Origin of the sequence: Pseudomonas sp. GZJR-8, from assembly GCF_002916705.1 — a bacterium.
In the GTDB taxonomy this organism is placed as follows: Bacteria; Pseudomonadota; Gammaproteobacteria; order Pseudomonadales; family Pseudomonadaceae; genus Aquipseudomonas; species Aquipseudomonas synxantha_A.
This window is the reverse complement of sequence record NZ_JXSI01000005.1, coordinates 267,658-382,624: the sequence shown is the minus strand read 5'-3', so window position 1 is coordinate 382,624 and position 114,967 is coordinate 267,658. Positions and strand designations below refer to the sequence as shown.

Below are 114,967 nucleotides of genomic sequence, written 5' to 3'. Positions count from 1 at the left end.
ACCCTGAATACCCCGGTGACCGCCTGGCCTACATGCTGCAAGACAGTGGCGCACAACTGCTGTTGACCCAGACCCACCTGCTGGCGCAGCTGCCGGTTCCAGCGGGTGTGAACACTCTGGTGCTGGAGCAGGGCGATGCCTGGTTGGAGGCGTTCGGCAGCCACAACCCGGATATTACCGTGCATGGCGAAAACCTCGCCTACGTGATCTACACATCCGGTTCCACCGGCCAACCCAAGGGCGCCGGCAACCGCCATAAAGCACTGACCAACCGCCTGTGCTGGATGCAGCAGGCCTATGGTCTGGACGCCCGCGACAGCGTATTGCAGAAAACCCCGTTCAGCTTTGACGTGTCGGTGTGGGAGTTCTTCTGGCCGTTGATGACCGGCGCCCGCCTGGTGGTGGCGGCGCCGGGGGATCATCGTGACCCTGCCAGGCTGGTGAGCCTGATCAACTCGCAGCAGATCACCACGCTGCATTTCGTGCCGTCCATGCTGCAAGCGTTCTTGCAAGACGCGGCAGTTGCTTCGTGCCAGAGCCTGCAACGCATCGTCTGCAGCGGTGAGGCATTGCCCGCGGACGCCCAGCAACAGGTGTTCGCCAAGTTACCCCACGCCGGGTTGTACAACCTGTACGGTCCCACCGAAGCGGCTATCGATGTGACCCACTGGACTTGTGTCGAGGAAGGCCGCGATGCCGTGCCGATTGGCCGACCGATTGCCAACCTGGGTTGCTACGTGTTGGATGACAATCTGGAGCCTGCACCGGTGGGCGTGTTGGGTGAATTGTACTTGGGCGGTATTGGCTTGGCGCGGGGTTACCATCGCCGCGCGGCACTCACCGCTGAGCGTTTTGTGACTGACCCGTTCGGTAGCGGCACACGTCTGTATCGCACCGGCGACCTGGCGCGTTATCGCGACGATGGCGTGATCGAATATGCCGGGCGCATGGACCATCAGGTCAAACTGCGTGGCCTGCGTATCGAGTTGGGAGAAATCGAAGCGCGCCTGCTGGAGCTCGACAGTATCCGCGAAGCCGCAGTGCTGGCGGTGGACGGCACGCACCTGGTGGGTTACCTGGTGCTGCAACAGCCGCTTGAGGATTGGAAAGCGGCGGTGGTTGCGTACCTGGCCGCGCAGTTGCCGGACTACATGGTCCCGGCGCAGTGGGTGGTGCTGACGCAGATGCCGCTGAGCCCGAACGGCAAGTTGGACCGTAAGGCACTGCCCAAGCCTGAGGCTCAGAGCGCTGAGCAACACCAGGCACCTGTCACCGAGATCGAGCAGCAGATCGCGGCGATCTGGCGCGAGGTTCTGGAAGTGGAGCGTGTGGGGCTTCGCGACAATTTCTTCGAACTCGGCGGCCATTCGCTGCGGGTGCTGATGCTCAAGGAGCGGATTCGCAAGGTCAGCGGCGTGAACCTGTCCGTCAGCCAATTGATGCTTAACCCCACCGTGGCGGGGCAGGTCAAGTGCTTGCAGGGCGATAGCCGAGCGTCGTTGATCGTCAAGCTTAACCAGCAGACGCAAGGCACGCCGTTGTTCATGTTCCACCCAAGCTTCGGCTCGGTGCATTGCTACACCGCGATTGCTCTGGCCCTGCGTGAGCAGCGCCCGGTGTACGGGGTAATGTGTCGCGCATTGGCTGAAGACGGCGCCGCGGTGCCGCATTGGCAGGTGATGGTCGAGGATTACACCGCGCAATTGTTGGCGGCCCAACCCCATGGCGCGTTCCGCCTGGCCGGCTGGTCGTTGGGCGGTAATCTGGCCATGGAAGTGGCCTACGGCCTGGAGCAAGCCGGCCGCGAGGTTGAGTTTGTAGGCTGGATCGACGCTGCGCCGCCGCAGTGGGTCAAACCCTACTGGGATGCTGTGGAGGTCGAGGACGACCTCGAAGTCTCAGCCAATGAGCGCCGTGCCGCCTTGTTGGGGGTGATGTTCCCCGAATTTGCCGAGTCCATCCAGGGTGCCTGGCAGCAATGCCGGCGGGATACCGAGGATGAAGCGCAGCAATGGCTGGGATTCGTGAGCTGGGCTGAACAGACCTTGGGCGAAGCATTTACTGCCGTCAAAGAGGAACTGCTGCGTGGCAATGAGGCGCAGATATCCTGGGACGTTGACCGGGCACTGAGTGAGCGCTTGCTGCAGGCTGACTTCAAGCCGATCAAGGCTCCCATCAGTTGCTGGTGGGCAGCCAAGAGCCGGGCAGGGCGATTCAAGGACGTGATTGAGCAGCAGATGGCGACGGTGATCAGCCAGGGGCGTATCGAGCGCTCGGTGATGATTGATACTGATCATGACGGCATCATCGACAGCGCGGTGTTCATCAGCAGTTTGGTGGATGCGATGAGGTAAACCGCCGCTTTACGAGAAGCCCGGATCCTGTATCCGGGTTTTTTGTGGGTGAGCGGCATAGTCTTTTTGGCTGATGCCGATCAATGAAGCAGCCACAGACTATTTTCGTACGAAAAAAAAACGCCCGGTGAGCGTTCAACTCTCACCGGGCGTGCGGTCGATCAAGGGGTGCGATCAGAAGTCCCAGCGGGTGCTGACCATCACGTTGCGCGGCTCGCCGTAGGCGGCCGAATTATAGAAGCCCACGTTGCTGTAGTAGGACTTGTCGAAGATATTGTTGAAGTTGACGGTGGCCGAAAGGTTCTTGGTGACCTGGTAGCGAGTCATCAAGTCCACCAACCAGTAGGATTCCTGGGTGATGTCCTGATCTTGCTTGAGCGGCTCGTTCCAGATTGAGTTCCAGCCCTTGGTCTGCCAGCGTACCCCGCCACCGATGGTGAACTTGTCCAGGTCGCCCTTGAGCTTGTAGGTGGTATTCAGGTTGACCTGATGCTCGGGCTCGAAGGTAGAGAGCTTCTTGTCGTCTTCGTCTCGTACGATCTTGTGGGTGTAGCCACCCTGCAGTTGCCAGCCTGGGCTCAACTCACCGGAGATCTCTGCTTCATATCCCTTGGTGACGGCTTTGGAGCCCTTGAACGCCCAGTTTTGCGGGGCTGGTACTTGGTTGTTATAGGCATCGTCCGAGATCGGGCGGTTGGTCTCATGCACTTCGAAGTAAGCGATGCTGGTGTTGAGACGGCCGTCGAAAAACTCGCCTTTCAGGCCCAACTCGTAGTTCTGTCCTTCGTCCGGTTCCAGCAGTTTTTCGTTGCGGTCCTTATAGGTGCTTTCCTGGGGTTGGAAAATATCGGTGTAGCTGGCGTATACCGAGAAGTTGTCGTTGAGGTCGTAGATCACGCCGGCGTAGGGAATAAAGCGACCCGTTTCCTTGTAGGAAGGATTGTTGCCGGTGACGTGATAGTTGGCCACGCGCCCACCCAGGATCACGTTCAGGTCGTCTATCACGTTAAAGCGTGCGGTCAGGTAGTAGCCGGTCTGGCGGATGGTGTCATCGATGTGCTGTTGGGCCGGGCCGTAGATCGGCTTGGCGATATGGCCGTTCCAGTTATAGAAGTCGACCTTGTTACCGCCTGGCCATTCCGGCGTCCAGTAGCCCTTGCCTTGCCAGCGCGAGGTGCCGATGGAGCCACCCACCACCAGTTCATGTTCGCGGCCAAACAGGCTGAACGGCCCGGTGGCGTAGAGGTCAGCCGAGGTGCTCTTGGTCTCTCCGGTGTATTTCTGGCCATTAATCTCGGCGGTGCCATCGGCTGCTGGCTGGACGAATTGAATCGAACCCAGGTCGGCATGGTAGCTGTTGATCTTGTGGTCTAGCTGGAATTTGGTGACCCAGCCGTCACCCATGTCATGTTCGAGCATGGCGAAGGCGGTACGGGTGTTCTGCTCCCAGGAACTCCAGGTGGTGCCGTTGTTATACGAGCGGGGCATCTTGTTGATGCTGCCGTTGGAGTTGACCAGCGGGAAGGACCCGGACCAGCTCGACCCCTGCGGAATGTTGTCCTGGTAATCGAAGCCCACCGTCAGCATGGTGTCCGGGGACAGGTCGAATTCGGTGATGCCGTAATAGGTTTCGGTCTTGCGCGAGTAGTGGTCCATGAAGGACTTTTTGTCCTGGTACGCCGCCACGGCACGCCCACGGACATTGCCGCTGTCGGTCAACGGGCCGCTGACATCCACTTCGCTGCGGTAGTTGTCCCAGGAGCCCGCGCCCAGTTGGACGTGGCCCTTGAAATCCGAGGTGGGTTTCTTGCGGATCAGGTTGATGGTAGCGCCCAATGAGCCCGCGCCATTGAGCAGGCCCGTGGCCCCCTTGAGGATTTCGACACGATCATAGATCGCCATGTCGCTGAGGGTGTTGCCCGCCGAATAACCAACGTTGCGCACGGTGGACGGGATACCGTCGTACTGGAAACTGTTGACCGAAAAACCACGAGAGTAGTAGTTGGTGCGGTCGGAGTCATAGGCTGACACGGTGATGCCCGGGGTGTGGCGCATCACGTCATCCATGTTGTTGAGGCCGAAGTCCTCGATGTGCTGGCGGGTGACCACGGTGATCGACTGCGGCGTTTGCCGCGGCGTCAGGGTCAGGCGCGTAGCCGTGGCAATGGTGCCCGGCGTGTAGGAACCGGAACCTTCGGTGATGTTGCCCAAGTAGTTGGCGGTCACCTCAGTGGGGCTCAGCTCCAGCCCGCCACCGCTGCTGGCGGCGGCAACGGTCAAGGTATTGCCATTGAGGCTATAGGTGGTCTGGCTGCCAGCCAGCAACGCGTCAATGGCCTGCTGCGGCTGCATCTTGCCCTTGACGGCGCGGCTGTTCTTGCCCTGTACATCGCCCGGGCTGTACAGCACTTGCACATTGGTCTGGCGGCCAAATTCCTGCAGTGCGCTCCCCAGCGACTGTGCAGGAATATTCAGCTCGATCTCCTGGGCTTGCACATAACCTGCAATTGGCATCGACACAGCCAGCGCCAGGGTACTCGGCAAGAGGTTGATGTTCAGGGCCCGGCGCATGGATAGCGCTTTGCTCAGGGGGCTGAGACCGAGTCGTGCTGGCATGGATGCTTTCTCTTCTGTGTTTTAAGTGGGCAATTATAAGTGTTTATTGAGGTTAGTTCTCATTACCACTAGTGAGACGTTCCTACTTCGCAAAACCGGAAAAAATATTCCGATGCATCATGCAGGCTCCATTTCATGCACCACCTGGCCGGCGCGCAGGCGCACCAATTGGTCGGCAATGTCGAAATAACGGTCGTCATGGCTGATCACGATGATGGTCTTGCCCAGGCGTTTGAGGTCCGGCAGTAGCTCGGTGTAGAAGATGCGGCGAAAGGCCGGGTCCTGGTCGGCAGCCCATTCGTCGAACACCAGTACCGGGCGCTCCTCCAGCCAGGCATTGACCAGGGCCAGGCGTTTGCGTTGGCCGGTGGACAGGTCGGTGGTGCTGAACACGCCATCCTTGACGCTGACCTTGTGCGCGATTTCCAGGCGTTCCAGGTATTTGGTCGCGCTGTCCAGGGACTGGGCGGCGCTGCCTTGTACCAAATCGTCGAACAGGTAGTAGTCAGAAAACACCGTAGTGAACAACTGCCGATAATCGTCGCGTTCAGGGTCGGTCACCGCTGTGCCGTTGAGCACAATCTCGCCAGCCTGAGGCGGATACAGGCCCAGCAGCAGCTTGATCAAGGTGGTCTTGCCGCTACCGTTTTCGCCGACGATAAATACGATATCGCCTTGCTTGATGCTGAGGTTGATCGGCCCCAGATGGAACGGCTGGCTGCCTTCTACCGCTGGTGGGCTGTAGCTGACGCCGCGCAGTTCAAGGCTGTTGACCAGCGGCTTTGGCGCTTCACTGTCGTCCATCAACAAGTGGGGCTCGGGCGAAGAAAAACGCTCCGACAATTCGCTGATGCGCCCAAAGGCAATCTTGGCCTTGCCCACGACCGGCAAGTAACCCAGCAGGTGCTCCAGCGGCCCCTTCATGTACAACAGCACCAGCACGAAGCCAGTAATCACCGTAGGGTCGGGGTTGGGGTTGTACGCCTGCATCGCCAAAGCCAGGCCGATGACCACGAAGAACAGCATCGAGCCGAAGGTCTTGGCCAGAATATAAATATTGACCGAGCGCACCTGGATGTCGCTGATGCGGTCAGCGGTTTCCTGGATGCGATGGGTGTTCATGCGAAACCGCCGCGGGCGGTGCATGCGCAATTCCTTCGCGCCGGAGGCAATCGCATTGTAATAGCGCTGCAATTCATCCTCGTGGCTGCGGGCCAGGTCGAAGCCCTGGATGCCTTTGCCGCCGGCAATGAACTGCACGGCGCTACCGACGATGATCGCGACCACCATCATCAGAAACATCGGCACCGACAGGTAAGCCAGGTAACCGAGGCAACCCAGGGTGACGGTGGCGGCGATGGCCAGGGGTGTGAAGGCAAAGGAAAAATCGCTGATGGTGTCCACGTCGTGGGTCAGCACCGGGATCAGGCGGTGGGAGCGATACTGCTCGATCTGCCCGATCGGAGCTGACAGCACCTTTTCACCCAGGTCCTTGCGCAGGGCGGCAATGATCCGTTGCCCGACATAGTTGGTGCCGATGTCGGAAATGATCGAACTGATAAGCGCCACCACGCACAAGGCGGCAAAGGTCAGGACCACACCCTGTGTCATGCCGCCCTCGGAATGCAGAGCATTGTTGATGGTTGCCAGCAGCAGGGTGATGGCCAGGCCGCCGACCATGCCGAGGGCGACGGAGACCGTCACAATGGTGCGAAAGGGCCGGAGCAATGCGAGCAAACCTTTGAAGGCGCCGCGCTTGGGGTCGGTCATAAATACTTCCCGGGAAATGAAAAAGAGGGGGCTGGGCACACAGACCCTTACCCATGACAAACGAAGCATCGGCGTGACTATTTAGCTCGGTGCGCCAGGCGGTGGCAGTGAGCGATAAATTGCCTGGGGCCTGGTTCGTTCTTGTTGTGTAGGCGCACGCGTATCGACGCTGTGCGTGGCCCTTTCAGCGAGAGCGAAACAAATGACGAAAAAGAACCTGGTGTATGTCTGGTCCCTGAGAAATGCCGCTGCCGACAAGGCCGGGCAGCCGGTGGCCTACAAGGACCACGAGCGCTACATGAAGTCGGTGCTGGAGTTTCTGGTGGGCTCGCTCAACGACACGCCGCTGGGCGAGGTCTACAACCTGGTGGGCGTGGTGTATGACGACGATGAGCAAAACCCGCGCGACCAGCAGTTGGTAGCGGACTATGGCTTCGCCTACAAGCCGGGCCGCCAGTGGTTGTACCCGGCGGATTTGCGCGTGCAGGGCAAGTTGGTCAATGACCTGCTGCTGAGCGTGCCATCCACCTATCGCCGGCTGCCACGGGGCAGCGCCGAACATATCACCGGCAAGCAGGATTTCGAGCGGCGCCTGCATGACACCCTGGTGGAGTTGAAGGCCGACATCGTGGTACTTGACGGTTTGCTGGTGATTCTTGATGAGTTGGTGCGTCCGGGCGCGCCGTTTGCGCGGCGCATCATGAACATTCATCCGGGCATCACCCGCATCGAATCGCCTTACGAGCGCCGTGGGGCGTATGCCACCTGGAATGCGTTGTACGGTGCGCGTGGGCAAGTGGTTGTAGATTGGGCGACCAGGCAGACCCAGCCGTGCGAGCCGCTGTACCTGACTGGGGCATCGTTCCATTACGTGGATAACGGTATCGACTCCGGTGAAGTGTTCCACGACGTGCTCAAGACAGAGATTTCGCCTGAGGACACTATCCTCGAACTGCGCTGGAACAACTTCAATAACAGCCTGTTCCCGGCGCTGCACGAGGGCTTGGAGCTGTTGGCCAAGCAAGGCTGAGCACAATCTTGCTGATGCATGGGAACTAAATGTGGGAGGGGGCTTGCTCCCGATGAGGGCATGTCAGTCAATGCATGGGGGACTGACACACCGCTATCGGGAGCAAGCCCCCTCCCACAATTTAGAGCTCGCGCACTACCCGAAACCCAATCCAGTCGCCGCGCGTCTGCGGATAGATGTTGTTGCGATTGCCCGAACGTGAAAACACCGGCGCCTCGCCCCAGTCATTGCCGCGAATCTGATAAGCCTCACAGTTCGGCTCCACCCACGCACTGCCATCAGTCGGTGCGCCGACGTAGTTCGGGTGCTCGCAATCGGCTACCCGCTCATACACATTGCCGTGCATGTCATACATCCCGAACGCATTCGGCGGGTAGCTGCCGACCGGCGACGAATAGCTATAGCCGTCCGCCGGGCCGTAGGTGTTGGCGTGCTTGGCGATGCTGTAGCCCTTGCCCTCGTCGAACGGAAAGGGGAACGGTCCGGTGGTACCGGCGCGCGCGGCGTATTCACGCTGGGCTTCGCTGACCATGTGGTACGTGTGTCCGGTCTTCTTCGACAACCAACTCACGTATTGCTTGATGTCGTCCATGTCCATGCACACTGCCGGCTGGCGTGGGCCCTGGGGGTAGCGCGGCTTGCTGGCGATACATTCGCGGCCGGGGCGGTCGTCGCCGTTGGCGATCTTCACGCCGGTCTGGCGCACGTAACTGTCCCATTCGCCGGCGGTGATGTGGAAACGGCTCATGGCGAACGGCTTGGCGAAGGTCACCTCATGCATCGGGCCTTCATCGGGCTCGCGCCCCACTTCATCTTCCGGGGTGCCCATGGTGAAGGTGCCGGCGGGCAGCACCACCATCTCGGGGCAGTCCTTGCAGTCCTTGAAGACCTTGCCCGGCTGCGGGGCGGCAGCCTGGGCCAGGTTGGGCAGCAGGGCGCTACACAGGGCGGTGAGCGCCAGGGCGGTCAGGGGTTTGAGTCGGGATGGAGTCATGTGGGCATCTCGTTCAAAGGGAAAAAGGTCATAACCGCTGGCTCAGCAAGGTCATGAAGCGCTGGATCTCGGCCGAGTTGTTGAGCAGGCCGGGCGAGGTACGAATGACCGGGCCGACGTCACGGTCTACCGCGTCCACCACCACGCGGTTTTTCATCAGGTGGGCCGCAACTGCATCGCTGTTTTGGCCCTTGACCCGAAAGAAGGTGAAGCCCGCCGACAGCTCGGGGCTGCGTGGTGTGACCAGTTCGATCTGCGAGTGAGCCAGCAACTGGTCTTTCAGTTCGGTATTGAGCGCATGGATGCGTGCCTGTACCGGCGCCTTGCCCAACTGCAGGTGCAACTTGAAGGCTTCGTCGGCGGCCCAGCGATGTTCGAAGGCGTGGTAGCCACCGGGTGTCATGGTCGTGGCGAAGTCCTTGTCTTCCGAGAAGGTCGGTATCATCGGTGTGACGTATTTGTTTTCGGTCTCGCGGGCGCACACCAGGCCGGTGCCGCGCGGGCCGAACATCCACTTGTGGGTGCCTGATATAAAGAAGTCGCAGTGCATGTCCGGGAAGTCGAGGTTCTCGACGCCGAAGCCGTGCACGCCGTCGACCACATAGAGAATGCGGTCCGGCTCGTCGCGGTTGCGGTTGTGTTCGTCCACCAGCTTGCCGATCTCGCCGATGGGCAATTTCACGCCGCTGCCCGACTGCACCCACGTCATGCCCAATACGCGTGTGTTGGGGCGGATATTGCGCTGGATATTGCTCAGCACCTCGTCGGCCGATACTCGATTGGCATTTTCGAACAGGCGTATTTTACGAACCTGGGTTTGCTCCTTGCGCACTCTGAAATCAAGGCTGAACTCGGTGGCATAGTGCTCGTGCACGGTGGTGAGGATTTCCTGGTCGGCGCGCACCTTGATCCCGCCGTAAATCATCGCCAGCCCGTCGGATGTGCTACCGGTGAGGGCGATCTGTGCGGGTTTGGCCTTCAAATAGCGGCCGGCCCACTCGCGCACCTGGCCTTCGCGCTTCCAGGTTTCCTGCAGGTCCCAGTCCATGGCCAGCCCGGGGTTGCGATCGATCTGCTGGCGGTAGCGTTCAATGGCTTCGCGCACCGGCTTGGGGTGCGAGGCCACCAGGAAGTTGGAAAAGTGCAGGTAGTCCGGGTCCTGGTTGAACAGCTGTTTGAGTCCCGTCCATGGGTCGTTTGTAGTGGCTGCCAGTGCCTCGGGCAGCAGTGCGGCGCCCAGTGGCAGGCTCGCGGCAAAGACGCCGGCCTGCTTGAGAAATGTACGGCGGTCGGTCATGGACTTACTTCGTGCTGGTTAGCGATTGGCCAATGGTTTGGCGGCTTTTTGTACCTGGTCCCACACCCGCAGGAAGTTGCCGCCCCACAGTTTGGCAATATCGGCTTCGGAGTAGCCGCGCTGGATCAATTCGGCGGTGACGTTGCGTACTTCGCCAACGTTCTCCCAGCCCTGCAAACCACCGCCGTCGTTGAAGTCCGAAGCGATGCCGACGTGATCAATGCCGATCTTGCGCACGGTGTAGTCGATGGCGTCTCCCAGGTCCTTGAGGGTGGCCTTGGGTTCTTCTTCAAGGATGGCGTACAGCGCGCCGGCATACTCGCCGAAGCGTTGCTCGGGCCAGGCGGCAATGATTGCATCGCCGGGCATCAAGGCCATGGCCAGGTTGGGCAGTGGTGGCAGGTCGAAGCGTGCGCGCAGGGTGTTGAGCTTGTCCTGGGTCGGCTGGCTCAAGGGGCGCAGGTACGCGGGGAAGCCCACCACCTGCACCACGCCGCCGCTGTTCTTGATCAGTTGCAGTTCTTTGTCGCTGAGGTTGCGCGGGATATCCACCGACGCCCGAGGCGCCGAGTGGGATGCCACTATCGGCGTGCGGCTCAACTGCGCGACTTGTTCCAGGGCCTTGGTCGACATCTGCGACACATCGATGATCACGCCCAGGTCATTCAGGCGATGCACCGCCTGCCGGCCGATCGGCGACAGGCCTTCAAGGGCGTCGGGCGAGTCATTGAAAAACGGCAGCGGGCGCGAAGAGTCGGACCAGGCGTTGTTGCCGATGTAGCTGAACCCGAACATGCGCATGCCGCGTGCAGCCCACAGGTCCAGCTGGTTGAGGTCGTTGCCCAGCGGGTAGGCGTTGAGCATGCTGATAAAGATCGCGAACTTGCCTTCGCCGTGCAGGCGCCGCATATCGTCCGGGGTGTAGGCGATGCCCACCTGGTTGGGAAAGTCGCGCACCATGCCGGAGATGATCTTGTAGCGCACCTCCTGCTCGTGGCGGGCCTCTTCGACAAAACCGTCGGTGGGCTTGTGCGGGGCGTTGTCGCCGTTCCAGATCTCCGGCCAGCCGAAGATCGTCAGTGCGGCACCCGACAATCGGCCCCGCGCCGCCTTGGCCAGGTCGAACTGGCCGCTGCCATCCTTGTCGGCTTCATTGCCTGCCGTACCGAAATCCAGGGGCAGGGTGATGTGGCTGTCGAACGACAACAGGCGATCCTGCATTTCATTGGCCTGCTTGATCACCTCCAGCGGGTATCCGGCGTTGCCCTTGAACCATTGGTCCCAGACCAGAAAGCCGGCCCCGGCGCCGATAGCCAGGGCCAACGGCAGGCCGATATACAACGCCTTTTTCGAACGTGATTTTGTCATTGCCATCTCAGTCAGTTGCGGCCTTTGCTATCAGGGAAGAACGAGCGCTGGCGGGGGAAATTTAGGCGGCGCTGGCGCGACGGTAAATTTCAGCGGGCTGCAAACGTTCTAGCTCTGATCAAGCCGTTTCCTAAGGTAGCCAATGACAATCTCTCGACGTGGGTTCATCGCAGGCCTGGCGCTGACCGGCGCGGCCGTGCCGGCGGCCTTTTATGCCCATCGCGAGCTGACGCGGGAAGAAGAATTCCCCATCACCCCCGGCGAAGCCACGGTGGACCTGGCCGACACCCAGGGCCAGCACCTGGCGAACACCCTGCGCGGCGTCTGGAGCCTGCGCCTGGCAGGGCGCGATGCCGGCCTTGCGGGTTTGCCGTTGCACGGCCTGGAGCTGCTGCTCGACATCGCCCCTCGTGGCCGGGGGCTGCGGGGTTACCTGGACACCGCCGAGAACCTGCGTGCCGACGGCGAGCCACGCTATCGAGTCTTGGGCGACCTGCTGACGGGCGAGGGAGCCGTGCTCTATTGGCGGTTGATCGACCGCGACTCAGTCGGCGGTGTGCCGACCTATGAGTTCAAGATGACCCTGGATGAAGTCTGGGCCGACTTCGGCAATGCCGGCAGCGCCACGCTCAGCGGGCAAATCCTCGACCTCGATCGCCCCCTGGCGTTGATCGAGCGCGACAATCGTTTCATCGCGCACAAACAGCTGTTCCCCGAGGCACGACAACGCATCGGTCTGAATCCCACGTTGCTGGCCTGGCTGGTTTCTCCCGAACATCGCCTGTTTCACCAACTGTGGCACGCCACGCGTGACCAGTGGCACAAGCTCTCCGAAGAAAAACGCGAGGCCCTGCGTGGCATCGGCTGGCAACCGGGGCCCCGTGGCCAGGAGCGCGATGCCCGCGGCAAACGCAAGGATCGCAATGGCTCGGGCATCGACTTCTTCTTCATGCACCGGCATATGCTCGGTACTGCGCGCTCCATGCAAGGCCTGCCGTCGTGGCCGCAATTCCCCGCGCCGCAACCGGCGCTGGAGCGTGATCGCCTGGGCTTTGTGCGCTACTTCGACAACCACGACGGCTTCGCGCTGCCGCCCTGTTGGTCGGCGCCGGACGACGCCGACTACACCCAGTGGGTCAGTGATATCAAGGCGGCCGAGACCTACCACAGCAACTTCCAGGTCTGGGAATCCCAATACCGCGACCCGCGCTACCTGGCCAAGTTGACACTGGGCCAGTTGGGCTCGGAGATGGAGCTGGGCCTGCACGACTGGCTGCACATGCGCTGGGCCTCGGTGCCCCGCGACCCGTCCAACGGCGCACCTGTGCCGTTCGCCCGTGACCCAGCAGACTTCTCGGCACGCTGGTATGCGCCGGAGAATGACTTTCTTGGCGATCCGTTTTCATCCCACGTCAATCCGGTGTTCTGGCACTTCCACGGCTGGATCGATGACCGTATCGAAGACTGGTTCCGCGCCCACGAGCGTTTCAACCCGGGCGAAGTGCGTCGCCTTGAAGTCAACGGTGTGGCCTGGTTTGCGCCGGGGCGTTGGGTTGAAGTGGGCGACCCCTGGCTGGGCCCGGACACCCACGGTTGCAGCACCACGCCGGGCTTGCAGCAGGGTCGCTCGATGGAAATGGACCCGGAAATCATGAAACTGGCCCTGCGTATTACCTTCGGCGCCGATGAGGACCTGCTCAAGGGGTTGTTCAAACGCGTACCGCGGCGGCCTTGGTATGCGCGGCATTTGAAGGTCAAGCGCGAGACATGACTGCGCGGTAGACCTTGACACCTTCAGGTCCGTACGCAACGATCAACTCAATTTTAATAAATTGAGTTTCGGCCATGGCTAAGATCCAGAAACCGGTTGATTTCGAGGTGTTATTAAAACGCCACGGCCTGGAAATTTTCGAGCTGGCTCGCACTTTCAAGGCGATCGACGACAAAGGTAGGTATTTGCACTGGGATGAGTTTCGCCGTTATCCCGCACCGGGCCTCAACAAAGAGGCAGCGTGGGCCGCTATCAAAATGTCCCGTGCGTGTGCGAGCAAAACCTTGGAGCTGCGCAGTGAATGCGGCAGGCCTTTTTTCCTGTACACCACTGATTTTTGCGACGCGGTGATTCATGCCGTGGAGTCAGTCACGTCCAGGCTAGGAGGGGCGACTGCTTCCTCTCCTCAATACCGCGACAACACTCAGTATCTGGTCGATTCATTGATGATGGAGGAGGCAATCTCCAGTGCCCAGTTGGAAGGCGCTGCTACCACTCGCAAGATCGCCAAGGACATGTTGGCCAAGGAGCGCACGCCGCAGAATGACGATGAGCGGATGATCCTGAACAACTATCATCTGATGAAGCGGGCCAAATACAGCAAGGATGCAAACCTCTCTATCGCGCTGATCTGCGAGTTTCACGGCATCGCTACGGCGGGGATTGAAGAGGGCGACGCTCATCCTGGGCAGCTTAGAATCGCTGACGATATTTTTGTGGGCGGGGCTGCGGGAGAAGTCGTTCACCAACCTCCTCAGGCAGCGCTGCTGCCGGACAGGCTCGAAGCGCTTTGCCGGTTTGCAAATGACCGACATGACGGCCAAGCCGGCAGGCATTTTATCCATCCCGTGGTGAAGGCGATCATCCTGCACTTCATGCTCGGTTATGAGCACCCATTCAGGGACGGCAACGGGCGCACTGCGCGGTGTTTATTTTACTGGTTCATGCTCAAAAGCGGTTACTGGCCCTTTGAGTACATCTCCATCAGCACACTGCTCAAGGAGGCACCCATGCAATATGGGCGCTCATATGTTCATACGGAAACCGACGCTTTTGATTTGACCTATTTCGTCATTTATCAATTAAGGGTTATCGAGCGCGCCATTAACGAATTCATGGCGTACTTTGAAAGCAAACGTAAAGAAGCCGTGGAACTGATGGGCTGGCTGGGTACGCTTGGATTGCAGGCTGAGCTGAATTACCGACAAGGGCATTTCTTGAAAAAAGTGCTCCACCACCCTGGGCGCATCTTTACGCCCAAGGAACTCACGCACGACTATGACATTTCGGAAAACACCGCACGCAAGGACCTGGAGAGGCTGGCCGGCATGAAGGTGCTGTTCAAAGTGCAGGAAGGCAAGAGTTTCTTGTACGTTGCCAGAGAGGATGGTCAAGCCAACTTGAAGAAGCTGAAGCCGAAAAGCTAGGGTTTTTCAATCTTGCTCCTCTGCCCGCAGTTGCGCACTCATCTGATCGCAACTGCGCGCCCAGTCGCTGAGCCATTGGGGCATAGGCGGCGAAGTCTCTTCCAGACCCAGTTCGCGCACGAAATCCGACGGCGGCACGTTGCCCTTGGCGCCGCGGAACACTCCACGGATCACCACCACGCCAATCACTCGGCCATGGCTGACGAAGCGGTGCTCCATCAGGCTCCACTTGTGGTCCCAGCCGAGCATTCGGGTGTGCACTTCAAATACCTCGAACAGCTTCAACTCGCGGCGAAACTTGCCCCAGGTATCGCCTACGATCGGCACTGCCTTGTGGCGCAGCGCTACGCGAAAGGCACCCGTGCGCAACACAAAATCCATGCGCGCCACATCTGCCAGGGTGAAATAACGACCATTGGTGACATGCCGGTTCAGATCCAGGTCCAACGGCCAAACCCTCATGCGCACCACCGTAATGGCCAGGCCGTGGACCGGTTTGCGCCAGGGGCGACGCAACAGCATGTGCAGTAATCGAAACCAGAGATTCATGAAAAGACGCCAGACAGTTGAACAATGACCGCACTGTAAAGGCGAGGAATCGGATAAGGTAGGTGCGCAAATGACTTATTTCATGCGAAAAGCGCAAACTGGTTTTTAAATGCACATTACCTTGCTTCTGGCTGACCGATGTTCCGCCGCCAATGCCACCCTTGCCATGGAAGTACTCAGTGCGGCCAACCTGTTTGCGGATAGCCCGTGCTTTGAGGTGGTGCTGGCTTCCCTGGATGGGCAGGCGGTGGTGACATGGGGCGGCCAGCGCCTGGAGGTGGATTGCAGCGTGGCGCAGGTGGCCCGGACCGACCTGGTATTGATCCCAGGCTTTCTGTTTACCCTCAAGGAAGTCTTGCCGACGTTTGCCGCTTACGGCGCTTGGTTGCGTGAGCAGCATGGTCGTGGCGCAGTGCTGGCCTCGATGTGCACGGCCGCGTTTCTCTTGGCCGAAACGGGCCTGTTGCAGGGCTTGCGCGCCACCACCCATTGGGCGTTTACCAAGTTCTTCCGTCGTCGCTATGCCCAGGTCTGTCTGGATGAGGGGCAGATCCTCTGCGAAGAAAACCGCTTGATTACCTGCGGTGGCGCCACGGCGGCGATGGATTTGATGCTGCACCTGATCCGCCGCTTCGGTTCTGCGGAACTGGCTTATACCTGCGGCAAATATTTGCTGATCGATACCGGGCGCACCGAACAGTCGGTGTATGCCATGTGGTCGTTGCCCAAAAGCCACGGGGATAGCGAGATTCTGCGCGTACAGCACTGGTTGGAGCAGCACTTTACCGAGTCATTGGTGATCGACGAGGTGGCCCGGCGCTTCGGCTTTGGCGTGCGTAATTTCAAGCGCCGCTTCAAGGACGCCACCGGTCATACGCCAATCGGCTACCTGCAAACCCTGCGTCTGGAACGGGCCAAGCAGATGCTTGAGTCAACGCGCATGACGCTCGACAGCATTACCTATGCCGTTGGCTATGAAGACAGCAATTCGTTTCGGCGCCTGTTTCAGCAGCGGGTGGGTATGTTGCCGGCGGCGTATCGCAAGAAATTCCTGATCGTCCAGGGCTGACTCAAATGTGGAAGGGGCGGTGCGACGATTCGACTTCCCCCGGAGGCGACCTGACAGCCGAGCAAATCGCAGACGAAAAAACCGGCTGATCAGGCCGGTTTGGGGTATCCCGCAAACAGCGCGGGGTTATACGTGGGAGCTCAGCAGACGCTCGGCACCACCTTCGGCCAAGCCACGTTCCTGCAAGCGGTCAGCACCACCTTCGGCCAGACCACGTTCCTGCAAGCGGTCAGCACTGCCTTCGGCCAGACCACGTTCCTGCAAGCGGTCAGCACCGCCTTCGGCCAGACCACGTTCCTGCAAGCGATCCGCGCCGCCTTCGGCAACACGAGTTTCCATCAGCCGGTCGGCACCGCCTTCAGCGACTACCGGGTGGGCAAAAGCGTTTGCAGCGAGTACCGAGAAAGCGAGGCTAAGCAGGATTTGGCGTTTCATGATGGTGTGCTCCGAGTGCTTTAGTTGGGTGCCGTTTGGCATGGGTTTGATGTTACGCGCTGCATGTTTTAAGAGAACTTCATTGCGCTGATGGTGACTATCGATGCCAGCGATGGTCCCGCTTACGGGGCCATCACCGTGACCGTCATGGCATCTGCGGCAGTTCGTTGGGGCGCAGGTCAAACACCAGCACTTCGGCGTCTTCGCCATGGCTCAGGCGGATCTGGCGCTCGTCCCGCACTCGCACACCGTCGCCTTCCTGCAAGCGCTGACCATTGAGTTCAACGCTGCCGCGTGCCACATGGACGTAGGCGTAGCGATCCGGTGCCAGCTCCAGGCGGGTACTTTCGTCAGCGTCGAACAGCCCGGCATACACCCGCGCGTCCTGACGCACTTTCAGCGAACCGTTGGCGCCGTCCGGCGAGATGATCAACTGCAAGCGCCCACGTTTTTGCGCTTCACTGAAGTGCTCCTGCTGATAGCGTGGCTTGGCGCCGGCTTCGTTGGGCACGATCCAGATTTGCAGGAAATGCACACCAAGGCGCTGGCTGTGGTTGAACTCGCTGTGGGCCACGCCGCTGCCGGCGCTCATCAGTTGCACATCGCCGGGGCGAATCACCGAACCAGTGCCCAGGGTGTCCTTGTGCTCCAGTGCGCCTTCAAGCACATAGGAGAAGATCTCCATGTCGCGGTGGGGGTGCTGGCCGAAGCCTTTACCCGCGGCGACACGGTCATCATTGATCACCAGCAGGTCGGAAAACCCCTGCTCCTTAGGGTTCCAGTAGTTGGCGAAAGAGAAGGTGTGGAACGACTTCAACCAACCGTGATTGGCGGCGCCGCGTTCGGAAGCTTTGCGAAGGGTCAGCATGGTCCAGTCCTCAAGTGAGCGCAGGCTGCGAGATGCAGGGCGCTTGCGTTGAGAAGAAGGTTAATGGTTAACAAAAGATTGATTAAGAAGGTGGAAATAGAATTACTGTCAACTTCAGGTTGACAGTAAAAGTCGTGCCATAATGCCCGTCGCACTCCTTCTCGATGGACATTTCCCGCTTATGAAAACCGTGGCCATGGCGCTGTTCCCGGACTTCCTGCTGCTTGACATGGCCGGGCCGCTTGAAGTGTTTTCGATTGCCAACCGCTACCTTCCGGCGGCCGATCACTACCAGATCCTGACCATTGGCACGGAGCCTGGTCCGTTGCGGGCATCCAATGGTGTGGTGGTCCAGACCGATCTACTGTTGGAACAGGCTCAGGCGGCTTATGACCTGCTGCTGGTGCCGGGTGGCCCAGGTGCCTATAACGAATGCCATCCCGCGTTGCTGCCTTGGCTGAAGGCCGCCGCGCCGCGTGCCCGGCGTTTCGGCTCGATCTGCACCGGGGCCTTTGTGCTCGGCCATGCAGGCCTGCTTGACGCGCGCCGCGTGACGACCCACTGGCACTACACAGAGCGCTTGATCAAGGCCTTTCCCAGCGCCATCGTCGAGACCGATCGCATTTACTTGCAGGACGGGCGCCTGATTACCTCCGGCGGCGTCACTGCGGGTATCGACCTGGCCCTGTCGGTGGTTGCCCAGGACCATGGCAAGCAAGTGGCGGTGGATGTGGCCAAAGTCTTGCTGGTGGTGATGAAGCGCCAGGGTGGCCAGGCCCAGTTCAGCCCCATGACGGCTGCGGTAGCGCCGCAGGAAACCGCGATCACCCGCGTGCAGAACCACGTGCTGGCGCATCTTGATCAGCCGTTTACCATCGAGTCCATGGCCGAACTGGCCGGCATGAGTGCACGCCATTTTGCGCGACTGTTCGCCAAGGACGTGCAGATGACGCCCATGGCGTTCTTGCAGGGCGCGCGCATCGACCGTGCCCGGCAACTGCTGGAAACCACCGACCTGCCGCTCAAGACCGTGGCGTTCCACGCAGGCTTTGGTAGCGTGCGGCATATGCGCTTTCTGTTCAGTGAAAAACTGGGCCTGAACCCGACCCAATACCGACAACAGTTCAGTTAACGACACAATGTCCGTCTGAGGCACTCGATTGTCCGTATCGCTCCCCGTGCCAGCATTGTCCTGTCATCGCTAGCTGGCAAGATAGGGCCGAGCCCATGGAAAAGGATGCGCAGGCACTCAAGCACGGGTGTTTCAGCGCAGTTACGGACATGCAAGATTCTGCGACGCTGAGCTTCGGCCCCTACACCTTTCATCGGCAACAGCGCCTAGTCAGCAAGTCTGGCTGGCCGGTGCCGTTGGGCGGGCGTGCGTTGGATATTCTTACGGTACTGCTGGAAGCGCCGGGGCAGTTCATCAGCAAGGCCACCTTGATCGAACGGGTCTGGCCCAACAGCGTCGTCGAAGACAATAACCTGCGCGTGCATATTGCCGCGTTGCGCCGGGCGCTGGACGGACAACGCCTGATCCTCAATCACCCCCAGCGTGGTTATTGCTTCATTGGCCCCGTGCAAGCCACTGTGCCGACGCTGCCGGCCGCGCATAACCTGGCTGCCCGGCTCAGCCCGGTGTTCGGTCGCGAAGAGCTGGTGAGCCTGCTGGCGCGGCGCTTGTCCGGGCAACGCTTGCTGACCCTCACCGGTGTGGCCGGCGTCGGCAAAAGTACGCTGGCCCTGGTCCTGGCCGAACGCGTGTTGTCGCGCTATCGCGACGGGGTGTGGTGGCTCGACCTGACCCAGATGCAAACCCTTGGCGAACTGCTTGCCAGCGTTGCCACGGTCATGCAGTTCAATCCCACTGACAGCCTCGATGAGGTGTCTCGCCAGTTGGCCTCGCGCCAACTGCTACTGGTGCTCGACGGTGCCGACCTGTTGCTCGGCGCCTGTCGAAAGCTGGTGCGCACACTGCGCGAAAGAGCGCCCGAGGTGAGTATCCTGATCAGCAGCCGCGAACCCTTGCTGGCGCCCGGCGAGTGGGTGTTGCGTGTACCTGCGCTGGCACTGCCTTCACTGTCGGTGTGCCGCAGTATCGAGCAGGCCATGGCGTGGCCCGCAGTGCAGCTGTTTGTCGCCCGCGCCCGCGCCAGCCAGCAGGATTTTGTGTTGCGGCCGCAGGACCTGGCGCCGTTGCGCGATATTTGTCGACGCCTGGACGGTATCCCATTGGCCCTCGAACTGGCGGCCGCCCAGGTCGATGCGCTGGGCATCGGCGCAGTGCAGCAGCAGTTGCGCAGCGGCCTGCAGGGGCTGACGCGCGGTCGCCGCACAGCGGTAGAGCACCATCGTTCAATCACCGCTGCCCTGGATTGGAGCTACGAGCGTCTGAGCCTGCCGCAGTGCTGGCTGTTCTTGCAGTTGGGCTTGTTCAAGATGGCGGTGAGCTTGCCCACGTTGAGTGAGATGGTACGCGGTACCGAGCTTGAGCACGCCGACCTGACTTATCTGTTGGCGCGTCTGGTCAATACCTCGCTGCTGGTCATCGAGCCTGGGTTTGGCCCGCGGCGCTACCGGTTGCTCAACTGCGTGCGCAGCTATGCTTTGGCACAATTGCGTGATCCGGACCAGGTGCAGCGGTTGCAGCAAGGTTATGGAGACTGCCTGGATGCGTTTTCAGGCCGGCCGTTTGTCTTGCAACTGGTCGAGCAGGCCGCGCACGCGCATTAAGTCCTGGGTAGCGAAGCCTTCGGTAAATTGCGCGTGGATCGGGCTCAGCAGGTTCCTGGCAGCCAGGCTGCGCCCTTGCTGTTGCCACAGTTGCGCCAGGGAGTGCGCACATCGCAGCTCCCAGGCGAGCGCGCCTTGCTGGCGCGCCAGGCCAAGGGCCTGGAGCAAGAGGGCTTCAGCGACGCGCATATCACCTTGACGCGCCAACTGTTCGGCGCGCACCCGCAGAATTTCCGCGGCGCACCAGCCGGCAGCGCCACTGTGTGCCCTTTCGATGGCGGCCGCGTCGGCTTCACGGGAGCCGAGTGTGATCAAGGTATCCTCGATCAGTCCCAGACCCTGCAAATGGTTGTCACCCAGGATGCCGGCGTAATGCCCGGCCCAGGTCTGGAACAGTTGCACTGAATGCTTGTGGGATTGCTCCAGCAGCAGCGTTTGCAACGCGTGTGCGTCGTCTTCGGCGCCGTTGTAGCGGGCGATTACCACGCTGGCCAACGCCAGGGTGTAGCAAATCGATGTGCCGTGATTGATCTGCAGCGCCAGCTCCAGCGCCTGGCTGGCGGTGCGCCAGGCGCGCTCGGGAAAGCCTTGTAGCCACAGAATTCTCGCCAAGATGGTCAGGGACGCGACGTTTTGGTCGTACTGCACGCCCACGCCATGGGCGAAGCGGTTCACGTGGCCACTGTGGGTCATGCGCTGCAGCACCTGCTCGGCATGGTGACGAGCAAGCGGCTGATTGCCCATGTAGTGCTGGCCCAGCGCGCGCAAGCGTTGGACGCTGAGGCCCAGCAGCGGTTCGGTGCGCGGGTCGAGGCGCTCGAACTGTACGCTTTGCTCCAGCGCCTCGGCATAGCGTCCGGCACACAGGTTCACGGCCATATGGCCTGAGACCGCACGCAACTGGCCGGCCAGGTCCTGATTCATTTCGGCCAGGCGTGCGGCACCCACGAAGGCTGCGACGGTCTGGGGCGCGGGGCCCAAGGCATGGTACGAAAGACTGCCCAAAGCCAACTGCAATTGCAGGGTCAATTGGGTGCAAGGGGCCTTGACCTGATCAATCAGCGCCAGCGCCTTGTGCACATAACCGCCGTGCTCGCGCAGTAACGACAGCTCCTGCCACAGCGGCATCGCACTGACCGTCAGGCGAATGGCCAACAGGTGCTCGTTTTCCTCGGTAAAGCTCCAGTCGAGTGCGGCGCGCACGTCCTCGCGCAGCGGTGCGTAACGGTCGAGCCAGGGCTGCGTGGCGATCAGTTCCCAGTCGCCTTGCGCCTGTTCCATCAGCGCCAGGCACCTGGCGGCGTGGCGTTCGCGAGTGGCGTGCAGCTCGCCGGCCTGGCTGAGCTTTTCCAGGGCATAGGTGCGGGTAATATCCAGCAGGCGATAAACCATCTCGTCATCGCTGGCTTCCACGTTCAACAGCGACTTGGCCACCAGTTGCGTGATGGAGCCCAGCACCTGGGAAGGGGCAATGTTTTCCCCGGCGATCACCGCCGCCGCGCTGACCAGGCTGAAACCACCGCGAAACACCGCGAGCCGGCGCAGGCAGATTTTTTCGCATTCGGTGAGCAGGTCAAAACTCCAGTCGAGCGTAGCTCGCAGGGTTTGCTGGCGGGGCAGGGCACTGCGTCGCCCGCGGGTCAGCAGACGGAAGTTGTCCTCCATCTGCACCAGCAGCCCCTGCAAGCCAAAGCGTTCGATCTGCGCGGCGACCAGTTCGATCGCCAGGGGAATGCCGTCCAGGCGCTGACAAATATCGATTGCCAACGGCAGTTCGGCTTCGCTGAGGGCAAAGCTGTCCTGATGAGACATCGCCCGCTCGATCAGCAACTGCATGGCCGGGTAACCCAGGGCCTGGGCACGGTTGCCGGTGGCGGGCGGGCAGGCCAGCGGTTCGAGGCGTTGTACATGTTCACCCTCGGCGCGCAGGGCTTCGCGGCTGGTGCTGAGAATGTGCAGGTGCGGCGCATGGCGCAACAGGGTTTCGCTGATCAGGGCAATGTCGTCGAGCAGGTGTTCGCAATTATCGATCACCAGCAGCATCTGGCGCGCCTGCAGGCTGCGGGCGAAGCTGACCAGTGGCGCATTTTCGCCGGGAGTGAGGCCGAGCAGGGCGGCGAGATTGGGCAGGATCATCGATGCGGCGCTCAGCGGCGCCAGGTCCAGCAGATGAATCCCATCGCGGTAATGCCCGATCAGCAATTCGGCGACACGCAGGGCCACGGTGGTCTTGCCGATGCCACCGGCGCCGGTCAGGGTGATGAAGCGTTGCTGCGGCAGTTGCTGCACCAGCGCGTCGATCAGGGCCTGGCGGCCGATCATTCGCGTGCGTCGCAGCGGCAGGTTATGGCGCGGGCGCTGGGGGGCGCCGTCAGTGGGTAGCGTCATCGGTTCGATGCTCAGTGGCGCAACAAAGCTGTAGCCGCGCTGGGCGACTGTGACGATATAGCGCTGCCCGGCCTGGCCGTCACCCAGCGCCTTGCGCAACGCCGCCATGTGTACCCGCAGGTTGCCGTCTTCCACCACGCTTGTGGGCCAGACCCGCGCGATCAGCTCCTGCTTGCTCACCACATTGCCGGCTTGCTCCAGCAGGATCAGCAGGATATCCACCGCCCGCCGCCCCAGGCGCAACGGGCGACCGGCCTCCAGCACCAGGCGCTGGCGCGGGTGGATGCAGTAGGGGCCGAAGTGCACGGCCTGGTCGCTCAGGTCTGTCATGGTTGCCCAGGTTATGGAGTAGGGGTTGGGCCAGCATATTCCAGCTGCGTCACGACCACTAGGCGGCGATCACGTCAGGTTTGGGACGCGAGTGGTGATTTCGCCAGGTCATCGGGTTCACACCTTCGCTGCGCGTGAACATATGGCAGAAGTGCGCCTGGTCGCAGAATCCGCATTCCAGGCTGATTTGCGTGAGGCTCAAGGACGAACCGGTGATCAATTCCTTGGCCCGCAGAATCCGCTGCTGGCGAATCCATTCCTGGGGCGACACCCCGGTGGTGCATTTGAAGGCGCGGGAGAAATGGCTGCGCGACAAGGCGCAGGCCTGGGCCAGGTCGGCGATGGCCAGGCTTTCGCCGAGATTGGCGAGGATCAATTGCTTGGCGATGCGCTCGCGCCGGGGGCACAGGCCACCGGTGGCGGACAAACGAGGGGCATATTGCTCAAGTCGGGCCATGACAAATATCCGCAGTCGATGGGAGCGTTCCCGTGAATGGATGCAGTGTAGACGCGGCTTATCTTGTTGCCGGGCCGCCTGGCTGACGAGTTAATCGTTGTTAATTTCGCCAGGTGCCGTCGCATAAAAGACAGCACGGCTATGCAATCGCAGGCGTGCGGGGCATGCTTTGCTTGCCCTCTGCAAATTGTCTGGATACCGCCATGAACCGCAACGACCTGCGTCGCGTCGATATGAACCTGCTGGTGATTTTCGAGGCCCTGATGTTCGAAAAAAACCTGACCCGGGTCGCCGAGAAGCTCTTCATGGGCCAACCGGCGGTCAGCGCGGCGCTGGGCCGTCTGCGCGATTTGTTCGACGACCCGTTGTTGCTGCGCAACGGTCGCGGCATGGAGCCCACGCCACGTGCGGTGGCAATACTCAAGGAGCTGCAACCGGCCATGGACACCATCTCCGGCGCCGTCAGCCGCGCCAAGGATTTCGACCCTTCCACCAGTTGCGCGGTGTTTCGCATTGGCCTGTCCGATGACGCCGAGTTCGGGCTGTTTCCCGCGTTGCTCAGCCAATTGCGCGAGGAGGCCCCGGGCATCATCGTGGTGGTGCGCCGGGCCAATTACCTGTTGATGTCATCGCTGCTGGCCAGCGGCGAAATTTCGGTCGGGGTGAGCTACACCACCGAACTGCCGGCCAATGCCAAGCGCAAGAAACTGCGGGATATTCCCTGCAAGGTGTTGCGCGGGGATGACGGTGAGGCGCCGCTGACTCTGGATGACTACTGCGCCAGGCCCCATGCAATGGTGTCGTTTTCAGGGGACTTGAGCGGCAATATCGATTTGGACCTGGCGCGCATCGGTCGCTCGCGGCGGGTGGTGCTGGCGGTGCCGCAGTTCAGCGGGTTGCGCGCGTTGCTGGCGGGTACACAGATCATCGCGACCGTGCCGGACTACGCAGCGTGCGCGTTGACCGAAGGCACCCGCTTGCGGGCCGAGGATCCGCCGTTTGCGATTGATGCGGCGGAGCTGTCGATGGTCTGGAGCGGGGTGCATGACAATGACCCGGCGGAGCGCTGGCTACGCGGGCGGATTGCCGAGCATATGGCGGCGAGCTGACTGCCAAGTGACTGTCGGTGATCTCCTCCCACAGAAACCCAGACAGCACATACATCCAATTCCCAGTACCCCCGGCCCGGCAAACTCCTCCCATCGCTCAATCCTGCGGGGGAGTCACCCAATCATGGACCCAACACCTAAAACCAGCTCTGACGAAGTCGTCACGCTGGTCGTCAAGCACCGGGTCAAGCCCGGCCGTGAAACCGAGTACGAAGCCTGGCTACGCCGCATCGTGCGTATCGCTGGCGAACGCCCCGGCCACCTGGGCGTCGACGTGGTGCGCAGCCAGCAAAACGGCACGGCCCTGTTCACCTGCGTATTGCGCTATAGCTCCACCGATGCCCTGGAACTGTGGCTCGACTCCCCGCAACGCCAGGCCCTGATCGACGAAGCCGCGCCGATGCTGGCTGACGGCGATCAGACTGAAATCGGCGGCGCCAATGAGTTCTGGTTCGCCCCTCAGGCCGACGGCGCCGCCAAGCCGCCGCGCTGGAAGCAGGCGGTGGTCAGCCTGCTTGTGATCCTGCCGCAAACCTTGCTGCTGCCCTTTATCTGGGGGCCGATCCTGCGGCTGCATCCGTTTTTGTCCAACTACGTGGTCTCGACCTTTTTGGTCACCCTCACCATCGTGCTGTTGGTGGTGTACCTGCTGATGCCGGCAGCCACCCGCCTGTTCGCTCCCTGGCTTGAAGCCTCTGTAAAGGAAACCCTATGAACGCCGATCTGATTCTGTTCAATGGCCAGTTCCACACTGTGGACCGGGAAAACCCACGCGCCAGCGCCGTCGCCATCCGCGACGGGCGCTTCGTCGCTGTCGGCACTGACGGTGAGGCCATGGCCCTGCGCGGCAACGGCACCCAGGTGATCGACCTCAAGGGACGCACCGTCATCCCCGGCCTAAACGACTCGCACCTGCACCTGATCCGTGGCGGGCTGAACTACAACCTCGAACTGCGCTGGGAGGGTGTGCCGTCCCTGGCCGATGCCTTGCGCATGCTCAAGGACCAGGCCGACCGTACCCCCACGCCGCAATGGGTGCGCGTGGTCGGCGGCTGGAACGAATTCCAGTTCGCCGAAAAACGCATGCCCACCCTGGAAGAACTCAACCAGGCCGCGCCGGATACGCCGGTGTTCGTGCTGCACCTGTACGACCGCGCCTTGCTCAACCGTGCGGCGCTGCGCGTGGCCGGCTACACCAAGGACACGCCGAACCCACCGGGCGGCGAGATCGTACGTGACAGCAACGGCAACCCCACCGGGATGCTGGTGGCGCGGCCCAACGCGATGATTTTGTATTCGACCTTGGCCAAAGGCCCGAAACTGCCGCTGGAATACCAGGTCAACTCCACCCGCCAATTCATGCGCGAACTCAATCGCCTGGGCCTGACCAGCGCTATCGATGCCGGCGGTGGTTTCCAGAACTACCCGGACGATTACGCGGTGATCGAGCAACTGGCCAAGGACCAGCAGTTGACGGTGCGCATCGCCTACAACCTGTTCACCCAAAAGCCCAAGGAAGAACTCAGCGACTTCAAGAACTGGACCGGCAGCGTCACCCTGCATCAGGGTGACGACTACCTGCGCCACAACGGTGCCGGGGAGATGCTGGTGTTCTCCGCTGCGGACTTCGAAGACTTCCTCGAACCACGTCCGGACCTGCCGCTGACCATGGAACAGGAGTTGGAACCGGTGGTGCGCCACCTGGTGGAACAGCGCTGGCCGTTCCGCCTGCACGCCACTTACGACGAATCCATCTCGCGTATGCTCGACGTGTTCGAGAAGGTCAACCGTGACATTCCGTTCAATGGCCTGCCGTGGTTCTTCGACCATGCCGAAACCATCACCCCGAAAAACATCGAACGGGTGCGCGCCCTCGGCGGTGGTATTGCGATCCAGGATCGCATGGCGTTCCAGGGTGAGTACTTTGTCGAGCGCTATGGCGCCAAGGCCGCCGAAGCCACGCCACCGATCAAACGCATGTTGGCCGAAGGCGTGCCGGTAGGGGCGGGCACCGATGCCACGCGGGTCTCCAGCTATAACCCCTGGACCTCGTTGTACTGGATGGTCAGCGGGCGCACGGTCGGCGGCCTGGAGCTGCATGCCGAGGGCTTGCCGCGCCTTACCGCGCTGGAGTTGTTTACCCACGGCAGCGCCTGGTTCTCGTCCGAGCAGGGCAAGAAAGGCCAGATCAAGGTCGGTCAGTTGGCCGATGTCGCAGCGCTGTCGGCGGACTTTTTCAGTGTCGATGAAGAGGCCATCAAGTGGATCGAGTCGGTACTCACCGTGGTCGGCGGCAAGGTCGTCTACGGCACTGGCGACTTCGAAGATTACGCACCGCCGCGCGTGCCGGTGCTGCCGGACTGGTCGCCGGTGGCCAAGGTGCCGGGGCACTGGCGCCCGACTTCGCCGATGCAGGCGCAGGTACATCAGTGCAGCGGCCCGTGCGGCGTACACGCCCACAGCCATGAAAAAGCCCGTCTTTCCAGCGTGCCGGTCAGCGACTTCCAGGGTTTCTGGGGCGCGTTCGGCTGCTCGTGCTTTGCCTTTTAATCAGCAAATCGAAGGAGTTAACCCATGACTTACAAGCGCTTGAACAAAGATGACGCCGTTGTCCTGCTGGTCGATCACCAAACCGGTCTGATCTCCCTGGTGCAGGATTTTTCCCCCAACGAGTTCAAGAACAACGTGTTGGCCCTGGCCGACGTAGCCAAGTTCTTCAACCTGCCGACCATCCTGACCACCAGCTTTGAAAGCGGCCCCAACGGCCCACTGGTTCCGGAACTCAAGGCATTGTTCCCGGACGCGCCGTACATCGCTCGCCCTGGCCAGATCAACGCCTGGGACAATGAAGAGTTCGTCAAGGCCGTCAAGGCCACCGGCCGTAAGCAGATCATCATTGCTGGTGTGGTGACGGATGTGTGCGTTGCCTTCCCGACCCTGTGCGCCCTGGCCGAAGGCTTCGAGGTGTTTGTGGTCACTGACGCCTCCGGCACCTTCAACGAGACCGTGCAACAAGCTGCCTGGGCACGTATGACCGCCGCGGGTGCGCAACTGGTGAACTGGTTCTCGGTGGCCTGCGAGCTGCAAGTAGACTGGCGCAACGACATGGAAGGCCTGGCCAACCTGCTGTCGCCGCGCATCCCCAACTACCGCAACCTGATGAACAGCTACTCGGCGTTTACTGCCAAATAACCGGTTCTCGAAACTTGTAGGTAATCCCTGTGGGAGGGGGCTTGCTCCCGATAGCGGTGAGTCAGATATGGATTAATTGACTGACCCACCGCTATCGGGAGCAAGCCCCCTCCCACATCAGGTTTGTGGTGTGCCTCTTAACCCGCTATAAAACAGCCCATCGTCCACCGAGTAGCGACAATGAACCCCTTCGAAGACATGCGCCTGTTCTGTCAGGTCATGGAGTCCGGCAGTTTCACCGCCGCCGCCGAGCAACTGGGCCTGTCCAAGCAATTTGTCAGCCGCCGCCTGATCCAGCTGGAAGAACGCCTGGGCGTGCGCCTGCTCAATCGCTCCACGCGGCGCCTGGATGTCACGCCACTGGGCCAGAGTTACTACGAATCCGCCTTGCGCCTGCTCAGTGATGTCGAGCAGGTGGAGCAGGGCATTGCCGGGCAGAACAGCGAACCGCGCGGCACGATTCGCCTCAGTGCGCCGCTTTCGTTTGCCATGGCGCACTTGGGTTTCCTGCTGCCGCTGTTCCTGCAGCGCTATCCCGACGTGTCGGTGGAGGTTGATCTCAGCGACCGCCCGGTAGACCTGATCGGCGAAGGCTACGACTTGGTGCTGCGGATCGGCACCCTGGAAGATTCCACCTTGATCGCCCGCCGTATCGCCAGCATCCCGAGGGTGTATTGCGCCAGCCCCGATTACCTGGCTTTGCGCGGCACGCCGCAAAAACCTGACGACCTTGCCGACCACGACTGCCTGCCTTACGGTCACGGCCGCCAGGTGCAATGGCGTTTCAAGGGCAAGCTGCAAGCGCTGAATGTGAGCGGGCGCATGCGGGTCAACAACGGCGATTTGCTGCGTGACACCGCCATTGCCGGGTTGGGGGTTACCTACCTGCCGACGTTCATAGTCGGCGAGGCATTGAAGGATGGTCGCCTGGTCAGCGTATTGGACGAGTTCGCGCCCGAAGCCCTGACGTTGTCGGCGGTGTACCCCCAGCACCGGCAGAGTTCACGGCCGGTACAGGCGTTGGTCGAGTTCCTGCGTGAACGCCTGGCTGGCGGTTGCTGATACGTGTGGGAGCAGGCCAGCCAGCTCCTGTAATTTGAATAGCGTCAGGCGTTTGCAACGTTGGTTAATTCAAGGCCCGCCACATACCGCTCCAGATTCGCCAGGAACGTATCCGCAATCTCCTCCTTGCTGTTGGTAGAGATCGCCGACGTATGCGGCGACAACCGCACCCTGGGATGGGTATACAGCGGATGCCCGTCCGGCAACGGCTCCGGCTCGGTCACGTCGAGCGATGCCAGCCCGATCTGCCCGTTATCCAGCGCCTCCAGCAGCGCCTCCTGATCCAGCAAGCCACCGCGTGCGATGTTGATCAGGTGCAGCCCCGGCTTGGCGCTGCCCAGCACGTCACGGTTGATAACGTGCCGCGTTGCCTCGGTCAGTGGTGCCGCCACCACCAGGTGGTCGGCGCGGGCGAACAGGTCGTGGATGTCAGTGGCGGCCTCCACGCCGGCGCTGAACGGAGCCTGGCTCTGACGCAGCGCGATCACCTTGAGGCCAAGGCCCAGGGCTTTTTGCGCCAGGCTTTCGCCAATCGCCCCAAAGCCCAAGATACCCAGGGTGGTACCTTTGAGCGGGCGCAGGGCGGTGAAATTCCACTGCGAGTCTTTCACCCAGATGTCCGGCAGATGTTTGGCGGCGGCAAAGATTGCTGCCAGGGCGAATTCGGCCAGGTTGTCGGCCGCGCTGCCCCTGGACGTGCTCACAGGCGGGCCGTTGAACAGCCACTGCGGGTAGAAGTCGATGCCCGATGACACCAGGTGCACCCATTGCGCGCCGTAGGGCCAGCCCGGTGGGGGCGTGTCGGGGGCGATATAGCCGCGCACATTGATCGGGCGCAACAGCAGGATATTGGCCTGGGGTGGCAGGTCGTTCGGCGCACCCACCGGCACACCGATCACCTGAGCTTGGGGGTGCAGCGGCGCCAGTCGTTCGCGAATGACCTGGTTGAAGTCTTCGTCCAACTGGCTGGCAATTATCACGTGGCTCATGGGCGCTCCTTCTGGTGTTGGGTAAACACGGCTCTGCCGACACCTTGCAGCACGGCGTCGTTTTGTGGGGTATGCACGCGGCTGCACAGCACATCGCGGTAATGCCGTTGCAGTGGGCTATGGCGTGACAAGCCTGGGTTGCCCGAGGCTTCGATGGCCAGCTCGACGGCGCGGATCGCGTTACCGGTCACCAGGTATTTCAATTGTGCGGCGTTGGCGGTCGGCGTGTGGCCTTGAGCGGCAGCCTCAAGCAGGCTGCGATTGGCGAACAGCAAGGTGTCGATATGGCCGACGGTTTCCTGAAAGCGCGGCAAAGTGGACAGCGCAGCACCCAGGTTGGATGGCTTGCGCTCTTGCAGCCAATTCACCAACCAGTCCCGCGCCGCCTGGGCCACCGCGTCGTAAACCGACGACAGCAGCACCGACATCCACAGCAAGCCTTCGCCATCCAGCTCCGGCTGCGGCGCGTTAAAGGGGCTGACGCTGACGGCGTGGTCCAGTGGCACCAGTACGTTGTCGAGCACCACCTCGTGGCTGCAAGTGGCGCGCATACCCAGGTGATCCCAGGTGTCGATGATGCTCACGCCGGGGCTGTCCCTGGCCACCAGCCAGGCGCCCACCAGCGGGTCTGCGTCGTCGCTGCGCGCCCATACGCTGAACCAGCTCAAACCATGGCTGCCGGTGGAGTAGAGTTTGCGCCCGCTGATACGCCAGCCGTCAACGGTGCGCACGGCGGTGGTGGCGGGTAAACCGCCACGGGCCGGTGTGCCCAGGTCCGGTTCGACGCGCAGGGCATTGATCAGCGCACCGTTGCGCACCGCGTCCTCGGCGACGCGTACGCGCAGGTGCCGGGGCCAGGTTTTGCTGTCTTGCAGGCGGGCGTGTTGCAGGTACTGCATCACCAGGATCAGCGCCGTGGAGGGCTCGCCCTTGGCGACGGCGCTGATGGCCTTGCGCGCCTGTGCCAGGCTGGCACCGCCGCCGCCGAGGGCGCTGGGGACGGTGAGGGCGACCAGGCCGTGTTGGTGCAACAGGTTGAAGTTGGCGTGGGGGAAGGCGCCGCTTTCGTCATAGACATGAGCGGTCCCGGCCAGTTCGGCGCTGAGGCGGGTGAGCGTGGTGTCGAAATCGACGACGTCTACAGCGCGTAGAGACGAGTGAGTCATCAGCATGTACTCGGTCAAGTGTGGGAGGGTGTCTAGCCTTGAGCGGGGCTCGCACTGCATCCCTCTTTAGCGCGAGGCCTGGTCGAGGGTGGCACGCTTGGCGTTAAAGCTTGGATCGAAGCCCTGGGAGACATCGATGCGGTTGGGCAGCAGCCCCTCTTTTACATACGTGTCGGCGGTGGCTTGCAGGCCGCTGATCACGGCGTCGTCAATCGCGACCGGCGACAGGTGAGTGTCCTTGGCTACTTCGATATGCACGGCCAGCGGCAAGCCGGTGATCCTGGCCTGGGCGGCGGCATACTCATCGGGGTGGGCGTTGGCCCAAGCGTAGGCGCGGTCAACCCGTGCGACAAAGTCGTCCAGTTGCGCGCGCTTGTCGGCAATGGCCTGGCCGGTCGCAGCGAAGTACAGGTGATTGCTCAGCACGTGTTTACCGCTGACCAGCACGCGAGCGTTGCTCTGTGAGGTGACCACGGTGGTGTACGGGTCCCAGGTGGCCCAGGCGTCTGCAGTGCCGTTGTCCAGCACCAGCCGCGATTCGGCAGGCAGCAGGAATATGAACTGCACATCCTGAGTGCTCAGGCCCGCATCGTTCAGGGCCCTGATCGCCAGGTAATGCCCGATGGAGCCGCGCCCGGTGACGATTTTTTTGCCTTTGAGATCGGCCGCGGTCTTGATCGGCGAGTCCTTGGGCACCAGCAGCGCGGTGGTGTTACGCCCTTGTGCATGGATGATGCTGATCACTTTGAGCGATGCGCCGGCGCCCAGGGCGAACACATAAGGAGCGTCACCGAGGGCGCCGACATCAACGGCGCCGGCATTCAGCGCTTCGCCCAAGGGCGAGGCCGAGGGGAATTCCGACCACTTGATTTCGTAGGGCACGTTGCGGGTTTCGCCAGAGGCTTGCAGCAGCGCCTTGATCGTGGATTTCTGGTTGGCCACGCGCAGCGGTTGCAGGTCGGCAGCCTGTACGCTGGACAGCAGGCCGAGGGCCAGGGCGGCGCCCAGTAGCAGGTGTTTGAAAGGGATGGCGTACAGCATGGGACACACTCCAGGCGTTGGATAAGGGGGATACCTCCACCTGGAGAAGGGGTCGGATAGGCGAAAACGATGCAGCAGCAGGTCAGATCACGTAGAAACCATGGGTGCCGTCGCGGGCCAGTTGCTCGACCAGGCCGAACTCCCAATCCAGGTAAGCCTGCATGGCTTCCCGTGGGTTGTCGGTGCCTTCGTAGGGGCGACGGTAGCGGTCGATACGCGGTGAGGCGAGGTGGGTTTCGCCTTCCTCCAGTGGCAGTTGCGCGGCGATCCAGGCGGCAGTGCCGTCCTGCAACACGAACACCTGCTGGCCGGTCAGCGCTTGCACCTCGGCCACCGCCAGGCGTGCCAATTGGCTGCTGCCGCAGGTCAATACGTAGCGCTGGGCACGCGGCACCTTGGCCAGGGCCTGGGGCAGTTGCGCACGCAGCACCCACCAGGCACCGGGGATATGGCGTTTGACGTAGTTGGCGCTCGCGGTGAAGTCCAGCACCACGGTGTCACCATGGCCCAGCCAGTCGGCGAGGGTGTGCGGGCTGATCAGTTCGGCCTGGGGTGGCGCAGGCACTGGCGCGACCCACCCGCCGCGTTCGCTGAAGTGCTCGGCTTGCAGGTCATCCAGCACATGCACTTGCCAACCCAACTGAGCCAGCCAGGAGGCGGACATATTGGCACGCACGCCGTCATCATCGACCAGCACCAGGCGCGCACCGCGTACGCTGGCGACGTGGTCGGTTTCCTGCACCAGTTGCCCGCCGGGTGTGGCGCGTGCCCCGGGCAGGTGCCCGGCTTCGAATTCTTCCGGGGTGCGCACATCGAACAGGTAGGTGGTGCGCGTCGTGTCCTGCTGCCAGTGGTGTAGATCGCCAAGGGTGGCGCGGCCGACACGGGCCTTGTCGGCAACGCGGCGTGCAGCCTCGGCGGCGGGTTGGCGATGTTCCTCTGGCGTTGGCGCGAAGCGGCGGGCTTGGCTGTGGGCAAGTGTTTGCCCGGCCAGGGTCCAGCCGATGGTGCCGTTGCGTAGCGCCGCGACCGGGTTGGGAAGGCCGGCATTGATCAACGACTGGGTACCAATAATGCTGCGGGTGCGCCCGGCGCAGTTGACGATAATGCGCGTGGCCGGGTCTGGCGCCAGTTCGCGGGCGCGCAAGACCAGCTCGGCACCCGGCACGCTGATACCGGTTGGAATACTCATGGTCTGGTATTCGTCGAAACGGCGGGCATCGAGCACCACCACATCGGCCTGGCTGTCGAGCAGGGCCTGGACTTCTTCGGCGGCCAGGGATGGCGTGTGGCGCTGGCTTTCCACCAGCTCGCCAAAGGCTTTGCTCGGCACGTTGACGTCGATAAACAGCTCGCCACCCGCGCGGCGCCACCCGTCCAGTCCCCCCTCAAGCAGGCTGACCTGGGTGTAGCCCAGCTCAAGTAGACGTTCGGCAGCGCGGCTGGCCAGCCCTTCACCGTTGTCATACAGGGTGACCTGGGTATCGCGGCGTGGAATGCGTGCGTACACCTCCAGTTCCAGCTTGGACAGCGGGATATTGGCGGCGAACAACGGGTGGGACTCGGCAAACGGCGCTTCTTCACGCACGTCGATCAACGCCAGCTCCTCACGGTCCAACAGGGCCTGACGAATCTGGGCAAAGCTGCGGGTCGATACGGTGGTCATAGGGCAGGGCTCTTTTCTTTGGACAGGTCCCAGATGTTCGGGAGCGTGGCGTTGGAATAACCGGAGATAAACAATTTTTCGCTGCCGTCGGGCTGGTACACCGCACGGCGTACCGCACCGATATTAGCGCCGTATACATGGATGCTGATGGACACCTGATCGCGGTGGGCATTGCTGACCTGATGGATATCGCCGATCTTGGGCGATACCGCCTCGACCTGGCCCGGCAGCAGCTGGACGGGTGAGCCTTGCGCCACCAGGCTGCCGTCGGGCGCACGAGCAAAGCCCTGGGAAAACTCAGCGCCCCGCAACATGCCGATCAGCCCCCACACCCGATGGTCATGAATCGGCGTGCTTTGCCCTGGCCCCCACACAAAACTGACCAGGCTGAAACGCTGGCGCGAATCGGCATGCAGCAAAAATTGCTGATAGCGCTTGGGATCGGGCTGGGCGAACTCGTCGGGGAGCCAGTCATCATGGCTGACCAGTTGCGCCAGCAGTTTGCCGCCGCGGTGCAGCAGGTCGCCTTCACGTGGGTTGGCGTCGATCAATTCCGCCAGGGCGCCTATGAAGGCTCTGAGTCTCTCGGGGTGTCGGGCCTGGGGCATGACCATTCCATCGTGCTGTTGTGATGGGTTTATATAAGCATAATGTTTATAGTTAATATGCTATTTTTTAATGATTAGCTTATAGCCACAGGTAATTTAGAACCGCCGTGAATAGCGTTAGACGTTATCGATCCCAAGGTGGGCTATCCAGAGCGGTGCGCGACAACTATGCTTCACGCACATCTTAATGACTGATCTCTATGTGCGGCCCAAATGAAAATTGACGATATCGATGCCTTTGTCGAAGTGATTCGTTGCCAGTCCATCAGCCATGCCGCCGAGTCGTTGCAACTGACCCAGCCGGCTATTACCCGCCGTGTGCAGAACTTTGAGCAGGCGCTGGGGGTGGAGCTGTTCGACCGCAACACCAAACCCCTCAAGCCGACGCTGATCGGCACCCGCGTCTATGAACAATGCCGGCTGATCTTGCGTGAGATGGATGCCCTGCGCGAACTGGTGGCCACCGATGCACCGCCCACCGGCGTGTTACGCCTGGGCGTCCCGCAAACCATTGGCGATGTGGTGTTGCTGGATGCGCTCAAGCACCTGCGCACTGAATACGCCGACCTGCGCGCCCAGGTTGCCACCGGCTGGGGCAGCCAATTGGTCGGCAAGATCGAACGCGGCGAACTGGATGCGGCGGTGGCGTTGTTCCCGGCGGGCAAGATTTTCCCGGACAACGTTGTCGGCGAGTCCATCGGCAAGATGGAACTGGTAGTGGTCTGTGCCAAGGCGCAGCTGCCGAAGAAGCCTTGCAAGCTGGCGGACGTGTACCAGAACGGCTGGATCCTCAACCCGGATGGTTGCGGCTTCCGTGCCGGGTTGCAGCGCACCTTGTCGGACCAGGGCCTGGCGTTGCGGGTCAACCTGGAAACCTTCGGCACCGAGTTGCAACTGGGTCTGGTGGCGGATGGGCTGGGCCTTGGCCTGGTGCCACGTCCGTTGCTGGAACGCAGCGCTCAGCGCGAGCACCTGGCAGTGATGCCGCTCAAGGATTTCAAACCGGTGATGGATTTGTGGCTGATCTATCCGCACTTTCTCGGCAACCTGCAAGGGCCGGTGGATGCGTTCGGGCAATGGGTGGCGGCTTCTTTGCATAAGGTTCGGGAAGTGGCGTGATATGAAAAAAAATAATAATTAGCTTAGATTAAAATGTGATTTTTATTATTTTTTTGCTTCCCCTAGGCTGGCCTGACGTCCTTAAGGCCATCCAGGAAGTTTTGTCATGAGCAGCGTCACCTCGCTATCGAGTGTTTCCAATACTGTCCGCCAACGTGTTACGCCAGAGGAATGGGAGGTGCGTGTCAAACTGGCCGCCGCCTATCGCCTGGCGGCCCTGTACAAGTGGACCGACCATATCTATACCCATTTCTCGGCCCGTGTGCCGGGGCCCGATGAGCATTTCCTGATTAACGCCTTTGGGCTGTTGTTCGATGAAATCACTGCGTCCAACCTGGTTAAGGTCGATCTGGACGGCACTCTCGTCGATGACCCTACGGGCCTTGGCATCAACTACGCCGGTTATGTGATCCACAGTGCCATTCACGGCGCGCGCCACGATTTGCAAGCGGTGCTGCACACCCATACCCGCGACGGCATTGCCGTGTCGGCGCAGAAGGGCGGCTTGCTGCCGATCTCCCAGCACGCCATTGCGTTCTCAGGGCGCGTGGCCTACCACGGCTATGAAGGCGTGGCCCTGGACCTGGACGAGCGCGAGCGGCTGGTCGCGGATTTGGGCGACAAGAGCGTGATGATCCTGCGTAACCATGGCTTGTTGACGGCGGGTGTCAGCGTTGAGCACGCCTTTCAGCAACTGCAAGGCCTGGAGCGCGCGTGCAATATCCAGATTGCTGCGCAGGCGGCGGGGAATGCCGAGTTGGTTTTCCCGCCCGCAGAGGTGGTAGCCAAGGTCGAGCAGCAGGCCAAGGTGTTCAGCAATGGGGAAGGGCCGGGCGTGGCACGGCATTGGAATGCGCTGGTACGCCAGTTGGAGCGCACTGATACCGACTACAAGAACTGATCCTGATTGCGCAGCAAATCAAATGTGGGAGGGAGCAAGCCCCCTCCCACATTGTTCTTAAGCCACTTGCTGGGCCTGTTCCCTCTCTGCGACCAACTGGCGGGTGAGGGGAATCAACTTCTTGCCATAGTCGATCGCATCATTGAGCGGATCAAACCCGCGAATCAGGAAAGTGGTAATCCCCAGGTCGTAGTAATCCAACAGTGCCTCTGCAACTTGTTCTGCGGTGCCCACCAACGAAGTGGAGTTGCCCTGCGCCCCGAGCAACCCGGCGATCCCGGTCCACAAACGCTTATCCAGCCGCGACCCCTGTGCCGCCGCCGCCAGCAACCGCCGCGAGCCTTCATTCGGCGGTTCACGGCGCACAAAGCCATGCTGCTCGGCCAGTGCTGTGGCCTGCTGCAGAATCTGCTCGGCACGTTGCCACGCCAGTTCCTCGGTCTCGGCGAGGATCGGCCGTAGAGACAAACTGAAGCGAATCGTACGCCCATGCCTGGCGGCTTCGGCCCGCACCTGGCTCACCACGTCGCGCACCTGCTCATAGGTTTCACCCCACAGCGCATACACATCCGCATGCTTGCCGGCCACGGCAATCGCCGCCGCTGAAGAGCCGCCGAAATACAGCGGGATATGCGGCTGTTGTGGCGACTTCACCGTGGAGTGCGCGCCTTGCACTTGGTAGTACGTACCGGTGAAGTCGAAGGGATGCTCGCTGGTCCATTCCTGGCGCACCACGCTCAGGTACTCGTCGGTGCGCGCATAGCGTTCATCCTTGCCGATATGGCTGCCATCGGCACGCAGTTCGTTGTCATCGCCACCGGTGATGATGTGCACGGCGGTACGCCCTCCGTTGAACACATCCAGCGTGGCGAACTGGCGGGCAGCCAGGGTGGGCTGGGCAAAGCCCGGGCGGTGGGCGATAAGAAATTGCAGTCGGGTGGTGACGCTGGCCGCATGGGCCGCGATCAACGTGCTGTCCGGGCTGTTGGAATGGAATGCCACCAGGGCGCGGTCGAACCCCGCCGTTTCGTGGGCACGGGCGACGCTTTCAACGTAGTCCGGTTGCAGAGTCGGGCCGCTGCGCGGGTGGATTTCCGAGGCGTGATGGCCGCCGATATAGCCGATGAATTCGATGCTCATGGTCAGGTCCTTGTCGAGGTCGGTAAACAAGCCTCCACCGGGCAGGGGGTCGGTCCGTCGCATGAAAGTAGGGCTCACGGGCGAATCTGTAAAATGCCGATTGGTTCTAACCTAATTATAAAATTAAAGAATAATTATGATTGATTATTATAGAAGCTGTTTTTTGGCTTCGATCTCAAATGGAGAGCGTTTATAGATAAGGCCTCTAAAAAACTGTTCTCGGACGTGGCGCATTTCTAATGCCTCGCCTTGGCTCGACAGCGCCTGCAAATGAACTACCTTGAGTGACGAGCCCTCCCAATCGGTACTCAAGTATGCGCACGTTATGGACGCGATATCTGGCGTTGCTGGACAACGACCTGAGCACACAGATCTTCGACAACGTAAAGAACCTGCTGGTGTGCGCGCTGTTGTTCGCAGCGGGGACCAATACGCTGGTGGGGCAACAGGAGTTGTTTATCGGGGTGTTCGCCTCCAACGTCGCCGGTTGGGGGTTGATTATCCTGTCGACGCTGTTGATGTTGCTGAACGTCAGTGACGGCATTCGAAGGCTGGCCAAGTTGCGCTATCACCTGGCGCTACAACTGTTGTTGATCCTGGTGTACGTGGTGGTTGCCGAGCGGGTGGTAGAGATTGTGTGGGGCTTCCGCGCCCATTGACGTATCCTGCGCGCCTGGTTTTTCACTGATTCAAACAAAGATGACAGGACAAGATATGCAGGCGCTGCTCGAGTCGATTCTCGACGAAGTGCGCCCCCTGATCGGCCTCGGCAAAGTGGCCGACTACATCCCTGCGCTGGCCGACGTGCCCGCCGACCAACTGGGCATTGCGGTCTACGGCAACGATGGCACGGCTTACAGCGCCGGTGATGCCGACACACTGTTCTCGGTGCAGAGCATCTCCAAGGTCTTCAGCCTGGTGCAGGCCATCGATCACGGCGGCGAAAGCATCTGGGAACGCCTGGGCCATGAGCCCTCAGGGCAACCGTTCAACTCCATGGTGCAACTGGAATTCGAACGCGGCCGCCCGCGCAATCCGTTTATCAATGCCGGCGCTCTGGTGATCTGCGACATCAACCAATCGCGCTTTGCGGTGCCGATTTTGTCAATGCGCGACTTTGTACGGCGCCTGTCGGGCAACCCGCAGATCCTGGTCAATAGCGTGGTCGCCGAATCCGAAGCCCAGCACGGTGCGCGCAATGCGGCCATGGCCTACCTGATGAAATCCTTCGGCAACTTCCATAACGATGTGGACGCGGTGCTGCACAGCTACTTCAACTATTGCGCGCTGCAGATGAGCTGCCTGGACTTGGCCCGGGCCTTCAGTTTCTTGGCCAATGAAGGCGTGAGTGCCCACAGTGGCGAGCAGATTTTGACAGCGCGCCAGACCAAGCAGGTCAACTCGATCATGGCCACCAGCGGGCTGTATGACGAGGCGGGCAATTTTGCCTATCGCGTTGGGTTGCCGGGCAAGAGCGGGGTAGGCGGGGGGATCGTCGCGGTGGTACCGGGGCAGTTTACGGTGTGCGTGTGGTCGCCGGAGTTGAACGCGGCAGGGAACTCGCTGGCGGGGATGAAGGCGTTGGAATTGTTGAGTGAGCGGATTGGGTGGTCGGTGTTCTAGGGGCGAGTGGAACGCTGATCAACAGGCGCTATAAAAACACAATGTGGGAGGGGGCTTGCTCCCGATAGCCGTGTGTCAGATATAAATTAATTGACTGACGCACCGCTATCGGGAGCAAGCCCCCTCCCACATTTGCATCTTCAGTGTTCTGGGGAGTGGTGTACGGCCTGGCTTTATGCGGCGGGGCAGGCTTCACCAAGACTTTGTCTACCAGCAACTGCGCGCCTTCAGCATCCGGCAGATGCCCTGCGTTCATCCAGGCTGCCTGCGTCATCCTTGACGATCTTCGCGAGCAAACTCGCTCCTGCAGGAATCTAGCGACGTGGCTTTTTGAGGCGCGGCACAATCATGCCCACCTCACGCCTGTAGCGTCGATACCGCTCACCAAACAGCTGCACCAGATCCCTTTCTTCGAAACGGGCACCCACGAACAAATAAACCGACATCCCCAGCGCAAACAACAGATGGCCTGCCGTCATATGCGGGGTTGCCCAGAAAGCGATCAAAAATCCCAGGTACATCGGGTGACGCACGACACGGTAGAACAGCGGCGTTTTAAATATCGCCGCCTTTTGTGGGGTGTTTCGCCAATGATCAACGGCCTGTTTTAACCCGAACAGCTCGAAGTGACTGATCAGGAAGGTTGCCAGCAACACCATGCCCCAGCCCAGCCAGAACACACCTGACAACAGTGCCTTGGCCCAAGCCGCTTCAACCTCCCAGACGGTGTATGGAATGGGTTGCCACAGCCAGAACATCAACCCAAGCACCAGGCTGCTGAGCAGCACATAGGTGGAACGTTCAGCCACGGGGGGAATGAGTGTGGTCATTGTGTTCTTGAAGCTTCTACGTGCCATGAGGCTATGCTGGGCACCGAACAGAATCATCAGCAGGCCGTTACTCAGCGCTGCGAGCTGCCAGTTGACAGGTTGCCCATCGTTAATGGCTTTGGGCACCAGCACGCTACCAGTGAAGCCTATAAGGTATAAAAACGCGGTCAGGAAAATCAGATAGCAGGCAATGCTGTAGAGCAGCCAGGCCAGATGTACCGTGAGGTCGTTGGTTTGTTTTTGCGGACTCATGACGATTCCTTTCGCACATGGTGAGGGGATAAGTGAGTCAGACTAGTGGAATTTGTGCGGCCCTTAACCTGTGAGAATTGACAGTTGCTTAGATGGATTGGCGATTATCTTGCGTGGATTGTGGTGTGCTTGCCCAAACAAAAAATGCGCCCCTGGGGGCGCATTTTTTGTCAGTCAGCAATCACCTATTCAGGCAATCGCATCCCAAGCCCGATCACCGTTCTCGTCCTTGATCCGAGTCGGTAAGCCCATCACGTCCAGCGCTTTCAGGAACGGCTCAGCCGGCAGTTCCTCGACGTTGGCCATGTGCTTCACATCCCATTCACCACGCGCAACCAGCAGCGCTGCGGCTACCGGTGGTACGCCTGCGGTGTAGGAGATGCCCTGGCTGTCGGTCTCGGCAAAGGCTTCTTCATGGCAGGCCACGTTGTAGATGAACATCTCGCGTGGTTGGCCGCCTTTGGTGCCTTTGACCAGGTCGCCGATGCATGTCTTGCCGGTGTAGCCCGGGGCAAGCGATGACGGGTCGGGCAGCACGGCCTTGACCACTTTCAACGGCACCACTTCCAGGCCTTCGGCGGTCTTGACCGGTTTTTCCGAGAGCAGGCCGAGGTTTTTCAGCACGGTGAACACGTTGATGTAGTGCTCGCCAAAGCTCATCCAGAACCGCACGTTGGGCACGTCGAGGTTTTTCGACAGCGAGTGCACTTCATCGTGGCCGGTGAGGTAGAGGTTTTGCGAGCCGACTACCGGCAGGTCGTCGGTACGTTTGACTTCGAACATGGTGTTGCTGGTCCACTGGCTGTTCTGCCAGCTCCACACCTGCCCGGTGAATTCGCGGAAGTTGATTTCCGGATCGAAATTGGTGGCGAAGTATTTGCCATGGGAGCCGGCATTGACGTCGAGAATGTCGATCGAATCAATGCGGTCGAAATGCTGTTGCTGCGCCAGCGCGGCGTACGCGTTGACGACACCCGGGTCGAAGCCCACGCCAAGGATGGCGGTGATGTTCTTCTGTTTGCATTCTTCCAGGTGATTCCATTCGTAGTTGCCGTACCACGGCGGGGTCTCGCAGACCTTGCCCGGCTCTTCGTGGATGGCGGTGTCGAGGTAGGCAACGCCCGTGTCGATGCAGGCACGCAGCACCGACATGTTGAGGAACGCGGAACCTACGTTGATGACGATCTGCGACTCGGTCTCGCGGATCAGGGCCTTGGTCGCTTGCACGTCCAGGGCGTTCAGCGCAAAGGCCTGGATATCGGCGGGTACCTTGAGGCTACCCTTGGCCTTGACGCTGTCGATGATGGCCTGGCATTTGGAGATGTTGCGCGACGCGATAGCAATACGACCGAGTTCGTCGTTGTGCTGCGCGCACTTGTGGGCCACCACCTTGGCGACACCTCCTGCACCAATGATAAGAACGTTCTTTTTCAATTGCTTTATTTCTCCTATATCCGCCAGCTTAGGAAAGGCTGGACAGGTAGTCGTCGTAACCAAATTCACGAACCACCTCGACTGTACCGTCGAGTTGTTTCACTACGATGGACGGCATTTTCAGGCCGTTGAACCAATTTTTCTTGACCATGGTGTAGCCCGCGGTGTCGATGAACGACAGCCGATCGCCGATGGCCAGCGGACGATCAAATTGATACTCGCCGAAGATGTCCCCGGCCAGGCAGGATTTGCCGCACACCATGTAGGTATGTTCGCCCTCGCTCGGCGCCAGCTTGGCGTTGAGGCGATAGATCAGCAGGTCCAGCAGGTGGGCTTCGATGGAGCTGTCTACCACGGCGAGGTTCTTGCCGTTGTAGAGGGTGTCGAGCACGGTGACTTCCAGGGAGGCGCTATTAGTGATCGCTGCTTCGCCGGGTTCCAGGTACACCTGCACGCCGTACTTCTCGGAAAACGCCTTCAAGCGCGCGCAGAACGCGTCCAGCGCATAGCCTTCACCGGTGAAATGGATGCCGCCGCCGAGGCTGACCCATTTGACCTTGTGCAGCAGCTCACCGAAGCGTTCCTCGATGGTGCCGAGCATCTTGTCGAACAGGCTGAAGTCGCCGTTCTCGCAGTTGTTGTGGAACATGAAGCCGGAGATCTGATCGATCACGGCATCGATCTTCACCGGGTCCCACTCGCCCAGGCGGCTGAACGGGCGCGCAGGGTCGGCCAGCAGGTAATCGGAGCTGCTCACCTGCGGGTTTACGCGCAGGCCACGGGTCTTGCCTTCGCTGCGCTCGGCAAAGCGCTGCAGCTGGCTGATGGAGTTGAAGATGATCTTGTCGCAGTTCTCGAGCATCTCTTCGATTTCATCGTCGGCCCAGGCCACGCTGTAGGCGTGCGCTTCACCTTCGAACTTCTGGCGACCGAGCTTCAACTCGTACAGCGACGACGAGGTGGTGCCGTCCATGTATTGCTGCATCAAGTCGAACACCGACCAAGTGGCAAAACACTTGAGCGCCAGCAGAGCCTTGGCGCCGGACTGCTCGCGCACGTAGGCAATCTTCTGCATGTTGACCAGAAGCTTCTGTTTATCGATGAGGTAGTACGGCGTTTTGATCATTTTTGAGAGCCTGCGGCGGTGCCTGCCAAAAAAGGACACGCATTGTGCCCGCACTTGGGGCAGATCGAAAGGTTAGCGGGCGGAAATTGCGCGCTTGCGTTTAAGCATACGGAACGAGTGTGACCGTTCGTTAGGATGACGGTAATAACTGCCAGTGCGGTTATGGGCAATGCGCAGTCGTACGAACATGAATGGATCTTGTGATGATCTAGAATTAAATGAGTTTGTCTCACTATTGCCGACTGCCGACAATGAGCGCCATAAACATCGACATTGGAGCTTTACGTCATGGCAGTCGCTCATTCCCTCGGATTTCCGCGCATTGGACGCGATCGTGAACTGAAAAAAGCGCAGGAAGCGTTCTGGAAGGGCGAGCTCGACGAAGCCGGCCTGCGCGCCGTTGGCCGTGACCTGCGCAAGACCCATTGGGCGCTGCAAAAACAGGCTGGTATTGAACTGCTGCCCGCTGGTGATTTCGCCTGGTACGACCAGGTGCTGACTCACTCGCTGATGTTTGGCGTGATCCCCGAGCGTTTCCGCCCGGCCGATGGCCACGCCACGTTGCACACCTTGTTCGCCATGGCTCGCGGCGTCAGTGACAACTGCTGCGGCGGTGCTCACGCCCAGGAGATGACCAAGTGGTTTGATACCAACTATCACTATTTGGTGCCGGAGTTCAGCGCCGATCAGCAGTTCCACCTGGGTTGGGATCAACTGTTCGAAGAGGTCAAGGAAGCCCGTGACCTGGGCCACACCGTCAAGCCTGTCGTCATTGGCCCACTGACCTACCTGTGGCTGGGCAAGGCCAAGGGCGACGCTTTTGACAAGCTTGATCTGCTTGAGCGCTTGCTGCCGCTGTACGGGCAGATCTTCCAGCGCCTGGCGGACCTGGGCGTTGAGTGGGTGCAGATTGATGAGCCGATCCTGGTGCTCGACTTGCCGCAGGACTGGAAGAACGCGTTTGAGCGTGCCTATAACCTGATCCAGCGGGACCCGCTGAAAAAACTGGTGGCTACCTACTTCGGTGGCCTGGAAGAAAATCTCGGCCTGGCGGCCAACTTGCCGGTGGATGGTCTGCACATCGATCTGGTGAGAGCACCGGAACAGTACCCGACCATCCTGGATCGCTTACCGGCCTATAAGGTGTTGTCCCTGGGCGTGGTCAATGGCCGCAACGTGTGGCGTTGCGACCTGGAAAAGGCCCTGGCCACGTTGCAGCATGCCCATGAGAAGCTCGGCGATCGCCTGTGGGTCGCGGCGTCCTGCTCGTTACTGCACAGCCCGGTCGACCTGGGCCGTGAAGACAAGTTGGATCCCGAGTTGAAAAGCTGGCTGGCCTTTGCCGTGCAAAAGTGCGAAGAAGTGGCGCTGCTGGCCCAGGCTGTCGACCAGCCCGAGGCACCCGCTGTACTTGCCGCCCTGGCTGAAAACCGTGCCGTACAGGCTGCTCGCCAGGCATCGACACGGATCCACAAGCCTGCCGTACAAGCCCGCGTTGCCGCTATCACCGAGCAGGACAGCCAGCGCCAGTCGCCATTTGCCCAGCGTATCGAGAAGCAGCGCGTCGGCCTGAACCTGCCACTGTTGCCGACCACCACCATCGGTTCGTTCCCGCAGACCGCGTCGATCCGCCTGGCGCGCCAGTCGTACAAGGCTGGCAAGTTGAGCGAAGCCGAATACGTCGAAGCCATGCACAGCGAGATCAAGCACGCTGTCCAGGTGCAGGAAAACCTCGGCCTGGATGTGCTGGTGCACGGTGAGGCCGAGCGTAACGACATGGTCGAGTACTTCGCCGAACAACTGGATGGCTACGCGTTCACTCGTTTCGGCTGGGTGCAGAGCTACGGTTCTCGTTGCGTGAAGCCGGCAGTGATCTTCGGTGACCTGAGCCGCCCGAAAGCCATGACCGTGGAGTGGATCCGCTACGCCCAGGGGCTGACCGACAAGGTATTGAAGGGCATGTTGACCGGCCCGGTAACGATGCTGATGTGGTCGTTCCCGCGGGAAGATGTGAGCCGCGAAGTGCAGGCCCGGCAACTGGCCCTGGCGATTCGTGACGAAGTGGTGGACCTGGAAGCCGCCGGCATCAAGATCGTGCAGATTGACGAAGCCGCGTTCCGCGAAGGGTTGCCGTTACGCCAGGCGCAGTGGCAACACTACCTGGACTGGGCTACTGAAGTGTTCCGCCTGTGCGCCTGCGGTGTGCGCGATGAAACCCAGATCCACACTCACATGTGCTACAGCGAGTTCAACGATGTGATCGAGTCGATCGCGGCGATGGATGCCGACGTGATTACCATCGAAACGTCGCGTTCGGACATGGAGTTGCTTGATGCCTTTGAAGCCTTTGACTACCCGAACGACATCGGCCCCGGTGTGTATGACATCCACTCGCCACGGGTGCCGGATGTATCGCAGATGGCTAACTTGCTGCGCAAGGCCGCCAAGCGGATTCCGGCAGAGCGTTTGTGGGTCAACCCCGATTGCGGCTTGAAGACCCGCGGTTGGCCGGAGACGGAGGCGGCGCTCATTCACATGGTCACCGCCGCCCGCCAACTGCGCGCCGAATTGGCCTGATATTGTCTGCAAGTGTGGGAGGGGGCTTGCTCCCGATGGCGGCGTGACAGCCGACACAGTTATACCGAGTACATATCCATTCCTGCGGTAACGGCTGATATTGGTTCCGCTTTTACAGCGGCTCACTTTTGAAAAGCGCAAAAGCAAAAACGCTCTTGCCCCACCACTCGGCACCTCGCTTAGGCTCGGTGTGCCCGTAATCCGACACTGATTTGGGGGGGCGCCTAAGATCAAGATCAAAAGCAGATCAAGAGCGGCTCGCTTCGCATCGTGGTTACGGTCGGCAGCTACAAAGTTGTGTAGATACCTATGCCCCGATAGCGGTAGTTCAGCCAAGGAATTGGATACTGATCCACCGCTATCGGGAGCAAGCCTCCTCCCACATTTTGAGCCGCGTCAGGTCAGAGGTACTTGAGCCAGGCGATATCGCGCCGGCGCGCTTTGAGCCCGGCAAACCAACGTACCGGCGGGTATAGCACCAGCGGCAACACCAAAGCTGTCAGCCACACCGCACCGATGCTGTCGAAGCCGAAATAGTTGCCGTGGTTGAGCCCAAGCCACGCCACACAGGCGACATACAGCACCTTCAACACATACAGATGCAGTAGATAAAAGAACATCGGCGCTGCGCCAAACACCGCCAGCACGCCAATCCAGCGCTTATGCCCAGCGCGTTCGAATGCCAGCAACAGCAACAACCCAACCCCCAACGTCAACGCCAGGAACAACAGCGACGGCGGGTACTTGGTGATGTTGAAGAAGCTCATCAGGGTCTGCACGCCATTGTCATACACGTACCAAGGCTGCTCGCCGTAGCCATTGACTGCCCGCAGCAGCACAAAACCCATTAATGCCGCCACGCCCGCGATCAGCAAATGACGCTGACGCACAGCCGGTAATGCGGTAGCGGCAAACCATGGCCCGAATCCATAACCCAGGGTGATCACACCGATCCACGGCAGCACCGGATAAGTCACGCGCAGACGCAGGTTTTCCGACGCCTCGATCCAGCTGCGCTCATGCAGGATTGACCAGCCACTCTGCAACGCCGAATCCTGGGCAAAGTGCACTCCGTCGAGCAGGTTATGCCCGGCGATGATCATCAGCGCCAAGCTGATCAGCAGCGGGCGCGGCAACCACACCAGTGCTGCGAGGGCGATCATGCTCACGCCGATGGCCCAGATCACTTGCATATAGATCACACTGGGCGGCAACTGGAAGGTCCACGCGAAGTTGACCAAGGTGAATTCCAGCACCACCAGAAACAGCCCACGTTTGAACAAAAAGGCCGACACATCGCGTCGCCCCTGATACTTCTGGCCGTACAGCCACGCCGACAATCCAGTGAGCAACACAAATACCGGCGCGCAGAGATGGGCGAGGGTGCGGCTGACAAACAGCGCAGGCTCGGTGCTGTCGATGCTCATGGGGTCGCTGACCTGGCGATGCAACAGGAAGGTTTCACGCACGTGGTCCAGTAGCATGAACAGGATCACCAGGCCGCGCAGGGCGTCGATGGACTGCAGGCGTTGGCGTAAGGTAGTAGCGTCAGTCATAAGTGGGAATCACAAGCGGGCAAATAATTGACGTTATCCTATAACATTTATTGAGGCACATGATGATCAGCATGAAGACGCAATCAGCCGAGGCCGTGATCGAATTCTGGAAACAGGCGGGACCCAAGCGTTGGTTCGCCAAGGACGATGGCTTCGATACAGCCTTTCGCGACACCTTCCACGCCACCCATATGCAAGCCGCGCGGCGCGAGCTGGACGGTTGGCTGGCCACGGCCGACGGCGCACTGGCGTTATTGATCCTGCTGGACCAATACCCGCGCAACGCCTTTCGCGGCACTGCGCATATGTTCGCCACCGACCCGCTGGCGCGTCTGTATGCGCAGCAGATGGTGGACGCCGGATTGGATCAACAGATCGATCCCCAGTTACGCGCGTTTTGTTATTTACCGTTTGAGCATTCGGAAGACCCGCAAGACCAGCAGCGCTCGTTGGTGCTTAACCAGCAGTTGGACGCCAGCACCTATCACTGGGCCAGGGAACATGCCGATATTATCCAGCGGTTTGGGCGCTTTCCCCATCGCAATGCGGTGTTGGGCAGGGTCACCACCGAGCAGGAGCACCTGTTCCTCAAAGCGGGTGGTTTCGCTGGTTGATGCTATTCCCATCAGGAATGCCCCCATAAAAACCCTGCATTGTCCTTATCGACCTGAATCTCGTAGCGTGGCGTTTCATCTTCGGAGATAGCCCATGAGCCAACCCCCGCTGCGCCTCTACGTTGATTCGCTGTTCACCAGCCCCTACGCCATGTCGGTGTTCGTTGCCCTGCGGGAAAAAGGCCTGACGTTCGACACGGTCCCCCTGGACCTGGATGCTGGGCAAAACCAGTCGGCAGATTACGCCCAGCGCTCCCTGACCCAACGGGTACCGACTCTGGAGCACGGTGATTTTACGCTGTCGGAATCTTCGGCAATCACTGAGTACCTGGACCAGGCGTACCCCCAGATCAGCGTTTACCCGGCTGATCTGCAGCAGCGGGCGAGGGCGCGGCAGGTTCAGGCATGGTTGCGCAGCGACTTGCTGCCGATTCGCCAGGAACGCTCGACGCTGGTGGTGTTCTGCGGGCAGAAGATGCCGCCTCTATCGCCGGTGGCTCAGGCTGCTGCGCGTAAGTTGATCGGCGCGGCGCAGGTTCTCCTGGCAGGCAACCCTGAGCATTTGTTTGGCGAGTGGTCGATCGTCGATGTAGACCTGGCGGTGATGCTCAATCGCCTGATCCTCAACGGCGACCCCGTGCCGGCCGAGCTGGTGATGTACGCGCAACGCCAGTGGCAACGGCCGTCAGTGCGGGAGTGGGTCAACCTGCGACGGCCTGTGCTCTAGCTGCCACTCTTCCTCGACACGTCGGTCCAGGTCCTCCCAGTGGGCCATGCCCAGCACCCGCATGGTGTTCAAGCCCCGCAGGTAACCACGCAGTTGCTGGGCGCTGGCCGAGCGTTGTTTGGCGTCGGCACTTGGGTCCAGCAACACTTCTTCATACTCGACCAGGTAATCGGCGACCCGCTCGCGAAATTCCGGCAGTACGGCATCGCGGATACGGTCGAAGGTTTTCTGGTAGGGCTTCATGGCGGGGTCCTTATAGGTTTTATGGGCTGCCTGACACTATCGGTTCAAATGATAGTCACCATCAAGGATCACAAGTTCTGTTTTTTCGCCAAGCGCGCAGAATCTGCTCATCCAGACGCAGCTCAAGGAAATGCGCGATGAGGACGATTATCCAGCTTACTTTAATGGCCCTGATGTTGGGCACCACCCTCATGACCACCCCGGCGATTGCCGATGAGCTGCGTACAGGCCATTTGCTGCCGCTGGCCGCTAGCGTAGAATCCTTGCAACGCACCCAGAGGGTAGGGGTGTTGTTCAGCGAAAATACCCGCGACAACCTCATCTACCTTGAGCGCTACCATGCCATGGCACTTAACGGCGCCAAGGATGCTCTGGATGGGCGGATTCGCCAGGCGTTCGTCAACAGCTCCGATCCCGAGCTGGCCATCGACTGGTTGATGAACTCGCTGCAGGGCGCTTTTTTCTCGGTGACGGTCTACAGCAGCCTGGATGACATGGTGCAGGCGCATCCGGATGTGGTGGTGGTGCTCGATACCCATAACCAATTGCTGACCCAGCGTAACGACCGGGTCGAGGCACGCTTTGCAGCACGCTTCTATGACGCGAACCTGCAATACATCGCCAAGGCCGAAGGTTCGGTGGACAGGCAAGTGCCGTCAGTGTGGGTGCACGGCAAGGCGGCGCCGGAGATTGCCGCGCTGATCGAGCAGCAGCGCGATGTACAGCAAGATGCCCTGAAGCAGTTCGATGTGTCGCTCAAGGCCCTGGTTCGCGCAGGTTGATTCGCGAGTGGATGTGAACCCTATTGGTTATTTTCAGGAATCTGTATGCGCTCTTTTTTCGCTCCGGCCCTGGCTTTTGCAGCCTCGTTGCTGACCGGTTGTATCACGGCTCCCAATGCCCCATCGCTGACCCTGCAAACCGACAAGACCCCAGAAGGCTATGTGCAATGCGTATTGCCCAAGCTGGAAAAACACGGCATCACCTCGACCGTGACGCAGAATTCGCGTCACGCCAAGGTGCTGTTGACCAGCAAGATTGCTGCTGATGATGTGCTGGAAGCCTATAAGTCCCAGGACGGCACCAAGGTGTTCCTGTATGAGCGCAAACCGCTGGCCTCGGCGATCAAACCGTCGCGGCTTGAGCAGGCGGCCCAGGACTGCAAGTAAGCCCGCTCTGAAAGGTAATGCATTTCAAAATGTGGGAGGGGGCTTGCTCCCGATGGCGGTGCGTCAGCTACAGGTGAGCTGACTGACACACTGCTATCGGGAGCAAGCCCCCTCCCACATTTGGACCAACACTCGGATCAGGGTTTGGCTTCGTTGCTGAAACTGCTCACGGTCTTGATCAGCCCCAGCGCCGCCAACGCCACCAACTCACCGCCTTTCTCCACCGTCGCCAGCGCCGGGTCCGAACCCATGCGGCCATCGGGGAAGCGCGCGCGAAAGTCCAGCGCCTCGCGGATCGGCCCGGTGTTGGCAATTTGCGGTGAGTAATCGGCAGACTTGATCGACTGCGGGTAAGCCCACTGCGTCACCGCAATCTCCGACGGCGTGGCGTGGCTGCCGTGGCCGACCGGGAATTGGCGCTGGGCCAGGTCGGTGACGCCTTCCAGGTCCCACCAGTTCACCAGCTTCAGCGCAAACCCGGCCGGGCGGCGGGCGAAGCTGGCTTCGGCGTACAGTTCGGAAAACGCCGCTTCGATCGTGGCGATATTGCCGCCGTGGCCGTTCAGGAACAGGATTTTCTCGAAGCCATGCCCGGCCAGCGAACGCACCCAATCGCCAATCGCGGCGATAAAGGTGGAAGGGCGCAGCGAGATGGTGCCGGGAAACCCCAGGTGGTGCTGGGCCATGCCGATATTGAAAGTAGGGCCGATCAGAATGTCGGCGTTTTTTTGCGCCTCATGGGCGATGATCTCCGGGCACATCCAGTCGGTGCCCAGCAGGCCCGTGGGGCCGTGTTGTTCGTTGGAGCCGATGGGGATCACGACCGTGCGGCTGCGTTCCAGGAACTGCCCGATTTCGATCCAGGTGCTGGTGTGTAGAAGCATGCGAGGCTCTCTTTTATCTGTGGGGACAGGCTATCCGCCACGGATTGTACGACTACTCGCTACTTGTTGGGGCTTGCAATTGAGGTACGTCGAGGACTTCAACCAGCGCTGGTCGGGGTACCAGGAAAACATGAACTGCCCATCCTTGAGCTTGTCTACCACTTGACGGGCGACCTGCGGGCGTACTGCCGGGCAGCCCTGGCTGCGGCCGATGCGGCCTTCGCGCTTGCTCCACAACGGGCTGACGTAGTCGGCGGCATGGATCACGATGGCGCGGTCGCGCGCCAGGTCATTGAAGCCGGGCTCCAGGCCATCCATGCGCAGCGAGTAGCCATGAGCGCCGAGGTAGCTTTCCTGGGTGCGGAACAAGCCCAGGCTGGATTGATGGCTGCCTTCGAGATTGGAGAACTGGGTGGCGAAGTTTTCCCCGGACTTGGCGCCATGCGCCACCAGGTCACGCAGCAGCAGGGTCTGTTTGCGCAAATCGAAGATCCACAGCCGACGGGCGGTCGAGGGCTGGGAGTAGTCAATAACCGCTAGGCGATCGGAACGTTCTTCGCCGTTATTGACAGCGCACTGCACCGCGCTCAGGGCGCTTTTGAGTACAGTGGGATTGAGTTCTGGAGCCGAGCGCGCCAGGCTGCTATACAAGGAAGGTGGGGTGCCAGTGGCCGCGAGCGCAAAATTGCTCAGTAAAGCCAGGCCCCCGGTGATCAAGCCGAGGTGGCGCATAAAAGTCAGCATCTACAGTCGATTCCCCCGCTGTGGAGTGGAGCTAAGTCAATTGTTCAAAAAACACGCATGTTACTTGAGCATTTGCCTGCTCGTTGCACCATTGGTCGCGACAGCCGATGCGCTGGCGCCTGAGCCGCTACCTGTGACCACGCCTGCGCCCGTCGACCTGGCGCCGGTACAGCAGGCGCTGGCGCAACTGCCCAGCGTCTGCCCCCACCTGGTCTCGCGGGTCGATGCCACCGCCCAAGTGCGCCTGCAAGCCTTTTACCAGCAGCAAGGCAATGCACCGTTATGGTCGGCCGACGAGTCCCGGCAAGCCTTGCAAACCCAGTTACTGATGCTGGCCGACGACGGCCTGGACCCCACCCACTATAGCTTGCCTGCGGTAGATGCCACGGCCAACGTGCTGTGCAGCGATATCGCGACCAGCCAGCAATACCTGCAAGCCCTGCACGATTTGCATTACGGGCGCCTGCTGCAATCGCGCTATGAACCGCTCTGGCATTCGCAACCGCCTGCGACGGACCCGAACACCGTAGTATTGGCATTTGCCGCCACTGGCTTGCAGGACATGGCCAAAGCGTTTGACCAGGCACGCCCAAGTGCAGACTTGTACCGCAGCCTGCGCAACGTCTATTCCAGCCTGCGCCAGCAGCCTTTACCGCACTGGGACGTGGTGGGTAGTGGCCCGTTGTTACGCCCCGGCATGGAAGACCCGCGTGTGCCGGAGTTGGCGCGACGCCTGCACAGTGGCGGCTATCTGGCCAAGTTGCCCAACGGCAAGCAATATCAGGGCGACCTGGTCAAGGCGGCGAAGGCGTTCCAGCTCAGCCACTCGTTGCAAGCCGATGGCGTGATCGGCGCCGGCACCGTGGCCGAACTCAATATCAGCCCGGCGGTACGCCGCGAGCAACTGCGCATCAACCTGGAGCGTTTCCGCTGGCTGGCCCAGGACCTTGAGCCTGAAGGCGTAGTGGTCAATGTGGCCGCCGCGCAATTGAGCGTGTACCAGAGCGGCATCCCTGTGTGGCAAACCCGCTTGCAAGTGGGCCGCGCCGAACGCCAGACACCGCTGCTCAAGTCGCGCATCACGCGGCTGACCCTCAACCCCACCTGGACCATCCCGCCGACCATCATGCGCGAGGACAAGCTCCCGGCTATCCGCCTCAACCCCGAGTACCTGCGCCAGCAAAACCTGCAAGTACTCGACGCCGAAGGTCATCCGCTGACCCCCGAGCAGGTCGATTGGGCGCGCCCTGGTAATATCCTGCTGCGCCAACAGGCTGGCCCGCGCAACCCGCTGGGCAAGATCGTGATGCGCTTCCCCAACCCGTTCTCGGTGTACCTGCACGACACACCCAGCCAGCCGCTGTTTACCAAGGGGCCAAGGGCGTTCAGTTCGGGGTGTGTGAGGGTCGAGCAACCGCTGCTGCTGCGTGACCTGCTGGTGACCCCGGCCGAACGCACCCGTACCGATGAACTGTTGGCCACCGGCTTGACCCATGAATTCAGGCTGGCCACCCCGGTGCCGGTGCTGTTGGGGTATTGGACGGTGGAAGTGGATCGCCAGGGGAGCCTGGTCTATGCGCCGGATATCTATGCGCTTGATCCGGTGTTGATCAAAGCCATGGGAAGTGTGCTCTAGGCACAATGTGGCAGGGGTCTTCATGACCCCATCTGACCTATTCAGGTATCAACTGCTGGCGACATTCCAGCACCAGTCGGGCGCCGCCCAGCTCACTGGTACCGACGTCGAGCTTGAAGCCATGCAGGTTGATGATCGCTGCCACAATCGACAGCCCCAGACCAAAGCCACCTTGCTGATCGTTTTCATCCACCCGATAAAAGCGCTGGAACACCGACGCGCGTTCAGCCGCCGGAATTCCGGGCCCCGAGTCGAGCACTTCAATGCGCGTACTGCCCATATCATTGACCGCTCGCAGGATGACCTTGCCATTGGGCGGAGTGAACTTGATCGAATTGCTCAACAGGTTGGCCAAGGCTTCAAACAACAGGGCGCGGTCGCCCGTTACCCACGGCAGTGATTCGGGAGCCTGCAATACCAACTCCATTTCACCTTCCTCCGCCAGGGGCAGATAAAAGTCATGCAATTCGCGCAGCAACGGCAGCGGGTCCAGCACCAGGAAGCCTGACCTGCGCTGGTGATCTTCCAGTTCGGAAATGCGCAGCAGCCCGCGAAAGCGCGCCATCAGCGTGTCGGTTTCGGCAATGGCGTCATCGAGTTTCACTGCGTGGGCGGAGTCTTCCTCGGCTTGCTGCTTGATGCGGTAAAGCTGTGCGCGCAGGCGGGTGAGGGGGGTTCGCAGGTCATGGGCGATGGCGTCGCACACGCCCTTGACCTCGTTCATCAGTTTCTCGATGCGTTCGAGCATGGCGTTGACGATGGCCGCGAGCATGTCCAGTTCGTCGCGCCGATTGGACAGCGGCAAGCGGTGCGTCAGGTCGCCGGCGACGATGGCTTCGGCGCTGGCCTGGATCCCGCGGATGCGCCGCAACGGACGCCGGCGCAGCAGGTGCCAGCCCGCAGCGCCGGGGATGATGGTCAACGACAGCGCCCACAGCAGGGCATGCCAGATGATCCGCGTCACACCGAACAACGACCCGTTGGCGCGCACCAGCACAAGCCAGCGCCCGTCGTCGGTGTGGGTGGCCACGGCATCGCAGCTGTCCTTGGGCAGCTTGGGGTCATCGGATTCGACGCAATTGGCCAGGGTGTGGATCTTGCCATCCAGGGGCAGGTCCGCCGGTACCGTGCGGATTGGCCCGCTCAAGGGCCGAAACTGCTCATCGAACAAGCCATAAGCATCCACGCCCTTCATGTCGAAGGTCATGCTGGTGGTCAGCGCTTCCACCAGGGCTTCGCCGTCGAAGCGCTGGAACAAGTGCTGGCGTTGCAGAAGAGAATGGCGCGAGAGGTCGCTGAGGTAGCCCGACACCTCGTAATACAGCACCCCCATGAGGATGCAACTCCACGCCACGAACAACGAGCTGTACAGCGCCAGCAGGCGGCTGCTGGAAGAGCGCCAGCCCTTAGAGGGGTTCAGCAATGACATACCCGGAACCTCGTACCGTGCGGATCAGCGGCGTGAGGCCCGGGGGATCGATTTTCTTGCGCAGGCGACCGATGTGCACATCGATCAGGTTGGTGCCCGGGTCAAAGTGATAACCCCAGACTTCCTCGAAAATCATCATCCGCGACAGGATCTGCCCGGTGTTGCGCATCAGGAATTCCAGCAGTTTGTATTCGGTGGGCAACAGGGTCAGCGGCTGCTCGGCCCGGCTGGCTTCGCGGCTGATCAGGTTCAATTCCAGATCCGCCACGCGCAGGGCGGTTTCGAACTCCTTGACCGTGCTTTTGCGCCGCAGCAGCACTTCGACACGGGCGGCCATTTCGTCGGAGGCGAACGGCTTGGTCAGATAGTCATCACCGCCGGCACGCAGGCCACGTACACGCTCGTCGACATCGGAGAGGGCGCTGATCATCAGGATCGGCGTCGATACGCCAATCGTGCGCAAGGTGGTAACGATGGCCAGGCCATCCAGTTCGGGCAACATGCGGTCGAGGGTGATCAGGTCGTAATCGCCGCTTACGGCGCGGACCAGGCCCTCGCGGCCGTTGTCTACCCAGTCTACGTCCAGTCCATGGCTACTCAGCTCGGCGACGATCTCGCGGGCCGTTACGGCGTCATCCTCGATGGTCAAAATGCGGGTCATAGGATTACCTGGTGAGCGTTCACACTAGAAGTGGACGTCATTTTGCCAAGAAGTTGCTGAATGTTTCCTAAATAAAACTTCATCTTGGCAAAACTGCCACCTGTTCATGACTGGCACGAATCGATGTGGGAGGGGGCTTGCTCCCGATAGCGGTGTCTCAGGCAAGAGTTTGTTGACTGACACAGTGCTATCGGGAGCAAGCCCCCTCCCACATGAATGCATATCGCCCGCCCTTAACGGCCGTTTCTTGCAACTTGCATGACTTAAGTAAGTTCAATTTAATTAACTTATTGAAATACAAGGAATTTAAATTATTTGCCGACTGGCATGGTGCCTGCACTGTCCCTTTTGAGACTTGTAACACTATTTTTCATGCCTGGAGCAAAACAACAATGATCACATCCTCATCCGCGCTGCAAGAGTCAAGCACGCTCTCCGGGGTTTCCTGGGGGGCGATCTTCGCCGGGGCCGCTGCGGCGGCTGCGCTGTCACTGATTCTGGTGCTGCTGGGCTTCGGCCTGGGCTTTTCGGCGGTGTCGCCGTGGGCCGATAGCGGTATCAGTGCCAAGGGCCTTGGCATTTCCACGATTGTCTGGCTGGCCTTTACCCAGATCGTCGCTTCGGGCCTGGGTGGCTACATCGCCGGCCGCTTGCGGGTGAAGTGGGCCAACATGCATGGCGATGAAGTGTACTTTCGCGATACCGCCCATGGTTTCCTGGCGTGGGCCGTGGCCACATTGATCACGGCAATGCTGGTGGTCGGTTCGGTCAGCAGTGTCGTCAGTGGTGGTGTGAAAGCCGGTGCCAGCGTTGCGTCGGGCGCCGCCAGTGGCTTGACCCAAGCAGCCGGCAGCGCAGCCAAAGGTGCCGACAGCGGCGACTTCGGCTACTACGTCGACAGCCTGTTCCGCGATGACCGCCCAGCCGCGGTCAGCGACGATGCGGCCCATGCCGTGGTCGGCCGTATCTTCGCCCGGACCCTGAGCAATGACGGTCAACTGGCCGCCGAAGACCGTGCCTACCTGGCCCAGTTGATCACCCAGCGTACCAACCTCAGCCAGGCGGATGCCGAAGCGCGTATCGATAAAGTGTACGGCGATGCCCGTAAAGCCATCGAAGACGCCAAGCTCAAAGTCAAGCAGGCCGCCGAGACCGCCGCGAAAGTGGCTGCCTATACCTCGCTGTGGACCTTCGTGGCGCTGTTGATCGGTGCATTCTTCGCCAGCTTCGCTGCCACCTTCGGCGGTCGCCGCCGGGATGCCGTGGTGTACGTCGAAACCGAAAACTACGTTCGTTAATTCAAGGCCCATTCATTTAAGGAAAGCATCATGCGCTCATTACTGCTGTGGTTCCTCGGCGTGCCGATTCCGGTGATCATTCTGATCGCGATCTTCATGCACTAAACCCGGGCCTGGCTCGGTAAAGGGTGGGAAGGGCTTTGCTCCTTCCCACTTTTCGTTTTGCGCAACGTCAGCCAACTGATGACCAGCAAGGTGCTGGCCAGCGATGTCATGATTACCAACGGTTGTGCAGTGCCATCCGATAGCAGCCCGGTGGCCCAACTGCTCACAGCCGTCACAAACATCTGAATAAAAAAGAACAACCCCGACGCCGTACCGGCAATCGCGCCGTAGGGCTGCAACACCGACAACTGGCAGGCGGGCATCGTCAGCCCCACCGACACCATGATCACCACCATCGGCAACACAATCGCCAGCCAATCCTGCGCCAGCAGTGTCGTGGCCGTCGCAAGCAGTACGCTGCCCAGCACATTCAGGCCGATGGCGAAGCTGATCAAGCGGTCTGCCTCGAACCGCGCTACCAGGCGGCGGAACAGGTTGGCGCCGAACATATAGCCACTGATCGTTGCGGCAAATACCAGGGCGTAGGCGCTCGGCGATAAATCAAAGCCGCGTTGCAGCAACGCCGAAGACTCGCTGATAAACGGAAAATAGGTGCTGTACACGCAGCCGATCGCCAAGGCATAACGCAGGAAATAGCGGTCGCGCAGCAGTTGGCCGTAGATGCTCAGCAAGTGGGTGGGTGGCGCGGCGGCCACTTGTGGCGGACGGGTTTCCGGCAGGCGGCGCTGGACCACCAGGCACAACAGGCTGCCAATCACCGCCAGCAAAACAAACAAACCCCGCCAACCCAAGAGGGGCAACAGCACGCTGCCAAGCACCGGCGCGGCCATGGGCGAGACCGCCATTGCCATGGAGATCAACCCCAGCAAGCGCGCCTGCTCCTGTGGGGCAAAATAGTCGCGCACGATCACCCGGCCTATTACCGTGGTGCAACACCCGCCAAGGGCCTGGAACAGCCGCGCAATGATCAATACCCTCAGGCTGTCGGCCAGTGCGCAGGTGAGGGTTGCCAGTACATACGTCGTCAACCCGGCCAGCAACACCGGACGCCGGCCGAAGCGGTCGGTAAGCGGGCCGCTGACCAGCAAGGAAATCGCCGATCCGAGGGTGTAGAGCGTCAGTACCAGCTGCAGTTGGCTATCGGAGGTCTGGAAGTAGTCGGCCATAGCGGGCAGGGCGGGCAAGTGCAGGTCCAGGGTGAGGCGCGGCAAGCCCACCAGGACCGTCAGCAGCGTTAGCCAGAACCAGGGAGCGAGAATGCGTTGCGTCATGGGCGGTTACTTCGCGAGGGGTAGAGCCCGGACTCTAGCGGCGTTGTGGTTTAATCCGCAGAACCACTTGTGCATGGAAGGATTGGACCACTATGAGCCGAGGAAAAGCCGCCTCCAATCTTGACTTGCCGCGCCCGGACAACTTGGGCGAGGGTAAACAGCAGGGCGCCTATGAGGCTTTGCGGGGGGCGATCCTGACTCGGCAGTTGCCGGCCGACAGCCGTTTGCCATCGACCCGCAGCCTGGCCGAGCGCTGGCAGGTTTCGCGCGGCACCCTTGAGGTCGTGTTCGACCGCTTGCACAGCGAAGGCTATGTGCAGCGCGTGGCGGGCTCTGGCACGCGGGTGCGCGCGGTGATTCCCGAGCAATTCATTGCGGCCCCGGCGTCAAAACAAATGCTGCGCCGCCCGGTTGACCCCGACCCACCCCACGCCGGGGTACAGAGCCATGTGCCCTTTGTCGCACGGCGCCCGGATGCCGGCCTGTTCGACCTGAAAGCCTGGGCGCGTTGCGTCGCCCGTGGGTTGTTGGCCGCAGGCCCTGGTGTACTGGAGGCCGCGCATCCTGGTGGGCTGCCGGCCCTGCGTGAGCACATTGCGGATTACTTGCGCAGTTATCGCGGCATGCACTGCGAGGCGGATGAAGTGATTGTCACCACGGGTATTCGTCATGGCCTTGACCTGATCGCCCGCACGCTGCTCCAACCGGGTGACCTGGCCTGCGTCGAGGACCCCGGCTACACCCCGGCGCGGCGTCTGTTCAAGCTGGCCGGCGCACAGGTGCAGTCGATCCCGGTCACCGCCGAAGGGCTCGATACCGCTCAGTTGCCTGCCCACGCACGACTGGTGTATGTCACCCCCGCGCACCAGGCCCCGCTGGGCGTGACCCTGTCGGTGTCGCACCGTCTGGCGCTGCTGGACTGGGCAAGTCGAGCCGATGCCTGGGTGGTCGAAGACGACTACGACAGCGAGTACAACTACAACAGCGCACCTTTGGCCGCGCTCAAGTCCCTGGATGCGAACGACCGCGTGCTCTACTGCGGCAGCTTCAACAAGAACCTGTTTCCAGGGTTGCGAGTCGGTTTCATGGTGGTGCCCAAAACCCTGCGTCCGTCACTGCTGCGCACCTTGCAACTGACCGGGCATTCGGTGGGCGCCAGCGATCAGTCGGGCCTGGTGGACTTTCTTGGCAGCGGTGCGTTTGTGCGGCATTTGCGCGCTTCGCGTCAGGCCTATCAGGCGCGGCGTGATGCCTTGCTCGCTTGCCTCCCGCCGGACGTCACGGTCACTGGCGAGCAGGCCGGGCTGCATTTTGTGCTGTGGTTACCGGCAGGGGTGCCAGAGGCGGATTTCTGCGCCCGCGCCGCCGACGCCGGGCTGAGTTTGCAGCCACTGGGCAAGTTTTGTGTCGATGTAACGTTGCCGCCCGCCGTGATTGTCGGCTACACCGCATTGACCCTCGCGCAGATCCGCTTCCACGGCCGGGCTCTGGCGCAATTGCTGTAGGAGCGCGTCAGTCGTCGAACCCGACCTGCTCATGAATTTCATCCACCTTCAATTCCAACCGATAGGCCACCGCAATAAACAACGCCTGGCACAGGCACAAGGTGGCGCTCAGCGAGCGAAAGGCAAACGATGAGCCTTCATTGACCAACAGCACCGCATTCGCGCGCTTGGCCAGCGGCGACAGGTTGCTGTCGGTGATGATCAAGGTCTTGGCCTGGTGATGCTGGGCAATGCGCAGGCAGTGCTGGGTCTCTTTGCCGTAGGGCGTAAAACTGATGGCAATCACCAGGTCATTGGCGCGCACGCTGCGCATCTGCTCGCGATAACTGCCGCCTAGCCCCGAGATCAGGTGGATGCGCTTGTTGGTGTGCTGCAGGTTGTAGACCAGGTAGTCGGCCACGGCAAAGGAACGGCGCACACCGACCACGTAGATGTTGTCGGCATTGACCACCAGGTCCACGGCTTTCTCGAAGGCCGCATCGTCCAGTTCCAGGCCCAGGCGTTCGATCCCGGACAGGGTGGCGTTGACACACTCACGCGCCAGGTCGCCGCCGCTGGCTTTCTGCGACTTGTTGGCGATCATGCTGCGGATGCGCTGCTGGTAGTTCTGCACCGGTGTGGTCTTGTGGGTATAGGCCTCGCGAAACAGCGCCTGCATTTCACTGAAACCGCTGAAGCCGAAACGCTGGGAAAACCGCACGATGGCCGAGGGGTGCACTTCGCATTCACGGGCGATGTCACTGATGCGATCGACCATGATCCGGTCGCTCTGCTGGCTCATGTAACTGGCGATGCGCTTGAGCTGGCGCGGCAGGCTTTCGTATTCGTCGGTGATCAGCTGCAACAGGCGTTCGGCATTGATCGGAGGGCTGGCGACAGTTGCTTCCAGGGTGGTCTCGGGATCGGTGCGGGACATGGGCAATCCTTCTGGCGTGTTCGTCTGATGCGCTGATGGGTGGTGCAAGTCTACAGGGTAGGCGCAAAAAAATACCTCGGCATCACGGCCCGCGTGGCCTGCTGAAACGATGCACGGGCGCTGGCGTGCCGCTATGCTGACGTATTGGAAAATATATTCCACTAAAAATAATTATGGAATAAATATTGATTGCCGCCGTCGGACGTTCTAGTCTGCTCCCACCAAGAGCGTTTGCCGCCACTACGGCGGCACAACGCAGGCTGATAAAAATAACAGGAGCCAGCATGGGCCAGACTCGTTTTGCCAGTGGGCGTCAATTGGATCTGATTTGCCTGGGGCGCCTGGGCGTCGACCTCTACGCGCAGCAAGTGGGTGCGCGGCTTGAGGATGTGTCCAGCTTTGCCAAATACCTCGGCGGTTCCTCCGCCAACATCGCCTTCGGCACTGCCCGGCTGGGGCTCAAGTCGGCGATGCTGAGCCGGGTGGGCGACGACCATATGGGCCGTTTTCTGATCGAATCCCTGGCCCGCGAAGGTTGCGATGTCAGCGGCATCAAGGTCGACCCCGAACGCCTCACCGCCCTGGTGCTGCTGGGTCTCAAAGACCGTGAAACCTTTCCCCTGGTGTTCTACCGCGAAAACTGCGCCGACATGGCCCTGCGCGCCGAAGACATCAGCGAAGCCTTTGTTGCATCGAGCAAGGCGCTGCTGATCACCGGCACGCATTTCTCCACCGACGGTGTGTACAAGGCCAGCATTCAGGCGCTGGATTACGCAGCCAAACACAACGTCAAACGGGTGCTGGATATCGACTACCGCCCTGTGCTGTGGGGCTTGGCGGGCAAGGCCGATGGCGAAACCCGTTTTGTTGCCGACCAGAATGTCAGCCAGCATGTGCAGAAAATCCTGGCGCGTTTCGACCTGATCGTCGGCACTGAAGAAGAATTCCTCATCGCCGGTGGTAGTGAAGACCTGCTCACCGCCCTGCGCACGGTGCGCGAACTGACGGCCGCCACCCTGGTGGTCAAGCTCGGCCCGCAAGGCTGCACGGTGATCCACGGCGAGATCCCTGCGCGGTTGGAGGATGGGGCGATCTATCCCGGTGTGCGCGTTGAAGTGCTTAATGTGCTGGGTGCTGGCGATGCCTTCATGTCAGGCTTTCTCAGTGGCTGGCTCAACGACGCCAGCGACGAGCGTTGCAGCCAGTTGGCCAATGCCTGTGGCGGCCTGGTGGTCTCGCGGCACGCCTGTGCGCCGGCCATGCCCACGCCCGCCGAACTCGATTACCTGTTCAACAGCCCGGTGCCGATCACCCGTCCCGATCAGGATGCGACCCTGCAGCGCCTGCACCGCGTCACGGTGCCGCGCAAGGCTTGGAAGCAACTGTTCGTGTTTGCCTTCGATCACCGCTGGCAGCTGGTGGACCTGGCGCAAAAAGGCGGCCAGGACTTGACGCGAATCAGCGCCATCAAGCAGCTGTTTATCCAGGCCATCGAACGTGTGGAGACCAAGCTCGCCGAGCAGGGCATCGAGGCCGACGTGGGCCTGCTAGCCGATCAGCGTTTTGGCCAGGATGCCCTCAATGCCGCCAGCGGCCGAGGCTGGTGGATTGCCCGCCCGGTCGAAGTGCAGAACTCACGGCCTCTGGCGTTCGAACACGGTCGCTCGGTGGGCAGCAACCTGATTGCCTGGCCCCAGGAACAGATCATCAAATGCCTGGTGCAATTTCACCCCGATGACGAACCTATGCTGCGCCTGGAACAGGAGGCGCAGCTCAAGGCGGTGTATGAGGCGTCCATCGTCAGCGGCCATGAACTGCTGCTGGAAGTCATCCCGCCCAAGGATCACCCCTCCACTTATCCCGACGTTTTGTATCGCAGCCTCAAGCGCCTGTACAACTTGGGTATCTACCCGGCCTGGTGGAAGATCGAAGCGCAGTCGGCCGCCGACTGGAAAAAGCTCGACGAACTGATCCAGGAGCGCGACCCGTACTGCCGTGGCGTGGTGTTGCTTGGCCTGAACGCGTCGGCTGAATGTCTTGCCGACGGTTTTCAACAAGCCCGCCTGAGCACCACCTGCCGCGGATTTGCCGTCGGCCGCACGATCTTCCAGGAGCCGAGCCGGGCGTGGATGGCGGGGGAGATCGATGATGAGACCTTGATCCAGCAGGTACAGGCTACCTTCGAACAACTCATCAACGCCTGGCGCAGTGCTCGAATTTAGTCACACATTCCAAATGTGCAATGCAATCCAATGTGGGAGGGAGCAAGCCCCCTCCCACATAAAGCAGATCTCAGTGATCTCTAGAGAAAACAATAAAAGGTGCAGCCATGCCCGCAATCCGAATTGGCATCAACCCGATCTCCTGGAGCAATGACGACCTCCCGGCCCTTGGCGGTGAAACCCCGCTGAGCACGGCCCTGAGTGAAGGCAAGGACATCGGCTACGAAGGTTTTGAACTCAATGGCAAGTTTCCCAAGGATGCCAAGGGCGTCGGCGACGTGCTGCGTCCCTATGATCTGGCGCTGGTCTCGGGCTGGTACTCCAGCCGCCTGGCCCGTCGTTCGGTGGCCGAGGAGATCGAGGCCATTGCCGGCCATGTCGAACTGCTCAAACAAAACGGCGCCAACGTACTGGTATACGGCGAAGTCGCCGATTCGATCCAGGGTTCACGCATTCGCCTGATAGAACGTCCGCGTTTTCATAGCGAACAGGCCTGGCAGGCGTACGCCGACAAGCTCACCGAGCTGGCGCGTTTCACCTTGTCTCAAGGCGTGCGCCTGGCCTACCACCACCATATGGGCGCCTACGTCGAGTCTCCCGAAGACATTGACCAGTTGATAAAACGCACGGGGCCGGAAGTCGGCCTGCTGTTCGATTCGGGCCACTGCTACATGGGCGGCGGCGAACCCATCGAGGTGTTGCGCAAGCACATCGACCGCGTTTGCCATGTGCATTTCAAGGACGTGCGCAAACCCGTGGTGCAATTGGCGCGCAATCAGATGTGGAGTTTTCCCGATTGCATCGTCAACGGCACTTTCACCGTGCCAGGGGACGGCGATATCGACTTTGCGTCGTTACTGGACGTGCTGCTCGCTGCGAACTACGCAGGCTGGCTGGTGGTGGAAGCCGAGCAGGACCCGGCCGTGGCGCCCAGTTATATCTACGCGAAAAAGGGCTATGACACCTTGCGTGCGCTTCTCAACGAGAGGGTTTGAGTGATGAGCTTGTTGGTCAAAAGCAGCAAACGCGGGCAAACCATGGTTGCCCTGGAGGCGGGGCGCCTGGAGTACGTAGGCTTCGCCGCTTACCGCTTGAGCCTGGGCGAAACCTTGCCGGTCAGCGCGGGCGATCAGGAGCTGTGCCTGGTGCTGCTCAGCGGTCGGGTGAATATCGAAGGCGAAGGCTTCAATTGGCAGAACCTGGGTGATCGCCAGTCGGTGTTCGAAGACAAATCACCGTTCGCCGCCTATTTGCCGCCGGGCACCGACGCCCAGGTCACGGCCCTGAGCGATGTACAGATCGCCGTGTGTGCGGCGCCGGGTGCGGCGGGTTTTGCCCCGCGCCTGATCCGCCCCGAGCAGTGCAAACGCAGTGTGCGCGGCAAAGGCGCCAACACCCGCTACGTCTGCGACATCCTGCCCGACAGCGAGCCGGCCCATTCGCTGCTGGTGGTGGAAGTGCGCACACCGTCGGGGCATTCCTCAAGTTACCCGCCGCACAAACACGATACCGATGACCTGCCGCACCAGAGCTTTCTGGAAGAAACCTACTACCACCAGGTCAATCCACCCCAGGGCTTTGTGTTCCAGCGCGTGTACACCGACGACCGCAGCATCGACCAGGCCATGGCCGTGGAAAACAGCGACCTGGTGGTGGTGCCCAAGGGATATCACCCGGTCAGCGTGCCGTATGGCTACGAGTCTTATTACCTCAATGTCATGGCCGGCCCCAAGCGCGCCTGGCATTTCCATAACGACCCGCAGCACAGTTGGCTGCTGGACCTTTAAACGGTTTTGGACGGAGAACAACAACAATGAAGTCGCCGCTACGTTTTGCCCTTAACCGTATGGTCGCGCCTGACTTGCCCCTGGCGGATTTTATCCAGCTGGCCAAAGCCCTCCAGTGCGATGCCATCGAGATTCGCAACGACCTCAAAAACCGCGAAATCGAATACGGCATGTCCGCCGCCCGCGTGCGTGAGTTGTGCGCGGCGCAGGGCATCAAGGTACTGTCGATCAACGCGCTGTACCCTTTTGATGTGTGGAACGACGAACGCCGCGCTCAGGCAATCGAACTGGCCACCTACGCCCGTGAGTGCGGGGCCCAGGGCCTGGTGATGTGCCCGTTCAATCAGCCTGGCGATACGCGTAACGACGCGCAGCGCGCCGCTGGTTTGCGCACCGCGTTGAGCGAACTGGCATTGATCCTGCGTGAGTACGGGATTCTCGGTTTCATCGAACCCCTGGGCTTCGCAGTATCCGCCCTGCGCCGCAAGCGCGTGGCAGTGGATGCAATCAAGGCCATCGGTGGCCTGGATGTGTTTCGTGTGGTGCATGACACCTTTCACCATCATTTGGCCGGCGAGCATGAGTTCTTCCCGGAGCTGACCGGGCTGGTGCATATCTCCGGGGTGGAAGACCACGAGGCGCCGCTTGACTCAATCCGCGACGGCCACCGCGTGCTGGTGGGCGAGGACGATATTCTCGGGAATGCGGCGCAGATCGACACCTTGCTGAGCACCGGCTACAGCGGCTATCTGTCGTTCGAGCCGTTTGCCGAAAGCGTGCATGGGTTGGCGGATATCCGGCAGGCGTTGGGGGCAAGCATCGCCCACCTGCAAAAACGATAAGGGGCGTGACATGAGCACCACACGATTGACCATGGCCCAGGCCCTGGTGAAGTTTCTGGATAACCAATACATCGAAGTCGACGGCGTACAGAGCAAGTTCGTTGCCGGGGTGTTCACTATTTTCGGGCATGGCAATGTGTTGGGCCTTGGCCAGGCGCTTGAGCAGGACAGCGGCGACCTGGTGGTGCACCAGGGCCGCAACGAACAAGGCATGGCCCATGCCGCCATCGGGTTTGCCAAGCAGCACCTGCGCCGCAAGATCTATGCGTGCACGGCCTCGGTGGGGCCTGGCGCTGCGAATATGCTCACTGCCGCAGCCACCGCCACGGCCAACCGCATACCGCTGCTGCTGTTGCCCGGCGATGTCTACGCCAGCCGCCAGCCCGACCCGGTGCTGCAGCAGATCGAGCAGTTCCACGACCTGAGCATCAGCACCAACGACGCGTTCCGCGCCGTGAGCAAATACTGGGACCGCATCAACCGCCCCGAACAGTTGATGACGGCGGCGATCCACGCCATGCGCGTGCTCACCGACCCTGCCGAAACCGGCGCGGTGACATTGGCCTTGCCCCAGGATGTGCAGGCCGAGGCCTGGGACTATCCCGACTACTTCCTGCAAAAGCGCGTGCACCGTATCGACCGGCGCCCGGCCACCGCCGCGATGATCGGCGATGCGCTGGCGGCGTTTCGCGGCAAGCGCAAACCGCTGATCATTTGTGGCGGCGGGGTGAAGTACTCCGGCGCCAATGCGGCGCTGCAAGCCTTTGCCGAGCGCTTTGAGATTCCCTTTGCCGAAACCCAGGCAGGCAAGAGCGCGGTTGTCTCCAGCCATGCACTGAACGTCGGCGGCATCGGCGAAACCGGCTGCCTGGCGGCGAACCTGCTGGCCCCCGAGGCGGACCTGATCATCGGCATCGGCACGCGGTATACCGACTTCACGACCTCGTCGAAATCGCTGTTCAAGCACCCCGAGGTGACTTTTCTCAACCTCAATGTCAGCGCCTGCGACGCGTTGAAGCTGGACGGTGTGCAAGTGGTGGCGGATGCCAGAGTCGCGCTTGAAGCGCTGGCCGATGCCCTCGGCGATTACCGTTCCGGCTGGGGCGAGCAGATCGCTGACGCCAAGGCGCAACTGAATGCCGAAGTGGATCGCGTGTACCAGGTGCAATACTCAGACGATGATTTCGTGCCGGAAGTTGACGACCTTCTGGACCGCGCCGTACTGCGCGAGTTTATCGAGCTGACCGGCTCCTGCCTGACCCAAAGCCGCGTACTGGGCGTGCTCAACCAGGCGCTGGCCGACGATGCGATCATCGTCGCCGCCGCCGGCAGCCTGCCCGGGGACTTGCAGCGCGCCTGGCGCAGCAAGGGCGTCAATACCTATCACGTCGAATACGGGTATTCGTGCATGGGCTACGAGATCAATGCCGCCCTGGGCGTGAAGCTCGCCGAGCCGACCAAAGAGGTCTACGCCCTGGTCGGTGACGGCTCCTACATGATGCTGCACTCGGAGCTGGCCACTTCGATCCAGGAACGGCGCAAGATCAACGTGGTGCTGCTCGACAACATGGCCTTCGGTTGCATCAACAACCTGCAAATCGGCAATGGCATGGACAGCTTCGGCACCGAGTTTCGCTTCCGCAACCCCGAGAGCGGCAAGCTCGACGGCGGCCTGGTGCCGGTGGATTTCGCCATGAGTGCGGCGGCCTATGGTTGCAAGACCTACAAGGTCAGCACGCTAGAGCAGCTGGAAGCGGCCCTTGCCGATGCGCGCACGCAAACCGTCTCGACGCTGATCGATATCAAAGTGCTGCCCAAGACCATGGTCCACGGCTACCTGTCGTGGTGGCGGGTAGGTGTGGCGCAGGTGTCCACCAGTGAACGCACGAATGCAGCGGCAAAAAAACTCAATGAGCACCTGGCCAAGGCCCGGCAGTACTAATAACAAGAGGAGTGTTTACATGTCTTTGAAGCTTGGAGTGATTGGTACGGGCGCCATTGGCCGGGACCATATCCGTCGTTGCAGCCAGACCTTGCTCAACAGCCAGGTGGTGGCGGTCACCGATATCAACCTTGCGCAGGCCGCGCAGGTGGTGGCGGACTTGAAGCTGGACGCCGAGGTGTACCCTGACGGCCATGCGCTGATCAACTCGCCAGAGGTCGAAGCGATCCTTGTGACCTCATGGGGCCCGAGCCACGAAGAATTCGTGCTGGCCGCCATCGCCGCCGGCAAACCGGTGTTCTGTGAAAAACCCCTGGCGGTCACCGCGCAAGGCTGCCGCAAGATCGTCGAGGCCGAAGTGGCCTGCGGTAAGCGCCTGGTGCAGGTGGGCTTCATGCGTCCGTATGACGAAGGCTATCGGGCCTTGAAAACCGTGATCGACAGCGGCCAGATCGGCGAGCCGTTGATGCTGCATTGCGCGCACCGTAACCCGACGGTGGGCGAGAATTACAACACCGACATGGCGATCACCGACACCCTGATCCACGAACTGGACGTGCTGCGTTGGTTGCTCAATGACGACTATGTGTCCGTGCAGGTGGTCTTCCCGCGCAAGACCAGCAAGGCCCTGGCCCACCTGCGCGACCCGCAGATCGTGCTGCTGGAAACCGCCAAGGGCACGCGTATCGACGTGGAGGTATTTGTGAACTGCCAATACGGCTACGACATCCAGTGCGAAGTGGTGGGGGAGACCGGCATCGCCAAGTTGCCGGAGCCGTCCCAGGTGCAACTGCGCAGCGGTGCGAAGCTGTCCAATGCGATCCTGATGGATTGGAAAGATCGCTTTATCGGTGCCTATGACGTGGAGTTGCAGGCGTTTATCGACAGCGTGCGGGCTGGGCAGGTCGGCGGGCCGTCGGCGTGGGATGGGTATGCGGCGGCAGTGGCGGCGGATGCGTGTATTGAAGCCCAGGGCAGTGGGCAGATTGTGCCGGTGAGCTTGCCGGATCGCCCACACTTCTACGGCTGATCCCAATCTCACAGGTGGAACCTGGTCAATGTGGGAGGGGGCAAGCCCCCTCCCACATTTGAACAGTGTTTGCACTTCAAAGCAGGAGTGAATCATGCGAATTGGACTAGTCGGCTATGGCCACGGAGGGCGCTTCTTTCATGCGCCGCTGATTGCGACGTTGCCTGGTGCGACGTTTGTGGGCGTTGTCACACGCTCGCCGGAGCGTCGCCAGCAATTAAGTACCGATCTACCAGGCGTGAAGGCCTTCGACTCCATCGGCCAGATCGTCGAAGCCGGCGTCGACGCCCTGGTGATTTCCACCACCCTCAAAGGTCGCCCAGCGTTGGTACTGGAAGCCATCGAACACGGCGTGGCGGTGGTCAGCGACAAACCCTTTGCGGCCAACGCCGAACAAGCCCAAGCCCTGATCACTGCCGCCGAGCGCCAGGGCTCGCTGCTCAGCGTCTACCAGAATCGGCGCTGGGATTCGGATTACCTGACTCTGCGCAAACTCATCGATGCCGGTGCCCTGGGCACCATCACCCGCTTTGAATCTCGTGTAGAACGCTACAGCCCACAAGCCGTGGGCAATGCCAGCGGCGGCGGGTGGCTGCGTGACCTGGGCAGCCACTTGGTCGATCAGGCGCTGCAACTGTTCGGCCCGGTGGGCCGAGTGTTCGCCCAACTGCACTACACCCCTGAACACCCCAGCGTGGATCACGGCTTTTTTGTTTCCCTGAGCCACGCCAACGGCGTGATTTCACACCTGTGGGGCAACGCCTTGCAGAACAGCCAGGCGCCGCGCTTTCGTGTCAGTGGCACCTTGGGTTGCTACACCGTCGAAGGGTTGGATGGCCAGGAAGAAGCGCTGATCGCCGGTAAATCGCCGAAGACCGAAGGCGAGCACTGGGGCGCGGAGGAGCATCGACGCTGGGGCTGGTTCGAACAAGGCTCGGAGCGTGAGCGGGTGCCGTCGGAAAAGGGCTGCTGGACGCAGTTCTATCGCCAGTTGCAGTTGGCCGTGCAAGGGCAGGGACCGCTGCCGGTGAGCGCCTATGACGCGCTGGAAACCACCCGTATATTGGACGCCGCACGCCTGAGCGCCGAGCGCCAGCAAGTGGTTTCGACAAAAATAGAATAAAATTCTAAAACAGGTTGATATGGAAATTATTTTCTAATACAGTCGTTTCCAGGTTGCATAAAGTACGTCCCGGACCCAGCGGGCGACTCAACAAAAACAAGATCAAAAACAACCAGGTACCGTCAGATGAAAATCTTCAACGCTGTACTTCGAGTTTTACGCCCCGCCCAAGCGCCACGCGGACTGCCCCGCGCCCGGCCGTTCTACTTCTCCTTCCTTAACGTGCTGTGCGTCGAAAACCAGGGCGCGCTGGTGTGCTGCATTCCAGGGGCGCCAGTGGTGCGACTGACAGCCGAGTCCTGATAAACGCAACGTCGAAAAAAACCAACAAGAAAGTGGAGACAGACCGTTCATGAAGACCCCGATCCGTTTTACCGCGCTGGCCCTGTCCATGCTGCTGGCCAGTGGCGTTGCCGGCGCCGCCGATCTGAAGGTGGGCGTCACGATGTCTGCGTTCGATGACACCTTCCTCACCTACCTGCGCGAAGACATGGATAAGCAAGCCAAGTCCTACCCCAAGGGCGATGGCGTGCAATTGCAGTTTGAAGACGCGCGGGCCGATGTGGTCAAGCAATTGAGCCAGGTCGAGAACTTTATCAGCCAGAAAGTCGACGCCATTATCGTCAACCCGGTCGATACCGCTTCGACCAAGAACATCATTGCGGCTGCGACCAAGGCGGGCATTCCGCTGGTGTTCGTCAACCGCCGCCCGGACCAGAAAGACTTGCCCAAGGACGTGGTGGCAGTGACCTCCGATGACGTCGAGGCCGGGCGCCTGCAAATGCAATACATCGCCGAAAAACTCGGCGGCAAGGGCAAGATCGTGATCCTGCTGGGTGACCTGGCGAACAACTCCACCACCAACCGCACCAAGGGTGTCAAGGAAGTGCTGGCCAAGTACCCGGACATCAAGATCGAGCAGGAGCAGACCGGCGCCTGGCTGCGTGACCGGGGCATGACCCTGGTCAACGACTGGTTGACCCAGGGGCGTGATTTCAATGCGGTGCTGGCCAACAACGATGAGATGGCGATCGGGGCGTCCATGGCCCTGCGATCGGCCGGCAAGGAAAAAGGCAGCGTGCTGATTGCCGGTGTTGACGGTACGCCGGATGGCTTGAACGCGATCACCAAGGGTGACATGGCCGCCTCGGCGTTCCAGGACGCCAAGGGCCAAGCGGTGGGTTCCGTGGAAGCGGCGCGCAAGATGGCCAAAAAAGAGCCGGTGGAGCAGAACGTGGTGATCCCGTTCCAGTTGATCACCCCGGACAACGTCAAAGACTTCAAGTAGCCCTGACACAACAACAATAAGCCGGCAGGGCGGTCACGGCCGCCCTGCAGATGGAGTGCCTCCCTATGCTTGCTCAAGCCGCTGCCTCGCAGCCCCCGGGCATCCAGCCGTTGCCGCTGGACGAACCCTACCTGCTGGAAATTCTCAACATCAGCAAAGGCTTTCCCGGTGTTGTCGCCCTGGACGATGTGCAACTGCGGGTGCGCCCCGGCACGGTGCTGGCATTGATGGGCGAGAACGGCGCGGGTAAATCGACGCTGATGAAGATCATCGCCGGCATCTACCAGCCCGACGCCGGGGAAATCCGCCTGCGTGGCAAGCCTATTACCTTCGAAACGCCGCTGGCGGCGCAAAAGGCCGGGATCGCCATGATCCATCAGGAGCTCAACCTGATGCCCCATATGAGCATCGCCGAGAACATCTGGATCGGCCGCGAGCAGCTCAACAGCCTGCACATGGTCAACCACCGCGAAATGCATCGCTGCACCGCCGAGTTGCTGGCGCGCCTGCGCATCAACCTCGACCCTGAAGAGCAGGTGGGCAACCTGAGCATCGCCGAACGGCAGATGGTCGAGATTGCCAAGGCGGTCTCGTACGACTCCGACATCCTGATCATGGATGAACCCACCTCGGCCATTACCGACAAGGAAGTGGCCCACCTGTTTTCGATCATTGCCGACCTCAAGGCCCAGGGCAAAGGCATCGTTTACATCACGCACAAAATGAACGAAGTGTTCGCCATCGCCGATGAAGTGGCGGTGTTCCGCGACGGCCAGTACATAGGCCTGCAACGTGCCGACAGCATGAACAGCGACAGCCTGATCTCGATGATGGTGGGGCGTGAGCTGAGCCAGTTGTTTCCGGTGCGCGAGACGCCGATAGGTGAGTTGCTGCTGTCGGTGCGCGACCTGAGCCTGGACGGCGTGTTCAAGGACGTCTCGTTCGACCTGCACGCCGGGGAGATTCTCGGTATCGCCGGCCTGATGGGCTCTGGGCGTACCAATGTGGCGGAAACCATTTTTGGCATTACCCCAAGCACCGGTGGGCAAATCACCCTGGACGGCAAGGCGGTGCGCATTACCGACCCGCACATGGCCATCGAGAAAGGCTTTGCGCTATTGACCGAAGATCGCAAGCTCAGCGGCCTGTTCCCGTGCCTGTCGGTGCTGGAAAACATGGAGATGGCGGTGTTGCCGCACTATTCGGGCAGCGGCTTTATCCAGCAGAAGGCCCTGCGCGGCCTGTGCGAAGAGATGTGCAAGAAGCTGCGAGTAAAAACTCCGTCCCTGGAGCAATGCATCGACACCTTGTCGGGCGGTAACCAGCAAAAGGCACTGCTGGCACGCTGGCTGATGACCAACCCAAGGCTGCTGATCCTGGATGAACCGACCCGCGGTATCGATGTGGGCGCCAAGGCCGAGATCTATCGCTTGATCGCCTTTCTTGCCAGCGAAGGCATGGCGGTGATCATGATTTCCTCGGAACTGCCCGAAGTGCTTGGCATGAGCGACCGGGTGATGGTGATGCACGAAGGCGAACTGATGGGCACCCTGGATCGTGCCGAGGCCACCCAGGAAAAAGTCATGCAGTTGGCCTCCGGCATGTCTGCGGTCCACTGATCTACAGAATAAGAAGGTGATGGGCTATGAACGCAATAACAGACAACAAGCCGGCGACGGCACCGGTGAAGAATCGTCGACGCATGCCCACCGAGCTGAGCATCTTTTTGGTGCTGATCGGTATCGGCCTGGTGTTTGAACTGTTCGGCTGGATCGTGCGCGACCAGAGCTTCTTGATGAACTCCCAGCGCCTGGTGCTGATGATTCTGCAAGTCTCGATCATCGGCCTGCTGGCCATCGGCGTGACCCAGGTGATCATCACCACGGGGATCGACTTGTCGTCAGGCTCGGTGCTGGCCTTGTCGGCGATGATCGCTGCCAGCCTGGCGCAGACCTCGGATTTTTCCCGGGCGGTGTTTCCGTCCCTGACCGACTTGCCGGTGTGGATCCCGGTGGCGATGGGCCTGGGCGTGGGGCTGCTGGCAGGGGCGATCAATGGCAGCATTATCGCGGTGACCGGCATCCCGCCGTTTATCGCGACCCTGGGCATGATGGTCTCGGCCCGTGGCCTGGCGCGTTACTACACCGAAGGCCAGCCGGTGAGCATGCTCTCGGATTCCTACACGGCCATCGGCCATGGTGCCATGCCGGTGATCATCTTCCTGGTGGTGGCGGTGATCTTCCATATTGCCCTGCGTTATACCAAGTACGGCAAGTACACCTACGCCATCGGCGGCAATATGCAGGCGGCGCGCACCTCGGGCATCAACGTCAAGCGCCACTTGATCATCGTCTATAGCATCGCCGGGCTGCTGGCGGGCCTGGCCGGCGTGGTGGCCTCGGCACGTGCCGCGACAGGGCAGGCGGGCATGGGCATGTCCTACGAGCTGGATGCGATTGCCGCCGCGGTGATCGGCGGCACCAGCCTGGCGGGCGGGGTAGGGCGCATCACCGGCACCGTGATCGGCGCGCTGATCCTCGGCGTGATGGCCAGCGGGTTTACCTTCGTGGGGGTGGATGCGTATATCCAGGACATCATCAAGGGCCTGATCATCGTGGTAGCGGTGGTGATCGACCAGTACCGCAACAAGCGCAAGCTCAAGCGCTGAGTGAATCCAAGGGCCGACTCAGATCAAATGTGGGAGGGAGCAAGCCCCCTCCCACATTTAGCCCGGGATCAGCCACTTTCAACCGTTTGTCTTCTATATAGCTCCACAAACTTGAATTTCTTGCTATAAACGCACTCCGATGACCGTTCGCCAAGCCCGTCCTGGTGCCTTTGGGGGTTAATTGGGAAAAAATGCCTGTCTTTTCAGTTGCTGCGCTCTCAAGTCGGCCTTAGACTGCCGCCCCTCGTAAATTGAGTGCCGGGTGGCGCTTGAAATGGACGGCGCCCTTCCGAGACCTGCACAGGCCTTGCGGAACGCTCCCTTATTCGCCTTAATGCACGTATTTTTTATAGAGAAATCAATGACAAAGGAAAAGTTGCTGGCCATGCCGGCGGATGACTACATGAATGCCGAACAGCACGCTTTTTTCGAGAAGTTGCTGCAAGACATGAAGGTGGAACACCACGAGCGCATTGAACAGAACCGCATCGCCATTGAAAGCCTGGACACCCCGGCGGACCCGGCTGACGCGGCTTCCGTCGAAGAAGAGCGCACCTGGCTGGTAAATGCCATTGACCGCGACCAGCGTATGCTGCCGCAACTTGAACGCGCCCTGGAGCGCATCAAGGAAGATTCTTTTGGCTGGTGTGATGACAGCGGCGAGCCGATCGGCCTCAAGCGCCTGCTGATCAGCCCGACCACCAAATACTGCATCGAAGCCCAAGAGCGCCACGAGCAGATCGACAAGCATCAGCGTCAAGCCTGATGTGCTGAATGGGGGGCCTGCCAGTGAGCTGGCTGCCCCGTCTGCAACAACCTCCCGAGATCATCCGGCCCGCGTCTGGCGCGATGGATTGTTGCTGTTTATGCAATGAAGCTATTCCCAGGATAGCTTTTTCCAACTGGAATAAAACCGTAGCATGGCCAACATTGTTAGGCAGCTAACTAATGCTACGGAGAACTTCCATGCAAAACAAAGTCGATGTGGCCGTGATGATCGGCAGCGGTGTACCTGAGACCCTGCGTGCCTTGGGTCAGAAAGCCTGCTGGGTAGTGTTGCTCAATGGTGAACAGCGCGGCACCGCTTTTGCCAGTCGCGATGAGGCGCAGGAGTGTCAGGCTGCCTGGCAAGCGCTGTTGCGCATGGAACAGTCAGACAGCCTGCATTGAGACCGTGCTAGTGAGATTGATGCAGGCGCTGATTCAACTCATCCACCGGGATGGCCCACTCAGCGTCTTCACGCAGTTCTTCCTTAAGAAACTGCACCTGTTGGGGCGTCCAGAACGGCGCATCGATCAACTTCACGCCTTCCGGCAACGGATGCGCGACGATGAAGGCATCAATGGCCTCAGGGGTTGAGTCCAGGCCCAGTTGTTCAAACAGGGTTTCGAGCGTGGGGATTGGCGCGTCCATTGGGTACTCCATACAAAGTGAGGATCGTTGTGTATGGGAGGCTTGAGGCGCGTTAGAGTTCTATCGAGGTGTCAGGAATTGAGAGCACCCGAATCCACGGCGGTTTTCAGGGCTTTTGCGGCTTCTTTTGCTGCAAAGGCAGCGGCGTCTACAGTCTTGAACCAACGGTCTTTTTCTACTTGGTGCGCGGTCACAGTGGTCAGCGGTGGTTTGGCCCGCATGATAATGACTGCTTGAAACTCTCCGTCTACTTCCCTGGCATCGCCGTGGATAAAAAATTCGCCAATATCAAATTCCGTCACGTATAGCCTTCCCTTCAAGGTAACTGCACTGATGAAACCTGACCCGCACGGGGCAAACTTCAATGGACGGGCCAGTATGGCAGTTGTTGAGGGGCGCAGGCGCAGTAAAGTCACCCAGGTGACGAAACGAGTCCCCCGCAAAGGGCATGCAGCCTGGCTTCAAGCATTTTGGCCAATTCACAGGCTTTATTGTGGTCGCTGCGAAACCCCTTGATCCTGCCACTGGGCACTTCAAGAATGTGGAAAAAGTTCTTTCCGGCCGGCACCACTTGGTAAAGAACCGAATGGGAGTACCCATCAAGGTTATGCAAGCAGTAGTATTGGCGTTCGTCTGGACATGATGAACGAGTGTGGAAGGACGTAGCATTGTGTTGACGTCGTTGCATGCTCAGCTCCTGTCGATCGATCTTGTTAGCCTGTGTTTGGCGTTTCGGGTGGTTTTGACCCGGCTTGCTGTTTTAGTATTGTCGTCGGTAGTTCGCAACTGGTTCCATGCCCGTGTATTTTTTGTTTCGGGTGTCGGAAAGTGCACTTTTGACTGGGTTATTCTCTGAAGTTGGTCGACTCGTATTCTCGGGTCGTTGAACCTGTGATTTGCTGTGCCACCGGCTGACCTTGCTTTAGGTCCACCGCGGCTGGGTGTACGAGTCCTGCGGGTTATCTTCAGGTTTTTGACGAATGTGTGATCGTGCCGTAACGGCCGTTTTTTTGTGCTGCCCGCTTCGGCGGCCAGCGCTTTCTTGATGTGGGGGCGTTTCCTTGGCAGTCAGTAATCTGGATATGCACGCGTTATTCGTGCTGGGTGATTTGCGCGCAAAGTTGGTCAAACAGTTTCAATCCCGGTTTGTCTACGTCACTGAACAGACGCCGGAAGGCATCTACATCGCCGAGATCGATACCGAAGCGGCACTGGTCGTGGATGACAAGCCACGCCTGGAACTCAAGGTGGGCGACCATTTCCGTGCGGCTGTTTTACCCAGCCGCGAAGGTGGAAAGTTCGAACTCAAGTTTCGCGATATCAAGTTGACCGTTTACGGCCTCGGCGACTACGCCTTTGTATCGTCGAACGAAGGCCAGGGCATTGTGTTCAAGGAAGGCCATAGCGTGATGCTGGTATTTGCCGCCCATGAACAATTGCAGGAAGGGTTGACCAAAACTCTCAAGGCCGTGACGGGCAAGGCCGCCAAGTGGCGCAAGGGTGAACTGGTGACGTTCAAGGCCAGCGAATAACCGATAAATACGCTGTGCACCTTTGTCTTTCGGAACCTCTACTACAGTTGAGTTGACTTAACTATTCAGAGGCTTCGCGCATTAGCGGCAAAGCCGTTTGCCATGACTGAGAGAACGCGAGGTGCAAAGGCATGAGAGGATTGAAGTCACTGGTGGCAGCGTCACTGACGGCCCTGAGTCTGTCACTGCCGGTATCGGCTGCTCAGGCACCGGTGCATTTTGCCGACCTCAACTGGGAAAGCGGCAGCCTGATCACCGAAGTACTGCGCTTTATCGTCGAAAAGGGTTATGACTTGCCCACCGACACCTTGCCTGGCACCACCATCACCCTGGAAACCGCCCTGGCCAAGAACGACATCCAGGTGATCGGCGAAGAGTGGGCGGGCCGCAGCCCTGTTTGGGTCAAGGCTGAAGCCGAAGGCAAAGTGGTAGGGCTTGGAGACACAGTCAAAGGCGCCACTGAAGGCTGGTGGGTGCCGGAATACGTGGTCAAGGGCGACCCGTCCAGAAACCTCAAGGCCCTGGCGCCGGACCTGAAGAGCGTACAGGACCTGGCGCGCTACAAGGATGTATTCAAAGACCCGGAATCCCCGGGCAAGGGGCGCTTTCTCAACAGCCCCATCGGCTGGACGTCCGAAGTGGTCAACAAACAGAAGCTCAAGGCCTATGGCCTGGACGACACTTATGTGAACTTCCGCAGCGGCTCGGGCGCAGCGCTGGATGCCGAGATTGCCTCGTCGATCCGCCGGGGCAAGCCGGTGCTGTTCTATTACTGGTCACCCACCCCGTTGATGGGGCGCTATAAATTGATCCAGCTGGAAGAACCGCCGTTTGATGCCGATGCATGGAAGACCCTGACCGACGCGGACAACACTGACCCCAAGCCTACGCGCTCGCTGGCATCCAAATTGAGCATTGGCGTATCGACGCCGTTCCAGCAGCAATATCCGCAGATCACCCAGTTCTTCGAAAAAGTCGAGTTCCCCATCGAGCCGCTTAACAAGGCCCTGGCGAAGATGAGCGAAAACCACACCGCGCCACGGGACGTGGCCCAGACGTTCCTCAAGGAGCACCCTGAGGTGTGGAAGGCATGGTTGACGCCGGATGTAGCCCAGAAGGTTGAGGCGAGTCTCAAGTAACCGATAGTCTTAATGTGGGAGGGGGCTTGCTCCCGATAGCGGTGTATCAGCTTGCATATGCATTGACTGAACCACCACTATCGGGAGCAAGCCCCCTCCCACAGTTGACTGCATTTCAGGCTCAGAACTTGGTTTGCACCGCTACCTCAAACGTTCTCGGCGAACCCAGGTAATACGCCGGCGACACATGCGCAAACTCGGCATACACCTCATTGGTCAAGTTACGCACCCGCCCGGTCACCGAGGTACGGGCGTCCAGCTTGTAGCGCAGGAACGTACCGAACAGCGTGTAAGCCGGCACTGTCTGGGTGTTGGCATAATCGGCATACACCTGGTCGACATAGCGCGCATCCACCCCCCCTTGCCAATCCTCTGAGAAGTCGTAGGTCAACCACAGGTTGCCCACGCGCTTGGGCACATTGGTCGGCGTATTGCCTTTGCGCGATACCACGGCGCCGCTGGCAACTTTGTCATTGAATTCATCGTACTCGGCATCCACCCAGGCAAAGTTGCCTTCGGCCAGCAGCCTTGGCGTGATGCGCAGTGAGCTGGCCAGTTCGATACCCTTGGACGACTGCGCGCCCACCGGGATGCTGTTGGTGGGGTCCTGTGGGTCGGTGACGGCAAAGTCTTCGCGTTCGATCTTGTAGACGGCGACCGTTGCCGAGCCGCGACCGTCCAGGTAATCGAACTTGCTGCCGATCTCCCACTGCTTGCCGGTGGATACGTCGAACACCTGGGTGGTGGTATTGGGCTGTTCGACGGCGGTGCTGTATTGCACATAGACGTTGGCCGACGGAACAAACTGATAGGTAAGCCCCACACGGCCGGTTACTGGCTCCCAACTGCGCTTGAAGTGCCGAGGGTTGGTAGCGGTGATTGTGCGGTGGTTGGTCACGTCCAGGTCGATGGCGTCATAACGCAGGCCGGTCAGCAGTGACAGCTTGTCCGTGAGCCCCAGGCGGTTTTCCACGAACAGTGCCTTGGTGGTGACCTGGTTGGTCTTGTCCTTGATGAAGCCCGGTCGGGTGCCGGGGATGTCATAGAAGTGTCCCGGGTTGTAGTTGTTCGGGTCGACGGTACTTTGACCCGATACGTTCAAGGGGCTGTTGGTGGTGCTGTTGATCTTGTACTCAAAACCGCCAGACCAAGTGGTGGAGAGGCCGAACACGCTGGTGTCATGACGCAGTTCAAACTGGTTGCCGTTCTGTTCGCCCTGATGCCGCACCTGATAGGCCGTGGAGCGGTTAACGGCGCTGTTGTCGGCGTTGTACTGGTAGGTCTCCAGGTTGCGGTAATCGCGCTGGCTGTCGAGGTGGTAGAGGGTATTTTTCAGCGTGGTGCTGTCGTTGATCCGATAGTCGATGATCGAGCGGGCCCAGATTGTACGCTGCTCATAACGTCCGTCGGCGACGTTGTAATTGTTGAAGCGGTTGTGCTTGTCGATCTTCAGTTCGCCGGCCTTGGGGTTGAGTACCGGTGTGCCCCAATACGGGCTGTCTTCATGCTCATCCTGATATTCCAGGGCCAGGGTGTGGGAAAGGTTGGGCGTGAGGTCGCTGAGCAGGGAAAACGCCACGCTCCAGGCATCCCGTTGAGCGCGGTCGATGTGGCTGTGGTTGGTGTTGCGGCTCACATCCAGTCGCGCGTAATGCTGCACATCGGCGCCGGGCTCGGTCAGCGCGTGATTAAGGCCGAAGGCCATACCGGCGGTGTCGTAGCTGCCGTAGGTCAGTTGGCCTTCTGCGGCCTGTTCTTCACGGGTGGCCAACTTGCTCACGTAATTGAGCGAGCCGCCCACGGAGCCGGCGCCGTTGATCAGGGAGGAGGGGCCGCCGACCAGTTCCACACGGTCGTAGATCCACGCATCCACCGGCCGCGCCAGGCCTGTGGCGACATTGATGCCGTTGAACATCTGGGTAATCTGGCTGCTGGTAAACCCGCGGTACGAGACAAAACCACCAAACCCGGGCGGCGCGCTGGCGTTGACGCCGGGCAGGGTATTGGCCGCCTCGCGAAAGGTCCTGGCGCCACGGCGCTCGATATCGTTGCGGTTGGCAATGGCCACCGAGGCCGGGGTTTCCCGCACGCTCAGGCCCAGGCGCGAGGCCATGCCGCTGGATTGATCCAGAGCCAGGCCGGGCTCAATGTTTTGATCACCTTCAATGGTGGTCGGCGCCAACTCAAGGGCGCAGGCGCAAACGGGCAGGCAGCCGAACAGGCCCGCCAACAGGGGTAGATGTTTCATGGTTGAATCCTGAAAACTTGGCTTGAAAACAACGCACAGCCACCGGTCCTTCCTCTCGGAAACGGTCGGCAATGCAGATCAGAAAGCGCAGGGATCAGGCGTAGGCAGGTGGCGCACGCGGGTTAGCCGTGGGCCAGGTGAAACGGGCAGGAATATCAGCGGCAAGCACCTCCGCAGCAGGTGGCGCATGGGGTTGTGGCAGTACCGCCACATTCAGATGGGAGTTGAGCGCAGGCCCCATGCCGCCGGTAGAACACAGCGGGCAACCAAAGGCCTTCGACAGGGTTGGCAGACTTTCATCCGTGGAGTTGCTGGGCAGGGGCGCCTGGGTGCGCGGGTCCACCGTACAGAACTGGCCGCTGATGCCGTTGAGCTGCATCCCCACCATCTGCCCATGACCAATGCTGCAGGCGAATACATTGAACAGGACGCAGCAGTAGAGCATCCAGGCAATGAGCGAGCGGTCGGCACGGGCGAGTTTCATGGGGCGGCACTTTAACATCAGCCGCCGACGAAATGCCTGCAAAAAATCTCAGGGCGACTATCCTGATTCCCACATTTTTCGGGAGCGTCCGCCATGAGTTTTGTCATTGCGCGATGGATTGTCGGGGTTTTTACCTTTATCAGCATGGTGCATCTTTACTGGGCGGCTGGCGGCAAATTCGGCAGCCTGGCGGCGATTCCGCAACTGCCTGGCGAATTTGCCAGCGGGCCGCGACCGGCGTTCAAGCCGTCGGCGCTGGGCACCTTTCTGGTCGCGATGGGGCTGGTAGCGATTGCCTTGCTGGTTTGCCTGCGCGCCGGGCTGTATTTCTCGCCGGTGTCCCATGGCGCGTTGCAGTGGGGCATCAGTGCGATTGCGGTGCTGATGTTTGCCCGGGCGATTGGCGATTCGGAGCTGGTAGGTTTTTTCAAGAAGGTCGGCAACTCTCGGTTTGCACGCCTGGATACGTACCTGTACTCGCCGTTGTGCCTGGTGTTGGGTGCCGGGTTGTTGGTGGTGGCGTGGACCTGATGGTCTCGGCGCCATACCTGTGGCTAGGGAGCTTGCTCTCGTGACGGTCGGACAGCCAGCACATATCTACCTGACAAATCGAGATCCAAATGTGGGAGGGGGCTTGCTCCCGATGGCGGCCTCAGGGCCGACCAGGATGCTGGATCAGACCGAGTACATATCCGTTATTCAGGTAACGGCTGCTATTGGTTCCGCCCTTACGGCGGCTCACTTTTGAAAAGCGCAAAAGTAAGCAAAACGCTCTTGCCCCACCACTCGGCACCTCGCCTGGGCTCGGTGTGCCCGTAATCCGACAGGTATTTGGGGGGCCGCCGCCACGCGCCATCCATGGCGCGGGGCGGCTAAACCGGCATCCCTGCCGGTTTACCCCCCAAATCCCTGTCGAATTCCGGCCAGCGTGGTTTGACGGGGCGCTTAAGATCAAGATCAAAAGCAGATCAAGATCAAGAGCGGCTCGCTTCGCATCGTGGTTACCGTCGGCTGCTATAAAGCGCGCTTGACCTGCGCATCCAATCCCCACTCAAAACACCCTCCAGACAAAAACACACCCTCCCGGTTTTATAGCGCTTGACCTTCCCAATGTGGCAAGCCCGATAAAAACCTCCAGTGTCGATTTGTCTTGAAAATTCCAAGGAGGGTGAACGATGTACGCCAAACCAATAAGCCTGATCACCGGGGCAATGGCCGTGGTGTTGACGCTGGGCGGATGCACAGACAACGCGCCGCCGGCCGCTGCCGCCAAGCCGCCCAGCGTGCCGGTGGCCGAAGTGGTGGCGCGAGCGGTGACGCCGTTTGTCGAGTACACCGGTTCGTTGACCGCCATTGAGCAGGTCGAACTGCGCCCGCGTGTCAGTGGTTATCTGCAAAGTGTCAGCGTGCCCGAAGGCCAGTTCGTCACCAAGGGCAGCCCGTTGTTTGTGATTGACCCGCGGGGATTTCAGGCCGCGTTGAACGCTGCCAAGGCGCGTTTGCGCGAGGCCGAGGCCAATGCGTTGCTGGCCCAGGCCGAGCATGGCCGAGCCGAGCAACTGTTCGCCAAGAAGGTGGTGGCGCGTGATCGCCTCGACACCGCCATTGCCTCCTTGAATGCCGGCAGGGCCCAGGTCGAGGCAGCGAAGGCGGCATTGGATACGGCACAGCTGGACCTGAGCTACACACGCGTCACCGCGCCCATCAGCGGCCGCATCGATCGTGCCCTCGTCACCGAAGGCAACTATGTCACCCGAGGGGAGACGCCGTTGACGACGATCGTTTCGGTCGATCCGTTGCATGTGTACTTCGATGTCGACGAGCGCACCTATCTGCACTCGTTGGCAGCGACCCGTGAACACGCCGGATCGAAGGGGGACAAAGCTGCCAAGGTAATGGTGGCGATGCTCAATGATGCGACCTATGCGCGGGCCGGGCGGGTGGACTTTCTGGCCAACGCAGCCGACCGCAAGACCGGCACCGTGCGCGTGCGTGCGGTGGTCGAAAACCCGGACGGGCGCCTGACCCCCGGGCTGTTCGCCAAGGTCAAGCTGGACACCGGCGCGGCACAAACGCGGGTGTTGATTGCCGACCATTCCATCGGCACCGACCAGGGCCGGCGCTATGTGCTGGTGGTCGGTGACGGCGACAAGACCCAATACCGCCCGGTCGAATTGGGCCCGATGGCTGACGGCCTGCGGGTGATTGAACAGGGCCTGCAACCGGGCGAGCGCATTGTTGTCAAAGGGCTGGTGCGCCCGGGCATGACGGTGACGCCGCTGGCCTCCAGCATCGAGGGCAAGCCGCTTGAGGCACCGCTGACTGTGGGAGGCGTGCAATGAGCTTTCCACGGTTCTTTATTGATCGGCCCATCTTCGCCATCGTCCTGTCGGTGTTGATGATGATCGGCGGCCTTGTCGCCTTCTTCCACCTGCCGCTGAGCGAATACCCCGCGGTTACGCCACCCACTGTGCAAGTCACCGCGAATTATCCTGGGGCCAACCCGCAAGTGATTGCCGAGACGGTGGCGGCGCCACTGGAACAGGTGATCACTGGTGTTGAGGGCATGCTCTATATGACCTCGCAGTCTGCCACCGATGGCCGCATGATCCTGACGGCGACCTTCGCCCAGGGCACCAATGCCGACATGGCGCAGATCCAGGTGCAAAACCGCGTCTCGCGTGCGTTGCCGCGTTTGCCCGAAGAGGTGCAGCGTCTCGGTGTGGTCACGCAGAAGACCTCGCCGGACATCCTCATGGTGGTCCACCTGCTGTCTCCCGACCAACGTTATGACCCGCTGTACATCTCCAACTACGCCTACTTGCAGGTGCGCGATGAGCTGTCGCGCATACCGGGGATCAACGACGTGCTGGTGTGGGGCGCCGGTGAATACAGCATGAGGCTGTGGCTCGACCCGGACCTGATCGCTGCCCGTGGCTTGACCGCCGGTGATGTGATCGGCGCCGTACGCGAGCAGAACGTGCAAGTGGCAGCCGGCTCGGTCGGCCAGTCACCTGATTCCAATGCGGCTTTCCAAGTCACGGTCAACACTCTCGGGCGCCTGACGGACGAAGCGCAGTTCGGCGACATCATCATCCGCACCGGCGATAACGGCCAGGTCACGCGCCTGCGCGATGTGGCCCGTATCGAGATGGGCGCCGATGCCTATGCGCTGCGCAGCCTGTTGGATGGCGAGCCGGCCGTGGCTTTGCAGATCATCCAGAGCCCAGGGGCCAATGCGCTCGATGTAGCGCAGGCGGTGCGTGACACCATGCAGCGCCTGCAGGCCAACTTCCCCGAAGGGCTGGTGTCGCGGATAGCCTACGACCCGACCGTGTTTGTGCGCGCTTCGCTGGAGTCAGTCGCCATCACGCTGATGGAAGCGATCCTGCTGGTGGTCATCGTGGTGGTGGTGTTCCTGCGTAACTGGCGCGCATCGCTGATCCCGTTGATGGCTGTGCCGGTGTCGATCATTGGCACCTTCGCGGTCATGCATCTGATGGGGTTTTCCCTCAATACCTTGTCGTTGTTCGGGCTGGTGTTGTCGATCGGCATCGTGGTCGACGATGCCATCGTGGTGGTCGAGAACGTCGAGCGGCATATCGAGAACGGCGAGAAGCCCACCGAGGCAGCGCGCAAGGCAATGGGGGAGGTCACCGGCCCGATCATCGCCATTACCTCGGTGCTGGCGGCGGTGTTTATTCCCACAGCGTTTCTCAGTGGTCTGCAGGGTGAGTTCTACCGGCAATTTGCGCTGACCATCGCGATTTCCACGATCCTCTCGGCGGTCAACTCGTTGACCCTGAGTCCGGCGCTGGCCGGCCTGTTGCTGCGCCCGCGCAGCGCCGCCGTGGCGCACGACCCGCGCAGCCTGCGCGGTCGTGCTGCGCATTGGGTGCAGGTGCTGAGCCGACCGTTTCAGCGGGCGCCGCAGGCGTATGGCAACTCGGTGCGCAAGGTCGTCGGCCGCCGCGGGGTGGCGCTGGTCGCCTACAGCGCATTACTGGCGCTGACCTGGTTCGGCTTCAACGCTGTACCGGCGGGCTTTGTGCCGATGCAAGACAAGTACTATCTGGTGGGTATCGCCCAATTGCCCAATTCGGCCTCGCTGGACCGTACCGATGCGGTGGTGCGGCAGATGTCGAAGATCGCCCTGGATGAACCGGGCGTCGAAAGCGTCGTGGCGTTCCCGGGGTTATCGGTCAACGGCTTCGTCAATGTGCCGAATGCTGCGGTGATGTTCGTCATGCTCGATCCATTCAAGGAACGAACCTCGCCCGATATGACCGCGGTTGCCATCGCCGGGCGCCTGCAAGCCAAGTTCGCGAGCATCCCTGACGGATTCCTCGGCGTATTCCCGCCGCCGCCGGTGCCCGGCCTTGGGGTGACCGGTGGCTTTAAGTTACAGGTCGAGGACCGTGGCGGGGTTGGGCTTGAGGCATTGGTGCAGCAGACCCAGGTATTGATGACCAAAGCCACTGAGTCGGGCCAGGTCGCCGGATTGATGACCAGCCTGGACGTCAACGCACCGCAGTTGAACGTCGACATCGATCGCACCCAGGTCAAGAGCCAGGGCGTGCGTCTGGCGGATGTGTTCGAGTCTTTGCAGGTCTATCTCGGGTCGCTGTATGTCAACGACTTCAACCGTTTCGGCCGGACCTACAAGGTGACCGCCCAGGCTGATGCCGACCATCGTATGCAGGCCGAAGCCATCGGCCGCCTGCAAGTGCGCAATGCGGCCGGGAACATGTTGCCATTGTCGGCGTTTGTCACCGTCACACCGGGTTCCGGCCCGGACCGGGTGATTCACTACAACGGCTACCCTTCGGCGGATATCTCCGGTGGGGCGATGCCTGGGGTCAGCTCGGGGCAAGCTGTTGCGCTGATGGAGCGGCTGGCGCAGGAGGTACTGCCCGAAGGCGTGACCTATGAATGGACGGATTTGACCTACCAGCAAAAACTCGCCGGGTCATCGGCGCTGTTTATTTTCCCGCTGTGTGTGTTGCTGGCGTACCTGATCCTCGCCGCGCAGTACAACAGTTGGCTGTTGCCTCTGGCGGTCTTGCTGATCGTGCCCATGTGCTTGCTCAGCGCGATCATCGGCGTGTGGCTGGTGGACGGTGACAACAACGTGTTCGTGCAGATCGGGTTGGTGGTGTTGGTGGGGCTTGCGGCGAAGAACGCCATTCTGATCGTCGAGTTTGCCCGCAGCCTCGAAGCCGAAGGTGCGAGCCCGTTGGAGGCGGTTGTCCACGCGTGCCAACTGCGCTTGCGGCCGATCCTGATGACGTCGCTTGCATTCATCGCCGGCGTGGTACCGCTGGTATTGGCCAGTGGCGCCGGGGCCGAAATGCGTCATGCCATGGGGGTTGCAGTGTTTGCCGGGATGTTGGGCGTGACGCTGTTCGGCCTGTTCCTCACGCCGGTGTTCTACGTGGTGATGCGCAGCCTGGCGCTGCGCTTGCAGCGTCAGGGTTCGAGTCCGAAGTTGCAGCTGGAGGAGCGCGCATCATGAAACGGTCTTTTCCACTCTTTATGTTGCCGTTGCTGCTGGTGGCCGGCTGCGCTGCGGTAGGGCCTGACTATTCCGCGCCGGTGCTGCCCGCCCCGCACAGGCCGGCAAGCTTCGGTGCGCCCGTTGCAGGTCTGGGCAGCGGTGAGGTCGAGGTGCAGTGGTGGCAAGTGTTCGACGAGCCGGCACTCAGCCAATTGATCCAGCAGGCGCTGGCGGCCAACCACGACATCGGCATCGCCGCCGTACGCCTGGATGAAGCCAAGGCGATGCTGCGCGAGAGCCGCCAAGGGTTTCTGCCCAGTGGCGGTGCCGCCCTCGGTTATGAGCACCGACGGCGCAGTGAAGTCGAGACGCCGCTGGGCCAGGAACGCTCAATCGAAACCACCCGCGCGGCGCTGGATGCGGCCTGGGAAATCGACCTGTTTGGGCGCGTCCGCCGCTCGGTAGAGGCAGCGCAAGCGCAGGCGGGGTCGCGCCAGGCATTGCTGCGCAGTGTGCAGGCGAGCGTCGCCGCCACCGTCGCGGCCACCTGGTTCGAACTGCAAGGGATCGAAGCTGAACAGGCGGTGGTCGCGGATATCAGCCAGAGCCAGCGCGACAGCCTGGGCCTGGTGGAACATCTGGTCAGCGTCGGCGCCGCCACCGAGTTCGACCGGCTGCGCGCCGAGGCCTTGCTGCGCAATGTCGAGGCGGTAGCGCCCGACCTTGAACGGCGACGCGCAACCTCCAACAACGCGTTGGCGGTGCTGCTGGGGCAGGCACCACAAGGGTTCAAGCCACCGCTGGCCAGGCCCGGTCGTGAGACTTTGAGCCTGCGCACCCTGCAAGTGGGTGATCCGGCCGGCTTGTTAGCCCGGCGCGCTGATATTGCCGCGGCCGAACGCACCCTGGCGGCTGAGACTGCGCAAATAGGCGTGGAAACCGCCGGCCTGTATCCGGATATCCAGGTGCAGGGCTCCATCGGACTACTGGCCGGAAGCCTCGGCTCCCTGGGTGATGCAGGCATGCAGTCGAACGTTATCGCCCCGGTGATTCGCTGGTCGCTGCTGGACACCGGGCGTGTACGCGCACGGATCGCCGCCAGCGAGGCGCGTACCCAAGCGGCCTTGATCGCCTATGACCAGACCGTATTGCGTGCCCTGCAGGAAACCGACGATGCGTTCCAGGCCAACAGTGCCGCGGGCAGCACCTTGGGCCTGCGGCTGCTGGAGGCGGCGGCCAATCGCGAGGCGGCCAGGTTTGCGCGCACGCGATTTGCCGAAGGCGAGGGCATGTATCTGGATGTGCTTGAGGCCGAACGTGCCGACTTCACCAGCCGCCGTGCGTTAACGGCGGCGCGCACCCAGCAGCGCTTGGCGGTGGTGGGGATCTACAAGGCGCTGGGCGGTGGCTGGCAGATTTGTGAACAGGCGGGGCAGGCTTGCAGTGGGGCTGCGGCGCTGCGTTAGCCACAGCCGAGCAAAAACACAGCACGGCAGTGCAAATGTGGGAGGGGGCTTGCTCCCGATGGCGGCGGGTCAGTCAGTACATCTGGCACTGACCCACTGCCATCGGGAGCAAGCCCCCTCCCACATTTTGCTCTCCACACGCCAGGTAAATGTCCATTGGGAAAAGAAATTTCCTACAGGTATTGACCTTGCCACTAGAGGAACCTTTAGCCTTTTCTTCGAGTACGCCAAATCACAAAAACAAGAATCGAGGGGTTATCAATGGATACTGCTGCCCTGTTACAACGCTCGGATTCCGACCTGTTCACCACGGCCTCGACACTGATGGCCAGTGCCCTGGAACCCGGCGCCCACTACGCCCAGGTCACCCGCGCGCTGGAAGCACTGCTCGCGCTGACCCGGCAAGGCTTGTCGGGGGATGCCGATGCCTACGCCCACTACCAGGCAGCCCTGCTGCAACTGCACATTCCGGGCGATCCACGCACTGAGCCGACCCGCCGTTGGATGGCCAGTGAGGTCTACCGCGCCGAAGATGAGTTCGCCGTTGACCTGCCGGGCTTCACCGCGTTGCCGGTGGATGAGTTCCGACAACTGGTCGACGCTGAAATCGCCGCTCGCAGCCGGGTCAACCACCCCATGTCGGTGCACCTGTTCCAGGGTACGCCGCCTGTGCAAGATGTGCGGTTCTTCCTGGAGCATCACTGGACCCGCTCCTACAACTTTTACAGCCTGCTGGCCGAACTGGCCTTTCGCTTTGAAGCGATCGAAGACGCCTCGGTGTTCTACCGCAACCTTTACGGTGAAGCGGGTGCCGAGACGCCGGAGCGTTCGCACCCGGCGATGCTGGCCCATCTGATGGAATATTTCGATATAGCGCTGGCGATCGATTTTCCTGCGCTGCATCCGTTGGAAAAGGCCTACCTCAATAATCGCATTCGCTGCGTGCGCCACACCGATGTCGCCTGGGGCCTTGCACTGCTCTATGCGGTGGAGTCAGTCAGTTGCGTCAACCATCGGCGCATCTACGAGCTGTTGCAACGTCTGGATGTTCCACAGCAACCCAGTGAATTCCATCGCCTGCATGGCACCCAGGATGAGATCGATACCGAGGAGATGTGGGCACTGATTGCCAAGTTCGCCGGCGATGAAGGCTTCCAGCGCACGTTCATGCGTGCGTTGAAACGTCACTTCGAAATCAACAAGGCCTACTTCGACAGTTTGTGGCAGCAGATGCAGGCACTGCGCCTGTCTGCCTGAGCCCTGTGATCGCAGAACAACAATAATGGAGCACATGATGAGCCCACGTAATTTCTCGCAGCCGCAGTTGCAGAATATCCACACCGCCGAAGCCCGCTTGTTGGCCGAAGCGCTGAAGCCCGAGGCAACGTTCAATCGCATCGAAATTGCCGCCAATATGCTGAGCGGCCTGTGCGAGTCGGGCTTGCAGGGCGACGCCGCAAACGCGGCGCAGTGCCAGCAATTGCTGTATATCCTTTCGCTCAGCGATGACGTTGCCAGCGCCTCGACCCGTCGCTGGCTGGCCAATGCCATCTATCGCGTGCAAGAGCGCTTCATGCCGTCGGTGGATCTGGCATCGCCCTTGTCCGAAACCGGCTTCCAGCAACGCCTGGAAGAACAAATTGCCGCGCAATCGCGAGAGCATCACCCGATGTCGCAGTATGTGTTTGAGGGCAAGGCTTCCCGCGAACAACTGCAGGTATTTCTGCGCCATCAATGGTTCCGCACCTACCGCCTGTACCGTGATGCCGCCGACCTGTTGGTCAACCTGACCGACGTCGACGAGGCCGCCGCACTCGGCCGTTATCTGTACGGCGAGTTGGGTGAAGAGGACGAGCAGCGCTCCCACCCTCGGTTGTTGGCCAAGCTCCTCGCCGCCATTGGCCTGACCGCCGATTTCGAAGCCATCTCGACCATGCCCGAAGAAATCGCCTACCTGAACAACCGCGCGCGGTGTTTCCGTAACCCCGATGTCGGCTGGGGCCTGGCGGTGTTCTATATCACCGAGCTGGTGGTGCCCGGCAATCACGGCAAGCTGTACAACGCTTTGCGTAACGCGGGCTTGAGCCAGGACGACGCGCAGTACTACGAAGTGCATATCAGCCTGGTGCCGCCACGGGCCAAGCGTGAATGGGCGCTGATTTCACGTCGTATTCCGGACCTCGGGTTCCAGAACGCGTTTCTGACGTCGCTGGCCGAGCACTTCCGGCTGGAGCGGGCTTATTACGATGCGGTCTGGGAAGAAATGCAGCGCGTGAAATAGCCCTCCCTGGACAACGCGAGTACCCCGACATGCCAAGTCATATAACTGAATCCCGTATCCACGGGGGCGCTTACTCGTCCCCGGAATTTGCCGCGATCTTCTCTGATGCCAATCAGGTGCAGAAGTGGCTCGATGTTGAAACAGCACTGGCGGCGACCCAGGCGCAGATGGGCATCATCCCCCCTGAGGCCGCGCGGGAAATCGCCCGGGTCGCCAGTGTGGAACTGCTGGACCTTGATGCCCTGGGACGCCAAAGCATGGAAACCGGGCATATCCTGGTGCCGACCCTTCGCGCACTGGAGGCCCTGTGCGCCGATGGCCTGGGTGAATACGTGCACTACGGCGTGACCACCCAGGACATCCTCGACACCGGCCTTATGTTGCAGGTCCGCGATGCCTGGGGCCTGGTGTTGCAGCGTTTGCGCGCTATCCGTGGGCATTTGCTCAAGCTTGCGCTGCGACACAAACACACGGCGATGGTCGCCAGGACCCACGGGCAACAAGCGCTGCCCACCACGTTCGGCTACAAGGTGGCAGTGTGGGTCGATGAGATTGATCGACACCTTGAGCGTTTTGACGAAGCCTATGCCCGGGTCATGGTGGGCAATCTCACCGGCGCCGTGGGCACCCTGGCCGGTCTTGGCCCGCAGGGCCTGGAGGTGCAGCGCCGGACTCTGGAAAGCCTCGGCCTGGCGGCACCGTTGAGCAGTTGGCACAGCGCCCGCGACCGCATTCTGGAGGCGGCGTGGTTGCTGGTGCAGGCATCGGCAACCCTGGGTCGGGTTGCCAATGAGATCTACCACCTGCAACGCACCGAGATTGATGAGGTGCGCGAAGGGCGACGGGCAGGGCAGGTGGGGAGCAGCACCATGCCCCACAAGCAAAACCCGTCGACGGTGGATTTGATCAGCGCGCTGTCGCGCCTGGTGCGTGCGCAGATGCTTGCGCTCACCGACGCGGCATTCCAGCTGCATGAACGAGACGGCACCACCTGGCGGATTGAGTGGGCTGCCTTGCCGGAGCTGTTCATCTATGCCGGGGCCTTGCTCGCCCGTATGGAAGGCGTACTGCAGGCCGGCCTGGACGTGCGCGAAGCACGGATGCGCAGCAACCTGGATATGCTCGGCGGGCTGATCCTGTCGGAACGCATCATGCTCGCGCTGGCGCCGCGTCTGGGCAAGCAGACGGCCCATCACCTGATCCACGACATCGCCCTGCAGGCTCAAGGTTCGGGCGGTTCTTTTCGCGAAGCCTTGCTCAGCGATCAACGTCTGCACGGCTGTTTCACTCGCCAGGCGCTCGACGACCTGCTTGACCCGGCCGCCTACACCGGGTTGGCGGCGGAGATGGTCGAGCAGGTGGCCAATAAAACAATCCACCGCTGTTCAAGCGATGACCTTGAAGCGGTGATGGCAACCCAAGGCAATACCAGTCAGTCCCAGTACGCTATGGAGGGTATGTAATGGATGCGCAAACGTTGGAAACGGTAGCCCGTGCGTCTTGCACCGCACGCACCGAACACCTGGGCCTTGATCATGAAGGCGAGCAATGCCGCCATGAACACAGCCACATTCTCGACTCGAAAACCCACGGTTCAGGCTATGCCGGCCCGCAGAGTCGCAAGATCTTCTGCAGTCACTGTCGCTTGCAACGCTGGCTGGATGTGGAAGCCGCGCTGGCCATGGCTCAGGCCGATGTGAATATCATCCCGCGCGAGGCCGCCCTGGAAATCGAAAAAGCCGCCTTGCTGTCGGGCATCAATGTGCGCCAGTTGGCCGAGGGCGTGGCAGCCACCGGCCATTCGCTGATGCCGTTGCTGAGCGCCCTGCAAAAAAATTGCAGCCCAAGCGCCCGCGAGTACGTTCACTACGGCGCCACCACCCAGGATATCCAGGACACCGCCCAGTCCCTGGAAATGCGCGACGTCCTCGACGCGATGGACCAGGCCCTGGAGACCTTGCTCGGCAAGTTGTCGACCCTGGCCGATGCGCACCGTGACTCGCTCATGGTGGCCAGGACTCACTCGATCCCGGCATTGCCGACCACCTTCGGGCTGAAGGTCGCCGGCTGGATCGATGAACTGTTGCGGCATCGCCAGCGCCTGGCCGAAGCGCGTCAGCGTGTGCTGGTAGTGCAGCTGTTCGGCGGGGTTGGCACCATGGCGGCGTTCGGCCCGGAAGCGATACCGATGCTGGAACGCTTCGCGCAGCGCCTGTCGCTGCAGGTGCCGCTGACGGGGTGGCACGTGTCCCGTGACCGCGTCGCGGAGTTCGTCAGCACCCTGGCCATGGTCACGGCCTCCTTGGCCCGTGTGGCCGATGAGATCCGCACGCTCAATCGCTGGGAAATCGCTGAAGTGGAAGTGGGCTGGAGCGACCAGCAGATCGGCAGCAGCACCATGCCGCACAAACGCAACCCCGAAGGCTGCGAGCAAGTGGTGGTGTTGGCGCGGCTGGCCAAGGCCCAGGTCATGCTGGCCCTGGACGCGATGATCCTCGAACACGAGCGCGATTATCGCGGCACACGCCTGGAATGGTGTGCGGTGGCGGACGTTTCTCACTATGCGCTGATGGCGCTGTCGATCCTGACCGACACCATCGATGGGCTCACCGTTAACGTCAAAAAGATGGAGGGCACTGCCCATGCCTACGGCGATGCGATCTGCACCGAAGCCGTGGTGTTCGAAATGGCGCGCAAGTTGGGCAAGAGCAGCGCCTACCAGATCATCTTTGAAGTGTCCCAGGCCAGCCAGCGTGATCACGTGTCGATCCGCGCCGCAATCGAAGCCGACGCCCGGGTGCTTGCCGTCATGAATGCAGGCGCTTTGGCGCGACTGTTCGAGCCGAGAACTCACCTGGGCATGTCCGAACACATCGTCGATAACGTGCTGTCCAAACTGGCGGCGCGTTGATCACTGAACAGACTTACACAATCATCAAGGAGCGACAGATGTCCAAACTTATGGAAGTTGATCAAGCCAAGGTTCAACAGTTTTCGGCGCGCATCATGGAGGACTACGGCAACACGCTGCGCGGCGCCATGCTCTACATCGGCGACCAGTTGGGCTTGTTCAAGGCACTGGCCGACGGCGAGGCCGTCACCTTGGAACAATTGGCGCACAAGACCGGCTACAACGCCCGCTACTTGCGTGAATGGCTGGGCAGTATGGTCACCGGAAATTATGTGACCTATGACGCTCAAACTCGCCGCTACCGGATGCCCGCTGAATTTGTGCCGGTACTCGCCGATGAAGACTCGCCGTATTTCGCCGGTGGCATCATCCAGTTGAGCGTGCCGTTCGTAAGCATGGCGCCCAAAGTCATCGAAGCCTTCCGCCATGGCGGTGGCTGCGCCGAAGAAGCGTTCCCGCTGGAAACCTGGAAAGGCATGGAGCGCATGACCATGCCTTGGTACAAGCACTACCTGGTCCAGCACTGGATCCCGTCCCTGGACGGTGTCGAAGAGAAGCTCAAAACCGGTGGCAGTGTGCTGGATTTCGGCTGCGGGGCGGGCCTGGCGGCGATCACTATGGCCAAGGCTTACCCCGAGGCGCGCATCGTCGGCTGCGACTTCCACTTGCCTTCCATCGAGTTGGCGCGCGCCAACGCCGAGGCGGCTGGGGTGGGCGACCGGGTGCAGTTCGAGGTCAACGATTCGGATGCCCTGCGCGGCCAGCAGTTCGACTTCGTGACCACTTTCGTGGTGATCCACGACGCCACTGACCCCCAGCAAATGCTCAAGGACCTGCGCGCCGCCACGGCCAAAGACGGCACCTACCTGATGGTAGAACTCAACCTGTCCGAAGAGCTGCACGAGAACATGAACCTGTTCGGCCGCGTCATGTACCCGCAGAGCACCCTCTATTGCATGACTTGCTCGCTGTCCCATGGCGGGGAAGGGCTGGGTGCGTTCATGGGTGAGAAACGTGCGCGCCAGATGGCGCAGGCGGCCGGTTTCAGCCATTTCCGCAAAGTCCCCTCGGAGTGGCCGCCGATGCCGGCGCTATTCGAACTCAAGCCTTGATGTGAGCTTGCTGTGGCGAAGGCGCTTGCATCCTCGCCACGGTGCGCAGCGTTCCCGAAATATTGCGCAATAAGGCAATTTAATGGCCCCTCTGTAACAAAATCCTCGCCAAAATCACTTTTATTTTCAGGTGGTTAGGCGGGGATGCAAATGCGCACTGTTGGAATGATGCTGATTGCCTGCTCCCTGGCGGGGGGCACGACCACCGTACAGGCTCGGGAGTTGCGTGAGGGTGACAAGTACATGTGCAGTTGGGGCGCGGGCACAGCTGCCAGGGCTCAGGAGTTGAAGTTGTCCGGAGTGTCGCTGTATGCCGCTCGGCAGAAGATCCAGACCATCAAGTTCAACAAATCCTGGATGCGCATGATGGCCATGGGGATTACCGAGCAAACCTATGACAGCCACTCAAGACTGAAGCCGGAGGCGATCCGCAAAAGTTTTTACCAGGATTGCCTGCGCTACAAAGTCGCACGTAAATAAGCCGAAGCCGTTTAACGACGCTTACAAATCCCCCACAAACCCTGTGTGAGTATTTGCATACAATTGCGCACTTCTTCATGGAGGCTTGTATGCGAGTGCTTATTCGAGCGGCGACAGCCGATGATGTCGATACGCTGTGCGCTATTCGCACCTCGGTGGTGCAAAACCATCTGAGCCTTGAGCAGATGGCCGAACGGGGGATCACGCCGCCGGTACTGGTCGACGCGATACGCCAAGCGCCTTGCGCCTGGGTCGCCGAAGTCAACGGCCAGGCCGCCGGATTTTCCATGGTTGATCTGGATGAAGGTGAAGTGTTCGCGATGTTCGTGTTGCCCACACACGAGAACCTGGGCCTGGGACGGCAACTGATGGCAGTGGCTGAAGCCGCTTTGTTTGAACGCCACAACAGGCTGTACCTGGTCACTGACGGGCGTGATGAAATCCGTGCCAACGGTTTCTATCAACGCCTGGGCTGGTCCAGCGTCGGCCCAGTTGATGGCGACGATGTTCGCTACGAAAAGAGCAGGGCACCCTAAGGTCATGAGTGCCCAAAAAACCCCATCCTCCAACGGCTTGCTGTATCTCGCCGTGGGGGTGCTGTGCCTCGCGGCGCTGCTGGGGTTCTATTTCGTTCAACTCAACGCCCAGGTGGACCGCCAGCGTGAAGAGGCCGCTGAGCGCCTGGCGCTTTGTCGGCACATGGAGACCGTCGTGGAGGTGAGCGCTGCCAGGCGCGCTGAACTTCAACAGACGTGCAAGCAATTGAGTGAACAGTGATTGAACAGTGTGCCGTACCTAATCAATAACCCTTTTTTATAAATGGACTTATGGCACGGGTATAACCGTTACTTGCACCAAAAAGTGGCACTAACTGTTCCCGTTACCATAAAAAACATGTGGTTATTGAATGACTTACGGCGCTTTCAATCCGACGAAAGGATTAAAATAATCTTGTTACACGTTTTTACAGTCGCTACTATAGCCGGGCGTTCACCTCCCACGGTTTATGCATTTTTAAATCCCAAGTTTCCATCAGCTACTTGGGATTTTTTTTGCCTGGAATTAAGTACGGGCAATAACGGCAGCGATACGACCTGTCATTCGAAACGCGCTCGTTGCCGGGCGAAATGAGGCATGGCTAACACTTTTGCATCAATCGTCCGGCCTGCGGCAAAACCTCATCTACGCTGTTTGGATCACAACCATCAGGTAGGCCCGTACAAGGGCGCTTGTCATGATCTCGATCGTCGAATTCAACCGCATCATGGCCTCGGGGTTCCAGCCTCTTTGCTGCGACTGCACCTTGAACAGCGATGGCTCGCTGCGCATCAGCATCTATGAGCCGCAGTCCGGTCGCGTCGATCTTCTGTTGACGTGCGTATCCCCTGAAGGCCTAAACAGCATCCGTTCCATCTCAAACCTGATTGGTGAGTTGCGTGCCGAGATCAAGGCCGGGCGCCGTGGGTTTGCGGCGGTAGGTTAGTGGTTGTGCGCGGCGTCAGAGGCGCCGCAGGAAGGATTTGACGATGTGACGGGTGGCGTCGGTGGTGTCCAGTTCGTCCAGGGCGCTGTAGGCGTACCACTGGCAGGCAACGATTTCGTTGCACGGCCGCGCCTCCTCGATATTCACCACCGAGGCCTCGAACACGTGGTGCAGCGTGTCGCGGGCCTTCAGCTCTTGCAAGTACAGCAAGCCATCGACGCTTAATCCGGTTTCTTCTTCCAGCTCGCGTTCGGCGGCGCCCACCGGGCGTTCGTCGCGTTCTACCTTGCCGCCCGGCAAGGCCCACTTTGATCTGGCCTTGCGCACAAAGAGAATATGCCCTTCATGTTCGCAAATGACGGTTGCCCTAATTTTCATCGTATGTGCCCCCGCGCCGGATGAATGTCACAAAAGTGTAATGCAAATGTCATGCTAAGTGGTTATGGCGTGCCGGGTTCTGTATGTGGATACTGCCCGATTGACGAAGACGAACGAGGGCATTCGATGAAGACCATACGCTGGGGCATGATCGGCTGTGGCAGTGTCACTGAGTTAAAGAGTGGACCCGCTTTCTACAAAGCGCCAGGTTCGGCATTGGTGGCCGTGATGGGGCGGCGTATCGAGGCGGTGCGCGATTATGCGGCGCGGCACGGTATCGCGCGTTTTCATACCGATGCCCAGGCACTGATCAATGACCCTGAGGTGGATGCGGTCTACATCGCCACACCGCCCGACAGTCACCTTGAATACAGCCTGATGGTGGCGGCGGCGGGCAAGCATTGCTGCGTCGAAAAACCCATGTCGCTGAATGCCGAGCAGAGCGCATTGATGCAACGCACCTTCGAGCGCGCCGGGCTGCACCTGTTTGTTTCCTACTATCGGCGCTCGTTGCCGCGTTTTCAGCAAGTGCGCAGCTGGTTGCAGGAAGGGCGTATCGGTGAGTTGCGGCACCTGACCTGGACCCTGTGCAAGCCTGCCGCTGCAACTGATAGCAACGCCGCCAATTGGCGCACCGATCCGGCCATTGCCGGTGGCGGCTATTTCGCCGACCTGGCCAGCCACGGGTTCGACCTGTTCCAGTACCTGGCCGGGGATATTGTCGAGGTCTCAGGCTTTTCCGCGCGTCAGGCCGGGCGCTACGCGGCAGAGGATGCCGTGACGGCCTGCTGGACCTTCGCCAATGGTGCCTTGGGCATGGGCTGCTGGAACTTCGTGGCGGACCGTCGCGAAGACCGTGTCGAATTGATCGGCAGCCGTGGCCGCATTCAGTTTTCAGTGTTCGAGGACCAGCCGTTGCGCCTGGAAGGCGAAACCAGCGAGGTGTTGGACGTGCCGTGCCATGCACATATCCAGTGGCACCACGTACTGGGCATGAATGCGCATATTCGCGGGGACGCCGAACATCCGTCGCTGGCGATCGAGGCGTTGAAGACCGATATCATCCTGGACAAGGTGTTGCAACGTTACTCCAATCATCCCTAGCTGCCGCGATAGCGTAAGACTTCATTTTTTAAAGGAATACCGGGATGAAATACTGGATGGTGTTGTGGCTCCTGATCGCCACAGTTGCAACTGCGGCGCCGCGTGACCAAGGGCTGCCGGGGGAGTTTGACTTTTATGTGCTGTCGTTGTCGTGGTCACCGACCTTCTGCCTGACGCACCCAGGCAATGAACAGTGCACGGGCAAGGGCTATGGGTTTGTGTTACACGGCTTGTGGCCGCAATACGCGCGGGGAGGGTGGCCGGCCTCCTGTGCGCCACAGTCACGCTTGAATGACGAGGAAATGGACAAGGGTGCGGCAATGTTTCCAACCCGTGCGCTGCTCAAGCACGAGTGGGCCAAACATGGCACCTGCAGCGGGCTTGAACCGCTGGAGTATCTGGACAAGACCGACACGGCACTCGGCGCGGTGGTCATCCCGCCGCAACTGCAGCCATTCAATACACCACCGTCGCTACAGGCGCGTGAGATTGAGGACTTGTTTCGCGAGAGTAACCCGCGCATGGGCAATCACGGCTTGGCAGTGATCTGCAAGGGCAAGGTGCTGTCGGAGGTGCGCGTGTGCCTGACCAAGGAACTGGCATTCACCGGATGCCCGCGCAGTGTAAAAAGCCAATGCCGTAGCGGTGATATTCGCATTCCGACGCAGCGCTGAGCTCGATTGCGGCAGCCAGGTTGTTCTCGTGACGGCCTAAAAGCAGCACTGATCTTGTGGGAGGGAGCTTGCTCCCGATGGCGGCCTCAGGGCCGACCACGAGGCTGGATCAGACCGAGTACATGTCCATTCCTGTGGTAACGGCCGCTATTGGTTCCGCTTTTACAGCGGGTCACTTTGGAAAAGAGGATGGCATGAAGGCTCCAGGACAAAGGCGAAACACGGGTTTTACCAGAAGGTCCGCGAGCGCAGGTATTAATACGACGGTCGTGACGGATGAAAGTGTTACAGCATTGAACAACACGGGTGCCGATTGTTAGGGTAGACGGCCAACAGGAGGGTAAGTACATGGATTTCACCGGCAAAACCGCGATCGTCACCGGCGGCGCACGCGGCTTGGGGCTCAGTTATGCACGAGGGTTGGCCCTGGCCGGCGCCCGTGTGGTCATCAGCGATATTGGTGCCGACAAGATGGGTGCAGGCACCGATGCGTCGGTGGTGCAACAGGCCGCCGACACCCTGCGTGACGAAGGGCTGACGGTGGTGGGCCATGGCGGTGACTTGTCCACGGATGAGGGGTGCCGGCAACTGATCGCGTTTGCCCTCGAAATGTTCGGCCGGCTCGACATCCTGATTCACAACGCCGGTTGGGTGGGTTACCAGCCCATCGCAGAACTGGACGCCAGCTTCCTTCAGCGCGCCATGGACATCAATCTCTACGCCCCGCTGTGGCTGTGCAAGCATGCTTGGCCGCACCTGCTGCGCTCTAGCGCGCCGCGCATCATCCTCACCACTTCCGACCGCGCCATGTATGCGCAATACGAGCAAACCGGGCTAGTGGCTTACAGCGCCGGCAAGATGGCACAGTTGGGCATCATGAACGCGCTGAGTCATGAAGGTGCCGAGGCCGGAATCCGCGTCAACGCGATCTCGCCGGTGGCCAAGACACGCATGTGGGGCGTGACCGACGAGCCGGACGAACTCAAGCCGGAGTGGGTGACGCCGGGGGTCTTGTTCCTTGCTTCGTCGCAGTGCACGGATACCGGCTACATACTGCGCGCCAGCAACGGCCAATTCACCGCGACGCGTTTCAGCGAAAATCCCGGTGTGGATTACCCGCGCAATCTCGCCCGTATAAAAGCGGGGAGTGCTGAAGATGTTGCTGCCGCATGGTCGCGCATCAAACAGCCGCCTACCCAGGCCGTCACCTGAATCTGTCTCCCTCTACCAAGGCTTGACCATGAACAATAGCCCCGTGCGCATCACTGGCGAAGAAACCCTTTCGGACAACTGGTACCTGTTGAAGAAATACAGCTTCGACCTGCGCCGTCGCGACGGTAGCTGGCAAGCCCAGACGCGTGAGGTCTACGACCGGGGCAACGGCGCAACGATCCTTTTGTACAACCGCGAGCGCCGCACGGTGCTGCTGATTCGCCAGTTCCGTATGCCGACGTTCGTCAACGATTACTCCGGCTACCTGATTGAAGCAGCGGCCGGCTTGCTCGACAACGCCAGCCCCGAAGAGCGTATACGCCTGGAAGCCGAAGAAGAGACCGGCTACCGCGTCGGGCATGTGGAGAAAATCTATGCAGCGTTTATGAGCCCGGGATCGGTGACTGAACGGATTCACTTTTTTATCGGTGAGTATCAGCCAGGCGATCGAGTTGGGGCGGGCGGTGGCCTGGAAGAAGAGGGCGAGGATATCGAGGTGTTGGAGCTGGGCTTCGAGCAGGCGCTGGCGATGGTGCAGAGTGGGGATATTGTGGATGGAAAAACGATTATGTTATTGCAGCATTTGGAGTTGCGGATACTGAGAGACGGGTGGTGATGGGACCAGGCGTGCAGGCAAAAAAATCCCGCCTGTAAAGACGGGATTGTTTGACCCGGGTTACCGAATCAGGAAGGGAACAGTTCGCTCAACTTCATCGCCAGCATCATGTCGCCTTCGGTGCGCAGCTTGCCGCCCATGAACGCCTGCATGCCGTCGGTGGAACCGTCGACGATGCCTTCCAGGGTCTCGCTGTCCATCACCAGGGTGACCTGGGCGTCAGGGTTTTCACCTTCCTGGAGTTCGCAGGTCTTGTCCTTGACCACCAGCGAAAAATTCTTGGTGTCGTCGATACGGAAACCGAACACCAGGTCCAAGCCTTCGGCAGCGCTTGGGTTGAATTTGGCTTTCATTGCTTCTACAGCTTTGGCTACGTCAGTCATGGTTTCGATCCTTTTATGGTGAGTCCAGTGACCTTGGGGTCACGGTTGGCCGCAGTTCATCGGAAAGTGATGAGCTGCGGCGCCTTCAACAGTTGCAGGTGGGCATGACTGTTGAAGGAAGCCAGTGCCACCTCGCGACCACGGAATTTCAGCTGGTTGAGCGAGGTGTTTACAATTTGCCAGTTCATTTCGAACGCCTGGGCTGCAGGCATTCGGGTAATCAGGTGGAGCAGGGCGGTGATGGTGCCGCCGGACGTGAACACCGCGATTTTGTCGGCGCTCCGGGCGGCCTCAAGGATGCGTTGCAAGCCACCCTGGACCCGCTCGACAAACCCCAGCCAGCTTTCCAGCCCAGGTGGGTCATAGGTGCCGGCCAGCCAGCGCTTGATGATCAGGGCGAAGATGCGTTGGAACTCGCTGCGGTTCTGCGGGCCATTGCGCAGGATATGCACGGCATCGGGCTCGCTGCCGAGTAAATCAGGCAGCAGGCCGCGGATGATGGCTTCGCCGTCGAACTCGTTGAAGGCGCTGTCGGTTTCGAGTATGGGGGCCGGCAGGCCGAGGGCGCGGTATTGATCGAACGTGGCGCTGGCGGTGTGTTGCTGGCGACGCAGGTCGCCGGCGATACAGCGGTCGAACACCAGGCCCAGGTCTGCCAGATGGCGACCGAGCACTTGCGCCTGTTCCACGCCGACGGGCGACAGGACGTCATAGTCGTCTGCACCGAAGGAGGCCTGGCCATGTCGAATCAGATAGATGCTGCCCACGTCCGTTTTCCCGGTACGTTGAAAGTCTGGCGAGGTTATGAGGATGCCTGCGAGCTGTCAATGAAAAAACATACGCTTGTTTTAAAAGCCCGTTGGAGCCCGCCTGCTGGCGGTTTGAGCACTGGCTCCAACGCAGTGGCGTCGGTATGCTGGGGCCATCCGCGCCTGGCGCAGTGCATTTTTTAAGGAGACATATGGATTTTCTGGCCGAATACGCGAGCTTTCTGGCGAAGACCGTCACCCTGGTGGTCGCTATTCTGGTGGTATTGATCAGCTTCGCAGCGCTGCGCAGCAAGGGTCGTCGCAAGTCCGCCGGCCAACTGCAGGTCAGCAAGCTGAATGATTTCTACAAGGGCCTGCGCGAGCGCCTGGAGTCGAGCCTGCTCGACAAAGACCAGCTCAAGGCGCTGCGCAAGTCCGAGAGCAAAGCCGAAAAGAAGAAAGACAAGAACAAGCCCCAGGCCAAGGCACGGGTGTTCGTGCTGGATTTCAATGGCGACATCAAGGCGTCGGCGACCGAAAGCCTGCGCCATGAAATCACCGCGCTGCTGAGCCTGGCCACACCCAAGGATGAAGTGGTGCTGCGTCTGGAAAGCGGCGGCGGCATGGTGCACAGCTATGGCCTGGCTTCGTCGCAACTGGCGCGCATCCGCCAGGCCGGCGTGCCATTGACCGTGTGCATCGACAAGGTGGCGGCCAGCGGCGGCTACATGATGGCGTGCATCGGCGAGAAGATCATCAGCGCACCGTTCGCCATCCTCGGCTCCATCGGCGTGGTCGCGCAGTTGCCCAACGTCAACCGCCTGCTGAAAAAGCACGACATCGACTTCGAAGTGCTGACCGCCGGTGAATACAAACGCACCCTCACGGTGTTTGGCGAAAATACCGAGAAGGGCCGGGAGAAGTTCCAGGAAGACCTGGACATTACCCACCAGTTGTTCAAGAACTTTGTCTCGCGGTACCGCCCGCAATTGGCGATTGATGATGTAGCGACCGGTGAAGTGTGGTTGGGTGTGGCCGCCCTCGACAAACAGTTGGTCGACGAGCTGCAGACCAGCGATGAATACCTGGCCACCAAGGCCAAGACTGCCGACGTGTTCCACCTGCACTATGCCGAGCGTAAAAGCCTGCAAGAGCGCGTGGGCCTGGCGGCCAGCGGTTCGGTAGACCGGGTATTGCTGACCTGGTGGAGCCGTTTGACCCAGCAGCGGTTCTGGTAAATCCTCAGGCTGTAGGGGGTCCCCTGTGGGAGGGGGCTTGCCCCCGATGGGCACGGACATCCACACAACCTATTAGCTGCCGACCGTAACCACGATGCGAAGCGAGCCGCTCTTGATCTTGCTTTTGATCTTGGGCGCCCCGTTAAACCACGCTGGCCGGAATTCGACAGGGATTTGGGGGGTAAACCGGCAGGGATGCCGGTTTAGCCGCCCCGCGCCATGGATGGCGCGTGGCGGCGGCCCCCCAAATCCCTGTCGGATTACGGGCACACCGAGCCTAGGCGAGGTGCCGAGTGGTGGGGCAAGAGCGCTTTGGTTACTTTCGCCTGGGCCGGCATTCCGGCTTTTCGAAAGTGATCCGCTGTAAGAGCGGAACCCATAGTGGCCGTTACCTAAATAACGGATATGTACTCGGTCTGATCCAGCATCCCGGTCGGCCCTGAGGCCGCCATCGGGAGCAAGCCCCCTCCCACATTCAGCTGTGTGTGGGTATCGGCTTGCGCATCAGGCTCCCCACCACCAGCGCGCCCAGCAACCCCAATAAACCCGCCACCCACAACACCCCGCTGAACCCACCCACAAACGCCTGCCGCGCCAGCGGTTGCACTGTTACTCGCGCTGCTTCGGGCACCAGGTCCAGCGCCGCGGGCATATCACCGGCTACCACCCGCGAAGCAATACCCGCCACCTGCGCCTGCCACTGCGGGTCGATACTCGCGCTCAGCAACTGTTCGCTGTGGCTGCTCAGCAATGCGCCATACACGCCGATGGCCAACGTGATTGCGCTGAAGCGCATGGTGGTGCTCATGCCCGAGGCCATACCTGCGCGATCCCGCGGCACGCAGGCCATGATGTTTTTCTGCGTGTCGCCATTGAGTAACCCCGCGCCTGCACCGGTGACGGCGATCGCCAGGGCAAAGGGCAGATAGCCGCCGGCCTGCACGGCCCACGCGCTCAACAGATTGCCGCAGCCCACCAGGGTCAAGCCACTCGCCATCATGGTCGCCGGTGTGAAGCGTGCCGCCAGGCGTACACCGACGCGCGGGCAGATCAGCATGGTCAAGGCAAACGGCAACATGCCCAGGCCCGAGGCAATCGCGGAGAAACCCAGGCCGTTCTGCAGGTAGAACGGCAGCAACGTCATCATCACCTGGGCGCAACCGGCGTAGGCAAACATGCCGAGCAAGGCGCCGATAAAGCGTGGGTGCCGAAACAGCTGCAAGTCCACCATCGATCGCTGCTGCAGGTGCTCGACCAGCACAAACACACCCATCAGCAGCCCACCGCCGAGCAGGCGAGCGTAGGTCAGCGGGCTATCCCAACCGATGCGATTGGCCTCGATCAGCCCCCAGATCAGGCACAGCAAGCTGCCACTGAACGCCAGGCTGCCCCAGGGATCCAGGCGCGCCGATCGGGTGTCGCGGGACTCGGGAATCGCCCGCAGCACCAAGGCCATCAGTACCAGCCCCACCGGCAGGTTGAGATAGAAAATCCAGCGCCAGCCCAGGTACTCGGTAATCAAACCGCCCAGGGTCGGCGCCGCGGTCATCGCCACGCCCATGCACGCGCCCCAGAACGCCCAGGCCTTGGCCCGTTCTATTTCATCGTGGAAGGTATGCCCGATAGATGCCAGTGCCGAGGTCAGCAGCAGCGCTGCACCCACCCCCTTCACGGCCCGGGCGATGTCCAGCCACAGCGCGGTGGGTGCTGCGCCGCAGCCCAGGGAGGCGAGGATGAAAATACCCAGGCCCCAGACCAGGGTTTTCTTGCGGCCAAAGCGGTCGGCGATACTCCCGGCGGGCAACAACAAGGCGGCGAACGCCAGCATATAAGCGCTGACGACCCACTCGATATCGGCAAAGTTGGCGCCCAGGTCGCGGGCGATGCTCGGCAGCGTGACGGCAACGATGTTGGTATCCAGCACGATCAACGAGCAGACAGCGGAGGCGGTCACCAGCGTCAGGCGTGGACTGACCCGGCTCACAAGCAAATTACCTGGTAGGCAATACGGAAATCTCGGTTGACTTGCATCGCAAGGGCTCTCTAGTGTTCAGGTACTGCGAGCTTATCCCTGGCGAATCACATTTTTGTTAGGCACCAGGAAGTACTTCATTACCTTTGAGCTAATACTGCCATGGAAATCCGCCATTTTCGTTACTTCCTGGCCGTGGCCCGGCAGCGCAATTTCACCCGCGCCGCCGAGCAATTGGGCATTGCGCCGCCGACCCTGAGCCGGCAAATCCAGGACATGGAAACCAGCCTGGGCACGCGCTTGTTTGTCCGCCGGCAGCGCGAAGTCAGCCTCACCGAAGCGGGTGCCGCGCTGCTGAGCGAGGCCGAAGCCGCCGTGCGCCAATTCGAGTTCGCACAGCGCAATGCCCAGCGCGCCGGGCGTGGCGAGATCGGGCATATTGAGTTGGGTTACGTGGCCTCGGCGCTGTACTGCGGGCTGTTGCAGCGCCAGGTACGGGGGTTCAGCCAGGCGTTTGCCGATGTGAACGTGAACCTGCGCGAATGGGCTATGGCTGCGCTACCGGGCGCGGTGGCAGATGGGCGCTGCGATATCGGTTATATCCGTTCGCCGATGACTCTGCCGGACGGCGTGGAGGCGGTGCGCCTGGACAGCGAAGGCTTTGTGCTGGCGCTGGCCCATGATTCCTGGCTGCTGGGGCTTAAGGCAATCACCTGCGAGCACCTGGAAAACGAGACGTTTATCTTGCCGGAACAAATCAGCGGCACCCTGCATGTCGCCGCCCAGGGCGGCTACGCACCGCGCCTCGGCGCGCAGCCGGGCGGGTTGGTGGCGGTGGTGGCCCTGGTGTCGTTGGGGCAGGGGGTTGCGGTAGTGCCGGCATCGATGGTCGGGCATGTGAGCCTGCCGGGCGTGGTGTATCGCAATATCCAGGGCAATGAGGCTTCGTCGTGGTTGTCGTTGATTTACCGGCGTTTTGAAAAAGCGCCGGCGGTGGCGCGGTATATCCAGCAAGTCAAGCAGTCAGTCGCGGCTGTACCGAGTCGGCCAGGCGCGTAAGAATCAGGCAGCACGACACCGCCCCGGCGTCCAGCACCCCGAGAGAGCGCTCGCCCAGGCGACTGGCGCGGCCGATCTTGGCCACCAGGTCCTTGGTCGAATCGCGCCCCTGGGAGGCGGCGGTTTTCATCGCCTCCAACGCATCGTTGAAAGACGCCCCGGATGCATGTGCCTGTTCAAACGCCTCTACTGCAGGAATAAGGGTATCCATCAGGCACTTGTCGCCCACGCCCGCCTCGGTGATGTCCTGCAGTGAGGTCAGGCCGCCGCGCAACAGATGGGCGAAGGTCGCGGCGTCGATGTCTTCACAATTGCGCACTTCGTCGGCCATGCCAATAAACAGGCTGCCATACAGCGGGCCCATGGAGCCGCCGATGCCTTCCATCAGGCTCAGGGTCAGTTCATCCAGGGCTTGGGCCAGGCTCAGTTGGCGGCCTTCGATACTGCGACCGCAGTGGGCGAAGCCCTTGGCCATGTTGATGCCGTGGTCGCCGTCGCCAATGGCGCCGTCGACTTCGCTGAGGTATTCGCGATTGGCCACGATGACGCTGACCAGGTCGGCAACGATGGCGCTGCCGTCACGGGTGGAAAAGTGCTGGCTCATGTTTACTCCGCCTGGGTCATGCCGATGGAACGGCAGGGTTGGTCGATCAGGGTTTTCAGTTCGGCATCGAGGCCGAGCAGGGTCAGGGTCACACCCATCATTTCCAGGGAGGTGAAGTAGTTGCCGACGTAGCAACGGTGAATCTTCAAGCCCTTGGCCTTGAGTTGTTTTTCCACCTCGGCGTAGAAAATGTACAGCTCCATCACTGGCGTGGCGCCAAGGCCCGAGACCAGCACCACCACACTGTCGTCCTGGCTGAAATCGCGGTCGGCCAGGATCGGCGCAAGCATTCGCTCGGCCATGGCGGCGGCCGGTTCAATCGGGATGACTTCGATGCCCGGTTCGCCATGATGGCCGATGCCCAATTCCATCTGGCCGTCGGGGATCTGGAAGTTCGGCTTGCCCACGGCGGCGATGGTGCAGGGCGTGAGGCCGATACCGATCGAGCGGCACTGGTCGACGGTTTTCTGCGCGACGCGAATCACCCCGTCCAGGTCGTAATGCTGGGCGGCGGCGGCACCGCCGATCTTCCACATGAAGATTTCCCCGGCCACTCCGCGACGTTTGGCGATATCGGCCTTGGGCGCCGAAGCCACGTCGTCGTTGGCCACCACGGTGCGGATGCGCATGTCTTTGCTGGCGGCCATTTTCATCGCCAGCTTGACGTTCATATTGTCGCCGGCGTAGTTGCCATACAGGCAGGCTACGCCCGCGCCATGGTCGGCGGCGCGGAAGGCGTCGAAAAAGCTCTTGGCGGTGGGCGAGGAGAAAATCTCGCCGACGGCCACAGCGTCTACCAGGCCCGGGCCGACATAGCCGAGGAACGCCGGCTCATGCCCGGAGCCGCCGCCGGTGACGATGCCGACCCGACCCTGGCCGGAGGGCCGGGCCTTGACGATGACCCGTGGGTTGGTTTCGTACTGGCGCAGTTCGGGGTGCGCGACCAGGATGCCGCGCAGCATGTCTTCGACCACTTGGTCGGGATCGTTGATGACTCGATTCATAACGCGGGTTCCTGTGTTCTTGTTCTAAGGGGTGACACCCCTCCATTGTGGGAGCTGGCTTGCCTGCGATGGCGGTGTGTCAGTTGGGGAATCTTTATCTGATTCACCGCCATCGCAGGCAAGCCAGCTCCCACAGTTTGTGTGTTGCTGCTGGAATCAGGGTTCGAGCACCACCTTGAGCGATTTATCGCCGCGCTCCATCACCGCAAACGCCTCCTTGAAATCCGCCAGTGCAAACTTGTGGGTCACCACATCGCGCATGTCGATCTTGCGGTTGCCGATAAAATCGATGGCTCTCGGGTACATATAGGGCCCCAGGTGCGAGCCGAGGATGTCCAGCTCCTTGCGATCGCCAATGATCGACCAATCGACAGTGGCCTCGTCATTGAACACGCTGAACTCGACGAAGCGCCCCAGCTTGCGCAGCATCGCCAGGCCCTGGTTGACCGCCTTGTGGTGCCCGGTGGCTTCGATGTAGATGTCGCAACCGTAGCCGTCGGTGATCTCGCGGATTTTGGCCAGCACATCGACCTCGGCCGGGTTCCAGACTTCGTCGGCGCCCATGCGCAGGGCGAGGGCGGCGCGTTCGGGTTTCATGTCCAGCACGATGAGTTTTTTCGGGTTGCGCAATCGCACCGCGCCGATAATGCCCAGGCCCAAAGTGCCGGCGCCTGCGACCACTACGATGTCGTCATGGTCGACGTTGGCGCGCTCCGCCGCGTGCAGCGAGCAGGCCAGCGGCTCGATCAGGATCGCTTCGTCGGGCGCGATGGATTCCGGCACTTTGTGGATGATGCCTTCCTTGGTGAAAATCATGTACTGGGCCATGGCGCCCTGCACATTATTCTGGAAGCCATACAGGTCATGCTTCTGGCACATCCAGTACTGGCCGTGGTTGCAGAAGCGGCAACCCCAGCACGGCACGATCTGTTCGGAAATCACCCGGTCGCCGACCGCCACGCCGCGCTTTTCGGCGCCTGGGCCAAGGGCGACGACACGGCACACGAACTCATGCCCGGGAATCATCGGCGGCTTCACATAGCGCGGTTGCTCGGCATCGCCCCAGAACGACGGCGCGCCGCGATAGGTCTTGATATCGCCCATGCAAATGCCGCACAGCTCGACCTTGGTCAGGATCTCGTCGGGGCCGGGGGTGGGCACGTCGACGGTTTCCAGGCGGTAGTCTTCCGGCCCATGGCAGACCACGGCCTGCATGGTTTTGGGGATGCTCGGTGCAAGTTGTTCGGGTGTGCGTTCGGTGACGGTGGACATGACAAGACCTCACGACATAAAGATGAATTACTGAATGCTGTAGCCGCCGTCGATCACCATGTTGGCGCCGGTGATCATCTGCGCGGCATCGCTGAGCAGGTATAGCGCCAGCCCGGCGATTTCTTCCGGCTGGGCAAAACGCCCCGCCGGGATCTGCAATTTGGCCCGCTCACCCACGTCGCCGGCCCAGGCTTTTTTGCCCAGAGCGGTTTCGACGATGGTGGGGGAGATGGCATTGACGTTCACCTGCGGCGCCCACTCCATGGCCAATACCTTGGTCATGCCGACGATGGCGGCTTTGCTGGCGCAGTAGGCGACGTGACGGTCCAGGCCAATCACAGCGGCCTGGGACGCCAGGTTGACGATGCGCCCGCTGCCTTGGGCGAGCATATGTCTGGCGCAGGCCTGGGCCACGAAGAAACTCGCCTTGAGGTTGATGTCCAGGGTAGTGTCCCAGGCGCTTTCGCTGACCTCGATGGCTTTGTCCAGCAACACCACGCCTGCGCTGTTGATCAGGTAATCCAGGCGTTGGAAATATGTGAATACGCGGTCGATGGCGGGTTGTATCTGGCCGGTCTGGCCGAGGTCGACGGCAATGCCCAGGTGCCCGGCACCCAGGCTGGCGGCCACCTCGACCACGGCCGGGTCGCGGTCCAGCAGCGCCACCCTTGCGCCGCGTTCCGCCAGTAAGTTGGCGCAGGCCAGACCAATGCCGGCGGCGCCACCGGTGATGACCGCGCAACGGCCGCTGAGGTCGAAGGCTTGGTTCCAGAAACCAGACATGAATAACTCCCGTTACAGATCAAAAGGTAGAACGCGGTCCAATGTGGGAGCTGGCTTGCCTGCGATTGCATCGACCCGGTCTACCTGATGCACCCAGGTGCCTGCATCGCAGGCAAGCCAGCTCCCACAGTTGACTGTGTTTCCAGCCACTGACTACTTGCCGCCGCTGACTTGCTTGTACAGCGCATCCGCATTGGCATTGGTCACCGGCACCCACGGCAGGATGTAGTTCCTGGCCGTGCCGTCACCCCATTTCACGTCCTTGGCGTAGCGCTCCCAGATCACCGATTGCGGCTTGTAGTCCTCGCCGGCCAGGGCGCGCAGGGCCACGTCCAGTGCGCCTTGGGATTGGGCCTGGGCGTCCTGGAGGAATGTGGTGACTTCGTCTTTTTTCGCCGCCTGGATCGCATCCGGCATACCGTCGATGGAGGTCACGGGCACCTCTTTGGAGGTCAGTCCGTGAGACTTCAGGGCCTGCACAGCGCCGAGGGCCATGTCGTCGTTCTGGGCGATCACGCCGTTGATGCCCTTGGGGTGGGCGTTGAGCCAGTCTTCGGTGAGGGTCATGGCCTGGGCGCGGTCCCAGTTGGCGGTTTTCTTCTCGATGATCTTGATATCAGGGTGTTTGCCCAACACTTCCAGCTCGCCTTTTTCCCGGTCGATCTGCGCCGACTGGCCAATCGGACCCTGGATGATCACCACGTTGCCCTTGCCGTTGAGCTTGTCGACCATGGCCTGGGCCTGCAGGCGGCCGCCTTCGACGTCGTCGTTCCCCACATACGGCACGCTGGCATCGGCTACTTTCGTATTGGAGGCGATGACCACCACGTCGTTGCTCATGGCCGCCTTGACTGTGCCGACGCCGGCCTTGGTATCAATGGGCACGAACAGAATCGCGTCGTAGCGTTGGGTCACCATGTTTTCGATCTGGTTGTTCTGGGTCAGGGCGTCGTAGTTGCCGTCGAATACGGTCAACTGCACGGTGCCATCCTTGACGGCCGGATGTTCCTTGAGCTCACGCACCCAGTTCTGCATGAACTGGCCCTTGAGGCCGTAGACGGCTGCGCCGATCTTGTAGGTCTTGCCATCGGCTGCCATGGCGACACTGCTGGCGAGCAGGGAGAGGGCCGCCACGGCGGCCAGGGTAGTACCCAGTTTCATAAGTCGAACTCCAGTTATTGTTATCGGTCGTTCTTCAGCGTTTTTTCTTGCGCCACACGTCGATCAGTACTGCGAACACGATGATCAGGCCCTTGGCGACCTGCTGGTAATAGGAGGACACGCCGAGCAGGTTCAGGCCGTTGTTGATCACGCCGATCAGCAGCGCCCCGAACAAGGTGCCGACAATGCTGCCGGTACCGCCCGACAGGCTGGTGCCGCCGATCACCACCGCGGCAATCGCGTCCAGCTCATAGGAAACCCCGGCCTGGGGCAGGGCAGAGGTGGTACGTGCCGACAACACCACGCCGGCCAATCCGGCGAGCAGGCCCGAAACCACGTACACCGAAAACATCACCTTGCGCACGCCGATGCCGGAGGTGCGTGCGCTTTTTTCATTGCCGCCCACCGCGTACACGTAGCGGCCGTAGGTGGTGTAGCGCAGCACCATCCAGAAGATCAGCGCGACCACAGCGAAGATAATGATCGGCACGCCCACTGGGCCGATCTTGCCGATACCCAGCGCCAGGTAGGCGTCGGGCAGGTCGGTGATCGGGCTGCCGTCGTTGAGGATAAAGGTCATGCCGCGGGCGATGCTGAGCATACCCAGGGTGGCCACGAACGGCGGGATCGACAGGTTGGCGACCATAAAACCGTTGACCACGCCAAGCATCGCCCCGGCAAACATCCCGGCGCTGACCGCCGCCAACAGGCCATAGCCCTGGGTGGCGACCATCGCGCTGCACAATCCGGCAAAGGCCAGGATCGAACCTACCGACAAGTCGATGCCCTTGGTCAGGATCACATAGGTCATGCCCACGGCGAGGATGCCGTTGATGGAGGTCTGGCGCAGGATGTCCATCCAGTTGCGCCAGGTCATGAAGTATTCGCTGGAAAACGCCATCACCACGCACAGCAGGATAAACACCAGCGGCAGGCCGAAGCGGTCCAGAGACAGGCGCAAGCGGTTGCGTGGCGCGGTGGTGACAGGGGCGGCAAGGGTTTTGGCATTCATGAGGCAAGACTCAACAAGGCTTCCTGGGAAAGAGCGGTGTCGGTGCTGATGGTCACCAGCCGGCCGCCCTTGAATACGGCGATGCGATCGCTCAGGTGCAGCAGTTCCGGGGCTTCGGACGACACCACAATGGCGGCGCCGCCGGTCCGTACGAACTGGTCGAGCAGGTGGTAGATCTCCTGCTTGGCGCCTTCATCGATGCCGCGGGTGGGTTCGTCGCAAAGCAGGCACACCGGCTCGGTGGACAGGCATTTGGCGAGCACGACTTTTTGTTGGTTGCCGCCGCTCATGGACGCCACCGGCAGGTCCAGAGAGCTGGTCTTGATCTGCAGGCGCTTGACCATGTCTTCGGCCAGTTGGGCTTCCTTGCGCGCATTGATCAGCGACCAACTCGACAAACGCTTGTAGGCCGACAGCGCGATGTTCGAGAGGATGCTGCCGGTCAGCACCAGGCCACTGTCCTTGCGGTCTTCGGTGACCAGCGACATACCGGCGTTGATGGTGGCCTTGGGCAGTCCGATGGGCATGGGCTTGCCTTGCAGGGTGACGCTGCCGGAATCGGCTACGGTCAGGCCGTAGATGCAGTTGAGAAACTCACTGCGCCCGGAGCCCATCAGCCCGTAAATGCCAAGAATTTCGCCACGGCGCAATTGCAGGCTGATGTCGTGGAACTCGCCGTTGCGGCTCAGGTTGTCGACTTGCAGGCAGGTGTCGGCGGCGCATTCACGGCCGACCTTGTGGTCGATGCGCGTCAGTTCCTGGCCGACAATACCGCGCACCAGGTGGTCGCGGTCGATATCGGCCATGCGCCCGCTTTCCACAAAGGCACCATCGCGAAAGATGCTGTAGTCATCGGCGATCTGCGCCAGTTCGCTCAAGCGATGGGACACATACACGATACCGGCACCCCGTGCAGTGAGGCGGCGAATGGCCTTGAACAGGGTTTCTGCCTCGCGCTCGCCGATGGCCGAGGTGGGCTCGTCCATGATCATCACCTGGCAGTCATGGCTGAACGCCTTGGCGATCTCCACCAGTTGAATTTGCGCCACGCTCAAGCGGTGCATGGGGCTGGTGGCGTCGACGTCGAACTCCAGGCTTTCCAGCAGCTCGCGGGTGCGGCGATTCAGGGCCTTGCTGTCGACGATGCAACCGGCGCGGCGCGGTTCGCGGCCCAGCCAGATGTTTTCGGCGACGGTCATGTAGGGGATGGGTTCGAGCTCCTGGGTGATCATCGCGATCCCCGAGGCCAAGGCTTCACTGGGGCGGTTGAACTGCACCGGTGCACCGTTGAGCGCAATGGTGCCGGCGTCACGCTGGGTAATGCCCATCAGGATGCTCAGGAAGGTCGACTTGCCGGCGCCGTTGCCGCCGCACAGGGCGTGGACGCTGCCGGCGCTTAGAGAGAGGCGTCCGTCACGCAGGGCTGGCACCCCGGCGTAAGCCTTGGCGACGTGTTCAGCCTGGAGCAGTAATGGCGTGGCCATCGGCGTGTCCTCGTGCTGTGAATTCTTATTAGGTCGCACAGTCATGTTTCGCTGTGATCATATGTGTATCAAATGAAATTCTGATCAGTCAATCTCTTTCATTAAAAAGCGTTGATTCTCATCTGTAGTGGCTTTAATGGCTGTTTATCCCGCTTTGACTGGGAGGTCAGTTAAATCGCGCTTGACATGAGGGGCATAATGATCGCGAAATGACTGAGCGAAATTTCATTGAGTGATCATATGATCAGTCTTAATCTAGATCAGGGCAGCGGAGCCAGACGCCATGAACACACCTTTTCCGGTGGCTATCGGATGCGATGAAGCGGGTTTTGAGCTTAAAGAGCTGTTGAAGCGCCATATCGAGGCGCTGGGTTACCCGGTCACTGACTTCGGTACCCATTCCATCGCGCCGGTGCTCTATCCGGACATCGCGCTGGCCGTGGCCAACGCTATCAGCGCCGGGCAGCAGCGCCTCGGTGTGCTGGTGTGCGGCACCGGCATCGGCATGGCCATCTCGGCCAACAAGGTGTTGGGTATCCGCGCGGCTCAGGCCCATGACACCTATTCGGCGGAGCGGGCGCGCAAGAGCAACGATGCGCAGATTCTGTCCATCGGTGCGCGGGTGATCGGCGCCGAACTGGCCAAGAGCATTGTCACGGCGTTCCTGGCCTCGGAGTTTGAGGTGGCGCGTTCCGGGGCCAAGGTCGAGCGCATCAACGCAATCGAGCGCGATGGGCATCAGTAGTGGACGGCACAGGGCAAGAGTCGGGAGAATGCGCCTTTGACGCCGAAACGGAAGCCCGTCCCCATGAGTGACAGTACCCAGCGCATGGCCAGCGATATCGATCAAATGACCGAAGTGGCGATGCTCTATTACCTTGAGAACGTCACTCAGGAAGCCATTGCCAAGCGCTTTGACCTGTCGCGGGCCAAAGTCAGCCGCCTGCTCAAGCGTGCGCGAGATGAAGGCATTGTCGAGGTGCGCGTGTTGCAGCACCCGGCGATGAACAACGAACTGGAGCGCGCGTTGGTGGAGCGCTTCAAGCTCGACCGCGCCTTGATCGCCGTTGACCACAGCGACCCCGACACCCAGCGCTCGGCAGTCGCCAGCCTGGTCGCCAACTACCTGAACAAAACCTTGGGTGATGGCATGATCGTCGCCGTGGGCATGGGCCGTAACGTCGGCGCGGTGGCCGATAACGTGTTCCTGCCGGTGACGCGCAACTGCACGTTCGTATGTGCTATCGGTGGTTCGCTCAAGGCCGGCGAGTACATGAACCCCGACCATATCTGCCGGCGCCTTGCCCTGCGCTTTGGCGGCGAAAGCGAAAGCCTGTACGCCCCGGCGCTGGTGGCCAACCCGGAACTGCGTGGTGTGTTGATCAATAACGACACGGTACGCTCCACCCTCGACCGCGCCCGGCGTGCCGACATTGCCCTGATCGGCATTGGTGATATGAGCGAAAACAGCAACATGGTGCGCATGGGCTGGTTCTCGCCCCAGGAAATCGCCCAGGCGCGGTTGTCCGGCACGGTGGGCGATATGATGGGCTATGACTTTATCGATATTCACGGCCAGCCGGCGGTCAACGCCATTCAAGGCCGAGTGATCGGGTTGACGGTGCAGGAGCTGTTCCGCATCCCGGATGTGGTGGCGATTGCCAGTGAAAACACCAAGGCCGCGGCGACGCTGGGGGCGTTGCGGTCGGGGGTGATCAATACGCTGGCGACGACCGTCACCAATGCCCACACCATCCTGGCGCTGGATGATGCCACCCGAAAGTCTTGATACCACACCGTTCCAAATGTGGAATGGGGGCTTGTGTGGGAGGGAGCAAGCCCCCTCCCACATTGGTTTTGCATCGGCTGGAAGACAGGTTTTGTAATAGTTTTGCTATGTGGGAATTGTGTATTTGGGCTGTAGGATTCAAGTCCTTTTGTTATTTCAGGACTTGCATGAACACCCTCTCGGAGCCTCCCAGTCGTCTTTCTCCAAGACACTTACTGTCGCTGTTCCCCCTGAAGCACCCCGTATTCCGACTGCTAACCTTGTCCCGGTCCACTGACCGCGCATTGCCGTGTCCGGCATTCTGAAAACTTTGAATACAGAGACTCTATAAATGGAATGGTTAGCGGATCCAACGGCCTGGCTGGGCCTGGCGACCTTGATTGTGCTGGAACTGGTGCTGGGTATCGACAACCTGGTGTTTATCGCGATCCTGGCAGACAAGTTGCCGCCGGAGCAGCGTGACCGTGCACGCTTGATCGGTTTGTCCCTGGCGTTGCTGATGCGTCTGGGCCTGTTGGCGAGTATTTCCTGGTTGGTGACCCTCACCCAGCCGTTGTTCGAGGTGTTCGACAAGAGCTTTTCCGGCCGTGACCTGATCATGCTGTTCGGTGGTGTGTTCCTGTTGTTCAAGGCCACCATGGAGCTGCACGAACGCCTGGAAGGCCACGTGGCCCAGCACAAGGGCAATGTGGCTTATGCGATGTTCTGGCCGATCGTGGCGCAGATCGTGGTGCTCGACGCAGTGTTCTCCCTCGATGCGGTGATTACCGCAGTGGGCATGGTCGATGAGCTGGCGGTGATGATGATCGCGGTGATCGTGTCCATCGGTTTGATGATCGTGGCGAGCAAGCCGCTGACCCGTTTCGTCAACGCCCACCCTACGGTGATCATGCTGTGCCTGGGCTTCTTGATGATGATCGGTTTCGCCCTGACCGCCGAAGGCTTGGGCTTCCATATTCCCAAGGGCTACCTGTACGCGGCCATTGGTTTCTCGATTCTGATCGAGGTGTTCAACCAGATTGCCCGCTCGCGTCGCAAGAAATCGGCACAAGGTGTGCTGCCGGTGCGTGAGCGTACGGCCCATGCAGTGATGCGTTTATTGGGTGGCCGCAGCCTGGCGGTGGAAGAGGTGGGTGAAGAGGTCGCTGACTTGCTGGGCGAGCCGGATACTGCACAGGGCCCGCTGTTTGATCGACGTGAGCGGGTGATGATCAGCGGTGTGCTGCAACTGGCCGAACGGCCGATTCGTACCCTGATGACACCACGGGCCAAGGTTGACTGCATCGACCTGGCGGACGATCCCGACACGATCCGCCTGAAGCTGATGCATTCGTCCTACTCGCGTTTGCCGCTGATCCGCAACGGTGCGGTGGATGAACCCTTGGGCTTTGTGCACAAGAAGGAACTGCTCAAGGAGTACCTGGCCGGTAACGAGCCGAACCTGGAGCACCTGGCGCGCCGGGCGATCAACCTGCTGGAGAGCTTTTCGATCCTCAATGCCCTGGAGCAGATGC

At 60.8% G+C, this 114,967-nt stretch carries 103 protein-coding genes (2 of these 103 running past the window's edge); 61 read left to right on the top strand and 42 right to left on the bottom strand.

Going from position 1 to position 114,967, the window contains the following annotated elements; genetic code table 11:
- On the top strand, positions 1-2,354 hold part of the coding region annotated (locus TK42_RS13375; RefSeq protein ID WP_146097876.1) for a non-ribosomal peptide synthetase (this coding region is incomplete at its 5' end). The annotated region extends 3,526 nt beyond the left edge of the window; 2,354 of 5,880 annotated nt are visible.
- 174 nt (positions 2,355-2,528) lie between these two features.
- On the opposite strand, the gene TK42_RS13370 is transcribed toward TK42_RS13375, so the two are convergent.
- Both TK42_RS13370 and TK42_RS13365 read right to left on the bottom strand, forming a co-directional pair.
- A complete protein-coding gene (locus TK42_RS13370) occupies positions 2,529-4,970 on the bottom strand; it encodes a TonB-dependent siderophore receptor (protein WP_032876307.1) in 2,442 nt (813 codons plus the stop codon).
- A 117-nt stretch (positions 4,971-5,087) separates the two neighbouring features.
- Positions 5,088-6,740 carry a cyclic peptide export ABC transporter gene (locus TK42_RS13365; RefSeq protein WP_005787638.1) on the bottom strand — a complete coding sequence of 551 codons (1,653 nt, stop codon included), beginning with the start codon at positions 6,738-6,740 and terminating at the stop codon, positions 5,088-5,090.
- 202 nt (positions 6,741-6,942) lie between these two features.
- Between TK42_RS13365 and TK42_RS13360 the strand changes: the two genes are divergently transcribed.
- Entirely contained in the window at positions 6,943-7,770 is an 828-nt protein-coding gene (locus TK42_RS13360) for a N(5)-hydroxyornithine transformylase PvdF (protein WP_103734415.1), read from the top strand.
- A gap of 121 nt (positions 7,771-7,891) precedes the next feature.
- On the opposite strand, the gene TK42_RS13355 is transcribed toward TK42_RS13360, so the two are convergent.
- The 3 genes from TK42_RS13355 to pvdM are packed head-to-tail and all read right to left on the bottom strand — an operon-like array spanning position 7,892 to position 11,429.
- Positions 7,892-8,764 carry a formylglycine-generating enzyme family protein gene (locus tag TK42_RS13355; protein ID WP_103734414.1) on the bottom strand — a complete coding sequence of 291 codons (873 nt, stop codon included), beginning with the start codon at positions 8,762-8,764 and terminating at the stop codon, positions 7,892-7,894.
- 28 nt (positions 8,765-8,792) lie between these two features.
- On the bottom strand, positions 8,793-10,061 hold the full coding sequence (locus TK42_RS13350) for an aminotransferase class V-fold PLP-dependent enzyme (protein WP_103734413.1): 1,269 nt from the start codon (positions 10,059-10,061) through the stop codon (positions 8,793-8,795).
- An 18-nt stretch (positions 10,062-10,079) separates the two neighbouring features.
- On the bottom strand, positions 10,080-11,429 hold the full coding sequence (gene pvdM / locus TK42_RS13345; RefSeq protein ID WP_103734412.1) for a pyoverdine-tailoring dipeptidase-like protein PvdM: 1,350 nt from the start codon (positions 11,427-11,429) through the stop codon (positions 10,080-10,082).
- Positions 11,430-11,571: 142 nt separating this feature from the next.
- Here pvdM and TK42_RS13340 point away from each other — a divergent pair, with 142 nt between their 5' ends.
- Together TK42_RS13340 and TK42_RS13335 are read left to right on the top strand one after the other, a co-directional pair.
- Positions 11,572-13,200, top strand: coding sequence for a PvdJ/PvdD/PvdP-like protein (locus TK42_RS13340; protein WP_103734411.1), 1,629 nt, complete (start codon positions 11,572-11,574; stop codon positions 13,198-13,200).
- 74 nt (positions 13,201-13,274) lie between these two features.
- Positions 13,275-14,627 carry a Fic family protein gene (locus tag TK42_RS13335; RefSeq protein WP_103734410.1) on the top strand — a complete coding sequence of 451 codons (1,353 nt, stop codon included), beginning with the start codon at positions 13,275-13,277 and terminating at the stop codon, positions 14,625-14,627.
- Between the two features lie 6 nt (positions 14,628-14,633).
- Here the strand turns inward: TK42_RS13335 and TK42_RS13330 are convergent, their stop codons facing one another.
- A complete protein-coding gene (locus tag TK42_RS13330) occupies positions 14,634-15,176 on the bottom strand; it encodes an acyl-CoA thioesterase (RefSeq protein ID WP_032876284.1) in 543 nt (180 codons plus the stop codon).
- 109 nt (positions 15,177-15,285) lie between these two features.
- Here TK42_RS13330 and TK42_RS13325 point away from each other — a divergent pair, with 109 nt between their 5' ends.
- Positions 15,286-16,245: a GlxA family transcriptional regulator gene (locus TK42_RS13325; protein WP_103734409.1), complete on the top strand. Its 960-nt coding sequence runs from the start codon at positions 15,286-15,288 to the stop codon at positions 16,243-16,245.
- 126 nt (positions 16,246-16,371) lie between these two features.
- On the opposite strand, the gene TK42_RS13320 is transcribed toward TK42_RS13325, so the two are convergent.
- On the bottom strand, positions 16,372-16,680 hold the full coding sequence (locus TK42_RS13320; protein WP_103734408.1) for a hypothetical protein: 309 nt from the start codon (positions 16,678-16,680) through the stop codon (positions 16,372-16,374).
- A 145-nt stretch (positions 16,681-16,825) separates the two neighbouring features.
- Positions 16,826-17,548, bottom strand: coding sequence for a pirin family protein (locus TK42_RS13315; RefSeq protein ID WP_005787654.1), 723 nt, complete (start codon positions 17,546-17,548; stop codon positions 16,826-16,828).
- Between the two features lie 181 nt (positions 17,549-17,729).
- Here TK42_RS13315 and TK42_RS13310 point away from each other — a divergent pair, with 181 nt between their 5' ends.
- Together TK42_RS13310 and TK42_RS13305 are read left to right on the top strand one after the other, a co-directional pair.
- On the top strand, positions 17,730-18,680 hold the full coding sequence (locus TK42_RS13310) for a GlxA family transcriptional regulator (RefSeq protein ID WP_103734407.1): 951 nt from the start codon (positions 17,730-17,732) through the stop codon (positions 18,678-18,680).
- Between the two features lie 95 nt (positions 18,681-18,775).
- On the top strand, positions 18,776-20,281 hold the full coding sequence (locus TK42_RS13305; protein ID WP_103734406.1) for a winged helix-turn-helix domain-containing protein: 1,506 nt from the start codon (positions 18,776-18,778) through the stop codon (positions 20,279-20,281).
- Here the strand turns inward: TK42_RS13305 and TK42_RS13300 are convergent.
- Complete coding sequence (locus tag TK42_RS13300) at positions 20,228-22,999, bottom strand: winged helix-turn-helix domain-containing protein (RefSeq protein WP_103734405.1); 2,772 nt, start codon at positions 22,997-22,999, stop codon at positions 20,228-20,230. The genes TK42_RS13305 and TK42_RS13300 overlap by 54 nt on opposite strands.
- A gap of 58 nt (positions 23,000-23,057) precedes the next feature.
- Positions 23,058-23,456 (bottom strand): helix-turn-helix domain-containing protein, encoded by a 399-nt coding sequence (locus TK42_RS13295; RefSeq protein WP_103734404.1) that lies wholly within the window; start codon positions 23,454-23,456, stop codon positions 23,058-23,060.
- Positions 23,457-23,659: 203 nt separating this feature from the next.
- Here TK42_RS13295 and TK42_RS13290 point away from each other — a divergent pair, with 203 nt between their 5' ends.
- The 5 genes from TK42_RS13290 to TK42_RS13270 all read left to right on the top strand — a co-directional run bounded on the left by TK42_RS13290 (position 23,660) and on the right by TK42_RS13270 (position 28,819).
- Positions 23,660-24,565 (top strand): LysR family transcriptional regulator, encoded by a 906-nt coding sequence (locus tag TK42_RS13290; protein WP_103734403.1) that lies wholly within the window; start codon positions 23,660-23,662, stop codon positions 24,563-24,565.
- A 124-nt stretch (positions 24,566-24,689) separates the two neighbouring features.
- A complete protein-coding gene (locus TK42_RS13285; protein ID WP_032876263.1) occupies positions 24,690-25,280 on the top strand; it encodes an antibiotic biosynthesis monooxygenase in 591 nt (196 codons plus the stop codon).
- Positions 25,277-27,115: an amidohydrolase gene (locus tag TK42_RS13280; protein WP_103734402.1), complete on the top strand. Its 1,839-nt coding sequence runs from the start codon at positions 25,277-25,279 to the stop codon at positions 27,113-27,115. The genes TK42_RS13285 and TK42_RS13280 overlap by 4 nt, the downstream gene beginning before the upstream one ends.
- A gap of 24 nt (positions 27,116-27,139) precedes the next feature.
- Entirely contained in the window at positions 27,140-27,757 is a 618-nt protein-coding gene (gene ycaC / locus TK42_RS13275; RefSeq protein ID WP_005787666.1) for an isochorismate family cysteine hydrolase YcaC, read from the top strand.
- Positions 27,758-27,937: 180 nt separating this feature from the next.
- A complete protein-coding gene (locus tag TK42_RS13270; RefSeq protein WP_103734401.1) occupies positions 27,938-28,819 on the top strand; it encodes a LysR family transcriptional regulator in 882 nt (293 codons plus the stop codon).
- A gap of 44 nt (positions 28,820-28,863) precedes the next feature.
- On the opposite strand, the gene TK42_RS13265 is transcribed toward TK42_RS13270, so the two are convergent.
- From TK42_RS13265 to TK42_RS13245, 5 genes are all read right to left on the bottom strand, one after another.
- Entirely contained in the window at positions 28,864-29,808 is a 945-nt protein-coding gene (locus TK42_RS13265) for a D-isomer specific 2-hydroxyacid dehydrogenase family protein (RefSeq protein ID WP_032876254.1), read from the bottom strand.
- Positions 29,805-30,974, bottom strand: a complete 1,170-nt coding sequence (locus tag TK42_RS13260) for an acyl-CoA dehydrogenase family protein (protein WP_103734419.1) — start codon at positions 30,972-30,974, stop codon at positions 29,805-29,807. The genes TK42_RS13265 and TK42_RS13260 overlap by 4 nt, the downstream gene beginning before the upstream one ends.
- Positions 30,975-31,040: 66 nt before the next feature.
- Positions 31,041-32,015: an ABC transporter substrate-binding protein gene (locus tag TK42_RS13255; protein ID WP_103734400.1), complete on the bottom strand. Its 975-nt coding sequence runs from the start codon at positions 32,013-32,015 to the stop codon at positions 31,041-31,043.
- Positions 32,016-32,097: 82 nt separating this feature from the next.
- The gene (locus tag TK42_RS13250; RefSeq protein WP_103734399.1) at positions 32,098-33,681 is read right to left on the bottom strand and encodes a rhodanese-related sulfurtransferase; all 1,584 of its coding nucleotides are present in this window, start codon (positions 33,679-33,681) and stop codon (positions 32,098-32,100) included.
- Positions 33,678-34,289, bottom strand: coding sequence for a cysteine dioxygenase (locus TK42_RS13245; protein ID WP_103734398.1), 612 nt, complete (start codon positions 34,287-34,289; stop codon positions 33,678-33,680). The genes TK42_RS13250 and TK42_RS13245 overlap by 4 nt, the downstream gene beginning before the upstream one ends.
- Before the next feature lie 213 nt (positions 34,290-34,502).
- Here TK42_RS13245 and TK42_RS13240 point away from each other — a divergent pair, with 213 nt between their 5' ends.
- The gene (locus TK42_RS13240) at positions 34,503-35,408 is read left to right on the top strand and encodes a LysR family transcriptional regulator (protein WP_032876242.1); all 906 of its coding nucleotides are present in this window, start codon (positions 34,503-34,505) and stop codon (positions 35,406-35,408) included.
- Between the two features lie 106 nt (positions 35,409-35,514).
- On the top strand, positions 35,515-36,309 hold the full coding sequence (locus TK42_RS13235) for a class II aldolase/adducin family protein (RefSeq protein WP_005787679.1): 795 nt from the start codon (positions 35,515-35,517) through the stop codon (positions 36,307-36,309).
- A gap of 57 nt (positions 36,310-36,366) precedes the next feature.
- On the opposite strand, the gene TK42_RS13230 is transcribed toward TK42_RS13235, so the two are convergent.
- A complete protein-coding gene (locus TK42_RS13230; RefSeq protein WP_103734418.1) occupies positions 36,367-37,449 on the bottom strand; it encodes an LLM class flavin-dependent oxidoreductase in 1,083 nt (360 codons plus the stop codon).
- 314 nt (positions 37,450-37,763) lie between these two features.
- Between TK42_RS13230 and TK42_RS13225 the strand changes: the two genes are divergently transcribed.
- Together TK42_RS13225 and glsB are read left to right on the top strand one after the other, a co-directional pair.
- Positions 37,764-38,108: a hypothetical protein gene (locus TK42_RS13225; protein ID WP_032876239.1), complete on the top strand. Its 345-nt coding sequence runs from the start codon at positions 37,764-37,766 to the stop codon at positions 38,106-38,108.
- Between the two features lie 55 nt (positions 38,109-38,163).
- Positions 38,164-39,072 (top strand): glutaminase B, encoded by a 909-nt coding sequence (gene glsB, locus TK42_RS13220; protein ID WP_103734397.1) that lies wholly within the window; start codon positions 38,164-38,166, stop codon positions 39,070-39,072.
- Positions 39,073-39,386: 314 nt separating this feature from the next.
- Here glsB and mddA read toward each other — a convergent pair whose 3' ends face one another.
- The 3 genes from mddA to TK42_RS13200 all read right to left on the bottom strand — a co-directional run bounded on the left by mddA (position 39,387) and on the right by TK42_RS13200 (position 42,714).
- On the bottom strand, positions 39,387-40,154 hold the full coding sequence (gene mddA / locus TK42_RS13210; RefSeq protein ID WP_103734396.1) for a methanethiol S-methyltransferase: 768 nt from the start codon (positions 40,152-40,154) through the stop codon (positions 39,387-39,389).
- 189 nt (positions 40,155-40,343) lie between these two features.
- Positions 40,344-41,588 carry a saccharopine dehydrogenase family protein gene (locus TK42_RS13205; RefSeq protein WP_103734395.1) on the bottom strand — a complete coding sequence of 415 codons (1,245 nt, stop codon included), beginning with the start codon at positions 41,586-41,588 and terminating at the stop codon, positions 40,344-40,346.
- Between the two features lie 28 nt (positions 41,589-41,616).
- Positions 41,617-42,714, bottom strand: a complete 1,098-nt coding sequence (locus TK42_RS13200) for a carboxynorspermidine decarboxylase (RefSeq protein ID WP_103734394.1) — start codon at positions 42,712-42,714, stop codon at positions 41,617-41,619.
- A 288-nt stretch (positions 42,715-43,002) separates the two neighbouring features.
- On the opposite strand from TK42_RS13200, the gene metE reads away from it, so the two are divergent.
- Positions 43,003-45,291 (top strand): 5-methyltetrahydropteroyltriglutamate--homocysteine S-methyltransferase, encoded by a 2,289-nt coding sequence (metE, locus tag TK42_RS13195; RefSeq protein ID WP_103734393.1) that lies wholly within the window; start codon positions 43,003-43,005, stop codon positions 45,289-45,291.
- 401 nt (positions 45,292-45,692) lie between these two features.
- Here metE and TK42_RS13190 read toward each other — a convergent pair whose 3' ends face one another.
- Positions 45,693-46,847 (bottom strand): DUF1624 domain-containing protein, encoded by a 1,155-nt coding sequence (locus TK42_RS13190; RefSeq protein ID WP_103734392.1) that lies wholly within the window; start codon positions 46,845-46,847, stop codon positions 45,693-45,695.
- 71 nt (positions 46,848-46,918) lie between these two features.
- On the opposite strand from TK42_RS13190, the gene TK42_RS13185 reads away from it, so the two are divergent.
- Both TK42_RS13185 and yfcF read left to right on the top strand, forming a co-directional pair.
- Positions 46,919-47,461, top strand: coding sequence for a DUF924 family protein (locus tag TK42_RS13185; RefSeq protein ID WP_032880980.1), 543 nt, complete (start codon positions 46,919-46,921; stop codon positions 47,459-47,461).
- 94 nt (positions 47,462-47,555) lie between these two features.
- A complete protein-coding gene (yfcF, locus tag TK42_RS13180; RefSeq protein ID WP_103734391.1) occupies positions 47,556-48,188 on the top strand; it encodes a glutathione transferase in 633 nt (210 codons plus the stop codon).
- Here yfcF and TK42_RS13175 read toward each other — a convergent pair.
- Positions 48,147-48,431 carry a hypothetical protein gene (locus tag TK42_RS13175; protein ID WP_032876218.1) on the bottom strand — a complete coding sequence of 95 codons (285 nt, stop codon included), beginning with the start codon at positions 48,429-48,431 and terminating at the stop codon, positions 48,147-48,149. The genes yfcF and TK42_RS13175 overlap by 42 nt on opposite strands.
- Positions 48,432-48,568: 137 nt before the next feature.
- Between TK42_RS13175 and TK42_RS13170 the strand changes: the two genes are divergently transcribed.
- A complete protein-coding gene (locus tag TK42_RS13170) occupies positions 48,569-49,213 on the top strand; it encodes an ATPase (RefSeq protein ID WP_103734390.1) in 645 nt (214 codons plus the stop codon).
- Between the two features lie 45 nt (positions 49,214-49,258).
- Positions 49,259-49,600, top strand: a complete 342-nt coding sequence (locus tag TK42_RS13165) for a hypothetical protein (protein WP_032876214.1) — start codon at positions 49,259-49,261, stop codon at positions 49,598-49,600.
- Positions 49,601-49,737: 137 nt separating this feature from the next.
- On the opposite strand, the gene TK42_RS13160 is transcribed toward TK42_RS13165, so the two are convergent.
- Together TK42_RS13160 and TK42_RS13155 are read right to left on the bottom strand one after the other, a co-directional pair.
- Positions 49,738-50,484, bottom strand: coding sequence for a creatininase family protein (locus TK42_RS13160; RefSeq protein WP_032876212.1), 747 nt, complete (start codon positions 50,482-50,484; stop codon positions 49,738-49,740).
- A gap of 30 nt (positions 50,485-50,514) precedes the next feature.
- Positions 50,515-51,228, bottom strand: a complete 714-nt coding sequence (locus tag TK42_RS13155) for a murein L,D-transpeptidase catalytic domain family protein (protein WP_032876209.1) — start codon at positions 51,226-51,228, stop codon at positions 50,515-50,517.
- A 40-nt stretch (positions 51,229-51,268) separates the two neighbouring features.
- Between TK42_RS13155 and TK42_RS13150 the strand changes: the two genes are divergently transcribed.
- Positions 51,269-52,864: a murein L,D-transpeptidase gene (locus TK42_RS13150; protein ID WP_103734389.1), complete on the top strand. Its 1,596-nt coding sequence runs from the start codon at positions 51,269-51,271 to the stop codon at positions 52,862-52,864.
- A gap of 37 nt (positions 52,865-52,901) precedes the next feature.
- Here the strand turns inward: TK42_RS13150 and TK42_RS13145 are convergent, their stop codons facing one another.
- Both TK42_RS13145 and TK42_RS13140 read right to left on the bottom strand, forming a co-directional pair.
- Positions 52,902-54,293 carry a HAMP domain-containing sensor histidine kinase gene (locus TK42_RS13145; RefSeq protein ID WP_032876203.1) on the bottom strand — a complete coding sequence of 464 codons (1,392 nt, stop codon included), beginning with the start codon at positions 54,291-54,293 and terminating at the stop codon, positions 52,902-52,904.
- On the bottom strand, positions 54,271-54,954 hold the full coding sequence (locus tag TK42_RS13140) for a response regulator transcription factor (protein WP_005787712.1): 684 nt from the start codon (positions 54,952-54,954) through the stop codon (positions 54,271-54,273). Before TK42_RS13140 ends, TK42_RS13145 begins: the two co-directional genes overlap by 23 nt.
- Before the next feature lie 392 nt (positions 54,955-55,346).
- Here TK42_RS13140 and TK42_RS13135 point away from each other — a divergent pair, with 392 nt between their 5' ends.
- On the top strand, positions 55,347-56,252 hold the full coding sequence (locus TK42_RS13135; RefSeq protein ID WP_103734388.1) for a hypothetical protein: 906 nt from the start codon (positions 55,347-55,349) through the stop codon (positions 56,250-56,252).
- A gap of 101 nt (positions 56,253-56,353) precedes the next feature.
- On the opposite strand, the gene TK42_RS13130 is transcribed toward TK42_RS13135, so the two are convergent.
- Positions 56,354-57,589 (bottom strand): multidrug effflux MFS transporter, encoded by a 1,236-nt coding sequence (locus TK42_RS13130; protein ID WP_103734387.1) that lies wholly within the window; start codon positions 57,587-57,589, stop codon positions 56,354-56,356.
- 92 nt (positions 57,590-57,681) lie between these two features.
- Between TK42_RS13130 and TK42_RS13125 the strand changes: the two genes are divergently transcribed.
- Positions 57,682-59,094 carry a PLP-dependent aminotransferase family protein gene (locus TK42_RS13125; protein WP_078821131.1) on the top strand — a complete coding sequence of 471 codons (1,413 nt, stop codon included), beginning with the start codon at positions 57,682-57,684 and terminating at the stop codon, positions 59,092-59,094.
- Between the two features lie 7 nt (positions 59,095-59,101).
- Here TK42_RS13125 and TK42_RS13120 read toward each other — a convergent pair whose 3' ends face one another.
- Positions 59,102-60,010, bottom strand: a complete 909-nt coding sequence (locus TK42_RS13120) for a MurR/RpiR family transcriptional regulator (protein ID WP_032876193.1) — start codon at positions 60,008-60,010, stop codon at positions 59,102-59,104.
- Between the two features lie 284 nt (positions 60,011-60,294).
- Between TK42_RS13120 and iolC the strand changes: the two genes are divergently transcribed.
- The 13 genes from iolC to TK42_RS13060 all read left to right on the top strand — a co-directional run bounded on the left by iolC (position 60,295) and on the right by TK42_RS13060 (position 74,082).
- Positions 60,295-62,232, top strand: coding sequence for a 5-dehydro-2-deoxygluconokinase (gene iolC, locus TK42_RS13115; RefSeq protein WP_078821132.1), 1,938 nt, complete (start codon positions 60,295-60,297; stop codon positions 62,230-62,232).
- Between the two features lie 107 nt (positions 62,233-62,339).
- Positions 62,340-63,227 (top strand): myo-inosose-2 dehydratase, encoded by an 888-nt coding sequence (iolE, locus tag TK42_RS13110; RefSeq protein ID WP_103734386.1) that lies wholly within the window; start codon positions 62,340-62,342, stop codon positions 63,225-63,227.
- Between the two features lie 3 nt (positions 63,228-63,230).
- On the top strand, positions 63,231-64,019 hold the full coding sequence (iolB, locus tag TK42_RS13105; protein ID WP_005787728.1) for a 5-deoxy-glucuronate isomerase: 789 nt from the start codon (positions 63,231-63,233) through the stop codon (positions 64,017-64,019).
- Positions 64,020-64,045: 26 nt separating this feature from the next.
- Positions 64,046-64,861 (top strand): TIM barrel protein, encoded by an 816-nt coding sequence (locus tag TK42_RS13100; RefSeq protein WP_078821135.1) that lies wholly within the window; start codon positions 64,046-64,048, stop codon positions 64,859-64,861.
- Positions 64,862-64,871: 10 nt separating this feature from the next.
- Positions 64,872-66,803: a 3D-(3,5/4)-trihydroxycyclohexane-1,2-dione acylhydrolase (decyclizing) gene (gene iolD / locus TK42_RS13095; protein ID WP_103734385.1), complete on the top strand. Its 1,932-nt coding sequence runs from the start codon at positions 64,872-64,874 to the stop codon at positions 66,801-66,803.
- Between the two features lie 19 nt (positions 66,804-66,822).
- Positions 66,823-67,833: a Gfo/Idh/MocA family protein gene (locus TK42_RS13090; RefSeq protein WP_103734384.1), complete on the top strand. Its 1,011-nt coding sequence runs from the start codon at positions 66,823-66,825 to the stop codon at positions 67,831-67,833.
- A 94-nt stretch (positions 67,834-67,927) separates the two neighbouring features.
- Positions 67,928-68,956 (top strand): Gfo/Idh/MocA family oxidoreductase, encoded by a 1,029-nt coding sequence (locus TK42_RS13085; protein WP_103734383.1) that lies wholly within the window; start codon positions 67,928-67,930, stop codon positions 68,954-68,956.
- Between the two features lie 126 nt (positions 68,957-69,082).
- On the top strand, positions 69,083-69,259 hold the full coding sequence (locus tag TK42_RS26975) for a hypothetical protein (protein ID WP_005787736.1): 177 nt from the start codon (positions 69,083-69,085) through the stop codon (positions 69,257-69,259).
- 49 nt (positions 69,260-69,308) lie between these two features.
- On the top strand, positions 69,309-70,244 hold the full coding sequence (locus tag TK42_RS13080) for a sugar ABC transporter substrate-binding protein (protein ID WP_032876172.1): 936 nt from the start codon (positions 69,309-69,311) through the stop codon (positions 70,242-70,244).
- A gap of 65 nt (positions 70,245-70,309) precedes the next feature.
- Positions 70,310-71,863: a sugar ABC transporter ATP-binding protein gene (locus TK42_RS13075; protein WP_032876169.1), complete on the top strand. Its 1,554-nt coding sequence runs from the start codon at positions 70,310-70,312 to the stop codon at positions 71,861-71,863.
- Between the two features lie 26 nt (positions 71,864-71,889).
- Positions 71,890-72,912 (top strand): ABC transporter permease, encoded by a 1,023-nt coding sequence (locus TK42_RS13070; RefSeq protein ID WP_003191668.1) that lies wholly within the window; start codon positions 71,890-71,892, stop codon positions 72,910-72,912.
- Between the two features lie 361 nt (positions 72,913-73,273).
- Complete coding sequence (locus tag TK42_RS13065; protein WP_003191666.1) at positions 73,274-73,678, top strand: TraR/DksA C4-type zinc finger protein; 405 nt, start codon at positions 73,274-73,276, stop codon at positions 73,676-73,678.
- A 200-nt stretch (positions 73,679-73,878) separates the two neighbouring features.
- Complete coding sequence (locus tag TK42_RS13060; protein ID WP_005787746.1) at positions 73,879-74,082, top strand: hypothetical protein; 204 nt, start codon at positions 73,879-73,881, stop codon at positions 74,080-74,082.
- A 7-nt stretch (positions 74,083-74,089) separates the two neighbouring features.
- Here TK42_RS13060 and TK42_RS13055 read toward each other — a convergent pair whose 3' ends face one another.
- Positions 74,090-74,326: a DUF2789 domain-containing protein gene (locus TK42_RS13055; RefSeq protein WP_103734382.1), complete on the bottom strand. Its 237-nt coding sequence runs from the start codon at positions 74,324-74,326 to the stop codon at positions 74,090-74,092.
- Between the two features lie 71 nt (positions 74,327-74,397).
- Positions 74,398-74,628, bottom strand: a complete 231-nt coding sequence (locus tag TK42_RS13050) for a hypothetical protein (RefSeq protein WP_005787750.1) — start codon at positions 74,626-74,628, stop codon at positions 74,398-74,400.
- A 780-nt stretch (positions 74,629-75,408) separates the two neighbouring features.
- Between TK42_RS13050 and TK42_RS13040 the strand changes: the two genes are divergently transcribed.
- Positions 75,409-75,858, top strand: a complete 450-nt coding sequence (locus TK42_RS13040; protein ID WP_177327419.1) for a hypothetical protein — start codon at positions 75,409-75,411, stop codon at positions 75,856-75,858.
- A gap of 131 nt (positions 75,859-75,989) precedes the next feature.
- Positions 75,990-76,997, top strand: a complete 1,008-nt coding sequence (locus TK42_RS13035; protein ID WP_103734380.1) for an ABC transporter substrate-binding protein — start codon at positions 75,990-75,992, stop codon at positions 76,995-76,997.
- Positions 76,998-77,118: 121 nt separating this feature from the next.
- Here TK42_RS13035 and TK42_RS13030 read toward each other — a convergent pair whose 3' ends face one another.
- Both TK42_RS13030 and TK42_RS13025 read right to left on the bottom strand, forming a co-directional pair.
- Positions 77,119-79,245, bottom strand: coding sequence for a TonB-dependent siderophore receptor (locus tag TK42_RS13030; protein WP_103734379.1), 2,127 nt, complete (start codon positions 79,243-79,245; stop codon positions 77,119-77,121).
- Positions 79,246-79,339: 94 nt separating this feature from the next.
- Positions 79,340-79,729 carry a DUF2946 domain-containing protein gene (locus tag TK42_RS13025; RefSeq protein WP_103734378.1) on the bottom strand — a complete coding sequence of 130 codons (390 nt, stop codon included), beginning with the start codon at positions 79,727-79,729 and terminating at the stop codon, positions 79,340-79,342.
- Positions 79,730-79,822: 93 nt separating this feature from the next.
- On the opposite strand from TK42_RS13025, the gene TK42_RS13020 reads away from it, so the two are divergent.
- The 13 genes from TK42_RS13020 (at position 79,823) to TK42_RS12955 (ending at position 94,959) form a co-directional block, all read left to right on the top strand.
- Entirely contained in the window at positions 79,823-80,260 is a 438-nt protein-coding gene (locus TK42_RS13020) for a DUF3995 domain-containing protein (RefSeq protein WP_005787763.1), read from the top strand.
- A 644-nt stretch (positions 80,261-80,904) separates the two neighbouring features.
- Positions 80,905-82,071, top strand: coding sequence for an efflux RND transporter periplasmic adaptor subunit (locus TK42_RS13010; protein ID WP_103734376.1), 1,167 nt, complete (start codon positions 80,905-80,907; stop codon positions 82,069-82,071).
- Positions 82,068-85,244 carry an efflux RND transporter permease subunit gene (locus TK42_RS13005; protein WP_103734375.1) on the top strand — a complete coding sequence of 1,059 codons (3,177 nt, stop codon included), beginning with the start codon at positions 82,068-82,070 and terminating at the stop codon, positions 85,242-85,244. The genes TK42_RS13010 and TK42_RS13005 overlap by 4 nt, the downstream gene beginning before the upstream one ends.
- Complete coding sequence (locus tag TK42_RS13000; protein WP_103734374.1) at positions 85,241-86,692, top strand: efflux transporter outer membrane subunit; 1,452 nt, start codon at positions 85,241-85,243, stop codon at positions 86,690-86,692. Before TK42_RS13005 ends, TK42_RS13000 begins: the two co-directional genes overlap by 4 nt.
- 261 nt (positions 86,693-86,953) lie before the next feature.
- Positions 86,954-87,949, top strand: coding sequence for an HOASN domain-containing protein (locus TK42_RS12995; protein ID WP_032876140.1), 996 nt, complete (start codon positions 86,954-86,956; stop codon positions 87,947-87,949).
- Between the two features lie 37 nt (positions 87,950-87,986).
- Positions 87,987-88,973 carry an HOASN domain-containing protein gene (locus TK42_RS12990; protein ID WP_005787772.1) on the top strand — a complete coding sequence of 329 codons (987 nt, stop codon included), beginning with the start codon at positions 87,987-87,989 and terminating at the stop codon, positions 88,971-88,973.
- A 29-nt stretch (positions 88,974-89,002) separates the two neighbouring features.
- Entirely contained in the window at positions 89,003-90,436 is a 1,434-nt protein-coding gene (purB, locus tag TK42_RS12985; protein ID WP_103734373.1) for an adenylosuccinate lyase, read from the top strand.
- Positions 90,436-91,884, top strand: a complete 1,449-nt coding sequence (locus TK42_RS12980; RefSeq protein WP_103734372.1) for an adenylosuccinate lyase family protein — start codon at positions 90,436-90,438, stop codon at positions 91,882-91,884. Before purB ends, TK42_RS12980 begins: the two co-directional genes overlap by 1 nt.
- 38 nt (positions 91,885-91,922) lie before the next feature.
- Complete coding sequence (locus TK42_RS12975; RefSeq protein ID WP_032876133.1) at positions 91,923-92,996, top strand: class I SAM-dependent methyltransferase; 1,074 nt, start codon at positions 91,923-91,925, stop codon at positions 92,994-92,996.
- A 150-nt stretch (positions 92,997-93,146) separates the two neighbouring features.
- On the top strand, positions 93,147-93,476 hold the full coding sequence (locus tag TK42_RS12970) for a hypothetical protein (RefSeq protein ID WP_103734417.1): 330 nt from the start codon (positions 93,147-93,149) through the stop codon (positions 93,474-93,476).
- A gap of 89 nt (positions 93,477-93,565) precedes the next feature.
- On the top strand, positions 93,566-94,012 hold the full coding sequence (locus TK42_RS12965; protein ID WP_103734371.1) for a GNAT family N-acetyltransferase: 447 nt from the start codon (positions 93,566-93,568) through the stop codon (positions 94,010-94,012).
- 4 nt (positions 94,013-94,016) lie between these two features.
- Positions 94,017-94,253, top strand: a complete 237-nt coding sequence (locus TK42_RS12960; protein WP_103734370.1) for a hypothetical protein — start codon at positions 94,017-94,019, stop codon at positions 94,251-94,253.
- A gap of 457 nt (positions 94,254-94,710) precedes the next feature.
- Positions 94,711-94,959, top strand: a complete 249-nt coding sequence (locus TK42_RS12955) for a DUF1652 domain-containing protein (protein ID WP_032876124.1) — start codon at positions 94,711-94,713, stop codon at positions 94,957-94,959.
- Between the two features lie 15 nt (positions 94,960-94,974).
- On the opposite strand, the gene TK42_RS12950 is transcribed toward TK42_RS12955, so the two are convergent.
- Entirely contained in the window at positions 94,975-95,337 is a 363-nt protein-coding gene (locus tag TK42_RS12950; protein WP_032876122.1) for an NUDIX hydrolase, read from the bottom strand.
- 126 nt (positions 95,338-95,463) lie between these two features.
- Here TK42_RS12950 and TK42_RS12945 point away from each other — a divergent pair, with 126 nt between their 5' ends.
- The 4 genes from TK42_RS12945 to TK42_RS12930 all read left to right on the top strand — a co-directional run bounded on the left by TK42_RS12945 (position 95,464) and on the right by TK42_RS12930 (position 98,943).
- Positions 95,464-96,441, top strand: coding sequence for a Gfo/Idh/MocA family protein (locus TK42_RS12945; RefSeq protein ID WP_103734369.1), 978 nt, complete (start codon positions 95,464-95,466; stop codon positions 96,439-96,441).
- A 44-nt stretch (positions 96,442-96,485) separates the two neighbouring features.
- The gene (locus TK42_RS12940) at positions 96,486-97,115 is read left to right on the top strand and encodes a ribonuclease T2 (protein WP_103734368.1); all 630 of its coding nucleotides are present in this window, start codon (positions 96,486-96,488) and stop codon (positions 97,113-97,115) included.
- 348 nt (positions 97,116-97,463) lie between these two features.
- Positions 97,464-98,327, top strand: coding sequence for an SDR family NAD(P)-dependent oxidoreductase (locus tag TK42_RS12935; RefSeq protein ID WP_103734367.1), 864 nt, complete (start codon positions 97,464-97,466; stop codon positions 98,325-98,327).
- Positions 98,328-98,355: 28 nt separating this feature from the next.
- Complete coding sequence (locus TK42_RS12930) at positions 98,356-98,943, top strand: NUDIX domain-containing protein (protein ID WP_005788870.1); 588 nt, start codon at positions 98,356-98,358, stop codon at positions 98,941-98,943.
- Between the two features lie 68 nt (positions 98,944-99,011).
- On the opposite strand, the gene TK42_RS12925 is transcribed toward TK42_RS12930, so the two are convergent.
- Positions 99,012-99,326 (bottom strand): SCP2 sterol-binding domain-containing protein, encoded by a 315-nt coding sequence (locus TK42_RS12925; RefSeq protein WP_005788868.1) that lies wholly within the window; start codon positions 99,324-99,326, stop codon positions 99,012-99,014.
- Between the two features lie 56 nt (positions 99,327-99,382).
- Positions 99,383-100,093: a histidine phosphatase family protein gene (locus TK42_RS12920; protein ID WP_103734366.1), complete on the bottom strand. Its 711-nt coding sequence runs from the start codon at positions 100,091-100,093 to the stop codon at positions 99,383-99,385.
- Between the two features lie 194 nt (positions 100,094-100,287).
- On the opposite strand from TK42_RS12920, the gene sohB reads away from it, so the two are divergent.
- Positions 100,288-101,313, top strand: a complete 1,026-nt coding sequence (sohB, locus tag TK42_RS12915; RefSeq protein WP_103734365.1) for a protease SohB — start codon at positions 100,288-100,290, stop codon at positions 101,311-101,313.
- A 475-nt stretch (positions 101,314-101,788) separates the two neighbouring features.
- On the opposite strand, the gene TK42_RS12910 is transcribed toward sohB, so the two are convergent.
- Positions 101,789-103,297 carry an MFS transporter gene (locus TK42_RS12910; RefSeq protein ID WP_103734364.1) on the bottom strand — a complete coding sequence of 503 codons (1,509 nt, stop codon included), beginning with the start codon at positions 103,295-103,297 and terminating at the stop codon, positions 101,789-101,791.
- A 150-nt stretch (positions 103,298-103,447) separates the two neighbouring features.
- On the opposite strand from TK42_RS12910, the gene TK42_RS12905 reads away from it, so the two are divergent.
- Complete coding sequence (locus tag TK42_RS12905; RefSeq protein WP_103734363.1) at positions 103,448-104,344, top strand: LysR family transcriptional regulator; 897 nt, start codon at positions 103,448-103,450, stop codon at positions 104,342-104,344.
- On the opposite strand, the gene dhaL is transcribed toward TK42_RS12905, so the two are convergent.
- From dhaL to TK42_RS12870, 7 genes are all read right to left on the bottom strand, one after another.
- Positions 104,301-104,948 carry a dihydroxyacetone kinase subunit DhaL gene (dhaL, locus tag TK42_RS12900; protein WP_103734362.1) on the bottom strand — a complete coding sequence of 216 codons (648 nt, stop codon included), beginning with the start codon at positions 104,946-104,948 and terminating at the stop codon, positions 104,301-104,303. The two genes, TK42_RS12905 and dhaL, sit on opposite strands and share 44 nt — an antisense overlap.
- Positions 104,949-104,950: 2 nt before the next feature.
- Positions 104,951-105,952: a dihydroxyacetone kinase subunit DhaK gene (locus TK42_RS12895; protein ID WP_057703579.1), complete on the bottom strand. Its 1,002-nt coding sequence runs from the start codon at positions 105,950-105,952 to the stop codon at positions 104,951-104,953.
- A gap of 156 nt (positions 105,953-106,108) precedes the next feature.
- Positions 106,109-107,224: a zinc-binding dehydrogenase gene (locus TK42_RS12890; protein WP_032876099.1), complete on the bottom strand. Its 1,116-nt coding sequence runs from the start codon at positions 107,222-107,224 to the stop codon at positions 106,109-106,111.
- Positions 107,225-107,251: 27 nt separating this feature from the next.
- Positions 107,252-108,007 carry an SDR family oxidoreductase gene (locus TK42_RS12885; RefSeq protein ID WP_103734361.1) on the bottom strand — a complete coding sequence of 252 codons (756 nt, stop codon included), beginning with the start codon at positions 108,005-108,007 and terminating at the stop codon, positions 107,252-107,254.
- A gap of 153 nt (positions 108,008-108,160) precedes the next feature.
- Positions 108,161-109,168: a substrate-binding domain-containing protein gene (locus TK42_RS12880; RefSeq protein WP_103734360.1), complete on the bottom strand. Its 1,008-nt coding sequence runs from the start codon at positions 109,166-109,168 to the stop codon at positions 108,161-108,163.
- Positions 109,169-109,202: 34 nt separating this feature from the next.
- Positions 109,203-110,180 (bottom strand): ABC transporter permease, encoded by a 978-nt coding sequence (locus tag TK42_RS12875; RefSeq protein ID WP_005788849.1) that lies wholly within the window; start codon positions 110,178-110,180, stop codon positions 109,203-109,205.
- Entirely contained in the window at positions 110,177-111,664 is a 1,488-nt protein-coding gene (locus tag TK42_RS12870) for a sugar ABC transporter ATP-binding protein (RefSeq protein ID WP_103734359.1), read from the bottom strand. Before TK42_RS12870 ends, TK42_RS12875 begins: the two co-directional genes overlap by 4 nt.
- A gap of 283 nt (positions 111,665-111,947) precedes the next feature.
- Between TK42_RS12870 and rpiB the strand changes: the two genes are divergently transcribed.
- The 3 genes from rpiB to TK42_RS12855 all read left to right on the top strand — a co-directional run.
- A complete protein-coding gene (rpiB, locus tag TK42_RS12865; protein WP_032876090.1) occupies positions 111,948-112,409 on the top strand; it encodes a ribose 5-phosphate isomerase B in 462 nt (153 codons plus the stop codon).
- A gap of 63 nt (positions 112,410-112,472) precedes the next feature.
- Positions 112,473-113,453 carry a sugar-binding transcriptional regulator gene (locus tag TK42_RS12860; protein WP_005788844.1) on the top strand — a complete coding sequence of 327 codons (981 nt, stop codon included), beginning with the start codon at positions 112,473-112,475 and terminating at the stop codon, positions 113,451-113,453.
- Positions 113,454-113,784: 331 nt separating this feature from the next.
- On the top strand, positions 113,785-114,967 hold the 5' portion of the coding sequence (locus tag TK42_RS12855) for a TerC family protein (RefSeq protein ID WP_078821548.1). It continues 386 nt past the right edge of the window; only the first 1,183 of its 1,569 coding nucleotides appear in the window; the start codon lies at positions 113,785-113,787; the stop codon falls past the right edge of the window.

Bases quoted from the DNA above. Each gene is read 5' to 3' on its own strand.
- TK42_RS13000 (WP_103734374.1), top strand. From the start codon at position 85,241: ATGAAACGGTCTTTTCCACTCTTTATGTTGCCGTTGCTGCTGGTGGCC.
- TK42_RS12895 (WP_057703579.1), bottom strand. From the start codon at position 105,952: ATGAATCGAGTCATCAACGATCCCGACCAAGTGGTCGAAGACATGCTG.
- TK42_RS13245 (WP_103734398.1), bottom strand. From the start codon at position 34,289: ATGCCCCAGGCCCGACACCCCGAGAGACTCAGAGCCTTCATAGGCGCC.
- purB (WP_103734373.1), top strand. From the start codon at position 89,003: ATGCCAAGTCATATAACTGAATCCCGTATCCACGGGGGCGCTTACTCG.
- metE (WP_103734393.1), top strand. From the start codon at position 43,003: ATGGCAGTCGCTCATTCCCTCGGATTTCCGCGCATTGGACGCGATCGT.
- TK42_RS13060 (WP_005787746.1), top strand. From the start codon at position 73,879: ATGCAAAACAAAGTCGATGTGGCCGTGATGATCGGCAGCGGTGTACCT.
- pvdM (WP_103734412.1), bottom strand. From the start codon at position 11,429: ATGACAAAATCACGTTCGAAAAAGGCGTTGTATATCGGCCTGCCGTTG.
- TK42_RS13305 (WP_103734406.1), top strand. From the start codon at position 18,776: ATGGAAAAGGATGCGCAGGCACTCAAGCACGGGTGTTTCAGCGCAGTT.
- ycaC (WP_005787666.1), top strand. From the start codon at position 27,140: ATGACTTACAAGCGCTTGAACAAAGATGACGCCGTTGTCCTGCTGGTC.
- TK42_RS13300 (WP_103734405.1), bottom strand. From the start codon at position 22,999: ATGACAGACCTGAGCGACCAGGCCGTGCACTTCGGCCCCTACTGCATC.
- TK42_RS13065 (WP_003191666.1), top strand. From the start codon at position 73,274: ATGACAAAGGAAAAGTTGCTGGCCATGCCGGCGGATGACTACATGAAT.
- TK42_RS13055 (WP_103734382.1), bottom strand. From the start codon at position 74,326: ATGGACGCGCCAATCCCCACGCTCGAAACCCTGTTTGAACAACTGGGC.
- TK42_RS13145 (WP_032876203.1), bottom strand. From the start codon at position 54,293: ATGTCATTGCTGAACCCCTCTAAGGGCTGGCGCTCTTCCAGCAGCCGC.
- TK42_RS26975 (WP_005787736.1), top strand. From the start codon at position 69,083: ATGAAAATCTTCAACGCTGTACTTCGAGTTTTACGCCCCGCCCAAGCG.
- yfcF (WP_103734391.1), top strand. From the start codon at position 47,556: ATGAGCCAACCCCCGCTGCGCCTCTACGTTGATTCGCTGTTCACCAGC.
- iolB (WP_005787728.1), top strand. From the start codon at position 63,231: ATGAGCTTGTTGGTCAAAAGCAGCAAACGCGGGCAAACCATGGTTGCC.
- rpiB (WP_032876090.1), top strand. From the start codon at position 111,948: ATGAACACACCTTTTCCGGTGGCTATCGGATGCGATGAAGCGGGTTTT.
- TK42_RS13335 (WP_103734410.1), top strand. From the start codon at position 13,275: ATGGCTAAGATCCAGAAACCGGTTGATTTCGAGGTGTTATTAAAACGC.
- TK42_RS12955 (WP_032876124.1), top strand. From the start codon at position 94,711: ATGATCTCGATCGTCGAATTCAACCGCATCATGGCCTCGGGGTTCCAG.
- TK42_RS12945 (WP_103734369.1), top strand. From the start codon at position 95,464: ATGAAGACCATACGCTGGGGCATGATCGGCTGTGGCAGTGTCACTGAG.
- dhaL (WP_103734362.1), bottom strand. From the start codon at position 104,948: ATGAGCCAGCACTTTTCCACCCGTGACGGCAGCGCCATCGTTGCCGAC.
- TK42_RS13330 (WP_032876284.1), bottom strand. From the start codon at position 15,176: ATGAATCTCTGGTTTCGATTACTGCACATGCTGTTGCGTCGCCCCTGG.
- TK42_RS12965 (WP_103734371.1), top strand. From the start codon at position 93,566: ATGCGAGTGCTTATTCGAGCGGCGACAGCCGATGATGTCGATACGCTG.
- TK42_RS13165 (WP_032876214.1), top strand. From the start codon at position 49,259: ATGCGCTCTTTTTTCGCTCCGGCCCTGGCTTTTGCAGCCTCGTTGCTG.
- TK42_RS13135 (WP_103734388.1), top strand. From the start codon at position 55,347: ATGATCACATCCTCATCCGCGCTGCAAGAGTCAAGCACGCTCTCCGGG.
- TK42_RS13225 (WP_032876239.1), top strand. From the start codon at position 37,764: ATGCGCACGTTATGGACGCGATATCTGGCGTTGCTGGACAACGACCTG.
- TK42_RS12925 (WP_005788868.1), bottom strand. From the start codon at position 99,326: ATGACTGACGTAGCCAAAGCTGTAGAAGCAATGAAAGCCAAATTCAAC.
- TK42_RS13260 (WP_103734419.1), bottom strand. From the start codon at position 30,974: ATGACTCACTCGTCTCTACGCGCTGTAGACGTCGTCGATTTCGACACC.
- TK42_RS12990 (WP_005787772.1), top strand. From the start codon at position 87,987: ATGAGCCCACGTAATTTCTCGCAGCCGCAGTTGCAGAATATCCACACC.
- TK42_RS12890 (WP_032876099.1), bottom strand. From the start codon at position 107,224: ATGTCCACCGTCACCGAACGCACACCCGAACAACTTGCACCGAGCATC.
- TK42_RS13235 (WP_005787679.1), top strand. From the start codon at position 35,515: ATGAGCAGCGTCACCTCGCTATCGAGTGTTTCCAATACTGTCCGCCAA.
- TK42_RS12880 (WP_103734360.1), bottom strand. From the start codon at position 109,168: ATGAAACTGGGTACTACCCTGGCCGCCGTGGCGGCCCTCTCCCTGCTC.
- TK42_RS13155 (WP_032876209.1), bottom strand. From the start codon at position 51,228: ATGCTGACTTTTATGCGCCACCTCGGCTTGATCACCGGGGGCCTGGCT.
- TK42_RS13080 (WP_032876172.1), top strand. From the start codon at position 69,309: ATGAAGACCCCGATCCGTTTTACCGCGCTGGCCCTGTCCATGCTGCTG.
- TK42_RS13365 (WP_005787638.1), bottom strand. From the start codon at position 6,740: ATGACCGACCCCAAGCGCGGCGCCTTCAAAGGTTTGCTCGCATTGCTC.
- TK42_RS13025 (WP_103734378.1), bottom strand. From the start codon at position 79,729: ATGAAACTCGCCCGTGCCGACCGCTCGCTCATTGCCTGGATGCTCTAC.
- TK42_RS13355 (WP_103734414.1), bottom strand. From the start codon at position 8,764: ATGACTCCATCCCGACTCAAACCCCTGACCGCCCTGGCGCTCACCGCC.
- TK42_RS13090 (WP_103734384.1), top strand. From the start codon at position 66,823: ATGTCTTTGAAGCTTGGAGTGATTGGTACGGGCGCCATTGGCCGGGAC.
- TK42_RS12940 (WP_103734368.1), top strand. From the start codon at position 96,486: ATGAAATACTGGATGGTGTTGTGGCTCCTGATCGCCACAGTTGCAACT.
- iolC (WP_078821132.1), top strand. From the start codon at position 60,295: ATGGGCCAGACTCGTTTTGCCAGTGGGCGTCAATTGGATCTGATTTGC.
- TK42_RS13185 (WP_032880980.1), top strand. From the start codon at position 46,919: ATGAAGACGCAATCAGCCGAGGCCGTGATCGAATTCTGGAAACAGGCG.
- TK42_RS13230 (WP_103734418.1), bottom strand. From the start codon at position 37,449: ATGAGCATCGAATTCATCGGCTATATCGGCGGCCATCACGCCTCGGAA.
- TK42_RS13370 (WP_032876307.1), bottom strand. From the start codon at position 4,970: ATGCCAGCACGACTCGGTCTCAGCCCCCTGAGCAAAGCGCTATCCATG.
- TK42_RS13125 (WP_078821131.1), top strand. From the start codon at position 57,682: ATGAGCCGAGGAAAAGCCGCCTCCAATCTTGACTTGCCGCGCCCGGAC.
- TK42_RS12870 (WP_103734359.1), bottom strand. From the start codon at position 111,664: ATGGCCACGCCATTACTGCTCCAGGCTGAACACGTCGCCAAGGCTTAC.
- TK42_RS12980 (WP_103734372.1), top strand. From the start codon at position 90,436: ATGGATGCGCAAACGTTGGAAACGGTAGCCCGTGCGTCTTGCACCGCA.
- TK42_RS13240 (WP_032876242.1), top strand. From the start codon at position 34,503: ATGAAAATTGACGATATCGATGCCTTTGTCGAAGTGATTCGTTGCCAG.
- TK42_RS13285 (WP_032876263.1), top strand. From the start codon at position 24,690: ATGGACCCAACACCTAAAACCAGCTCTGACGAAGTCGTCACGCTGGTC.
- TK42_RS13020 (WP_005787763.1), top strand. From the start codon at position 79,823: ATGAGTTTTGTCATTGCGCGATGGATTGTCGGGGTTTTTACCTTTATC.
- TK42_RS13290 (WP_103734403.1), top strand. From the start codon at position 23,660: ATGAACCGCAACGACCTGCGTCGCGTCGATATGAACCTGCTGGTGATT.
- TK42_RS13265 (WP_032876254.1), bottom strand. From the start codon at position 29,808: ATGAGCCACGTGATAATTGCCAGCCAGTTGGACGAAGACTTCAACCAG.
- TK42_RS13170 (WP_103734390.1), top strand. From the start codon at position 48,569: ATGAGGACGATTATCCAGCTTACTTTAATGGCCCTGATGTTGGGCACC.
- TK42_RS13085 (WP_103734383.1), top strand. From the start codon at position 67,928: ATGCGAATTGGACTAGTCGGCTATGGCCACGGAGGGCGCTTCTTTCAT.
- TK42_RS12995 (WP_032876140.1), top strand. From the start codon at position 86,954: ATGGATACTGCTGCCCTGTTACAACGCTCGGATTCCGACCTGTTCACC.
- glsB (WP_103734397.1), top strand. From the start codon at position 38,164: ATGCAGGCGCTGCTCGAGTCGATTCTCGACGAAGTGCGCCCCCTGATC.
- TK42_RS12935 (WP_103734367.1), top strand. From the start codon at position 97,464: ATGGATTTCACCGGCAAAACCGCGATCGTCACCGGCGGCGCACGCGGC.
- iolD (WP_103734385.1), top strand. From the start codon at position 64,872: ATGAGCACCACACGATTGACCATGGCCCAGGCCCTGGTGAAGTTTCTG.
- TK42_RS13120 (WP_032876193.1), bottom strand. From the start codon at position 60,010: ATGTCCCGCACCGATCCCGAGACCACCCTGGAAGCAACTGTCGCCAGC.
- mddA (WP_103734396.1), bottom strand. From the start codon at position 40,154: ATGAGTCCGCAAAAACAAACCAACGACCTCACGGTACATCTGGCCTGG.
- TK42_RS13250 (WP_103734399.1), bottom strand. From the start codon at position 33,681: ATGACCACCGTATCGACCCGCAGCTTTGCCCAGATTCGTCAGGCCCTG.
- TK42_RS13070 (WP_003191668.1), top strand. From the start codon at position 71,890: ATGAACGCAATAACAGACAACAAGCCGGCGACGGCACCGGTGAAGAAT.
- TK42_RS13295 (WP_103734404.1), bottom strand. From the start codon at position 23,456: ATGGCCCGACTTGAGCAATATGCCCCTCGTTTGTCCGCCACCGGTGGC.
- TK42_RS13010 (WP_103734376.1), top strand. From the start codon at position 80,905: ATGTACGCCAAACCAATAAGCCTGATCACCGGGGCAATGGCCGTGGTG.
- TK42_RS13280 (WP_103734402.1), top strand. From the start codon at position 25,277: ATGAACGCCGATCTGATTCTGTTCAATGGCCAGTTCCACACTGTGGAC.
- TK42_RS13340 (WP_103734411.1), top strand. From the start codon at position 11,572: ATGACAATCTCTCGACGTGGGTTCATCGCAGGCCTGGCGCTGACCGGC.
- TK42_RS13255 (WP_103734400.1), bottom strand. From the start codon at position 32,015: ATGCTGTACGCCATCCCTTTCAAACACCTGCTACTGGGCGCCGCCCTG.
- TK42_RS13320 (WP_103734408.1), bottom strand. From the start codon at position 16,680: ATGAAACGCCAAATCCTGCTTAGCCTCGCTTTCTCGGTACTCGCTGCA.
- TK42_RS13140 (WP_005787712.1), bottom strand. From the start codon at position 54,954: ATGACCCGCATTTTGACCATCGAGGATGACGCCGTAACGGCCCGCGAG.
- TK42_RS12875 (WP_005788849.1), bottom strand. From the start codon at position 110,180: ATGAATGCCAAAACCCTTGCCGCCCCTGTCACCACCGCGCCACGCAAC.
- TK42_RS13315 (WP_005787654.1), bottom strand. From the start codon at position 17,548: ATGCTGACCCTTCGCAAAGCTTCCGAACGCGGCGCCGCCAATCACGGT.
- TK42_RS13310 (WP_103734407.1), top strand. From the start codon at position 17,730: ATGAAAACCGTGGCCATGGCGCTGTTCCCGGACTTCCTGCTGCTTGAC.
- TK42_RS13040 (WP_177327419.1), top strand. From the start codon at position 75,409: ATGCACGCGTTATTCGTGCTGGGTGATTTGCGCGCAAAGTTGGTCAAA.
- TK42_RS13270 (WP_103734401.1), top strand. From the start codon at position 27,938: ATGAACCCCTTCGAAGACATGCGCCTGTTCTGTCAGGTCATGGAGTCC.
- TK42_RS13075 (WP_032876169.1), top strand. From the start codon at position 70,310: ATGCTTGCTCAAGCCGCTGCCTCGCAGCCCCCGGGCATCCAGCCGTTG.
- TK42_RS13035 (WP_103734380.1), top strand. From the start codon at position 75,990: ATGAGAGGATTGAAGTCACTGGTGGCAGCGTCACTGACGGCCCTGAGT.
- TK42_RS13350 (WP_103734413.1), bottom strand. From the start codon at position 10,061: ATGACCGACCGCCGTACATTTCTCAAGCAGGCCGGCGTCTTTGCCGCG.
- TK42_RS12970 (WP_103734417.1), top strand. From the start codon at position 93,147: ATGCGCACTGTTGGAATGATGCTGATTGCCTGCTCCCTGGCGGGGGGC.
- TK42_RS12950 (WP_032876122.1), bottom strand. From the start codon at position 95,337: ATGAAAATTAGGGCAACCGTCATTTGCGAACATGAAGGGCATATTCTC.
- TK42_RS13005 (WP_103734375.1), top strand. From the start codon at position 82,068: ATGAGCTTTCCACGGTTCTTTATTGATCGGCCCATCTTCGCCATCGTC.
- TK42_RS13030 (WP_103734379.1), bottom strand. From the start codon at position 79,245: ATGAAACATCTACCCCTGTTGGCGGGCCTGTTCGGCTGCCTGCCCGTT.
- TK42_RS13175 (WP_032876218.1), bottom strand. From the start codon at position 48,431: ATGAAGCCCTACCAGAAAACCTTCGACCGTATCCGCGATGCCGTACTG.
- TK42_RS13360 (WP_103734415.1), top strand. From the start codon at position 6,943: ATGACGAAAAAGAACCTGGTGTATGTCTGGTCCCTGAGAAATGCCGCT.
- iolE (WP_103734386.1), top strand. From the start codon at position 62,340: ATGCCCGCAATCCGAATTGGCATCAACCCGATCTCCTGGAGCAATGAC.
- TK42_RS12960 (WP_103734370.1), top strand. From the start codon at position 94,017: ATGAGTGCCCAAAAAACCCCATCCTCCAACGGCTTGCTGTATCTCGCC.
- TK42_RS13130 (WP_103734387.1), bottom strand. From the start codon at position 57,589: ATGACGCAACGCATTCTCGCTCCCTGGTTCTGGCTAACGCTGCTGACG.
- TK42_RS13160 (WP_032876212.1), bottom strand. From the start codon at position 50,484: ATGCTTCTACACACCAGCACCTGGATCGAAATCGGGCAGTTCCTGGAA.
- TK42_RS13190 (WP_103734392.1), bottom strand. From the start codon at position 46,847: ATGACTGACGCTACTACCTTACGCCAACGCCTGCAGTCCATCGACGCC.
- TK42_RS12885 (WP_103734361.1), bottom strand. From the start codon at position 108,007: ATGTCTGGTTTCTGGAACCAAGCCTTCGACCTCAGCGGCCGTTGCGCG.
- TK42_RS12975 (WP_032876133.1), top strand. From the start codon at position 91,923: ATGTCCAAACTTATGGAAGTTGATCAAGCCAAGGTTCAACAGTTTTCG.
- TK42_RS13200 (WP_103734394.1), bottom strand. From the start codon at position 42,714: ATGATCAAAACGCCGTACTACCTCATCGATAAACAGAAGCTTCTGGTC.
- sohB (WP_103734365.1), top strand. From the start codon at position 100,288: ATGGATTTTCTGGCCGAATACGCGAGCTTTCTGGCGAAGACCGTCACC.
- TK42_RS12860 (WP_005788844.1), top strand. From the start codon at position 112,473: ATGAGTGACAGTACCCAGCGCATGGCCAGCGATATCGATCAAATGACC.
- TK42_RS13325 (WP_103734409.1), top strand. From the start codon at position 15,286: ATGCACATTACCTTGCTTCTGGCTGACCGATGTTCCGCCGCCAATGCC.
- TK42_RS12905 (WP_103734363.1), top strand. From the start codon at position 103,448: ATGGAAATCCGCCATTTTCGTTACTTCCTGGCCGTGGCCCGGCAGCGC.
- TK42_RS12930 (WP_005788870.1), top strand. From the start codon at position 98,356: ATGAACAATAGCCCCGTGCGCATCACTGGCGAAGAAACCCTTTCGGAC.
- TK42_RS13100 (WP_078821135.1), top strand. From the start codon at position 64,046: ATGAAGTCGCCGCTACGTTTTGCCCTTAACCGTATGGTCGCGCCTGAC.